Consider the following 99,890-nt stretch of genomic DNA (forward strand, 5'->3'; position numbering starts at 1 on the left):
CGTATCAAGTAACCAATGACTAAGCATAAAAATACCCTCATAATCAAAAGATGATAAGGGTATTGTGAAGCAACCAAAAGATCAGTCAACCGATCAAAAATACCTTAACTGATCGGTGTTAGCTATTAGCGGCTTTTACTGTAAAGCTTTAAACTTTGTTAAATTTTAAACTGGCCAACAAGCTGGCCTAAGTTTTCACCACGCGCAGCTAAATGCTGGCCTACCGAAGAGGTAGTTTTGCTTGAAATAGTTAGTTCATTAACGATTTCTTGAATGGCAAATACATTACGGTTTATTTCTTCTGTAACGCTACTTTGCTCCAGCGCCGCTGTCGCAATTTGCGTACTCATGTCGTTAATTGATCTAACTGAGGTTGTTACCGCACCTAAACTTTCTGAAATAGCACGAGACGATTCTACTGAGCGATTACAACTATTCTGACTCGCTTGCATTGCGGCTACAGCATCCGATACTAAATTATGTAACTCACTCAACATTTCACTAATCTCTAATGTGCTAACTTGAGTACGACTTGCTAAGCTTCTTACCTCATCAGCAACAACAGCAAACCCTCGCCCTTGCTCACCTGCTCGTGCAGCTTCTATTGCAGCATTAAGTGCAAGTAAATTTGTTTGCTCGGCAATTCCACCAATTACGCTTAGTACACTATTAATCTTTTTAGATTGATCACTGAGTGAATCAACTTGTTCTGCGGCTAGGTTTATCTCGCCCATTAGGTTAGACACCTCACTGAGTGAAATATCAACACACTCTTGAGCTTTAGCAACTTCTTGCGTTGCCGCTTGGGTTGACTCTGCCACTTGATTCGTATTTTGAGCCACCTCATGAGAAGTAGCCGACATTTCGGTAATAGCCGTCGCAACAAGGTCTGTTTCATGATTGTGATTAAGTAGCTTGTCTTCAATTAACCGTGTTTGTGTATTTATATCACTAGAGGCTGTTTTTACATCGTGTGTTACATCAACCACATTGGCAATAATGCCATGTAGCTTACTTACAAACATATTAAATGCTTCGCCAAGTTGGCCTATTTCATCGTTAGTATCAATATCTAAACGTTTGGTTAAATCGCCCTCACCTTTTGCAATATCGTCAAGGCTTTGCGCCATGCGCTGTATTGGTTTTACCATTGTATTTGCGGCAACTAACGCACATACAATAGTTAACACAACCCAAAATAAAGCAATTAGCAATAAGGTCACTACCTTATCATTCATGTGCTCTTGCATTGCTGTTTGATATTTAAGTAGTTCTGCGCCTATATCATCCATATATGCGCCAGTACCAATCATCCAGTTTGTACCTGGGATCATTGCTGCATAGCCCATTTTTTCAACTAAGCCTGTGGTATTTGGTTTTTGAAAATGATAGTTAAAAGCGCCACCGCCTTTTCTAGCTTGATCTAATAAGCCAACTATTATTTTTTTACCGTTAGGGTCAGTCATCCCTATTTTGTTTTGCCCTTCAATAGCATCACCTAATAATGCATGAAAAACACTAACGCCATTTGTGTCGTATATAAAAAAGTAACCACCTTGACCAAATGTTAAATCTCTTAAAGCGTTTTTAGCATCTTGCTCAGAGCCATTTGCTATTTGATAGCGCACAATTTTACTGGCAATTTCCACCTCGGTGCTTAGCAACGTTTGTTTGTCACTTATTAGTTTAGTTTGAAATGCTTCAAAATTTTGTTGCTGATTTTTATTCTCTAAATAATAAGAACTCAGCATCAAGCTAATCAAAAGTAGCATTAAGGGCAATATAGCTAATAACAACAGTTTGTTTTTCAAGCTTAAATTACTCATTATTTCTCCGGGGTATATAAATGCATATATAGCGACAATAGCCAAAAATTAAATTACGGCTGTTTACATTGTTTTATTGGGTTTAAAAGCATAGTAAATAAAAACAAATTGGTGGGAGTAAACTCATACTATGCTCAATTAGCAGATATTATAGTCACAAGGAAGGTATTTGGACACTAAAAACACTGAGACCTTCGTATTAATTAATATATAATTTGCCACTCTTTCATTAGAGATTTAAAGTTCTAGCAGCTGCATTGATCTAAACTTAATTTTATAGCGTACTGAGACGGCTAATCACCAGCTATGTAATGAGTTAACGCACGACTCATGTTAGTATTGATTTTAGGTTCATATAAATAATGAACATATAGATATTAAACTTCCATTAACATATAATAACCCTATATTACTAATACCAAACAACTAGAAAATCGGAACGCATCACTTTGAGTCACAGTTATAATCTAATAAAAATGAATTATTAATGAAATATATTTTATACCTTGCACTTTTAGTGTCTGCTCATGCATTCTCAGCACCTGTAAATAATAGTATCGCTTTTTACTACTCAGCGCCGATGCCATTAGCCGAAATGACCTTTTATTCTCGCGTTGTAGTCCAGCCTGATCTTGTGACTGAGCACGAACTTAATTGGTTTAAACAGCGTAATATTGCTGTTTATGCTTATTTAAGTGTTGGTGAGTCGTTTAATCAAAGTGAGTCATCACTTAGCATAAACCCCAACTGGAATAGCCACATTGCGGATTTAACATCAGCACATTGGCAACAATATATTGCAAATAGCGCTGCGGCATTAAAAGCACGTGGCTTTAGCGGCTTATTTTTAGATACCCTTGATAGCTATCAGCTATTAGATGCTACACACAGTAAACCCGATCAACAAGCTGGGTTAGTCACCATAATAAGCTCACTATCTGAGACTTTTGATAAGCACCTTATTCTTAACCGGGGCTTTGAGTTATTGCCTAAACTCGCTAATTTAGCTAAAGACTTAGTTGCTGAGGGTTTGTATAGCCACTTTAATCCAACCGACAATAGCTATAAGCTGACCAACAAAAACGACCAAGATTGGCTAAGCGCACAATTAAAAACAGCACAAGACTTAGGCCTTAACGTCCAAGTTATTGATTATGCAAAACCCGATAATCGCCTCGCTATGGCACAAAATATTATAGACGCCGGTTTTAATCCATGGGTAACCGATGGTCACCTGCAAACATGGGGAACATCATCAATTACACCGGTGCCTAGGCGCATTTTGATCCCTTATAACAGTAACGTAAAGCCACTCATTTACACTACCGTACATTTAAAGCTTGCGACCATGATTGAGTATTTGGGGTATATACCTGATTACATAGATATGGCAAAGCGCGATTTACCTTTGGTTGACCCTAGCTTACATGCCGGTATTATTTCGTGGACCTCAAGCGACGCATTTTACACACCAACACTTACCAATTGGCTTGAAGCTAATTTAGGTGTGGTGCCAGAGCTTATTTTAGGCGAGTTACCACAATCAACTAAATTATTATTAAGCTTGGGTATTGAGTCGTTAAACACACTGCCTGAAGGTCCATATAAACAAGATAGCTTTGCACCTTGGCTCAAAGGAGAATCCACAACACCTCCCCCTATTGTTAAACCATACTTACTCAAATTAGCAACTGATGCGACTCCTTTAATTACAATAAAATCATCAGATGACACAATAGTTGTACAAGCTGCTAAAACTAAATATGGTGCAGTCGTCGTTGCTCCTTGGCTAATTGATACATTTCCGATGGAAGGCAGCAAATGGGTTATTGATCCGCGTACACTACTAACTCAAGCTATGGGACTACCACCTATATTAGTGCCAGATACAACCACCGAAAGTGGCAGGCGAATGCTTACGCTGCATATAGATGGAGATGGATTTACAAGTGTTGCCCATTACGAAGGTAAGCCTTATTCAGCAGAAGTGATTCGAGATGAAATAATTAAACGCTATAAACTGCCTTTGACGTCATCTGTGATCCAAGCTGACATTGAAGAAGGCGGTATTCACTCTAAACAAAGTGCCAAACTTGAAGGCATTGCACGTAGTATTTTTAACCTACCTTACGTAGAAGTTGCTTCGCATACTTATAGTCACCCCTATTTTTGGACAGCACTGTCTGGGCGAAAAAAAATAGATGAAGACGACACCGATTACGGTTTTCATCTAGATGTACCTGGCTACAACACTATCAGCCTTAAAAAAGAAATTACAGATTCAATAAAGTACATTGATGAAAAGCTCACACCTAAAAATAAAAAAACAGTGATGATACTTTGGTCTGGTGATGCAACTCCTGGTCCTAAAGCACTTGAACTTGCTCGTGATGCAGGTGTGTTAAATGTCAACGGTGGTAACACTGATGTAAATGCCGATAATCCTAGTCTTACACATATATCACCTATTGGCCGACCTGAGCGTGATTTGCTGTATCAAATTTATGCCCCCATATTAAATGAAAATGTTTACACAAACCTATGGCATGGCCCTTATTACGGCTTTAGACGCTTAACCGAAACATTCGAAATAACAGAAAAGCCATATAGGTTAAAACCTTACACTATTTATTATCACTTTTATTCAGGTGAAGTTCTTGCGGGCTTAGACGCTCTTAAACACAACATTGATTATGTTTTAGCAAGGCCAAATACACCGGTGCATTTAAGCCATTATGCAAAAGTAGCAAAAGATTTTTACTTTTCTGCACTTGCAAAAAACAATAATAATGAATGGTTATTTAGCTCAAAGTACATTCGTACTCTACGGATACCTACCGATTTTGATGTGCCAAACATAGCTCAAAGTAAAGGTGTATCGGGTGTAACTGAAAAAGGTGACTACATACATATTATAAATAACATAGCTCGCCTTAGCTTTGATCACAGCCAAAATAGTAAAAAACCTTATTTAGCGTCTGCAAATGTTGTTATTAATAACTGGCAAGTTAACGGGCCTGTTAGTTTTAAAGCGTGGGTACCCGCTTCACTTGATTTAATGAATGCACGCTCTTGCGAATTTGTATCTAATTTGGGTGAGCACTTTAAAGGTGTAACACGCGCTAATGTGACACACTTTAATCTACCAAAGGGTCAATTTTATGGTTATCTTAACTGCAATGGAGTCGCTCGATAATGAATGCTAAAAAGCGCCCTCAGTTAATTTCTGTAAAAACAATATTAGCAATATTAGCTGTAAGTTGTTTTGCACTTTATGCATTATTTCCTCACACCTTATTTTTTGAAGATGATGAACTTTCACAAGATTATACCTTTGAAAAATCGTACCTTAATGCAGCGCTCAACACAGAGCCCGACAATGAAAAGCTACGCGCAAAATTAGTTGAGCTGCATATAGGGCTTAGTGAGTATTCACAAGCCACTAACGAGCTTGAAAAACTACCTAGAGGTGAGCGCAAAGCGACGCTTGAAATAAAGCTGCTTTACTCATTATGGCTAGCAAGCGGGGCTAATATTGACGACCGTTTTGAAGAACTATCTTTAAAAATTGGTGCTCATAAAAATTGGAACGAACAAATACTAACTATTGCAAAAGCAGTTGGGTTAAACGCAAAAGTTGCTCAGTACTATCAAAAAAATAAACAGCCACTCCTTGCAGCCGATTACTGGTTAAGCGCAGGGGAACCTGACAAAGCACTCGCAATTTATAAAACAAATATAAATGCTGACATTGCAGTTAAAGCGATTGAAACTGCACTGGGCGCAAATAACCCGATTCAAGCTTATGCATGGTGGAAAACCTATGGTGACAAAGCCGATGTTAAACGCACCCTTTATTTAGCTAACCTAGCTGGCAATACAGAAGATGCAGCTCAAGCCATTGAAAGCTTATTAAAAGCTGAGCCAAATAACACCGACTACTTAACAAAAGCAATGCACCTGCGTTTAGCAAATGGAAATGCAAAAGAGGCTGAACAATTACTCGCAAAATTATTACTACAGAGCCCAGATGACAAAGAGCTACACTTACTAAATTGGAAGATAAAACGCTGGCAAAACAAGCCTAAAGAAGCGCTTCGAGAATTTAAATGGCTAATGTCTAACAAAGCCGTAACCCCTGCGATGCTTACCGACAGTATTAACGATGCCACCGCTTTATATTTATACCAAGATGCTAATGATATATACGAATACAAGGCGCAAAACAGAAGTCTGAAAGGCAATGGTTTTGCTAATTGGATGCAAGCTAACGAATTTATTGGTAACACAAAGCAAGAGTTAAACAATATTGAACGCTTTGAGCAAATAAATGGTAAAAGTGCATTATCACAATATTGGAAAGCAAAAGTACTTCACGATACTGGTAATTTAGAAGCGCTAAGAGCCCTGTGGCCTATATATAAAGGGCCTAAAAATGAAGAAGATTTACTTTGGATTGCCCGCGCATTTTGGCTAAACGATGACTTTGCTACAGCTCTGCAAGTACTAAAAAGTAAGCAACAAAGTTCTGATGATGAGTTTTGGAGCGCCAATGTAGATATGGCTACGCGAGTCAAAGACAAAGCTCATGAGCTATATGCATTAGAGCAGTTACAAAAAATAAGCCCTTTAAGCGTAGGCGACATGCTGCACTACCAACAACTGCGCTTTGAAGGTCGGCCTCAGGAGCTTCTTGATTATTTATGGAAAAGCGAGTCGCAAACTGACCGTCAATTGATTCAAATTGCATTATTAAGCACACAAGTAAATGATGCTAAATCAGTTGCACGTATTCATGCTGAACTTGATAAACAACGATATAATAAAGCTCTCTATCCTGCTTGGTTAATTCTTTCAAATTGGTATCAAAACCAAAGTGATTTAAATTCAGCTTATACAACTTTAAACCGCGCTGCTAAATTAAGCGAATATGACTCTGATGTTGTGCTTGCACAAGGTTGGTTAGCGCTGCAAATGCATGACACTGTAATGATTGGCCGCATTTTAACGCGCTATTCTCAAGGCGACACTTCCTATGCGTGGACGCAGCTCTTAGCTAGCTTATCTATTTATGATAAATCATATAACAGTGCCTACTTTTATTTGCGTAAATTGGTCATTGCAGAGCCAAGTGACTTAACAACACTGGTTAACTTAGCCGATGTAATGAAACAACTTGGCTACTATGCAAATGCTGCTGAACTTAATCACTATTTACTGCAACACTTACCTAAAGATAAATATGCATACAGAGGCCTAATGTTCCGCTGGGCGGGCGCGATGGCTGTTCCTCATTTAATGCAATTAAATACAATGGAAGAACTTGCTCCCTACACTATTGGTGAGCCCCAAACAAACTGGTGGTTAGCGCGCAGGGCTGCACAAAAATTAGAGCCATGGCAAAAACTACAACTTTATATGACCAACGGCGAATTTAATAAAGCGAAACAGCTTATAGCTGAAGGTTCACTAAGCAAATTAGATGAGCTAAACGCCCTACTCTATTTAAAACAACCCTATGCCACCATGCAACGTTGGTACGAAGAACTTGCTGGCGAGGCAAATGAATCGCAATTGAGTTTACTCAGAAATGCACGCGCATCCTATTTTAGAGCGCTTGAAATAAACCTATCGCCAGAGGCTGGTTTAAACAGTAGCCAGTACGATGTAAACGTTTATTTTCCTTATGCTAATGGGCAATGGAAATTAAGTTTAAGTAATCAGCAAAATCTTGATAACAACGGATTACTGTTTGCGATAGAAGATAAGATGACATTTGGTCGTTGGTATTTTGATGCAAAAATAGATTCTCACCAAGGCAGCTTAGTTAGCCGTCAAGGTTTTAGCTTAGACTCTCGTTATCAATGGGATTCGCGTACACAGGTAGGTTTAAAGCTTGAATATAATGTTGAAAACCGCCAATCAGAAGCGCTACTTAGCTATGCTCAGCTAGATAAAGCCACGGCCTATGTTAACTACAATATTGATGGTAGACAAAACGTACAGCTATCAGCAGCAGCGGTGTCTTTTTCTCGAAGAAGCGATGGAAGCTCACTAATAAATGGCCAAGAATATAATGCACGTTACCAATACAGCATTTTAAAAGACCGCCCAATTTGGAACGCTTATTTTAGTGCGCAATGGCAAGACTTTGAACGTGTAAATGCATTAATAAATACAGAATCAAGACCTCTAAGAGTTGACCTTCAACCATTTAGACGTTTTGCACTAGGGACCTCATTTGCTTCAACTGGTTCTTTAGAACCTCCTTATTTAGGCGCAAGCCCTTCATGGTTATTTGATATAAGTACTGGCTATCAAACACTTAACGATACAGTAGATGTATCAGTTTCAAGTGGCGCTGGTTGGTCTGTACTGGGCGATGATTTATTTAAATTACAGCTGGGTTACCAAAGTAGTAATAAAGTGGGTAACTCAGATACACAATTACAATTAGGTTATTACGTACATTTTTAATGTTAGGAGAGAGTATGTTTCGTTTAATTATACCGTGTTTGGTATTACTATTATCAGCATGTACCACCAGCAGAGTTGCTGATGATGTAGAGCTTAGCCCTTCAAAAATTGTGGCATTAATGCCACTTGTTAATCATGCTCAAACACCGCTTGCAGGTGAGCGTGCTGAAGATATTTTAGCCAGTATTTGGCAACAAAATAAATTACCAACTCTTATACGCGCACCTCGCGTAAACACCAAAGAGCTTCCACCACTGGACGATCAATACCGTTTAGACAATGCTATGCAGTGGTTAAGCACTCAACAAGCTGACTATGTACTAACAGGCAGCATTGAAGAGTGGCGCTACAAAGCTGGGCTTGACGGCGAACCCGTTGTTGCACTTACATTATCACTCACTGAAAATGGACAAACAACGCCGATTTGGACGGGTACTATTGCTAAAAGTGGTTGGGGCCGCGATAGCATTGCAGCAACAGCACAAGATGTGATTGCCGATTTAATTTCTTATATAGAGGTTAGTGAGTGAAAACACATTTCCTTAGACCAAGAGACGTTCCTGAGCTACAAATATGGGCTGAGGTATTTATATTTACCGCGCTTGCTTTAGGGCTGCCTGTATTATTTAACGCAGAGGACCCATTTTGGACTGAGGGAGGGTTTTCGTGGCCTGTACTTGGCCCACTTTTAGTTTCTCTACGCTATGGCTTTTCAAAAGGCTTTATTAGTATTTTATGTTTGCTTGTTGGTCAACTTTTTTTACTTCAAGCAAATATTTTATCACCACAAAGCGACTTCAATATTAACGCCATGATTGGCTACATTATTGTAATTATGATCACTGGCGAATTTAGAGATGTATGGGAGCGTACTAATCAGCAGCAAAGTATTCAGCTTGAGTACGTAACCGATCGCCTTGAAACATTTACTCGTCAGTATCACTTAATTAATTCATCTCACGATAGAATAGAGCAAATGCTTGCTGGCCATACGTTAAGTTTGCGTGAATCGCTACAAGCAGTAAGAACCTCTATCGGGCTATTAAAAGAAAGAAGGCTTGATAGCGCAGCGCAAAAAATAATCGACCTATTCGTTGAATATGGTTTATTAGAAAGAGCGGGTTTATATAAAGTTGAAAACGACACTGTTTTAGAGCCTCCACTTGCCTCTATTGGCCAAATGGGTCAAATAGCTGAAAATGATCCTCTTATATTAGCGATGATTGAAGAAAAAGAATTAGTATCAGTAAAAGACGCAAAAACTGCGTTAGGTATAAGTAAATACCATATGGCAATCCCACTTATCGACGTAAATAATACAATTTATGGCGCTATTTTAGTTGAAAGAGTACAATTTTTTGCGCTTAAAAATACCACTCTTACACTACTTGCTGTTATGGCTGGGCATATTGGCGACCTACTGCGCCATGAAATAACAAACCCAGTAATGACGTATGAAGAGTCTCCGTACTTTATTCGCCAAGTTAAACGCGCGAATAAAGAAGCAAAACGATACAACATTCCATCGCAGCTGCTAAAAATAAAAGCCAATAATATTACTGATAAATCGACTCAACTTATGAGTTATTTAAGTGAAGCACGCCGTGGTTTAGACATTTATTTGTATGATAATCAAAATCAGGTATTACTGCTATTAATGCCATTAGCTGATGAACTTGAAAAAGCAGGCTTTATTGCCCGAATGAACACCTGGTGTAAAGAGCGTACGGGTAACACTTTAGCTGAGCTTGATATTGTTATTGAGCAACAACTTGCACTACCAATAAGCTCAGATGATATAAAGAGATTGGTTTCACTTTCATGATTATAATTATTGTAGCGGCTATTTTAGGGTGTATTTGCCAGTACTTTGCACTAATAGAAGTACTGGAAACACCTAATTGGTTTTTAGCTATATTATTGCATGCTATTGCTAGCATCCTTTTTGCTATTGTTAGTTATGTTTTTATACCTAAAAAATACAAAACGACTCCTTATAGCTCTTTGCTACTCATGTTTTTATTATTGTTTACATTACCAGTACTTGGAATTATAGGTGTTGTAGTAGCGCTTACGTTTGCTCTTTGTAAACCTCTCAAAAACGACGAGATAGAAATAGAAGAGCATAAAATACCTGAGCTTCCTTTTGAAGCCAGAGCAATATCAGCAAACCCGACCTATTCTATTGGCGGACTTAAAGCAATTTTGAAGCACGCGAATGAACCAAATAAACGTTTAAGTGCTGTAATGGCAGCTCGTCACATGAGTGACTCACAAGCTATTCCTATTTTAAAGCTAGCACTTAAAGATTTAGAAGATGATATTCGACTACTCGCCTACTCAACCCTTGATGGTAAAGAAACCAAACTCAACGAAAAAATCAGTTTGTATCAGCAAGAAATAGCCGTTACGACTAAGCAGCCTAAATTGAGCCATTTACAAAAACAGCTAGCCGAACTGTATTGGGAACTAAGCTATTTAGGTTTAGCCCAAGGTGCACTGCGTAAATACGTTTTAGAAAAAGCAGAAGCACTTGCAGAGCAAAGTATTGAGCACGTAAAAACACCTGCAACCTTTATATTTTTAGGCCGTATATCTTTAGCCTTAGACAAATACGAAATAGCCCATGAGTACTTACTTAAAGCAACTGAGTTTGGTATGGCAAGGCGTCATGTTCTCCCTTATAAAGCCGAAGTTGCCTTTTGTATGAACAAGTTTGACGACTGTAAACGCTATTTAAAAGAACTCCCAGAACAACCTAAAGGCAGTGAATTACGTCATTTGCAGGAGTATTGGAATGAGTAATAAAAATGCAGACATTTTACTGCTTTTGGAAGGTACCTACCCTTACGTACGTGGTGGTGTATCTAGTTGGGTTCATCAAATAATTGAAGGGTTACCTCATTATAACTTTGAGCTTGTTTTTATAGGTGGAGCACCAGAGCATTATGGCGAGATTCAATATACTTTACCTGAAAACGTTACCAAGCTGCATGTTCATTATTTAGTGGAAAATGATACTTCTGAAATAAAAGCCAAGCATGGGGTTAAATATAAAAAAGAGCTCTTTGATTTCTGGCAACAACTACAAAATTATTTTAGAGATTGTAACGAGCCTATCCCGACTGAATTGTTAAAATTTGCATTTGAAACTTTGGCTAAAAAAGACGGTATTAACGAAGCCGACTTTTTATATAGTGAATCATCATGGCAAGTGCTCACTAATTACTATTCAACTTTTTGTGATGAATCCTCTTTTATTGACTTTTTTTGGTCATACCGCAATTTATATAAACCGCTATTTAAAATAGCCGAAATTGCACGTGGACTTCCAAAAGTTAAACTTATTCACTCAATATCTACCGGGTATGCTGGTATTTTAGGATCTGGTGCCAGTGTAATAAGCGATACTCCCTTTTTGTTGACCGAGCATGGTATTTACACCAAAGAGAGAAAAATAGATCTTATTCAAGCCAGTTGGATCAAAGAGTCTGAACAAAGCCTAGGTAAAAACTTAAATACCGAGATGGGCTTTATTCGCCGAATGTGGATCAGCTTTTTTGAGCAAATAGGCCGAACAACATACCAAGAAGCAGATAAGATCATTTCGCTATACGACGGTAACAGACAGCGCCAAATAAAAGATGGTGCAGCGCCTGAAAAAGCATTTGTTGTACCTAATGGCATTAAAACAGTGCGCCTTATTGAAGCGCTTGATCAGCGTCCAAAACAGATACCACCGGTTGTTGGGTTAATTGGACGTGTAGTGCCTATAAAAGATATTAAAACCTTTATACGTGCGATTAAAGAAGCGCAATCGATATTACCAGAGGTCGAAGGCTGGATCATCGGCCCTTATGAAGAAGATCCGCAATATTACAAAGAATGTGAACTACTTGTAGGCAGCCTTGATTTACAAAACAGTGTTAAGTTTTTAGGTATGCAAGATATTACTAAAATTTTGCCTAAGCTCGGAATTGTTGCTTTAACCTCGATTTCCGAAGCGCAGCCTTTAGTACTTTTAGAAGCAATGGCGGCCGGTGTGCCTGTACTTGCTAGTGATGTTGGCTCGTGCCGCGAAATAATCGAAGGCGGAACCGATGAAGATAAAGCATTAGGTAAAGCCGGTGAAGTTGTCTCAATTGCTTCTCCGAGCGAAACAGCAAAGCAAATATCAAACATGCTAACAAATGAACAAACTTGGCTTGAGTATCAACAAAGCGGCCTAGACCGCGTACAAAAATTTTATGACGAGAGCCACATGTTTGCCCGTTACGATAAACTTTATAAGGATACAATGGCATGGCCGGAATAGGTTTTGAGATACGAAAAATTCTCAAAAAAAATACCCTGCTCTCAGTTTTTGAAGCATACGGCTACGCAGGTTTAATAGGCTCAGGCCCCTGGCTGCTCTCTATTGTAGCGTTAATGCTAATTGGTATTTTAAGTTTAGGAATTGTATTACCTAAAGTACTTATTATTCAATTTTTAACGCTTGTTACCTACATGATGGCCGCCTCACTTATTTTAACGGGTGGCTTGCAGTTATTACTAACTCGGTTTATTGCCGATTTGTTTTTTCAAAAAGAAGAGGCAAAAGTACTCCCTAATTTACTTGGTGCACAACTTGTAACAACAATAGCTGCGTTATTGGTGGGCTTAGCTGTATGGCCTATGCTCCCTATACCCGTTGTTACTAAGATTATAATTTTAGGTGCCTTTGTAAGCTTATGTAATCAGTGGCTTGGCGCTATTTTTCTATCGGGTATGAAAGAATACCGGTTAATTTTAATAACCATGCTAAGTGGTTACGCCTTTATGGTATTGCTTGCATATTTATTAAGAGACTGGCAGTTAGACGGCTTATTTTTTGCATTTTTTGCTGGCGAAGCACTGCTCTTTTTTAGCTTTTTATTTATGATTATTCGCCGCTACCCAGGTGAAAAACTTATAAGCTTTGACTTTTTAAGCAATAAAAAAGTGTATTACAGCCTATTCTTTTGTGGTCTGTTTTATAACATTGGTGTATGGGCTGATAAAATCATTTTTTGGTATTCTCCAAGCACATCAATTCAAATTATTGGCACATTAAGAGCCAGCCCAATTTATGACTTACCTATATTTTTGGCTTATTTGTCTATTATTCCCGGTATGGCAGTATTTTTAGTAAAAATGGAAACCGACTTTGTAGAAGAGTACGACCGTTTTTACACCGCTATTCGTGGTGGCTCATCTCTTGAAGAGATCTACATATTAAAAGACAGTATGATCCAAACTGCGCGTGCCGGTTTATACGATATATTTAAAATTCAGGGTATTACCGTTGCCTGCTTATTATTATGGGGTGAGCAAATACTTACCTTTATTGGCATTGATCCAAACTATAAAACGCTTTTATTTATTGATGTAGTCGGTGTAGGGGTACAGGTTATATTTTTATCTATTTTAAATATTTTGTTTTATTTAGATAAACGCTCAACCGTCCTATTTTTAGCTGGGCTATTTCTGGTAATAAACGTTGTTTTAACTTTGCTATCAATCGCTTTTGGGCCGCAGTTTTATGGTTACGGCTTTGCACTCTCAACTATTATTACCTCTGTTGTTGGGTTATTTTGGCTTTCTAAACAATTTGAAGATTTAGAATACGAAACGTTTATGCTGCAATAATATATTATACTTAATAAGAGCGAGGATAGACTAAATCAGTACAAGCACTTACAGCTTAAACATAATATTGAAAAGGAAGTATTTAAATGGAAAAAGGAATTACAACACGTTTTAATATCTTAGCCACAATAGCCTTATGGGCTATAAGCTTTGTCTTTGCATTAACTAATTATGAAGTAGGAAGTACACACGAATCAAATGCCCTTATAGATATGTATATTGACTCTTTGATTGTAAAAACGACGTTACTTTTAGCGACATGGATCGCTAGTGCGTTAGTTTTATCAAAGTTATTTAACGAAATTTGGAATCGTTTATTTTCAGATATTTTTAATGTCCGCCAAATTAACTTTAGCGAATCGTACACATTTAGCATCTTAATGACATGGGCGTTGTTATCTTAATGCTATTAGCTTTTGATAAGCTTGTCTCAAAAAGTGTTGGTAATATGAGTTTTACCAGCACTTTTTAAATATGCTAGGTGATAATTGCGCTAATATATTTATTAATATAACTATTTACTCACCCAACGCGCTTTAAAACCACGCGTATCAACATGTATAAATGCGCCTCGGTGCGACTTAGGTCCATAAATACCTAAACCACCTAGTAAACCTTTAAATGATTCACGTCTAGCTAACGACTCCACTATATCGGCCATAGCTTTAGCGTCACCAATTGAATGCTTACCGTCATTATTTAAATCATCCATACGGTAGTTGCCATCGTTATCTATAAAAATATCGGCAGCATCACCAAATACATGTCGGCTAAGTTTTACATTACCAATTGATTTGTTGTAGTACGGAGTTCTATAACCGCTCATAACCACCATATTACTAACCGGTATACCTTCTAAAATCAGTTCTTTTCGTATTTTCTCTAGTTTAAGTAGCAACTTATTTTGTAAAAATAAATACTTTGGGTGCTTACTTCGCTGCTTACTAACAAATTCCTTTAGTGAAAAGTGAGGTGATATTTTTACGTTTTCATTTTCAGGCGTCACCTTAACAAAGCCATCGGGCACTATGTAGTGTAAAGTGTCTTTAATCTGTGAAGGTTTAGGATAGTGCCCAATGTGGTAATACTTGAGCTTTCCTCCTTCGACATTGTCTGCCGGTACTTTTACAAATACGTTGATTTTCATACGCTGTTTTTTATCGGGCGACTCAATAATTACCGTTGTTAAACCAGGCTCTTTGGGTGCTTGCCATTGCCAGCGGTTGGTGTCTGTAAGCTTAGATTTTCCTTGAGTGTTAATTAGCGTGTAAGCATTTTTTGATTGCGCAAAAAGCACTTCAAACTCAACTTGCTCTTTGGGCATTACAAATACTGAAAACACCGAATATGGCATAACTATATCGTTAATTTTTAGGCTAAATTCTGCATCTTCAAAGTTGGCTTTGTTTTTTATATCAACTACCTGATGTGCAGGCTTTGTAAGCGCTGCAGCAAATACACTATTGCCAAATATAATTGTGAATATGGCGATAGAAATGTAATGAATAAATTGCATAAACCCTCTCATTATTTATTTTTTAACAAAGCGGCAATCACCGACTGTTCATCATTTTTTAATAGTGCTTTTTTATCGCGTTGATATATGTCATCTCTAAAGTTAACCAGCTTATTTTCGTCAACCCATGCAGTCCAATAAACTAAATGAATAGGAAGAGGCTCATCTAAATAAAACGTCTGAGTACTGTTTTGAACAAGTGCGCTGTCCATATTATTGAGTGTCTGTGCTTCTCCTTCGTGCTTAATAATTTCACGCGCTAACGAAAAAGGCTTTTCTATTCTTATACAGCCATGCGATAAGGCTCGGTTTGCTTGGCTAAAACGGTGCTTTGCTGGTGTATCGTGAACATAAATTGCTTCGGCATTGGGAAATAAATACTTAACTTCCCCTAGAGGGTTTTCTTCACCAGCACGTTTTACTAAAAAGTGATCAAATTGGTACGGCTTAATAGAATCCCAATCAATATTGCTTGGATTAACAGTTTGTGAGTCTAGGTAGCTGTTTTTTCTAATTTCAATGTTATTTTTTACAAGGTAGTCAGGATCCTCGGCTACCTTTGGAGCAATTTCTTTGGTGGCAATTGATGTGGGTATACGCCATTCAGGATTAACTACAAACTTTTCTATTTCGTCGCTAAATGCAGGTGTTTCCCAACTTGGTTTACCTACAATTACGTTATTTTTTAATTTTACATCGCCAGCTTTTACAAATCGTAAGCTGTATTCTGGAATATTTACATACACATATTGCTCATCACTTGCGCCTGCAAAGTTAGTTATTCTATAAAAGTTAAGTTTTAATTTATCGAGTTTTTGCTGTGCGGGCACATTAAGCGATGCAAAAGTACGCTTACCCACTCGGCCATCAACTTTTAAACCATGGCGGCTTTGAAATTGCTTAACAGCTTGCTCTAAATCTTTATCAAACGTGCATATAGCTTCGTCGCACACATTAGTTTTTAAGTCACGCTCTTGATATAAGCGCTGTGCAAGTAAGCTCACCTCTTTATTATTACTGCCCAGTTCAAGCAATTCGTCGTGATATAAGTGTGTAAAACCACCTTTGTTAACTATTTCTTGATACCAATTAATAGCTTTTTCTGTACGTTCAATTAACTGCGCTGAATATTGGTCAAAGTAGTAGGTGTCATCAGCTTGCATGTACTTTTGTGAGTTGTAAGTAGTTAGTGAAGAGTTAGCGAGTACCACACTTTCAAGCTCATCGGCAGCGAGTGTTGGTGCTGAGCATAAGCCGCTCATGCCAATAAATAATGCAGTTTTTAAAGTAAAGCCCTTTGCTTTAGTAAGCGCTTGATTTGAAAATGACTCCTTCACTATGTACCTCCTCGCTAAATATCGTTGATAAATGCTTTTGTACTTACCACTAAGTAGTACACTGGAGGTGCAACGGTAATGCCAAATTAAAGTTTCAAAATAAACAATTGAAATTTAATGACTTTTTAAAAACCCTTATTCTAAACGTTAATAAATTAAATTAAAGAATATGTAATTAATATGCTCAAGTGTGTAAAGTTGCTATGGCAATTAATCTTTTAAAAAAGCTAAAAAACCACGTTCATAACGACTCAAGTACTTTGTTTTTCGTGGTAATGAAAGGGACTCTCTCCACGCAGTTTGAGTATCTTCATCTTCTTTACACAGCGTAATTAAATCGGGATGCACATAAGATTTGCGTGCTATAGCTGGAGTATTACCAAGTTGCTCAGATACGCTATCAAGCATGCTTTTTAAAGTAAGCGCCCCTTTAGCTTTAGCTAATTGTTTGAATGCAATAACGCTTGCTCGCCAAGTTCTAAAGTGTTTTGCACTAAACTCCTCGCCCATTATTTGCTGAATGTATTGGTTTATTTCGCTTGATGTAACATTTGTGCGCTCACCTTCATTTATATACTGAAATAAATGCTGCCCGGGTAAATCTTGTAAGTCTTTTATAACATGGCTAAGCACCCTGTCGGTTATATTTACTTCACGTTCTTTACCTGATTTGGCACGATATTTTAGCTGAATATTTTTGCCCGTGAGTTTTGCATGGCGTGTTCGTAATGTTGTCGCACCAAAACTTTTATTTTGCTTTACGTTACGCTCGTTACCTACCCTCAACGCACCTAAATCCATAAGTCTTACAACTGCAGCTAAAGTGCGTTCAATATTAAGCTCATCGCCTTGTAAGTCTGTTTCTAAACGCGCTCTTAACAAAGGGAGTTTATTACCAAATACTCCACATGCTTGATATTTTTTTGCTTCTTGTTGCGCCCTAAATTCAGGATGGTAGCGGTATTGCTTTCGCCCCTTACTATCAAATCCTGTCGCTAAAATATGTCCGTTTTCTTCTGGGCAAAACCAGGCGTTTTTATAGGCAGGCGGAAATGCCAATCCATTCAAACGATCAATCACATTTTGCTCTTTTATTTGCTTACCGATTGGATCAAAGTAAAGCCAACTTTTATGTTTAAGTTTACGAGTGATCCCTGGTAAATTATCGTCTACATAAATTAGCTTCATTAACCCTCCAGTTATATTTAAGCATGCGTCGGAATATAAAATGTATCACTTTAAAATAACCTTAAACTGAACAAGATTATTGATATATAATAAAAAACCAACAACAATTATAAATACTTAATATATATTAATAATTCTATTTAGGTTTTCGTAAAAGCAGGTCGAACTTACGCGCCAGCAACAAGTCTATTACGATTAAACTCAATGCACTTAGCGCTAAAAAAAGCTACTTGAGATAGATTTATTATCCTAAGTTCAGATTAATTACACTTTGTCCCCGCAATTGGGGTGCTGTTTAAATGGAGAATTCAATGGCTTTTGATTATGGATCGATTGATCTTGGACTAAAAAACCCCTTCAAACTGGAAGGTAAAGTAACAGCATTAAGAGGACTCATTGAGTCTATAGCAGGTATTAGTTTACTTGTTATTGCTGCGGGCTCTGTGAAAGAAGATACAACCGCGGGTTGGATTTTAATGGTGTTTGGCATGCTTATTTTAGCATTCGGCATTCGCTCACTATCGGCAGGTATTTACGCAACACTTAAATACTTTGTAGGTAGAAACCACCCAACTTCACTTGCTTATAACTACAGTAAATCGCAAGCATCAACCGCTCAAGAAGAACAAAAAGAAGTAGCCTACACAGCGCAATCACTTGAAGAAATGCTGGTTGGTCGTAAAAACAGTACATTTAAAGAGCCTAATGGTTTTTTATCACGCTTACTTCACAGCTTAATCCCTAAGTTATTGTTTCTACCATATCCTATTCGAAATGTTGCCCAGCGATTATTTGGCTCATGGGTAAGCACCTTTGTCGCCCTTATTGCTTATGGCCTTGTTGCATTCGTATCTTTGTCGGGCTTTACCGGTGAAGCTGGGGAATTAGCATTTCCGGTCTATAGTGCAATATTAATGTTTTACGTGCTTTTTTCTTGGCGCTCTACAGGTAAACCTATCTCTCGAAATGCAGAAAAGAATATTGAAGCACTTGGTACTGGTGCACTTGCTAAAATTATTTCGTTATCTTTTATTTTACCCATCGCTATTGGTCTTTCTATGTCATGGTTGATGAAAGAACAACACATTAGCAAACAAGAAATAGATGGCTGGATTGAGCAACTACCTAGTCTTCATGCTGGCATGTACTTAATTGCGATTATTGTATTAGCCACTCTGAGCTGCGCAATTGCTTTTATTATGATTAAAGCGCGTTTAAATGCAGTTACACCTTCGGCTGAAGTATCAGAACTACGTGAAAACTGGCAAGAGTCTGTTCATCCAGACGAAATTTTTATAAACCTAGACAACCTAGTAATGGCTAACCGTCGTTATAAAGAAGTACCTAACAGAGTTTATCGCGAATTAGATCCTAAGCTTCAAGAACAAATTGAAGGTAAAGGCGGTTTTAAAGGTGAAATGATCCAAGAGATTCAACCTAAACTGCACTCAATAGACTTAGGTAAAAACTTTACGCTAGCAAGGTTACTTGCTTTAGTAAGTGGTAACTTGCTTTATATTATAGCCTTAGCGTTTACTGTGTTTTTAGCGTATTCGTTTATTAATATTTATCATTACGTTGACGCTGCAAATATTAGTAGCTTTAAACAAGTATTTAATAACCAACATGTTATTCAATTTAGTGAGCTATTAATGACAAGCTTTCACTTATTGCTAATAGGTATACTTATTAAAGCATTTGCGCAATTGCTTACAAATACAGCTCATCTATTTTTTGCTGAAATGCAGTTTGAATCACTACTAGTGTACTTTAAATGCGAAGGCACATTTACTGAGTCTAAAATATCAACAGGTACTGGTATTCACGATAGTACTCGCTCAGAAAATACTTTAGTACGCAGTAGCATAACGCCTTGGATTATTGTTTCTCGTGTTATTTCTACTACGTTTGCAGCAACAGGTATGAAAAATCTTGAACATCCTCGCCATATTATGGAAATGCATAAAGACGAAGGACAATTGCAAGCAATCAAAAAAGACGTTATCGCGTTCTTGAAAGACCGTGAATCTATCGCCTCAATCACCAGTGAGCGTGATTTAGGTAATGCGTCACAAATACATCAATTAAATCAGCAAACGCGTGCTATACCTACTCAGCAAGCGATAGCTAAAGATGACGAAGAAGCTGCAGGGTATTTAAGACAAGAAGAAAACTTATCTCCCGAGCCAAAGGGTTAATTAACTTAAACTCTGGGTTATTAGTATTAATGCCACCTTGTAAATTAGGTGGCATTTTTTTTAACCTCTATTCAATACTTTTTAACTTTATTACCTCTTTTGCACTCAACAACATGATTAATATTGGATTAGTTCACAAAGCCCTTGCTTTATGTGCCAAAACACAAATAATGAAAGGATTAATTACAGGGTAAGAATGAGGACAATGAGCTATATACTAACCACCCAATGTGCTGATGACGTAGGCTTAATAGCTAAAATTACAGGGCTTTGCCATAAAAATAATTTAAACATTACGCGTAACAACGAATTTGTAGATAAAGACGCGCAGCGATTTTTTATGCGTACAGAGCTTACAGGCGAGCCACAAAGCGACTTTTTAGATCAACTACGCGCACTGTTGCCACAAGGCGCTAAACTTGCCCTACATTGCGGTGCAAAAACTAAAGTAGTTTTACTTGCAACTAAAGAAGCCCATTGTTTAGGTGGTATGTTGCTAAAGCAATTTGAACAAACTCTTAATATTGAAGTATTAGCCGTTATTGCTAACTACGCTGATTTAGAGCCTTTAGCAAAAGGGTTTGATGTGCCCTTTCATGTTGTATCGCACGAAGGACTAACTCGTAGCGAGCACGATCAAAAAGTAGGTGATTTAATTGCCAGCTACAACCCTAATATTATTGGTCTTGCCAAATACATGCGTATTTTAAGCCCTGAATTTGTGGGTCGCTTTGAAGGCAAAATAATTAATATTCATCATTCATTTTTACCCGCATTTATAGGTGCTAAACCTTATCATCAAGCATTTGAGCGCGGCGTAAAAATCATTGGTGCTACCGCTCACTTTGTGAATAATGAGCTTGATGAAGGCCCTATTATTTTGCAGGATGTAACAAGCGTTACACATGCTAATACCGCCGAAATGATGGCTAAAATGGGTAAAGATGTAGAGAAAACAGTGTTTTGTAAAGCACTCCAACTTGCATCAGAGCATAAGCTATTTATTAATGGTAATAAAACTGTAGTGTTTTCTTAGCATTGTACCAATTCGCTTAATTAAGTAGTTTATTTTGAGGTAATAAAACAGTGTTGATAACAAGGTATGCATTTTGTTATTAACCTGAATTCTGATTAACTATTCTACACATAAAAATATGCCAGCATTGTTGCTGGCATTTTTTTGCTCATAAATAAGCAAGTGACTTTTTAAATGTAAATTATGCCTGCTCTATTGGCTCGAGTTTTAATTTCGCGGCAATTAAAACGGCTTGGGTACGATTGTACACGCCGAGTTTTCTAAATATGGCTGTAATGTGTGCTTTTACTGTTGCTTCTGATATGTGCAGTTCATAAGCAATTTGCTTATTAAGTAAACCTTCGTGCAGATATTGCAGCACTCGGTATTGTTGAGGTGTTAATGAGGCAACTTGCGCTGCTATTTCTCGGTCTTCACCTTCAATTTCAGCTACTTTGTTTTTTAACTCTTTTGGTAGCCATGTATCGCCTTCAAGTATTTGGTTAATTGCACTGGCAATATCATCAGACGATGACGATTTAGGAATAAAACCCATAGCGCCGTAACCCATTACTTTAGAAACTATATTAGCGTCTTCACTACCCGAAACAACGGCAATAGGTAAGCTTGGGTATTCTTCTCTAATACGAATAAGACCATATAAATCACCATTACCTGGCATGTGAAGGTCTAGCAGTAATATATCAAGATCCTCTTGCTCACTTAACACTTGCAGTGTGCTGTCAAAATCGGATGATTCAAAAACCTCTAAACCTTCAAATTTTGCGCTCAATGCGCCCTTTAGTGCTTCACGAAATAACGGATGGTCGTCCGCTATTAAAAACTGACTCATGGTTCACTCCTAATAAATTCGGCTGCCAGTTAGGTATAAAACCCTCACTGACAGCCGATATACTACGTTTAGAATCAACTTGTAATCAAGTTTTTAACGCACATTTAACGATTTAATCTGTTCTCGATTAGTTCATCGACTACAGATGGATCTGCAAGCGTTGACGTATCACCGAGTTGTTGGTGCTCATTTGCAGCGATTTTACGTAAAATACGACGCATAATCTTGCCTGAGCGCGTTTTAGGTAAACCTGGAGACCATTGAATCATATCTGGTGATGCTATTGGGCTAAGCTCTTTACGAACCCAGTTACGTACCTCTTTGGTTAATTCATCGCTTACTGTTACACCTTCGTTAGGCGTAATATAAACATAAATACCTTGGCCTTTAATATCATGCGGGTAACCCACTACTGCTGCTTCTGCTACTGCTTCGTGCGCAACTAACGCACTTTCAATTTCGGCAGTACCTAAGCGATGGCCTGATACGTTAAGTACATCGTCCACACGTCCTGTGATCCAGTAATAACCGTCTTCATCACGACGACAACCATCACCTGTAAAGTAAACACCTGGGTAGGCGCTAAAATAAGTTTGTTCAAAACGTTCATGGTCGCCATAAACAGTTCGCGCTTGCGATGGCCAGCTATCTAAAATAACTAAATTACCGTCCACAGCACCTTCAAGGTTATTCCCCTCAGCATCAAATAATGCTGGCGCAATACCAAAAAATGGATGTGTCGCAGAACCTGGTTTTGTATCAGTTGCACCCGGTAAAGGCGTAATCATTATGCCACCGGTTTCTGTTTGCCACCACGTATCAACAATCGGACAATTAGATTTACCAATACTCTCGTAATACCACGTCCATGCTTCTGGATTTATTGGCTCACCAACCGAGCCTAAAATACGTAAACTATCGCGATTTGACGAAGCTGTTGGCTCATCACCTTTCGCCATTAGCGCACGAATTGCTGTAGGCGCAGTATATAAAATAGTTACACCGTGTTTATCAACAATTTCGCCCATACGTCCTGCAGTTGGATAAGTTGGTACACCTTCAAATAATACTTGTGTACAACCGTTTACTAATGGCCCGTATGCAATGTAACTGTGGCCTGTGATCCAACCTACATCGGCACTACACCAATACACATCGTCTTCTTTTAAATCAAATACGTATTCATGTGTCATTGATGAGTAAACTAAGTAGCCACCAGTCGTATGCACAACCCCCTTCGGCTGACCTGTTGAACCTGACGTATATAGAATAAACAATGGATCTTCAGCGTTCATTGGCTCTGGTTCACACTTTGCTGGTAAATCAGCAACTAAGTCATGCCACCATATATCGTGCTCATTCCAATCAACTTCACCGCCGGTTAATTGGTGCACAATAACATGCTCAATTGAGGTTACAGTTTCTTGCGCTACCGCTTCATCTACATTTGCTTTTAATGGAACACAATTACCCGCTCTGCGCCCTTCATCTGAAGTAATAACAACCTTGGCACCCGAATCCCGAATACGATCTGCAATCGCAGAAGGTGAAAAGCCACCAAATACAACCGAATGAATAGCACCAATACGTGCACAAGCTTGCATAGCATAAACAGCTTGAGGCGTCATAGGCATATAAATCGCTACACGGTCACCTTTTTGAACACCTAGCTTTTTTAAACCATTGGCAAACTTGGCTACTTCATCATGCAATTGTTGATAAGTAATATTCTCACTTTGAGATGGGCTGTCACCTTCCCAAATAAGCGCCGTTTTATCTGCTTTGGTTTTTAAGTGACGATCGATACAATTGTACGAAGCATTAAGGTAGCCATCCTCATACCATTTAATATTTATATGGCCTTTGTCGAATGATGTGTTTTTAACTTTTGTATAAGGAGTAGACCAATCAAGACGTTTGCCATGCTCACGCCAAAAACTTTCTGGGTCATCAATAGATTGCTTGTAAAGCATATTATATTTATTTTTATCTACAAGAGTCGCATCTTTAATATGCGCAGGAACTGGGTAGATACTTTGTGACATCTTAGTCTCCATTTAAATTACTTGCCTTAAGCTTTTATCAAGGATTACTCAGCAGTGCTACATTAAGTATTAGACCTTAGTTGTACACCCCTTCAATTTCCTCATTTGTAGTTTATAATCCTTCTGCTTTCAATTTTTTTACATAAATAATACAACGCGTTAAATGTAAGTAAATACAAACTAATCTGCTCTCAAACCTTAGTCTTATAGACCAATAGGTAATTGAGTAAATATTGCACATATTCAACAGTGTTGTCGTACTCCAATAAAGATATTTTGTTGTACTTACTAAAATGCTTTATTTAACGAATGAAAATAGAAAGTGAATTGAAAGCCAAATTAACAACCCTTTTTATTCGTAAGTAATACTCGTAGCAAGTAATACAACCTTACATGAAAAAAAAGTAACAAATAACAAGTAGCCTATAAAGGACACCACAATGAAATTTACCCCATTAAAAACATTGGCAGCAAGCGCTGTACTATGTGCACTATCAAGTACTGCATACGCGGCAACTGCTGCAAAAATTGGTGATACCGAATTTACTTACGGTGGATATATTAAACTCGACTCTATGTGGAGTGATTATTCAGCGGGTGCGCCTGCAGGCTCAAACGTAGGTCGTGACTTTTACGTACCAAGTACGCTAACAGTTGGCGACGATAACAGCTCAGATGCTGTGTTTGATATGCATGCTCGCGAGTCACGCTTTAACTTTGGCACAGCCACTGTTATGGATAACGGTAAGACCGTTAACACTAAAATTGAGATTGATTTTTTAGCCTCAGCTGCTGGCGGCAATGAACGTGTATCAAACTCTTATGCTCCACGTATTCGCCATGCGTTTGTGACATACGACGGTTGGTTATTTGGTCAAACATGGTCTAACTTTCAAAACGTGGGTGCCCTTGCTGAAACGCTTGATTTTGTAGGCCCAGCTGAAGGCACTATATTTGTTCGCCAATCGCAAATTAAATATACCACTGGCGCATGGTCTTTCTCATTAGAAAACCCAGAAAGTACAATTTCTACTACTAGCGGTATGGTAGTAACTGATGATGCATCATTGCCTGACTTTACAGCTCGTTACACACACAAAGCTGATTGGGGTAACATTGTTGTTGCAGCGCTTGCTCGCCAACTAACTTATAAAGTAGGCAGTGTTGATGCAGATGAAACATCTTTTGGTATTAGTGCGTCGGGTAAAATAAACCTTGGTGAAGACAACCTTAAATTTATGCTTACTCAAGGTAAAGGCTTAGGCCGTTACGTAGGCTTAAACGTTGCTCACGGCGCAGTACTTAATGGCGATGAACTAGATGCCATTGATTCGACTTCTGGTTTTGTTGCTTACCAGCACAAGTGGACAAGCCAATGGCGTTCAACATTCTTATACTCTTTCTTCTCTGCTGATAACAACACTGATTTATTAGCTATTTCTGGTGATCCGACTGAATCAAGCCAAAGCTATAGCGCTAACATTTTATATTCCCCTGTTAAACGCCTAACATTTGGAGCTGAGCTAAAACATGCTGAGCGTGAAACTGAAAGTGGCGTAGATGGCGATTTAGATCGTTTACAATTCTCTGTTAAATACTCTTTTTAATAACTAAAAAGCTAACTACTTTAAATAAGCGGCCTAGGCCGCTTTTTTTATAAGGGATATTAAGTTCTATATAATTCATCAATTCGTACCCATAATCTCTTTATGTGACGCTAAAATCCAACAAAATAGAATAATAATAGGTAAAACACACAACTCAATTGCAAATCGATATCATTTAGATTAAGTTACGCACTTCTTTTTGAACTAACTGGAAAAACTTATGTCGTCCCCTCAAGTTTTGCGTTTATCTAAATTAAGCTTTGCTACTTCTTTAATTCTATCTGGTTATGCACTTGCTGATGAAGCAACTGTAAAAGATGAACCTCTCGAAAAAATTGCGGTATATGGTCAACATCACAAAAACTACATAACAGAAGAAGCGCAATCAGCTACCAAACTAGGTTTAACAATTAAAGAAACACCACAGTCAATCTCGGTAGTATCACGCGCATTAATGGACGACTTTTCACTAGACGATATAAACTCAGTACTTGAAAGCACCCCCGGCGTAACAGTAGAGCAAATAGAAACAGATCGTACTTACTTTAAAGCTCGTGGCTTTGAAATTACTAACTTTCAAGTTGATGGCTTAGGTATTCCACAAAGCTCTGGATCTATTCAAGGCAGTCTTGATACTTCAATTTATGACCGTGTAGAAATAGTTCGTGGCGCTAATGGCTTAATGACCGGTGCCGGTAATCCTTCTGCAACTGTAAATATGGTTTTAAAGAAACCAACTTACACAACACAAGCAAATGCATCAGCCTCGTATGGCTCATGGAATAAAAAACGTTTAGATTTAGATGTATCTACGCCAATAAATGAAGAACACGCCGTACGTGCTGTATTTACAAAGCAAAAAGCTGATTCATACCTAGACCGTTACGAAACAGATAAAACAATTATTTATTTAGCGTATGAAGGAAAATTAACAGACAACACATTATTAAGCGTTAACTACGTTAACCAACAAAAAGATGCTGATAGCCCACTTTGGGGGGCACTACCTCTTTATTACACCGACGGCTCACCAACCGACTATGACGAATCAACCAGTACTGCTGCTGATTGGTCTTACTGGGATAACAGTGCAGAGCAAGTATATGTAACGCTTGAACAAAACTTATCAGCAACATGGGTGGCTAGAGCACGCTATGCGCACATCGAAAACGAGCAAGACTCAGAGCTGTTCTACGTATACGGTACACCAAATAAAGACACTGAACTTGGTTTAACAGGTTATGCAAGTCGTTATGATTACGAAGATAAGCATGATTTATTTGATCTATATGCCAGTGGTAAATTTGATTTATTTAATCAAGAGCACGATCTATCATTTGGTGTTAGCCAAGCAAAAATGGATTACACAGAGCAATCTCTTTACGATTACACTACAGGTAATGGTTTTCCAGATATGCCATCACTTAGAACGTGGGATGGTGTAATACCAGAAGCAACGCTTGCTGATGGCGTAAATGGTAGTGATATTACTAACGAGCAAAAATCAGCTTACATATCAACTCGCATTAAATTAAGCGAGCCTTTAAGTGTACTTGCTGGCGTGCGTTATACCGATTGGGAAACAAAAGGCACAGCCTATGGCGTTGCTCAAACTCGAAGTGACTCTGAGCTAATACCGTACATTGGTACAGTGTACGACTTTAACGAATCTCTATCGGCTTATGCAAGCTATACAGAAACATTTGTACCGCAAAAAGAACTAGACATAAACGCCAATCAACTACCTGCTGTTACTGGAAAAAGTAGCGAAATAGGTGTCAAAGCCCAGCTTCTAGACGACCAGTTATTTGTAACGTTTGCTTATTTTGATGCAAAACAAGATGGCCTTGCTGTTGCTATAGCTAACTCATTACCAAGTGATACGCGTTATTATGCAGCTGATGGCATTAGTAGTAATGGTTTTGAAGTAGAGTTAAGTGGTAAATTTACAGATGATTTAAGTGCAAGTATTAGCTTTAGTAATTTAAATATTGATGGTGATGATTTAGTAAAAGATTACACACCAGAAAACCAACTTAAAGTGGCCGCAACCTATCAAGTACCTTTAGTTGATGGCTTATCATTTGGTGCAAACTATCGCTGGCAGGATTCAACTAGCCGAGTTCAAGTTAAAGATGCTAATGGTATTGCAAGTGTTACTACCAACCAAGATGCATACGGGTTACTTGATTTAATGGCCACTTACAAAATTACAGATAACGTAGGAGTCACTTTCAACGTTAATAACGCCACAGGTGAAAAATATTTGCACAGCCTATACTGGGAACAAGGTTACTACGGTGCACCGCGTAACTACGCTCTATCTGTAAATTGGCAGTTATAAATATATTTGATTAATTAAAGGCTGTAGATTTTTGCGGTTAAATTAAAAAACGACACATTTTTAATGTGTCGTTTTTATTTTATCTAACCTAAACTCTGGTTAAGAGATTTACTAACGTATTGAATCATAGTGGTATTTAAATTTATTTTATCTAGCCAGAGATTTTCAGTTGAAACAAGGCGAATTTACGCGTCAATAGCTGGCCTATTGCAAGTAAATTTAACGCAGCTAGCGCTGAAAATAGCTGCTCGAGATAGATTTATTATCCAGAGCTCAGGTTATCTACTTTAAGTTTTTAACAACAAAAAAGCGCTAATCATTACTGATCAGCGCTTTTTAAAGCTCGGGTCAAATCAAGCTTAAAAACTCATTTTGATGCTGTTAAAGGTCAGCGTCATCGCCCAACTTATCTTCACCATCATCTGGTTCAATAGTTGCTTTTAATAAAAGCATTTCGCGTAACTTGCCTTCAATCTCATCTGCAATTTCTGGGTTTTCTTTCAAAAACTTAATTGAGTTAGATTTACCTTGGCCAACCTTGTTGCCACAGTAGCTATACCAAGCACCAGCTTTTTCAACAATTTTATGCTTAACTCCTAGGTCAATTAGCTCGCCTTGCTTAGAAATACCTTCACCATACATGATGATAAATTCAGCTTGTTTAAACGGCGGCGCTACTTTGTTTTTAACAATTTTAACGCGAGTTTCGTTACCAACAACTTCATCGCCTTCTTTAACAGAACCAATACGACGAATATCAATACGTACCGATGCGTAAAACTTAAGTGCATTACCACCTGTTGTTGTTTCTGGGTTACCAAACATAACACCAATTTTCATACGGATTTGGTTAATGAAAATACATAACGTGTTAGAGCGTTTAATGTTACCAGTAAGCTTACGTAATGCTTGTGACATTAAACGTGCTTGTAAGCCCATGTGCGAGTCGCCCATGTCGCCTTCAATTTCAGCTTTTGGTGTTAGTGCAGCAACCGAGTCAATTACAACAACATCTACTGCGCTTGAGCGTACTAACATGTCACAAATTTCTAGTGCTTGCTCACCGGTATCTGGTTGCGATACAAAAAGCTCATCAATGTTAACACCAAGCTTTTGTGCATAAACTGGATCTAGAGCATGCTCAGCATCAATAAAGGCACATGTTTTGCCTTCTTTTTGCGCTTCTGCGATAACTTGTAAAGTAAGCGTTGTTTTACCAGATGACTCAGGTCCGTATACTTCAACAATACGTCCCATAGGTAAACCACCTATGCCTAAAGCAATATCAATACCTAATGAGCCTGTAGATACAGATTCAATGTTTAACGCTTTGTTATCACCCAATTTCATAATTGAGCCTTTACCAAATTGACGTTCAATTTGTGATAGTGCAGCGTCCAACGCTTTTTGTTTGTTATCGTTCATTTTATTCTCCAAATCCAGCTAATGGAATCAAGTATACTGTATGAAATTACAGTATCAAGCTAATTTTTTTATTTTATCTCATCTATTACACTTTTCAATGCAAATACAATAGCTTGCAGTCTAACTTGAGCCCTATCGCCAGAGAATACTTGTTTAAAGGTCAGTACTTTGTCATTAATTTGTATGCCAAACCACACAAGTCCCACAGGTTTACCTTCTGTTGCCCCGCCAGGTCCTGCAATACCTGATACAGCTATAGATATATTTGCATTTGTTGCCTTAATTGCACCTAGTGCCATTTCACGTACTGTCTGCTCGCTCACAGCACCAAATTGCGCTAATGTACTGGCACTTACATTTAGTAAGTCTTGCTTTGCTTGGTTGCTGTAAGTTACAAATGCGCGGTCAATATAAGCAGAGCTTCCGGGCGTATCTGTAAGGGCATAACTTACTCCGCCACCAGTACATGACTCAGCACTAGTGATCCATAAGCATTTATCCGTTAAAATAGCGCCTAATTGCGCAGCAAGTGTTTTAATCTCTTGATGTAATTCCATATTCAGCCTTTGGGTAAATACATGTCGTTTGATCTTTATGCACCACACACTATAAAACAACAAACCCCTATGATGCAGCAGTATCTAAAAATAAAATCAGAGCATCGCGATATATTATTGTTTTATCGTATGGGCGATTTTTACGAACTCTTTTTTGATGACGCTAAACGCGCCGCTCAATTACTCGATATTTCGCAAACTCATCGCGGCAAAGCCGGTGGCGATCCTATCCCTATGGCGGGCGTGCCTTATCATGCAGTAGAGAACTACTTAGCACGCCTAGTTCAAATGGGTGAATCTGTTGCTATTTGCGAACAAGTTGGCGATCCAGCTACCAGTAAAGGCCCCGTTGATCGCAAAGTTGTACGCATAGTCACCCCTGGCACTATATCTGATGAAGCGCTGCTACAAGAGCGACAAGACAATTTACTTACCAGCGTTTGGCAAAGTAAAAAAGGCCTATACGGTATTGCCTACTTAGACATTAACTCTGGTCGTTTTAACGTTGTAGAGGTTAACACCGACGAAGCATTTAGCTCAACGATTCAGCGCCTATCTCCTGCCGAGTTGCTATATAGCGAAAGCTTTGAAAATTTTCATTTAATTGAGCATATAAAAGGGGCTCGCCGTCGCCCAGAGTGGGAATTCGACTTAGATACGGCCGAGCACTTATTATGCGATCAGTTTGGTACTAAAGATTTAGTGGGATTTGGTGTTGATAAAGCCCACAGCGCACTTGTTGCTGCAGGTTGTTTAATGCAATACGTAAAAGATACGCAGCGTATTGCACTGCCACATATTCGTGCTATTACACTTGAGCACAACGAACACGCTGTTATTTTAGATGCCGCAACCCGTAAAAATTTAGAACTTACCGTTAATTTATCAGGTGGGTTTGAAAATACACTTGCCCAGGTACTTGATAAAACAGCAACACCTATGGGCTCTCGTTTACTTAAGCGCCGTATTCATACACCTGTACGTAATAAAGACGAGCTAAATTCACGCTTAAATGCAATTAGCGCTATTTTAGATGTACAACTGTGCGGTGAATTACACGAATCATTAAAAGAGATTGGTGATGTAGAGCGAGTTATTGCACGCCTAGCTTTATGCACAGCTCGCCCGCGCGATCTAACTCGTCTTCGCAGCGCATTACAAGCACTTGCGCCACTACACACTTTGCTAGGTGATGCTAACGATCCTCGTATTACAGGTATTATCAAGCACTCGCCTGAGCTCCCTGATTTACAAGAGTTATTAGAACGTGCAGTGATAGAAAACCCACCGGTACTTATTCGTGATGGTGGCGTTATTGCCCCTGGTTACAACAGCGAACTAGATGAGTGGCGTAACTTAAGTAAAGGTGCAACCGATGTACTTGATCAACTAGAGTTGCGTGAACGCGAACGCACGGGTATTAGTACGCTTAAAATTGGTTATAACCGCGTACATGGCTTTTTTATTGAAGTAAGCCGCGCTAATGCTCACTTAGTGCCAGCCGACTACATTCGTCGTCAAACGCTCAAAAATAACGAACGCTATATTATTCCTGAGCTTAAAGAGCACGAAGATAAAGTACTTGGTAGCCAATCAAAAGCCTTAGCGCTTGAAAAGCAACTATACGAAGAGCTGTTCAGATTTATCGCTCCACACATTGAACAGCTGCAAATGATGGCAGCAGCACTGGCCGATTTAGACGTATTAAATAACTTGGCCGAACGTGCATTTGCACTCAATTATGCAAAACCAGAACTGTGCGATAACGACAATATAAGCATTAAGCAAGGTCGTCACCCTGTTGTTGAACAAGTAATGAAAGAACCGTTTATTGCTAACCCTGTTGAATTAAACAGCCAACGTAAAATGTTGATTATTACGGGTCCAAACATGGGCGGTAAATCAACCTATATGCGCCAAACAGCACTTATTGTACTAATGGCTCACATTGGCAGTTATGTACCTGCAGACAGCGCTAAAATAGGTAATATTGATCGCATATTTACACGTATTGGTGCTAGCGATGATTTAGCATCAGGTCGCTCAACCTTCATGGTAGAAATGACCGAAACAGCGACTATTTTAAATAATGCCACGGCGCAGTCTTTGGTATTAATGGATGAAATTGGTCGTGGTACAAGTACCTATGATGGGCTCTCGCTTGCGTATGCAACAGCCGATCATTTAGCGTCAAAAATATCAGCTAAAACATTGTTTGCAACGCACTACTTTGAGTTAACAGAACTTGCTGAACAAACAACAGGTCTGGTAAACGTGCACCTTGATGCAATAGAGCATAACGATACAATCGCCTTTATGCATACAGTACTTGATGGCGCAGCAAGCAAGAGCTTTGGCTTACAGGTAGCTGCTCTTGCGGGTGTGCCAAAAGCTGTTATTGCACAAGCAAAGCAAAAACTTAAGTTACTTGAAAATCATCAAAGCGTTACTGCACCAAATACTGAGCAACAAGCCTTTACTTTTAATAATGAAGTTGCTCAAAATACACCTTCAGAAGTAGAAGAACAATTAAGCGCTATCGACCCTGATAATTTATCGCCACGCCAAGCGCACGATTTATTATATAAACTAAAAGCATTGTTGTAATTTATATCATCTAATTTACAAGCATAAAAAAAGCCGAAGAATAAATTCTTCGGCTTTTTAACACACATAGTCTCTTAAACTATTTAACCAGTTACGAAAACTGATTAAACAAGCTATCTGTACTTAAACCTTCTTGTTGCAAAATGTCTTTTAAACGACGTAATGCCTCTACCTGAATTTGTCTTACACGCTCACGTGTTAAGCCTATTTCACGACCTACATCTTCAAGTGTAGATGGCTCGTAGCCAAGTAATCCAAATCGACGTGCTAACACTTCGCGTTGTTTAGGGTTTAATTCACCTAACCAATCTACAATATGTTTATTAATATCATTATTTTGTACTTCGCCTTCAGGGCCTGCACTTTTTTCATCTGGGATGATATCAAGCAGTACACTGTCGTTTTCACCACCAATCGGCATATCAACCGATGCTATTCTCTCGTTTAAACGTAGCATTTTAGTTACGTCTTCAACGGGTCTGTCTAGGCAAGCTGCAATTTCGTCAGCTGTTGGTTCATGGTCAAGTTTTTGAGTTAATTCACGCGCTGTACGTAAGTAAACATTAAGCTCTTTAACTACATGGATAGGTAAGCGAATGGTACGCGTTTGGTTCATAATGGCACGTTCAATTGTTTGACGTATCCACCATGTAGCGTAAGTAGAAAATCTAAAGCCACGTTCAGGGTCAAATTTTTCAACAGCGCGAATTAAGCCTAAGTTACCTTCTTCAATTAAATCGAGTAGAGCAAGGCCACGGTTATTGTAACGGCGTGCTATTTTAACAACTAAACGTAAGTTACTTTCAATCATACGTTTGCGTGAGGCTTCACAACCTCGAAGTGATTTGCGAGAAAAAAACACTTCTTCTTCTGCGCTAAGCAAAGGAGAAAAACCAATTTCGCCTAAATAAAGTTGGGTTGCATCAAGGTTTTTAGTTACTTCTTCTTTTGCAAAGATTTCATCGTCTTCTACTTTATCTAGTAAAGTTGTGCTTTCATCAGCAGCGATGTCATCGAATTTCTCGTCAGTCGTAGTGTGTTTGTCAAGTTTTGCTGCGCTAGCCATAAGCCTTCTCCCGAGCAATTATCAATACCTGAAAATTAGGGTAGGTATTTAGCAGGATTGACAGCTTGCCCTCGGTAGCGAATTTCAAAACGAAGCGCGGTGACCGGAGATTCTGAATTACCAATTTCTGCTATTTTTTGTCCTGCCTTAACCTTCTGCTTTTCTTTAACAAGTAATTTCGAGTTATGTGCATAAGCACTTAGGTAATCATCATTATGTTTCAATATGATTAAACTACCATAACCTCGTAGAGCGTTACCCGCGTATACCACTGTTCCTTGTGCCGCAGCTAAGACTGAAGCCCCTTTACGATTAGTAATCTGTAAACCTTTATAACCGTTTTCCTTATTAGAAAAGCGTTTGGTAATTTTGCCCTTTGCAGGCCAAAACCAATTAACTTTACTGCTCGACAAACGTTTAGCATTACTAACTTTGTTACTGGCTTGTTTCTGAACATACTCTCGTTGTTTTGGAGGATCAAGCTCTTTCTTTAATATTATGTTATTTTTTTGTGTGTTTTTTATAGACTTTTTACTCGAATTCGTATATTTTTCATCCCTTTTTGTTTTTTCGGGCTTGGGGGTTAAGGAGATGTTTTGCCCAGGGAAAATTGTGTAAGGTGATGGAATTGAATTGTTTTTTGCAAGTAATCTAAAATCTTTACCGGCGCTAAAGGCTATTGAATAGAGCGTATCACCTTTTTGCACCTTATAAATATCGCCATTTATGTTAATGGTATGACCTAAATCATTAACATTATTATTTAGGCTGCTAACAGGCGCTGGAATATGGTGAGAAGAGCAACCAGAAAGAAAAACACCAACAAATATAGTCACATACAGTAAAAACTGTTTATTCATTGTATTTTTCTCCCAAATTAGACAATTGATATTTTTAACGCTTAACGCAATAAAAAGTACGCTAGCGCAATTAATACCACTAATCCCCAACCAAGTATTTCAATATATTGACGTAATTTTGCTTCCATTTTAGCCCCGCCCCACTTCATTAAGGCTGAAACTAAAAAGAATCGCGCACCACGTCCAATCGCCGATGCGAGTAAAAATGGCAAAAATGCCATTTGTAAAACACCTGCGCCAATGGTAAATACTTTATATGGTATAGGCGAAAAACCAGCTAAAAACACAACCCAAACACCGTAATCTTTAAACCAATTTAATGCGATATCAAACTTTTCTTGCCAGTGCATTTGTGCAATCAATGGCTCAACAACGGGTTCAAATAGCCAAAACCCAAGCAAGTAACCAACTACTCCACCAACAACCGATGCTATTGTGGCAAAGCTTGCAAAACGCCATGCTTTTTTGGGCTGTGCAAGCGACATAGGTGCAAGCATTACATCGGGCGGTATTGGAAAAAAAACTGACTCTGCAAAGCTCATTGCAGCTAAATAACGTTCTGCATGACGGTGCTTTGCCCACACTAGGGCCATATCGTATAACTTGGTAAACAACTTCAAAATGAATTCCTATTCAATATCGCCAGGTACTAACGGCACAAATCTAACGGGAGCAATAACATGCTCTTTATAATTATCGCCTTCGCGGATAACCATTACTAATTTTTGATCGCTCTCACCAATGGGCGCTAATAACACGCCTCCATCGGCTAACTGAGCAAGTAAGTCTTGCGGAACTTTAGAAGCCGCAGCAGTCACTATAATACCATCAAAAGGTGCTTGTGATTGCCAGCCTTGCCAACCATCACCATGCTTCATGGTTACATTATATAAATCGAGTTGTTGCAATCGACGCTTTGCCTGCCACTGAAGCGTTTTAATACGCTCTACCGAATAAACTTTTGTAAACGTTTTGGCTAATATTGCAGTTTGATATCCAGAGCCAGTACCAATTTCCAGCACTTTATTGCGCACACCAGCTAAACGAAGTAGCTCTGTCATGCGCGCTACTATATAAGGCTGGGAAATAGTTTGCCCTTGCCCAATAGGTAGCGCCGTATTTTCATAAGCTTTGTGTTTTAGCACATCGTCTACGAATATATGTCGCGGAATATCAGCGATAGCATTCAGTACTTGTGTATCTTCAACGCCTTCGCGCTTTAGTAAGTCAGATAGCGCTTTTGCACTGCGGGTATAATTAGCGAGCACGATTAATCTCCAAATCGGCTAACCAGTCTCCTACTGCTTTTAGGCTGTCTTTGGCTGTCATATCAACACTCAATGGCGTAACAGAGGCATAACCGTTATTAATTGCGTAAAAGTCGGTCCCCTCACCTGCATCGCTTTCTATGCCCAGCGATCCATACCAATAAATATCTCGACCCCAAGGATCGGTTTGTTTGGTCATGGTTTCTGCTTTATGACGAGCACCTAAACGAGTTACTTGCACCCCTTTTAATTCACTTAATGGAATATCTGGCACATTTATATTTATTATTTGATCTTTTGGAAGCGGATGCGAAGCTAGTCCTTTAATAATATTTACGGTAACAGCAGCGGCTGTTTCAAAATGCTCGCCTTTATGTGAGCAAAGCGATACTGCAATTGCAGGTAAGCCTAAATGGCGACCTTCAGTTGCAGCGGCAACAGTACCGGAATAAAGCGTATCATCACCTAAATTGGCACCATGGTTAATACCAGCAACAACAAGGTCTGGTTTTTCATCAGCTAACTGATTTACACCTAAATGTACACAATCAGTAGGTGTGCCATTAACCGACATAAAACCATTTTCGAGTGTAGTTGCTCGTAGCGGGTTCATTAATGTTAAAGAATTACTTGCGCCACTACAGTTGCGATCAGGTGCAACAAGGGTTACATCTGCAATTTGTATAAGCGCCTGATATAAAACCGCAATGCCTTTAGCATTTACGCCATCATCGTTACTTAACAGTATCTTCATTTATGTCATTATCCTTTTCTTTGCGCTCTCGAGGGCTAGCATCTTTATAATCCACCAGCTCACGTAATAATGCAGTTGCAAAACACCCTTTTGGCAAACCAAAACTCAGTTTTAAACTGGTTTCATCTATGGTCTCAACCGTTAAGTTTTGCGGAATTAAACGCAGCATCCTGCGCTCATTTTTAAGGCCTAGCTCACCCAAGCCATCGCACCATGTTTGGAAAGGTTCAAGCCATATTTTTTCTTGTTCGGTTAAACCTTTTTCGCTTTTACCCACCATAGGTGCCGACATCATAATATCGCCAGTGGCTAATCGCTCTATGTTTTCGTCGTTAATTGCATCTTCAAAAAATGCATTACTGCCGCTGAGCATAAATACTTCACGGTGCATTGTTTTAGCTAAACCATGCTCTTTAACACGTAAATTTACTATTTGATTAAACACATGAGAGCGCGCTGCTGAAATAATAATGCCGCGCAGTTTTTTATCGCGAATGCGCTCCCCTGCAAACATTTTTTCAGCCATTACTAAGTTATGACCGCCATGCCCAAAGCGCTGTTCACCAAAGTAATTAGGCACACCTGCGCGTACTGCATTAATACGGCATAAAATATCAAGGGGCTTGGTTACATTACGAAGCGTAATAGTAAATCTATTACCTTTGTGGCAACCCGTACGTAATTTACGATCGTGGCGCTGTTGCGACACAATAAAAATACTCTCGCTATTTAAATCGCTAAAATCGATAGGCTTTTTAATCGGTACTTTTACACTAAACCACTGTGAGCACACTCCGTGACGATCTTTCATGCCGGCGTAACTTACGTCTCGCGGTGAAACACCCGCACGCTGTGCAATTAGCTTTGCAACGTATTGCGTATTTTCGCCTTTTTTAACCACCTGCAAACACACGTGTTCGCCACTACCGGTAAATTCTATACCTAAGTCTTCATCAACCATAAAGTCTTCAGCAGTGGTTTTAAAATCAGCTTTAGAAAGCGGTGCACCGTATAAATAATTTAAATCGCTCATGCGTTTTTTGTACTCGCAAGCTCTTTACTCATAATAACCACCGCATGGCTAGAAATGCCTTCCCTGCGCCCTTCAAAGCCTAGCTTTTCGGTAGTAGTGGCTTTAACGTTAATTTGGCTAAGGTCACAATTTAAATCGCTGGCTAAATTAGCACGCATAGCTTGAATGTGTGGCAGCATTTTTGGCGCTTGTGCAACAATAGTCACATCGCCATTGCCAATTACATAACCTTGCTCTTTAGCTAAGCTCACCACATGGCGAAGTAAAATACGGCTGTCGATATTTTCATACTCGCTAGCCGTATCTGGAAAGTGCTTACCAATATCACCCATTGCAAGCGAGCCTAAAATAGCATCACATAATGCATGAATAGCGACATCGCCATCTGAGTGCGCTAAAAAGCCTTGTGGATAATCAATTTTTTCACCACAAATAGTTAACGGGCCTTCGCCGCCAAATTTATGTACGTCAAAACCATGGCCAATTCGTATCATAATGCACTCTCGTTTTGTTGTTTATGTAATAAAAACCCAGCCAAATCTAAATCCTCTGGCGTGGTTATTTTAATATTATCGCTGCGCCCTGCCACAAGCTTTACCGGTTTGCCCGCCCATTCAATAGCACTGGCTTCGTCTGTAATAGTTGCCCCACTTGCTAATGCGTTTTGAAGTGCATTTTTAAGCTCGTCATATTTAAAAAATTGTGGGGTAAGTGCTTGCCATAAATCGTCTCGTGGCACAGTTTGTAGGGCATGTGTGTGGCCACGTTTTATAGTGTCTTTTACTTTGCTAGCTAAAATACCGCCTTCATCAGCACACATGCATTCATCAATTAAGCGTTCTATATCACTAATATTAACTAACGGGCGGGCAGCATCGTGCACCAACACCCATGTAGGCGGGTTAGGCGCTAAAAAAAGTAAGCTATTGAGTACTGAATCTGCACGCTCTTTACCGCCACTGGCTCGCACAATGCGCTTATCAAGCAGTGGGAGTTCGTCAAAATAGGGGTCGCTGTCGCTAAGGGCAACAACAATAGTGCGTAATTGAGATAATTGAGAAAGTTTAGCTAAGGTGTGTTCTAAAATGGTTTTACCGGCTAATTGTATATATTGCTTAGGCGCATTGTGCTGCATTCTACTGCCAACGCCCGCAGCAGGTACAATTGCTGCAATAGTCTGTTTATTTGTCATATTGTTTGCCCGGTAAAACACGAATAAATGTTTCGTCCGGTTTAATCATTCCCAATTCGTTGCGTGCACGCTCTTCAATGCCTTCCTGGCCAAGCTTTAAATCTTCAATATCTGCTTTAAGTACTTTATTACGTTTAATGAGCTTTTCGTTGGTTTCTTGATGCGACGCTACAGCACCTTTTAGCCGTGTGTAGTCTTGTAAACCATTATGACCAAACCATAATCTGTATTGTACAAACAGTGCTAAGCACAGTAAGCCAACTTGAAAAATACGCATTTAACACTCCTTATTTTAAATTCCAAATACCTTAACTTTAATACGCTAAGGGGCGCTTTAAATTGCGCCAATTAATACTACCCGCTAAAAGCATTTCGCGTAGTGATAAAACCCGTGGCATACAACGCTTCGAAAATTGCCACTGATGCCCGCAACATGCAGCGGTTAAACTCACTTTACTTGGCTTTATTAACTGAGCATTTTGCTGCTCTAGCCCATTTCCTAAAAAATCAAACCAACCAAGCTCGTTACAATGCAGCTTATTTTCGCCTAACTGATCGATACTGTCTATTCTAAGACGCACCTGATCGTAGCCATGTAATATAACGGGCACTATAAGCCCCACTTTGGCATACGTTTGATAAAAAAGTTCATTAGCTTGAACATTCACATCGGGTGGGGTCGGTTTTTGCTTTTCAAGCCACGTACCATTTTGCGCGTCCAGCGTAAAAGGCGTGTCACCATTGGCAACTAACGTTGCAGCTCGCTCAATATAATAAGGTAGGCTTTTTAACTGGCGGCGCAGTTTATCGGCATTAGGCTCTGCAACTAATCGCTGAACCTCACGCTGATAAAACGCATTACACAATTGTGCATACAACACTTTTTGTGCATCAGTTTGCCAAATTTCAACTTGCTGCTGAGCACCAAGTGACTGATTTTTAGCGACCAAAAGCTGTACTCAAAAATATTCAGGTAAATGTTTTATAACACAGTATTGAATGTTTTTTAAGCGCAGCGCACTAATTAAGCGCTTGGCTTTTCACCTAATTTTGCTTTACCTGATTCTAAAAATTGCACAACCGTATTACGCTTTTTACCAATCAGCAAACTGCCATCAGCTAAAAACATAAAGTTTTGCCAATTGCGTTTAAATACATCAAATGTTGTTTCGATAATATTATCGCGTGCCATACAAAAATAAACAGTGGTGTTAGCTTCCCAATCTAAAAACGTTAAGATTGCTTCTGGTGGTTGCGCATCACCATTTTCCCACGCATCTTGCCAATCTACTTCTTGGCTAAAGCTTTTTTCTTGGCCACACCAATCGGTGTCTTCAAAAAAATCTGGGTGATCAAACTCACGGCTTACCATGGTTGTCCAAAGTACGGCTGCGCGCTCATCTCCCATAGGCTTTATTTTTACTGCGTCTTCATCTGATACAGGTAAGTCTTTATGACGAAAAACCCATGCTTTTTTGTAATCATCTAGCGAAATATAGTTCATAGTATTGGCAAATTAGTTAACATTAAAAGTGCAAAGCCAAATTATACAAGAGATCAAAACATGACTACAGCAATAAAACCACTTTCACTCAAACCAGGCATATACCAACACTACAAAGGGCCGCAATACAAAGTTGTTCATGTTGCCACCCATAGCGAAACCGAGGAGCAGCTTGTGATTTATCAAGCACTCTATGGTGAATTTGGTATGTGGGCGCGCCCACTTAGTATGTTTTTAGAAACTGTTGAAAAAGAAGGTGAGGTCATACAGCGTTTTGCCTACCTTGGACCTGCCGTTTAACTATGGCATTATAACAAAATAACTTACTCCTCAGACCAGACAAGGGTACACCGTGCAATTTAATTCAACTGACAATTACATAGCGAGTAGCGCACTTAAACAAGCTGTAAATGCTGCCATTATGCTTGAAAAACCACTTTTAATTAAAGGCGAACCAGGCACAGGTAAAACCATGCTGGCTGAGGAGTTGGCTAAAAGCCTAGATACCACGCTTATTCAGTGGCATATAAAATCGACCACTAAAGCGCAGCAAGGTTTATACGAGTACGACGCGGTTTCGCGCCTGCGCGACAGCCAATTAGGTGACGAGCGTGTACACAATATTGGCAACTACATCGTTAAAGGTAAGCTTTGGCAGGCATTTACGTATGCAGAGCTTAACGGCAAACGCCCCGTATTATTAATTGATGAAATAGACAAAGCCGACATAGAGTTCCCAAACGACTTACTACTTGAGCTTGATAAAATGGAGTTTCATGTTTACGAAACTAACGAGCGCATTGTCGCAAAAGAGCGCCCTATTGTGATCATCACATCAAATAACGAAAAAGAATTACCGGACGCATTTTTACGCCGCTGCTTTTTTCATTACATTGATTTTCCTAGCAGCGACGAAATGCAGCAAATTATTGACGTGCACTACCCTAACGTTAGGCAAGATTTAGTACGCCAAGCACTCGAAGTGTTTTTTAACCTGCGCGAAGCTAACGGCCTTAAAAAGAAGCCATCCACCAGCGAATTACTCGACTGGCTTAAACTACTTATGGCAGAAGACATAGACGCTAAAACACTGCACGACAAAGCTAAAAAAGGCGGATTAATGCCCATGTTTGGCGCACTGCTTAAAAATGAGCAAGACATAAGCCTAATCGAAAAACTCGCCTTTATGAGCCGTCGCTAACATGTTAGTACAGTTTTTTTTCACGCTACGTAAATACCGCTTACCGGTAAGCCTACGCGAGCTACTCGATTTAATAAACGCCTTAAAAAAAGGCGTTATATTTGCCGATGTAGACGCCTTTTACCATTTAGCACGCACCATAATGGTAAAAGACGAAACGCACTTTGACCGATTCGACAAAGCCTTTAGCGACTATTTTAGTGGTATTGCTGACCTCGATTTGCTCGAGAGCTTAAAGCAACAGCACAACTTACCTGAAGACTGGCTACGTAAAGAATTCGAAAAAAACCTAAGCGATGAAGAAAAAGCCCAACTTAAAGCCATGGGCGGACTCGACGAGCTTATGAAAACCCTAAAAGAGCGTTTAGAAGAGCAGCAAAAACGCCACGCTGGCGGCAATAAATGGGTGGGCACTGGCGGTACATCACCTTTTGGTGCATACGGCTATAACCCAGAAGGCGTGCGCATAGGTCAAGACGGCAATCGTAACCGCCAAGCGGTAAAAGTGTGGGATAAACGAGAATACAAAAACCTCGACACCGACAGAGAAATTGGCTCGCGCACAATTAAACTCGCCCTTAAAAAGTTACGTAAGTTCGCCCGCACAGGCGCAAGCGACACGCTTGATTTAAACGAGACTATTCGCGCTACTGCAAAACAAGGCGGCATGCTTGATGTAAAAATGGCGCCCGAGCGCCACAATGCAGTAAAAGTATTGATGCTATTTGATATTGGCGGCTCAATGGATGACTACATCCACACCTGCGAAGAATTATTTAGCGCCGCCCACAGCGAATTTAAACACCTAGAGTTTTACTACTTTCATAACTGTTTATACGAGCACGTTTGGCAAGACAACGCGCGCCGCCATTCAAACGTGATTGACACCATGACGCTCATAAACAAGTTCACCAGCGACTATAAAGTAATATTTGTCGGCGATGCCACTATGGGACCTTACGAAATAGCCTACCCCGGCGGCTCGGTAGAACATTACAATGAAGAGCCCGGCAGTGCATGGTTACAACGTATAACAAACCACTTTGATAAAGTCGCCTGGCTCAACCCACAACCCGTTGAACACTGGCCGTACTATCAATCGATTGGCTTTATAAAAGAGTTAATGAACAACCGCATGTATGCGCTGAGCTTAGATGGGATAAGTAGAGCGATAAAAGAGCTAAGTTAGATGCGAATTAACGACAGTTCAGTTCCAGTAGCGGACCCTCAAGGCGTTTATCTGAAACTCTGTTGGGTGGCGCCTTCGACTTAACCAACCTACCTTTTGACGTAGGTCGGATAAGTGGCAAAGCCACGCCATCCGACAAAAATGATGAATTTACTAGAAACAACCCGACTTACCGCGTTAATAATAAAGTGATTTGACATGATAGAACCTACCATTTGCGATCTTAAATTTCGAAAGCTCTATAAAGATTTATTAAAGAAGAACTCACTAAATGACTTTGAAAAGACATCTTCGATAATTAAGTCAATTTACTCTCATGCTAAATTGGAAAAAATTACAGTAGGACGGTTTTTAGGTATTAAAGGATATAAAGTTACTATAGGAAAAAGAACAGCTTTTTTCCCTGTTAGTAAATCAAGAGCTCTTAAAAATAATAAACTTAATGGGTTGATATTTCTTAGAAATGAATTTTATAAAATTGGTATGGTTCTGCCAACTTTAATCTCTAATGGTGATCAAGAAATGCTTTTAAAGACATTATCTGAAAACCAAGATAACAATATAAATGAAAAAATAATTGCCGATTTTTTCAAAAGTACTTTAGGGTTACCTGAACTTTTAACAAGCACATACTCAACCAACAAACATATTTCTAAGTACATTGAAATATTAGGAGAGTCGCTAAAAGCTTACCACTTAGGATTATTTAAAGTTGCAGTAATTTCATTATTACCATGTATAGAGGGTATAATTAGGGATCTTGGCGTAAAGGCTTCATCTGTTTCTTCCAAAGAGTTAATGGAAAATCTCATCAAGCTCCAGCGCTACTATATTAAGCACTATATCTTTAATTCTTGTGATTATGTCCCTCAAGATTTCCTAGATATAAAGTTGCATGACACTTATGATGAAAGCATCCAAGTAATTGAATCTTTAAAGTGGTTTTTAGAAAAATCTTTATACCAACATACTAATACATTTAATGAATCTCATAGCCTAAATAGGCATTCAATACTGCACGCCCTAAAACCTGAAAGTAACTACGGTACAGAAAGTAATTTTTTTAGATTGATTAATATATTAAACTCATTATATTTTTGCTCAGTTTTTAGCGGTGAGAATGGAAGCTTATTTCATCCCTCTCATACAGCACAATCAGAAAAGTTGGAATCAAAATATTTACGCTATTCAAGTTTCAAACATTTAATATGATGGGGTCGCGTCTCTTTTTATGATTCATAATAAATCAAACTTGCTTAAGTGTCGTATTTACTTGAATGAGATCCATAATCTCTATAACTCCGCTATATGATTTAGCGTCTCAGGTTGACGCTGCACAAGCTTTAACAATGTTATCGCTTGCCCATTTGGTGCGCTGCGTCCTTGTTCCCAATTTTCGAGCGTTCTTGCTGGTGTAAGCTGGATGTTTCTCGAATATTTACTATTTCATCAGGGGAGATAACAAGATCGTTAATATCATTTACTGAATGAGTACCTAACGTTAGCTTTCCTTGTGAATGCGCTTTAGCGTCCACAAGTGCTGTAGTTAATTCTGAAAATAAATCACGTTTGCTCATTGCGCCACACCTCTAAAAACTCTTTTAATTGCTTTTTATGATCTGCTTTTGAACATGACTTTTCGTTTCGCTATAAATAATGAGCGCATACAACTTAAAGCACTTTACTCATAAACAAACTATACGGATCTAGCTCATAAACCCCAAATGGTTCGCACTCTTTAAAACCAAATTGAGCGTAAAGCTTTTGTGCGGGCAAAAATGCCTCAGCGGTACCGGTTTCTAAGCTTACCGTTTTGTAACAACGCAAAGTTGCTTGCTCAATAATATGGGAGAGTAACTTAGCGGCTATGCCTTGCCGTAAATAGTTGCTTGATGTGCGCATTGATTTAATTTCGCCATGCGTTGTATTTAGCGTTTTTAAAGCGCCAACACCCGCTAAATTATTATCAATCCATAAGCTATAAAAAGTTATATCGGGCTGAGTGAGTTTACTCACATCAAGTGCATGTACGCTCTCAACGGGTGAGTGTTTTAACATATCGTTATGATGCGCTTGTAGTAGTTTTATAACGTGTGGGTTTGAAAGCTCACCTATTCTAATATCCATTTATACCTCGTTTAATCCTAGAATTTAATGCTTTAGGGCTTTAATTAAAACCCTAAAGTAAGTGGCTCTATTTAGGCTGCTAGTTTCCAAACCACAAACGCAACAGCAAAGCCAACTAAGTACACTAGCCCTAACCACGTTAAACCACGTAGTAACACGCTGTGCTTTATAGCAGGCTCTGATCGTACAAGGCTAAAGTTAAGCCATGCAAAAATAGGCGTTGTAACAAATGAAAGCGTCATCGCAAACGTGAGCATGGGGCCAAGGGCTGATTTAAAAAATAAAATAACGGCCATACCAGCAAGTGCTTGCAATACAAGCCAAATATTTAAGCTGTGCTTTGATTGCTTAAAACCAAGTAGTTTATGAGATTCGTTAAGCGTACGGGCGTAGCCATCTAGCACGGTGAGTGTAGTGCCAAACATACATAAAAAGGCGATTGCTGATACAAGCGGCCTTGCCCACTCGCCTATTGTTAATGCGTACATATCAATAAGCTGCTTGGCAAACGCGACACCGCCAAGTTCTATACTACTGGTTTGCCCGTACTGCACTAATACACCTAAGCTAAAAAATACCAAGGCTAAACCAGCTGTAAGCCAGTAACCTACGTTAAAATCGAACAAGCCTTGGCTTTTAGAAACTGTTTGCTGGGCTTGTTTTTCTTTTAGCCATAAAGAACTTAATGCAGATATTTCGATAGGGGCTGGCATCCAGCCCATTAAAGCCACCATAAAGCTAAGCATGGCAAGTTCATACGGTGAAGGTCCCACATAATCAGCAGGTGCCATTGGGCCGTTACTAAATGCAATGGCAAGGGCAATCAAAGTAGCGAGCGTAAGCAGCCCCATAATGCCTTTGGCAACGTTATCTAGCGCTTTAAAGTGTCCAAGTAGCAATATAACTAAACATACCCCCAGCAGGATCCAACAAAGCAAGGTTACTTCAATAACCACGGGTAAGGCGTAATGCAGTAAGCTTGCGGTAAGCAGTAATACGCCGGCGGTATTAACAACAGCGGCAACAATGTTTAAGCCAATAAAACTGTAGAAGTAAAACGGACCTTTGCTTTTATAGCCCTCCACTAGGCTATTTTTAGTGGCGAGTGTGTATTCCATACCAAAGCGAAAAAATGGGTACTTTAAAACATTAACAACGAGGATAAGCCAAAATAATTGCCAGCCAAATATTGCCCCAGCTTGCGTAGAGGCAACTAGGTGAGATCCGCCAATAGCGGCTGTTGCCATTAGTATTCCAGGCCCAAGCGCACCTAGTCGAGACTTCCATACTGCTTTTGTTTTGTGCATTAATTTCTCAAAATATGTGTGTTGTGTGTTCTTTTTATCAGGGTCTGTTGACCTTTCAGGATTGAAATTTATTCAATCTAGGGGCGATTTAATCGCAGCGCGAGGTTTGTAACCTAGTGGGCTAAGTAAAAATCGAGTAATAAAGAGTTAATCGTCCCTAGGCAGAACCCTTTGGGCAGCGTATGTTGGGCTTTTATGCTGCGTTATCGCCTATTTATGGGGAAGAACCACACTACATAGGCTCTGCCTTGCCTAAAAGCCCAACATACAGCTGTAAATTCAACCTCGAAAGATAAACAGACCCTAACCTTTATAATTAATAAACTGCAAGAACGCATAACTTACCTAAATTACAGGCAATAAAAAAGAGCCATACGGCTCTTTTTTACAATACTTTGTGACTAAATTTTATTTAAGATCCATCTCTTGGATGATCTCGTGTGCGATTTCAGGTGTAGTGCTAACAGGCTTTTCGTGTAAGTTTGCTTTTATCTGCCCTTTTCGATGTTTTAGTGCTGCATCGAGTTTTTTAGCTGCACTTGCAATGGCAGGGTACATAACTTCGTTTTCCCCTTTTACCGATATGCGCGTGCCTTCATAATTAGTGCTAATTTCAGCTTGGATTTTATGATGTTCTTTAGACAAAATAATTTCGAGTGCAATAAGCGATGGGAAATGGCTCTCGATTTTTGAAAATTTTTCGTTGATGTGCTCTCTAATAGAGTCAGTAACTTCAACATGGTGACCAGAAAGATTAATTTTCATAGGGTATCCTTTTATTTGTTACCTCATAAATAGTATTGGGGGCTATTTAGATTAACACAAGGAAAAAAGAGAGATATTTGAGGTTTATTTGCGGTTTTTGGTGATTTAAATCATGTGTTGCGCAAAGTTTATGCAAAGCCCATAGTGCATGGGCTTTCAGACGTCTAGCTGTACTGATTAATCTGTGTACGAACAACAGTAGTCAGCAAAATCAGATACTTTTACTTTAAAGCTTACATTTGCATCAACATTAAACGATTCACCCGCGTTAAATGTTTTCCACTCGCTTGCGTCTGGTAATAAAATATCCCATTGGCCAGCTAAAAGCTCCATGCACTCTTTTTGGTTTGTATCAAAAACAAACTCACCTGGTTGCATAAAGCCTAACGTTTTCGCTTCGCCATCACCTAAAATAACGGTACGGCTCGACACTTTTCCGTCAAAATATACATTGGCTTTTTTTACTACACTTACGTTATCGAACTTTGGCATTTTTAGCTCCTGCTATTAATTTAAGATTTTTATTTATAAATTTTATCGCACTACCTTGCCTGATAGCTTACTTTCTTGCAAGGAAAGCAGCATTGATCAAGGTGAAGTTGCTTCATGTAAGGGCATAAAAAAACCCGCAACATGTGCGGGTTTTTCAATTACTTACTTTATTTAATCAAAGCGATTAAAAAAGCTCGTTTGCTTTGCTTACAATGTTTGCCACTGTAAAACCAAAGTGCTCAAACAACTCATTAGCTGGTGCTGACTCACCAAAGGTGGTCATACCTACTACTGCGCCATTTAGACCTACGTACTTGTACCAGTAGTCAGCAATACCTGCTTCTACTGCTACGCGGCGTGAAACAGATGCCGGTAATACGCTTTCTTTGTATGCTGCGCTTTGATCTTCAAAGGCATCAGTACATGGCATAGACACAACACGTACCTTTTTACCTTGGCTGCGTAGTTCGCTTGCTGAATCTTGTGCTAGTTGCACTTCAGAACCCGTTGCAATGAAAATAATCTCTGGGTTGCCGTCACAGCTAAGGATGTAACCACCCTTTTTAACGTCACTTAATTGCTGTGCGTCACGCGCTTGTTGCTCAAGACCTTGGCGAGTAAAGATTAACGATGTAGGACCGTCTTTACGCTCAATAGCTTGTTGCCATGCAATTGCCGACTCAACTTGGTCACATGGACGCCAGTTGTATAAGTTAGGCGTTAAACGCATGCTTGCAATTTGCTCTACTGGTTGGTGAGTTGGACCATCTTCACCTAAACCAATTGAATCGTGCGTGTATACAAAAATGCTTGGTTGCTTCATTAATGCAGCCATACGAACGGCATTTTTTGCATATTCAACAAACATTAAGAACGTAGCACCGTAAGGAATAAAACCTTTATGAAGCGCAATACCATTCATAATTGCCGACATACCAAACTCACGCACACCGTAATAAATGTAGTTACCGCTTGCATCATCGCGTGTTAAACCTTTAGAGCCATCCCAAATTGTTAAGTTTGAGCCAGCTAAATCGGCTGAGCCACCCATAAATTCTGGTAATAACGGACCAAACGCATTTAATGCATTTTGCGATGCTTTACGAGACGCTGGGTTTGCTGGGTTTGCTTGTAATTGCTCAATATACGCTTGAGATTTTTCAGCCCAATCGCCAGGAAGTTCGTTATTAATACGACGCTTGTATTCAGCTGCAAGCTCTGGGTATGCTTTTGCGTATGCTGCAAATTTTTCGTCCCAGCTTGATTCAAGCTGTTGACCTTTTTCTTTGCCATCCCACTGTGCGTAAATATCATCAGGAATTTCGAAAGCATCGCCAGTCCAACCTAAAAATTCGCGAGATGCTTTAATTTCATCATCACCTAGTGGAGCACCGTGACAATCATGGCTGCCTGATTTATTAGGTGAGCCGTAACCAATAATTGTTTTACAACAAATTAGTGAAGGTTTATCGGTAACGCTTTTTGCTTCTGCAATTGCAGCACTTACAGCATCGCTGTCGTGGCCATCAACACCACTAATTACATGCCAACCGTATGCTTTAAAGCGAGCTGGCGTGTCATCTGTAAACCAACCTTCTACTTCGCCATCGATTGAGATGCCGTTGTCATCCCAAAATGCAACAAGTTTACCCAGACCTAATGTGCCTGCAAGTGAACCTGATTCATGAGAAATACCTTCCATAAGGCAGCCATCGCCCATAAATGCATAGGTAAAGTGATCAACAATATCGTGACCTTCACGGTTAAACTGTGCAGCTAGCGCTTTTTCAGCAATTGCCATACCTACGGCATTTGTGATCCCTTGACCTAATGGACCCGTAGTAGTTTCGATTCCTGGTGCATAGCCATATTCAGGGTGACCTGGTGTTTTAGAATGCATTTGACGGAAGTTTTTAATTTCGTCCAGTGGTAAGTCGTAACCACTTAGGTGCAATAGAGAATAGATAAGCATTGAACCGTGGCCGTTTGAAAGAATAAATCTGTCACGGTCAGCCCACTCTGGATTCGTTGGGTTATGTTTTAGATAATCGCGCCATAATACTTCTGCGATATCAGCCATGCCCATAGGGGCTCCAGGGTGACCAGATTTGGCCTTTTGTACTGCGTCCATTGACAAGACGCGAATAGCATTTGCAAGTTCTTTGCGAGATGGCATGAATTCTCCTACCTTTATGTGTATTTGCGCGGGTATTTATGTGTTTGTTTATGCACCCAAGTAACTTGGGTTCGTTTATACCGACCATTCTTACTTATTGTGGGGGCTGTGTGCAATTAAAAACCCTATAAAAGTGAGGCATTATGAATATTTTTTAAGACCAAAAAGTTATTAGTAATTTTATTTAGACGTCTAGGCGTAAAAACACTATGCAAGGTGTTTTGTTTTCGATAAAATACGCCCCTTAATTTTTTAGCGCTAATACCGACGTTTGTGAAGCGCAATATTTGTGAGCAGAATTACAATGGCAAAACATTTATTTACTTCTGAATCAGTTTCTGAAGGTCATCCGGATAAAATCGCCGATCAAATCTCTGATGCGGTACTTGATGCTATCCTAGAGCAAGACTCTCATGCCCGTGTTGCATGCGAAACTTACGTAAAAACCGGTATGGTTATGGTTGGTGGTGAAATCACTACTAGCGCATGGGTTGATATCGAAGAAATTACACGTAAAACAATTCGTGACATTGGCTACACAAATTCAGACATGGGCTTTGATGCCGATTCATGTGCAATTTTAAACACTATTGGTAAACAGTCTCCAGACATTAACCAAGGTGTTGACCGTACTAGCCCAGAAGAGCAAGGCGCTGGCGACCAAGGCTTAATGTTTGGTTACGCATGTAACGAAACAGAAGTACTAATGCCTGCTCCAATTACTTACTCACACCGTTTAGTACAGCGCCAAGCTGAGGTTCGTAAAAGCGGCGAGCTTAACTGGTTACGTCCAGATGCAAAATCTCAAGTTACTTTTGCATACGAAAATGGCAAACCTGTAGGTATTGATGCTGTTGTACTTTCTACTCAGCACAGCGAAGACATTTCGCAAAAAGATTTAGTAGAAGCGGTAATGGAAACTATCATCAAGCCGGTACTTCCTGCAGAACTTATCACAAGTGCAACTAAGTTTTTCATTAACCCAACAGGTCGCTTTGTTATTGGCGGACCAATGGGTGACTGTGGTTTAACTGGTCGTAAAATCATTGTAGATACATACGGTGGTATGGCTCGTCACGGTGGTGGGGCTTTCTCTGGTAAAGATCCATCAAAAGTTGACCGTTCAGCAGCATACGCTGCACGTTACGTTGCTAAAAACATTGTTGCTGCTGGTCTTGCTGACAAGTGTGAGCTACAAGTTTCTTACGCAATTGGTGTTGCAGAGCCTACTTCTATCAGCGTTGAAACGTTTGGTACAAGCAAGCTAGAAGAAAGCCGTTTAATCGAGCTTATTCGTGAACATTTTGACCTGCGCCCTTACGGCTTAATTCAAATGCTTGATTTAGAGCGCCCTATCTACCTTCCTACAGCGGCTTACGGCCACTTTGGTCGTGACGAATTCCCTTGGGAACGTACAGATAAAGCAGACGCACTTCGCGCAGCTGCCGGCCTTTAAGCCAAAATTGTTGTAGTAAATTAAAAACGGCCCTTTTAAGGGCCGTTTTTGCATCTAAAACTTATTCGCTATATTGTTTGTAGCGCGTCTACAAAATAACTATTAAATCGACCTCGAATTCTTTTGTACTTTAGGTATATACTCATTTCATTATAAAAGCTTTAGGGACAGTTAAATGGCCGATAACTTTCGCGTTATATTTGCAGGACTTGCCGATAACGTTGACATAAAAACAGCATGTACAAATTTAGCTGCAAAATTAAAAACGTCAGATGAAAAAGTAGCTCTTTTTTTTAAAGGTAAGCCACTGTTTGCACCAAGCGATAAAGACAAAGCGTTAAAACAGGCTAAGTTACTAGCAGGCTTAGGCATTAAAAGTAAGCTTCAAGCTGTTTCAAACATCATTCAAAATGGCTCAAACCCTGCTGCAAATAACAATCAACGTGATGAACGTATTTTTGATGCACTCGATTACATCACTAGCAGCTTAATTCGCCTTGAAGAAAAGTTAGACGAGTTAGAGCAACGCCTTCCTGAAGCTCAATTAAAAACACCAGACGAAAGTATTGACGAATGGCAAGGTGACGATCTAATGCTAGATGATGATTTAGCGCCTCCTAAAAAACGCAGTAACTTACTTTTATATTCATTGATTGCAACTGCCACCATTTTGCTAGTCGTACTGGCTGTTTTTTTAATTTTTCCCGATTTATTCTCTTTTTAAGAATGGCTAATTAATTTAATGAGCAATAAACGTGCAAAAATAAGAGCAGAAATTCGTAACACCCGTAAAAACTTGTCAAATAATCAGCAAATAATTGCTGCGCAATCGCTAAAAATGAATTTTATTCAACATTTAAAAAGCGAAAAAACAACGAATTCAAAGCATATTGCCATTTACTTAAGTAACGATGGGGAGCTAGACACTTCATTGTTAATTAAAGAATTATGGAGTTTAAACCATACCGTTTACCTACCTATAATACACCCATTCAATGGCGCTAATTTACTATTTCAGCGCTATGAGAAAAACTCACCCATGAGAGCAAATCGCTATGGTATCTTGGAGCCTAAGCTGAACTGCTCTCAAATATGCCCATTACCAGTGCTTGATTACCTCCTTATGCCATTAGTTGCATTTGATAAACAAGGTAATCGCCTAGGAATGGGAGGTGGGTTTTACGACCGGACATTGGCGCGTTTACACGAACAAAATTGGCAAAAACCACAACTAATTGGCCTTGCACATGAATGCCAAAAAGTTGAGGCCCTACCAATCGAGTCGTGGGATGTACCACTTAAAACCATTATCACCCCAGATAAAACATACTGTTGGTAACAATTAAATTTGATTACTAACCGCATATTTCTGACATACATGAGCACAAAGCAATGACACAAGACGAATTAAAAAAAGCAGCTGCTTGGGCAGCACTCGAGTTTGTAAAAGAAAACACTATTGTAGGTGTGGGTACAGGCTCTACTGTTAATCACTTTATTGATGCCCTTGGCTCAGTAAAGGACACTATTGTAGGCGCTGTATCAAGTTCAGAAGCCTCAACCGCGCGCCTACAAGCGTTAGGTATTGAAGTATTTGAGCTTAATAACGTTGCTGCTTTAGATGTATACGTTGACGGTGCTGACGAAATAAACGCCCAAAACGAAATGATTAAAGGTGGCGGTGCAGCCCTCACTCGCGAAAAAATAGTAGCCGCTGTAGCTAAACAATTTGTGTGTATTGTAGATGACACAAAATTAGTAAAAACATTAGGCGACTTCCCGCTTCCGGTAGAAGTTATTCCAATGGCTCGCAGCTACGTTGCACGAGAATTATTAAAGCTTGGTGGTGACCCGGTTTATCGCCAAGGCGTAGTTACCGATAACGGTAACGTTATATTAGATGTATTTAACTTAAAAATTACCAATGCTAAACAACTTGAAGCACAAATAAATTCAATTGTTGGCGTAGTTACCAACGGCCTATTTGCTATGCGTGGTGCTGATAAAGTGATTATCGGTACTAAAAATGGGCCACAAATTAAATAGGATGAGGTTATGAGTAAGGTATCGTTAGCAAAAGACAAAATTAAAATTCTCTTGCTTGAAGGTGTTCACCAAAGCGCTGTTGAAACGCTAAAACGTAACGGTTACAGCAATATCGACTACGTTAAAACATCCTTACCTGAGGACGAATTAAAAGAGCGCATTAAAGATGTTCACTTTGTAGGACTTCGTTCTCGTACTCATATTAACCAAGCCGTATTAGACTCAGCTGACAAGCTAGTTGCTGTTGGGTGTTTTTGTATTGGTACAAACCAAGTTGATTTAGATGCAGCACGCGAACGCGGTATTGCTGTATTTAACGCACCATTTTCTAATACTCGTTCAGTTGCTGAACTTGTACTTGGTGAAATCCTACTTTTATTACGCGGTATTCCAGAGCGTAATGCAGCGGCTCATCGTGGTGGCTGGTTAAAAACAGCAAATGGTTCGTTTGAAGCACGTGGTAAAACATTAGGTATTATTGGCTACGGTCACATTGGTACTCAGCTAGGCATTATGGCTGAAAACATCGGTATGAACGTTGAATATTACGATATCGAAGATAAGTTATCACTCGGTAATGCAAAACAAGTTCACAACCTAACTCAGCTGTTACAACGCTCTGATATTATTAGCTTACACGTACCAGAAACACCGCAAACTAAAAATCTTATTGGTAGCGCAGAACTTGCTGTTATGAAGCAGGGATCTATTTTGATCAACGCTTCACGCGGAACTGTTGTTGATATTGATGCACTTGCAGAAGCACTAACAGAGAAAAAACTAAGTGGTGCAGCAATCGATGTGTTCCCTACTGAGCCAAAATCTAACGATGAAGAATTTGTATCGCCACTGCGCCAATTCGACAATGTTATTTTAACGCCGCACATTGGTGGTTCTACACAAGAAGCGCAAGAAAACATTGGTATTGAAGTAGCGGGTAAACTGGCTAAATACTCAGATAATGGCTCAACTATTACTGCCGTTAACTTCCCTGAAGTATCGCTGCCTGAGCTTGCTAATCGTAGCCGTTTATTACACGTGCACCACAACCGCCCTGGTGTACTAACGCAAATTAACCAAGCGTTTGCACAGCACGGTATTAACATTGCTGCGCAATACCTACAAACAGACGCATCTATTGGTTATGTAGTTATTGATGTAGATACAGATCAATCTGAAGTAGCACTTAAAGAACTAAGCGCTGTTGAGGGTACAATTAGAGCACGTATTTTACATTAATAAGTACTTTTGATATTAAGAAGGGTCCTTATGGACCCTTTTTTGTATTTAGATTACATATACTTTCTTAAGTATTTTTTGAATACAGGATCTGTTGCAGCCAACTCTTTTTGCTCAGCCAATATCTCTTTTAAAATAGCGCCTGATGTAAGCGGGTTTGCAAGTACCACTCTAAATACAACTGTAGGTTGATTGTCGTATTTAGAAGGCGTTAAACGAGTACGTGATACAAATGAGCGACCAGACTCTCGCTGACGTTTTTGCATACTGGCAGTAAAACGGTTCAGTGAAGCAAAAATATCTAACCGAGTTGCTGCATCAGCATCGGCTATTGCTTGTTTAATTTGCTTAGGTACATAACGATACGTTAATAAGCACAACTCAGGCTCCGAAATAAGCTCAAAGTCTTCATCAGCCTTAATTAAATCAGCAAAGTAATGTGCTTTTTTGATGCTTCGATCAATCAGCATTTCGTAACCTTTGCGACCAATAACACGTAAGCAAGCGTGTACTAACATTGCCATACCAGGTCGGCTGCCTTCAAGCGTGTGGCTACCTAAGTCTTTTGAACCTTTACGTAATATGTACTCAGCGTGATGCTCTATTGCATCAGTTGCAGCGGGATCTTTAAATAAAACTAAGCCCGCTCCCATTGGTACATACATTTGTTTATGTGCATCGATGGTAATTGAATCTGCTCGCTCAATCCCTTTTAATAAAGGGCGATGCGTGTTCGATAAAAGGGTTGCTCCTCCCCATGCAGCATCTACATGAAAATGGCAGTTAATGTCTTGTGCTAAGTCGGCCATTTCATCAAGTGGGTCAATATTACCGGTTTCGGTTGTACCCGCTACCCCAATAATCGCCATTACTTTAATGCCTTGCGATTCAAGCTCACGTGCTTTTTCGCGCATAGCTCCTACATCAACTTTATTATTTTCGCAGGTTTTAATACCAATTAAGTTATCGCGGCCAATACCGAGTAAATCAACCGATTTACCTAACGAGTAATGTCCGCGTTCTGATATTAATACTGCTAAACCTTTATAGCCGTAATGCAGCATACCGGCAATTAGGCCTTGTGCGCCGATACCTCTAAAATCGCCATCGGGTTTTAATAAGCGGTTTCGAGCAATCCAAAGCGCAGTAATATTAGCAACCGTTCCACCAGAGCAAAATGCACCTAGTGAGGTTTTAGCACTGTGCATCCATTTAGAATAAAATGAATCTTCTTGCCCATAAGCTAAATGATGCATCATTCCAAGCACTTGACGTTCAAGAGGCGTAAACGCTTTAGACGTTTCTATTTTTACTAGATTTTGATTTAGCCCTACCATCAATTTTGACAGCGGTAATAAAAAATGCGGCAAGGCAGAGGTCATGTGACCAATAAAGCTAGGCGCAGCTGTATGCACAGAATGTGCAACAAGTTGCTCCATTATGTCTTGGGCATAAGCAGATACAAACGTTGGATCCTCTGGGATCACTGCCGACTGAAAATCTTTTTCGATTTCATGTAATGGTTTTTCAATTGCCGCTATATTTTCGTTTAGAAAACCTGCTAAATTACTCGAAATTTCAAGCTCGATTTTGCTTAAAGTTGAGTCTGGCGCTTCAGGTACAGTAAATATACGCTTAAGGCTTTCTTTAGAGGCGACGGCACAACGCTTTTGATCCATCTCAATACCTAGTGTGTGTAGCTAAAACACGCGCTTACCCATCAAAAACGCCTAATTATTAGGACATTTAGAGCAATCGTGTTTCTTTAAAAATTGCGCTAACTTTACTGCAATATAACTAAAATGTCTCGTTTAAACCTATAAAAGCAATCAAAGCGATGACAAAAAAATGATAATTTAATTAAAACTCTACCAAACCTAATTATTTATTGGGCATTTACTTATTTTGGGTATAATAAATTTGATAACAAAAAAGGGACACATATGCCAGAAGGAAGAGTCAAAGTTAGTTGGATAGTGGCAGGCTTTAGCTTATTTTTAATAAGCTTGCTTACCTATGTTTACTACACTTACCAAACCACGCGTGCTGAAATAATGCAGTCGGTTGATAATCGCTTACTTAATGCCGCCACCAGCGTTAAACATATTCTAGGTGAAAATTACTTAAGTGCGGTTAATCAAGGCGACAACATAAGTTTTTCTTACTATCAAAATAAGAGTAAACAGCTCTCTGAGTTTGCTCAAGCACTTGATATTGCTTATGTGTATTCAATGATTTTAAAAGACGGAAAGGTTCTTTTTAGCTCATCAAGCTACACGCAAGACGATCAGAATAATGGCAAAGTCACTCAATTTTTAGATCTCTACCCTGAAGCTACCGATGCAAATATAAGTGCTTTTTACTCAACCGAGCCTGTATTTGAAATATCGAGCGATCAGTGGGGCCACTTTAAAACTATTTTTATTCCTTACGTTGACCCTATTAACGGCAATACCTATTTAACGGGTGCCGATATAACTATTTACAATTTAAACGAGAAACTTAAAGAAAGCGTATCAAAAGCAGCTGCCATGGCGAGCTTCTTCTTTTTTATCGCGATACTAGTTGCCGCCATATATATTTATTTACTAAAGCGCTCTTTAGCAACTGACTCAAGTACTGGTTTTTCAAATCATATTGCTCTTGAGTACTTTATTAAAAAAAGTAATGCTCATCACATGCAGTTAGCCGTTATTTGGGTTAATGAAATAGAAGATATAAACAGTTTCTACGGCACTGAAGTGGGTGATAAAGTAATGAAAAACTTACTTATTCACTTTAAACTCAGAAGCTCTGCGCATTGCCATATATACAGACTAGCAACCAACAAAATAGTATTACTCGCGCCTAAAGAAATGAGCAATGACGAATTTACCGATCTCGTAAAAACATATAACTTTAATACCCCAGTGTTAACTGACCCTTTTATTTATATAACTCTATGTGCAGGTATTGCCAGTGGCAATAAATCGCTACTACTTGAAAACGCTCATATAGCGGCGCTGCAAGCTAAACAAGGCAGGCATAGCGTAGTTAACTACTCAAAAGCGCTACACGATGTAAAAACGCAATATCAATACAATGTTGAAATGGCTAAAGAGGTGCGTGAAGCGTTTGATAACAACCGTATAGTGCCTTACTTTCAACCCATTATTGATACAAATACCAACAAGGTCGTTCAATACGAATGTTTAGCTCGAATGGTAACGGCGCAAGGGGAAGTGTTGAAACCTGATGCATTTTTAAATGTTGTTACTCGCTCAAGAATGGACGGAATACTTACCCGTACTATATTTTCACAATGTGTTAGTCGCTTTAGAAAAACCGATATTTGCTGGAGTTTAAATATAACAGCACAAGATATGCTCGACCCTAATTTAAGTGAGTTTATTGCGGACGAACTTAAGCGCTACCCGCATCCTGGTAATATCACACTAGAGCTTTTAGAAACCCAAGCTATTGCCAACTTTTCTGAGGTGAAAGCATTTATTGGAATGGTTAAAACGAAAGGCGTTAAGGTTATTATTGATGACTTTGGTAGTGGTTATTCAAATATATCAAACGTACTTAAGCTGGAAGTAGATGGTATTAAGCTAGATGGCGCACTAATAAAGCAAATAGTGAATGACAAAGATATCTATTTATTTATTGAACATATAGCCAGTTTTGCTAATCAACTTGGTTTGCAATTAATGGCAGAGTCGGTAGAAAATGCAACCATAGTAACCGCACTTAAAAAGGCGAATGTGACACTAATGCAAGGCAACTACTTTGCCCACCCAGTGTCACATGTTAGTACGGTTATAGAAGAATAATTAGCATTTTAACTTACTTTAGCGAGGTAAGTTAATAACGAGTCGGTGGCTTTGCTGGCCACTGGCCCAGTATTTACGTTCAAAAGGCGTAATTGCATCGTCTGACTCATAAAGCGTTACATCGCAAGGGTTGCCTGTTAATTCAAGCGCCCGAGCAAACTCCTTAACGTAAATATCCCAATTGCTGCGCACTTCTAATTTTCCACCTAACTTAACGATAAATGGAAAAATAGCCGCGCCATGCCAGCGTCTACGAATATGCTTAGATTTAGGCCACGGGTTTGGATACAACAAATAATGGTGCGTAGGTTGCCAATTAGCAGCAACCGCTAAACGCCAAAAGTCATTTAAGTCTGCTTGCACTAAGATGTACTGACCACTGTCGGTTTGCTTATATTCAACATCGTGCTTATCTAATCGGTGCGACGATTTATCAATACCAATTATAAGTGCATCTGGGTGGCGCTTAGCTAAGTTAGCTGAGCTTTCACCTACGCCACAACACGAGTCTAAAATAAGCGAGCCACTAAAGGCTTGTACTTTAGCATTAACCTCGTCAAATGCGGCTTGGGTATGCGCTGCAATTGGCTTTTTAAATTCAGCATCTAAGTGCTTATTTACTATTTCATCAAGCTTTTCGTGAATACCCGCTTGATTAGATACAATACTACGTGAATTTGCATCACTCATTAGTGTCTTAGCCCCACACCTTTTTTGATCAATGTAAGCGCTAATGTAAATAACGCTGTTATAAATACTAAAATAACCCCAAGAGCCACGCTCAAATCAACATCCGACACACCTAAAAAGCCATAACGAAATGCGTTAACCATATAAATTATAGGGTTGATTTGTGATACATTCTGCCAAAATTCAGGCAGCAACGTAATTGAATAAAATACACCGCCTAAGTAAGTTAGTGGCGTTAGTATGAAGGTGGGGATAATGCTTATATCGTCAAAGCTGTTTGCGTAAATTGCATTAATTAAGCCACCTAAAGCAAACACGGCTGAGGTTAAAATAACCGTTGCCATAATTACAAAAATATTATGAATTTGAATATCAACAAATAATAACGATACACAGGTAACTATAAAGCCCACCATAATACCGCGCGTCATGCCGCCGCCCATATAACCTAGAACAATGATGTAGTTAGGTACAGGTGCAACTAAAAGCTCTTCAATGCTTTTTTGAAACTTTGTTGAGTAAAAACTAGAGGCTACGTTGGAATAAGAGTTAGTAATAACCGACATCATTATAAGGCCAGGTACAATAAACTCCATATAACTAAAGCCGCCCATGTCGCCAATGCGTGAACCAATTAAGTTACCAAAAATAACAAAATATAAGCTCATCGTAATTGCTGGCGGTACTAAAGTTTGCACCCAAATACGTAAAAAACGAATGCACTCTTTAATCCACAAACTCTTTAAGGCTACGCCATATTTAAACATTTATTCGCCCCGCCCTTGCTCTAATAATCCTACAAATAACTCTTCTAGTCTGTTTGCTTTATTTCGCATACTCAATACAGTATTACCTTGAGTTGTTAATGCACTAAAAACCGCATTTAAGCCTTGAGACTTAGCGACTTCCACTTCAACAGTATGATCGTCCGTCATGGTAAATTTATAGCCTTCAAGCGTGACAGGGTTTGCTGGCATTTTTAAATCTAAAATAAAGGTTTCTTTATCAAGCTTTGCAAGCAATGCTTTAATGGTCGTATTTTCAACAATTCGGCCATTATCGATTATGGCGATGTTTTTACACAGTAACTCTGCTTCTTCAAGGTAGTGTGTAGTTAAAATAATAGTTACGCCTTGCTCATTTATTTGGCGTAAAAAATCCCACATTGAACGACGAAGTTCTATGTCTACCCCCGCTGTTGGCTCATCAAGTATAAGCAACTTAGGTTCGTGCATAAGGGCACGCGCAATCATTAATCGGCGTTTCATACCGCCTGAAAGCGTACGTGCTTGTTTGTCTTTTTTCTCAAGTAAGCCAAGCTGCGCTAAGTACTTATCAGCACGTTTATGGGCTTCGCCACGTGGCACACCATAATAACCGGCTTGGTTAACAAGTATTTGGCTAAGTGTTTCAAACTGACTAAAGTTAAACTCTTGCGGCACTAAGCCTAAATGCGCTTTTGCAGCTTCTAAGTCAGTATCAATATTACAACCGAATACTTCTACTTTGCCTTTTGTTTTATTAACAAGTGACGAAATAACACCAATGGTGGTTGATTTACCTGCTCCGTTTGGACCAAGTAAAGCAAAAAAGTCGCCCTCTTTAACTTGCAAATCAACGCCTTTAATAGCCTCAACACCATTTTTATAAACCTTGGTAAGGCCTTCTATATTTAAAGCAATATTTTGCTTATTCATTACTTACCCTCACCATAACCCCAACGTTTTGTTAGGTTATGTTCAATATTTAAATGATCTAAAATTCTCGCCACCATAAAATCAACTAAGTCTTCAATACTTTGTGGCTTATGATAAAAGCCAGGCGCTGCTGGCATTATGGTCACACCTAAACGAGATAACTTAAGCATGTTTTCTAAATGAATTTCGTTAAACGGTGTTTCGCGCGGCACTAAAATTAACTGTCCGCGTTCTTTAATTACCACATCAGCGGCGCGCTCTAATAAGTTATCTGACGCCCCTACTGCAATTGCAGAAACCGATCCTGCACTACACGGGCATACCACCATTTTTTTAGGTGCAGCAGAGCCCGAAGCCACAGGGCTAAACCAGTTATCTTTACCGTATACTTTTAACTGCCCAGATTTAGCATTAAACAGCGTACTTAACTGCTCAGTGGCTTTATCTTCATTACCAGAGAGCTTAATATTTGATTCTGTATCAAGCACCACTCGTGCTGCACTTGAGATAAGTACGTAAACTTGAAATTGCTGTTCAAGCAACACTTCAAGTAACCTTAAACCATAAGGCGCACCTGATGCACCGCTAAAAGCGAGCGTAATTCTATCTTTAAATTGCACATTATTCTCCGCTATATTTATCAGCTAAACCATCAACAAGGTGTTGATGAAGGCCATTAAAACCGCCATTGCTCATAATTAAAATATGCTGATTAGGCTCAATATTTTCAAGCACCGTATCAATAATTGTTTGCGTGCTGCTAAAGCACTGCATGCCTGCTTTATCTGCTTGCTCTTTTAGCGACCAATTTAGATTCTCTGGTTCAAAAAGTAGTACGTCGTCAGCATCACGCAGTGAATCTAATAATGTATATTGGTGCACGCCCATTTTCATAGTGTTTGAGCGCGGCTCTAAAATAGCGATAATTTTTTCATCACCTACTTTTGCGCGCAGTCCTGCAAGCGTAGTTTTAATTGCTGTTGGGTGATGCGCAAAATCGTCATACACCTTAATATTATTAATATCAGCCTTTAGCTCCATACGCCTTTTAGGGCTAATAAATTCTCCTAAGGCATCAATACTATGATCAACAGCTATACCCACATGACGCGCTGCTGCGATAGTCATAATTGCATTTTTAACGTTATGCTCGCCTATTGCTTGCCAGCAAACAGTGCCCTGCTTTTCGTTATTTAAAAGTACATTAAACTCACTACCATCAGCTTTTATTAATTCATAGCTCCAATCATCGCCTAGCGTTTCGCTTTCGCTCCAAAGCCCTTGTGCTATTACGTCATTAAGCGCTACGTCTTGCTTAGGCCAAATTACCTTGCCGCTTTGAGGTAATGTACGCATTAAGTGATGAAATTGTTTTTTTATTGCGTTCAAATCTTCGAAAATATCAGCGTGATCGAATTCAAGATTATTTAAAATAAGTGTACGTGGAAGGTAATGGACAAACTTACTGCGCTTATCAAAAAAAGCAGTGTCGTATTCATCGGCTTCAATAACAAAAAATGGCGTTTCACCCACTTTTGCCGATACACCAAAATTTTGGACTATGCCGCCAATTAAAAACCCTGGTTTTAAACCTGCATACTCTAAAACCCACGCAAGCATACTTGCTGTGGTTGTTTTTCCATGCGTACCCGCTACAGCAAGTACCCACGATTTTTGTAATAAATTATGTTTAAGCCATTCAGGGCCTGAGGTGTAAGGCAGACCTTTATCAAGCACATATTCAACACACGGGTTACCACGGCTCATTGCATTACCGATAACTACCATATCTGGTTTTGGCTCTAATTGAGATACGTCGTAGCCTTGAGTCAGTTCAATGCCAAGCTCTTCAAGTTGCGTACTCATTGGTGGGTAAACGTTTTGATCAGAACCCGTTACTTTATGACCTAATGATTTAGCAATGGCTGCAATACCACCCATAAACGTGCCACAAATGCCCAAAATATGTATATGCATATACTTTCCTTAAATCGTATGCTCACTTTACAGCTATGCAAAGTTTAATGGCGCTATAATGCCAAAATTCGTGCTTAGTTACTATGTACGTCTGCACAATTCACTCGTGCCAAAAACACGTTAATTAGTTTTTTAAACGCTAAAAATCAAAAAATAGGCACGTTCACCTACCCTGTATTGCTTTTAATCAATTATTATCAATGTTATAAACCAGCTTGCTGTATAACTTTAAAACTTAAAAAGGACTTAATATGAAAAAACTATTCTTTATAGCCTGTATTTTACTTAGTCAAAAAAGCTTTGCTTTGGAATTTGCTAAGTACCCAATAGAACTAAGTTCGGGCGAAGGCGTTAATGTTGTTATTGCCCCAACAACAGATAAAAAACAAGCTTTAGTAAAAGTAACAGGCATAAACCATGATATTGATGGCATTGTATTTTTAACCGATTTAAAACCTCATGGTAGTAATAAAGCTTACAAATATACTTACGATGGTACACAAAGAAGTTTAGTAAGTGTTGAGGAAGGCTACCGCTGTTGCTCTTACAATCTTTATATTCCAGACACTCGTGATGGAATTTACTTATCAAAAAAAGAAGAGTCAAACCCTGCCATTGTTGAAGACTTAAAAGCGCAATACGATCAACAATTAAATAAAGGTACTCAAGCTAAACTAGCGGAGTTTAATCGTGAAAAGCATTTAGGGTATCAACAAAAAAATATAGCTGCCGCTAATAGCGAAATAGATAAGCAATGCGGATTAAAAATAAATACCAATGTTGATTGGGAAAGCATTGATGATGAAAACCTAAAAGAATATCCAGTGGGTTCATTTTGTGCACAAGTTGCAAACGAAATGGCATACATGTGCGAAAAAGACCAAAGTTTTAAAAACGACATAGCTCAGTTCAATGCTATCGAATGTAAATTTACTAATGAGCTAAAACTACGTAAAAATGGTAATACACTTATATTTAAAACAGCGCCAAAAGCCGCTAACCAACGCCGCTTTATTGAAGCTTATTTATTAAATTTATAAGCTGAGTTTAAAACCAAAAAAGCACCTAAAGGTGCTTTTTTTGGTTTTACTAATTAAGTTTGTTTATAGCGTTAAAAATACAATCAAACCGACACCGAGTAATAAACGATATATTACAAATGGCAACATACCCATTCGCTCTATTACTTTTAAAAACATAAATATACATGCATAAGCCGATAAGAACGATAGCACCACACCAAGCAATAATGTATTCCAATCAACTACATGGTCACCCAGTGCAAGCTCTGCAATATAATAAAGCCCCATCATAGAAATAATCGGAATCGCTAGTAAAAACGAAAAACGCGCTGCGCTTTGCTTATTCATACCCAACATTAAACCAGCGGTCATCGTGATACCTGATCGAGAAGTACCCGGGATCATTGCAACAGCTTGTGCGAAACCAATGATAAGTGCCGTTTTCCAATTGAGCTGATAAATAGTTTTAATTTGTTTCCCTTTTGCATCTGCGTACCAAAGCAACAAACCAAATACAATGGTGGTAGTAGCAATTACCCAAGCGCTTCGCAAATATAACTCAATAAAGTCTTTTAAAAGTAAACCTAAAATAGCGGCAGGCACTGTACCTAGTATAATCCACCAGCCTAATTTACTGTCATCGGTAGTGCCTTGCTTACCAAAAGATTTAAACCATTCGCTTAGTATATCTACTACTTCTTTACGAAAATAAATAACAACGGCTATTAAAGTACCAACATGTACTGCTACGTCAAACGCAAGCCCTTGATCTTCCCAACCTAAAATTTGCGATGGGAGAATTAAATGCGCAGAACTCGATATTGGTAAAAACTCAGTAAATCCCTGTATGAGGGCTAAAATAATTATTTCGATAATACTCATAGGTTAGAAAACTCCACCTTCCATAGCTTTTGTTGAGGGTTATTATATTCATTCCATAACTGCGCAATCGTTTGCTTAGCTACAGGATGATAAAAATCTGGGGCAACCTCACTCAGAGGTTGTAATACAAATGCATTTTTAGTTATTTCATCACGTGGTAATTGCGCTGGGGAATCGCAAGTTACATCATCATAAAACAGTAAATCTAAATCGAGCGTTCGTGGACTAAATTTTTTATCGTTCGCTGTACGCCCATTATCACGCTCTATTTCTTTTAATAAAGCGCATACATCAGCAAGCGACATATCAGTTGTAGCGCCAACTACTGAATTATAAAAATTATTGCCAGCAAACCCAACTGCTTCACTTTCAAAAACAGACGAGTGCACAATGTGCTCAAAGTGCTGCTTAAGTGCAATTAATGCACATTGTATATAATGCGCTTTATTTATATTTGACCCTAGGCTGATATAAATTTGAGCCATTTAGTCAGTTGCCTTAACACGTGTAATTTCAACACCTACAGTTTGTGCTTGTGCTACTGCTGCAGGTTTACTTACTCTTATAGTAACTTGTGGCGTATTAAACTCGCTTAAAATAATCTCAGCCAACTGCTCAACCAAAGTCTCTAGCAACTCAACAGGTTTTGCAGTGCAGTGCTTAATAACGCGTTCGCTTACTTTTGAGTAATCCAGTGCTAAATTAATATCGTCATTTTCGGCTGCAGGCTTAATATCACTAAGCATTTCAATATCAAAATAAAGGCTCTGTTTACTTTCTTTTTCAAAGTCGTACACTCCAATAATAGTGTCGACGTGCAATTGAGATATAAAAACCTTATCCATTGATACTCCAAATAACAACAAACGACTAAGCAACTATACAAAGCATCAATAAAATTAATACTGTATATGGTTTAGCCAGTGTTTAAATATGTGAAAATAACTTCTACAATAGCAAAATAACCAAACTAGCTATTAAATAGCCTGTTAATAATTTTCACGATAAATTTTGCTGCCAATAATAGCTTAAAAGTACTATCAATTGGTATAGTAATTAAAAAATAAGGAAGCGTGTGTTAGCCACTTTAATGTTTGTTTTAGCTTATTTACTTGGGTCGATTTCGTCGGCTATTTTAGTGTCGCGGTTGTTCAAACTCCCTGACCCTCGTAATAGTGGTTCTAACAACCCAGGGGCTACAAATGTTTATAGATTAGGCGGAGCATTTCCGGCTTGCTTGGTTTTAGTGTTTGATATTTTAAAAGGCACTATTCCGGTATGGGGGGCTTATTTTTTAGAAGTTGAACCTTTAGAGCTTGGTTTAGTCGCAGTAGCTGCTTGTTTAGGCCATATGTACCCACTGTTTTTTAGCTTCAAAGGCGGTAAAGCCGTAGCAACGGCATTTGGCTCATTATTACCTATTGGCTTATCATTGGCTGGTTTACTTGTGTGCACTTGGTTAGTTATAGTGGCAATAACACGCTATTCATCACTGGCAGCGCTTGTAGCTGTATCTTTAGCGCCCTTATATACATGGCTAATAAAACCACTTTATACTCTTCCCGTTACTTTTATCACGTTGTTAATTATATTTCGTCACCGTACTAATATTATTCGATTATTTAGCGGGGAAGAACCAAAAGTGGGTGCTAAAAAAGCACCCACCGATGAAAACAAAAATATCTAAAATATGAGTCATTAAATCGGCTCAAGGCTATCTATAGGCCAACGAGGTTTTGTTTTCATATCAAGACTTGCAAACTGACCTGCTTTTAATCGTTGCATTCCTGCATAAGCAATCATTGCACCGTTGTCGGTACAAAATTCAGTACGCGGATAAAAAACTTCGCCTTTCATACCTTTCATTACGCGTTCAAGCTGCAGTCGAAGCTGTGTATTTGCACTTACGCCACCGGCGATTACTAAACGCTTAATACCTGTTTGTTTAAGCGCTCGCTTGCACTTAATAACCAGCGTATCAATAACCGCTGTTTGAAATGCATGCGCTATATCAGCTTTAGTTTGATCGTCGTCGTCATTTTCACGAATAGTGATTGATGCTGCAGTTTTTAAACCACTAAAACTAAAATCAAGACCTGGTTTGTCAGTCATCGGGCGAGGAAAAATAAAGCGCTTCGCAACGCCTTGTTCAGCCATTTTAGCTAAGCGCGGACCTCCAGGGTAGTCAAGACCAAGTAACTTAGCCGTTTTATCAAAGGCTTCGCCTGCGGCATCATCAACTGACTCACCTAGTACTTCGTATTGTCCAATACCCGCTACTTTAACCATCATGGTATGACCGCCCGATACAAGCAATGCAATAAACGGAAACTCAGGAATATTTTCTTCAAGCATCGGAGCAAGTAAATGCCCTTCCATATGATGAACAGCAACAGCTGGAATGTCCCAACCGTATGCTAATGAACGACCAATAGAAGTACCTACCAATAATGCTCCAACTAAACCTGGGCCTGCAGTATAAGCAATGCCATCTAAGTCTTCTGGGCCGCAACCCGCTTGTGCAAAAGCCGCGTCTATAAGTGGTAGCGTTTTACGAACATGATCGCGCGATGCAAGTTCCGGTACTACACCGCCATAATCAGCGTGTACTTTTACCTGACTGTATAATTGATGAGCTAACAAGCCTTTTTCGTCATCGTATATTGCAATACCTGTTTCATCGCATGACGATTCAATGCCTAAAATTCGCACTGTACTTCTCCTGCCTTTAAAATTTCACTTCGCTGTTTTTATAACGTAAGGCCAATATTTGTTTGGCCATCTTCTAGGGCAAACTTTTTAAGTGCCTTCACGCTATCAGAGGTAATACGCCCCATATTTTCTACAAAATCAATTAGCTCACCTAATACTTCAATTTCGTATTGCATTAATGGATGCTCTCTAACGGCCGTGTTATCTGCAACCTCACCTTCAACCGTCATTTGATATTCAATAAAGCGGGCCACTGTTGCTTGAGATATTTTACTGACACTAATGAACTCTTGCTCATCTTGCGCCATTAAACCATGCATTAAGCTAAGTAAAGACGTTGCAGCATCAATAGCAGGGTAAGTACCAAACATATCAAAATCAGCAAGTTCAGGAACATTCGGTTCTATTTTTTCAACTTGTTTTTCGAGATCTATTTTACTTTTAGGCAGTAATATTTTTTCCCAACAAACATTAAGCGAATTACGAAGTAAGGTTTCATCACCAAACCCCGTTGCTTCGCTAAATAAACCGTAATTTGGCAGCATTCGCTCTATTAAAGCACTTGCTAAAACAGCTTTTTGTAAATAGTTAAGCTCTCTAATACGCTGAAAATTATTTGCTTTAGTCATTCTTTAACGTCTCACACGACCAACAAAAATCAAATGTTGATCCATTATGCTCATTACAGTTAGGGCATACCCAATCTGGAGCGGATTGTTTTACTTGTTGATAGTTTACCAATATTTGGCGCGCATGGCGCTCTTTTATCGCATAAACCTGCACACTAACTTGTGCTTGATCAAATGGAATTTCTCCCAATGCGCCTTGGAGCATCTCACCTTTTATTTTGCATTCAATGCCACTGGTTTGTATTAAACCTTTAATAATATTAGCTTCAAGGGTATTTTCGGCTTTATAAATTGTAACCCATTGAAAAGAGCTATCAGTTGAATTTTTATTATTAATATTTTGCAATATTCACCTCATTTATTTTGTGTTAACAATATCCTACGCTAAATTATTAGCATGCTGCACTTTTAAGGAATAAACATGACACTTACAACCCCGGGCTTACTTTTTCCGGCCATATCGCTGCTATTATTAGCCTATACAAACCGATTTTTAGTTTTAGCGCAATTAATTAGGGAGTTAAATGCGCGCGAAGGTGAATCTATCCGACCTGTTGTAGTCGCTCAAATCACTAACTTACGTAAACGAATAAACTTAATCAGAACAATGCAGGTATACGGCGTAGCCTCTTTTTTACTGTGTACATTTTCGATGTTTGCTTTATTTATTGAATTTAATACCACAGGGATTATTTTATTTGGCATTAGCTTAGCTTGCTTAAGTTTATCGTTATTAACGTCTTTATTCGAAATACATATTTCCTGTGATGCGATTGAAATAGAACTACAAAGCATTGAAAATAAACCATTAAGCAGCCGAATAAATAGAAATTTTGTAAAATAAACTCTTATAGATAAAACACCCTATTATTTGTCATAATCATGTTATATGTGCGCCCTATTTTGGGGCGTACTTTTTTATTAATTAGAACAATTAAATTCCAATCTCCTAACTAACCCACTGAGTTAAAATAACTTTGCCTAGATAGTTAATTGCAAAAATATAGACAAAACACAATAAACAACTAGTTATCAATTAAAAAAGTAATACTATTTGGTCGCTTTCCTCTTTAATTAATACTAAAAGGGGGGTATCCTGCTGGAAACACGTATGAACTTGCAACCGTATTTCAATATAGAATTTTACTAAACTTTAGAATAAAAATTAATATATTTGATATCCGTGGTATCTGCGACTTACTTATAAAAAGGGACTATAAAGTGAGATTTGAACAATTAGAGCAATTTGTAGCACTTGGTGTATTACGTCACTTTAGACAAGCAGCTGAACAAACCCAAATTAGTACTTCAGCGCTAACGCGCAGCATTCAAACACTTGAAAATGAAATGGGATATGAGTTAGTAAAACGCTCAACTCGTTCTGTTAAATTAACGCCTGAAGGCGAACTTTTCCTTGAATATGCTAAAACGACTCTATCGGAACTTGAGCTAACGAAAAAACGGATTTTTCAATCAGTAAACGGTAATGCTAATGAAAAACTTGTTATTGGCTATACCAATAAGGCAAGCAGCATAGTACCTATTTCTTGTGGACAGTTTTTAGCTCAATATCCTCATATAAAAATTGAAATGCAGTTACAAGATCAACAAGAGCTAACACGTAGACTCCAACAAGGTGAAATAGACATAAGTGTATACTCTCAAGCTATTAATAGTATTGGCAGTGACATTCACTTACCTGATCAGCTTGTATTATTTGTTTCAAAAAATCACCCTCTTGCACATAAAAACGATATAAGTAAGCAAAATCTTGATAGCTACCCTATGTTTGGCTGCTTCTCTCAATCTAAACAAGTGCAAACTATGCTTAATGAAGCAATTGATTCTTTAAATAAATCATCAAGTATTAAAGTGGGTAGCATTGAGCAAGTAATGGCTGGTGTAGTTAAATCAGATCACTTTGCTATAGCAAGCATTGAGCATGCAAACACAATCGCAGAGAACTCTGAACTCGTACAACTAAAAACAAATAAAGATTTAAATCACGAACAACTCGTTGTACAAACAAGCCAACAAACATCTATTACCGAACATGTAGAGCACTTGCTGTCGCTTATAAAAAAAGCGGGAGCTGCATTTAACTAACCCTTCTTTTTGAAAAAGTGCGGCACAATAAACAGTAGCTTTAAATCGCTTTTCGGCTACACTGTCGCACCTTTTTTAAACAGCTGATGTGAATGAACACACTTTTTGGTCCTGATGTCTATTTAGATGATATAGAACGCCAAGGATACACCGTAATTCATAACGCGCTTATTGCCGATTTAGTTAACGATTTAGTTGCAGATTGTCACCGTATAAACCCCCACTTTAGCCTTGCCGGTATTGGTCGATTAAATAACTTACAAATAGATAAAACTATTCGTACTGACAAAACCTATTGGTTTGACGGCAGCTCTCAAGCACAGCTTACGTATCAAGCAATAATGCAAAGTATAAAAACCACATTAAATCGTAGCTTTTTTATGGGGCTATTTGATTACGAATGCCATTATGCAAAATATACACAGGGTGATTTTTACAAAAAACACTTAGATGCATTTAAAGGTCGATCTAATCGTGTATTTACAACGGTGCTTTATTTAAATACGCCAGAGCAAGGTGGCGAACTTGTTATTTATAAACCTAAAAGTAAAGAAGTAGAAATAACCATTAAACCAACTGCTGGCACATTGGTTATGTTTGAAAGTGAACGTTTTGCCCATGAAGTGCTTCCTGCAGTTGACGAACGCTATTCTATTGCTGGATGGTTTAGAAAAAACGCCTCTATTAGCGGTATTATTGATCCGCCCCGATAGCTCTAAATAACTCATTTTAACAGCCTTTACTAAGGCTTTAAAATGCTATTGGGTATGAAAGTAATAACCCTATAAAGATAGCCAAGCCCACATAATGATTATTTAAAAACGCTTTAAAGCAGGCATCTCTTTCACGCTTATGAATAAGCGTTTGTTGATATGCCAATAAACCAGCAGCTACACTCAAACCAACGCCAAACGCGACACTTAAATGATTACTTATACCAATAAACGCAACCAGCGCTATAAATACAGCATTAAGTAAAAAGATTATGTGGCGGTCGAATTTACCAAATAAAATAGCGGTTGATTTTACCCCTATTTTTAAATCGTCATCTCTATCAACCATCGCATACATAGTGTCATAAGCGACTGTCCAGCAAATGTTGGCTATAAATAATAACCATGCCTGCTGCGGTAATGCATTTATTGAAGCCATATAGGCCATTGGAATAGCCCAACCAAATGCAGCTCCTAAAACAACTTGTGGTAATTGTGTATAGCGTTTCATAAAAGGGTAGCAAAAGGCTAAAGCCAAAGCCCCAAAAGAAAGCAAAATAGTATTAACGCTAAGCATTAATACTAAAATAAACGCAATAACTATTAGTAGTAAAAATAGGCTAAGTGCTTCACCACTACTAACCCTCCCTGAAGCTAGCGGCCGCTGAGCTGTGCGTTTTACAGAGCCGTCTATTTTTCTATCTGCAAAATCATTAATTACGCATCCTGCACTTCGCATAACAACAACGCCCAGCGTAAATATAATAAAGTTGAGTAAGCTCGGCATCCCACTATTAGCAAGCCATAAAGCCCAGTATGTTGGCCAAAGTAATAACAAGGTACCAATGGGCTTATCTATACGCATTAGCTGTATATAGTAAGAAATATGTTTTGGCTTTAAAGCGGCTAATTTCATGAGTATAAATATGCTCCTGGTAAAAACACTTCACACACTAAAAATTTATATTCTTTGAGTGCAAATACACTTCGACGGCCTAGTAAGTTTTTTTCGGGTAGGTTTAATTTTGCAACTAATTGCTGAACGGGGTGCTTGGCATCAAAATAAGCAATTTCTATATCCGTTCGTTTTAGTGCTGGGTCTTGAAAAATCACATCACCAAGAGGTCGTTCACCCATATTGTGCAAAGGATTGATCGAATCATTTTTAGGAAGCCAGCTCTGTGCGTACACCACAGGTTTGTTATCGCACAATAAGAGTACTTCTCGATTAATCGCTGTTTTAGCGCTACAGTTTAGTAATAACTTTTGCTCTAGGCTTAAAGTAAATAACTGCTCGCTTAATACTCTTACACTAAAAATTTGTGATTTACTTTTTAATTTAGCAGTTAAAGAATTAGGTTCAAAAAGCCATTCTTGCTCTAGAGGAGATAAGTCACTTACATATGAAGTGGACTGCCAATTAGCAGATATAGACAGAGGATAAGTAATCACAATAGCTCAACAAAATAAAAAACATCGTGATGATACCATTGCCAAAGCTTTTGAAAAAGTGATGTTTTATAACCATAAATAATAGCTTGGCGCTGTTTATTACCCACTATTAAGTATAAACTATTTGTAACAAGTTTTAAGAAACGCTTTAAATATGAAAAAAATAGTATACGCAGGTCTTTTTACGTTCTTTGTAAGTGTCATAAGCTTTACAGCTCGTGCTGAATCTACAGTTGGTTATTTTGGTTTTGAGCCCGATATAATCACCAACTACATTGGCGCATCAAGTAAAAAAATGGGCTATGTGCGTGTAACTATTGATTTAATGCTTAATGACACTTCTGATATTGCAGTAGTAGAGCACCACACGCCATTACTACGTGATGCCCTAGTAGAGATTTTATCTAAAGAGCCTGAAGAAAAAATAAAATCCCTTACTGGCCGTGAAGAAATACGCGCAAAGTGCGCCGAAAAACTAAAAAGCCTCTTAAAAGAAGAAACAGGACAAGAGATCATCCGTGAAGTCTTGTTCACTAAATATTTATATCATTAGTATTTAAAGTTTTGCGTTAAATACTTTGGCGGTGTAGGCAAAAGCCATACCGCTAACTAATCCACCTAAGTGCGCCCAATTAGCCATACCTACAAACAATACATCTGCAAACCCAAGCACTAACCAAATCAACATAAAACCAACAATAGCCGTACTAACCAGCGCAGGTTTGTTCGGATTTAAAAAGCTATGAATCCAACAAAAACCAAGTAACCCATATACTACGCCACTCAAACCGCCAAAGTTGGGACCAACCATTAGGTATTGCGCCCAATTACTAATAAGCGCAGTCACTAAAAACAAACCTATTAAGCTGAGTTTTCCGCATTGCTTTTCGATATTGTCGCCAAGCGACATCCACCAAATTAAATTAAACACAATATGGATCGCGCTAAAATGCACAAGCGCGGGAGTTAGCCAGCTTAGTGGTTGTGATGGATTAAATTGCAGAACTGTATAAATTTCATCAAATCCACCCAATAAAAAAGCGACATAAATAACAATACTCAATATGCTAACAGTTTGGTTAAGCCAGCTAAGCGCTTTAAACCGCGCCATAAGATTAAGTGATTGCCCTTGATATTTAAGCGGCGATTGTGTGCTGCCTACATCCCAAGATGCTTGCTGGTATTTTTCATGATTAGGGTTTTGTGTAAACTCAACCCATAAAGGCTGAACTTGATGAAAGTCCTCCTCAGTCACGCTAATAATGACATTACTGCCATCTGCTGAGTGTATCTTTGCATCTAGGCCTTGGCTTTTTAAATAATCTATAAAGCCTTGTGCGGCGCGTGGGTTATTTAAACTGCCAAGCTCTATCATCGTTCTACTTTCTCGCTATAAGACGCTTCCCAAGCAGTAAAACCGCCATCCATGCTGTATACGTCTTCAAAACCTTGCTCAACTAAATAACTAGCTGCGCCCTGAGAGCTCATACCGTGGTAACACACAATAATAATTGGCTGCTCGAATTCTTTTTCCATCATAAATTGTGCAATATTACCGTTAGAAAGTGCTTCTGAGCCTGGAATACGACCAGCTTGATACGAATTTGGATCGCGAATATCTGCAATTACAACGTCTTCTTTATCTAGAAGTTCTAACGTTTGCGCTATAGAAATGTGTTTAAATGCCATTGAAGTCTCTTTAATTAATAGTATAAAAAAGGCGGCTAAAGCCGCCCTTCTTGTAATTTAGTTAGGAACTAATCCCAGTTTAAAATTACTTTACCTGACTGACCTGAAATCATCATATCAAAGCCAGCTTGGAAGTCATCCACAGAATACTGATGTGTAATAATTGGGTTCAAATCAAGACCAGATTGAATCAAGCTTGCCATTTTGTACCACGTTTCGAACATTTCGCGACCGTAAATACCTTTAATCACTAAACCTTTAAAAATAACTTGGTTCCAATCAACTGCCATATCAGATGGTGGAATACCTAGCATGGCAATTTTACCGCCGTGGTTCATGTTATTAAGCATTGAATTAAAAGCGCTTGGCACACCTGACATCTCAAGACCAATATCAAAGCCCTCTGTCATACCTAAGTCTTTTATTACATCTTCAAGCTTTTCGCTTGCCACGTTTACAGCACGTGATGCACCCATTTTGCGGGCTAAGTCTAGGCGGTATTCATTTACGTCGGTAATAACGACGTGGCGAGCACCAACGTGTTTTGCAACCGCTGCTGCCATAATACCAATTGGGCCGGCACCAGTAATAAGTACATCTTCGCCAACTAAGTCGAACGATAATGCGGTATGAACTGCATTGCCAAACGGGTCAAAAATTGAAGCCAGTTCGTCAGAAATATTATCTGGAATTTTAAATGCATTAAATGCAGGAATAACTAAATACTCTGCAAATGCACCTTCACGGTTTACGCCAACACCCGTTGTATTACGGCATAAATGTACACGCCCAGCACGACAGTTACGACAATGCCCACATGTAATATGACCTTCACCCGATACGCGATCGCCTACTTTAAAGCCACGAACTTCCTGGCCCATATCAACGACTTCACCAACATATTCGTGACCAACAACCATAGGAGTAGGAATCGTTTTACTTGCCCATTCATCCCATTTGTAAATATGTACGTCGGTACCACAAATAGCTGTTTTACGAATTTTAATCAGTAAGTCGTTATGACCCACTTCTGGCTTTGGTGCATCTGTCATCCAAATGCCCGGTTCTGCTTTTAATTTAGATAATGCTTTCATAATCCACACTCAACTAAAAAACCGAAGCGAGGCTTCGGTTTAAAATAAAATTAAATAACGCCCATTTCTTTACCAATACGGGTAAATGCATCAATAGCAATATCGAGTTGCTCAATGCTATGCGCTGCTGAAATTTGTGTACGAATACGCGCTTGCCCTTTTGGTACTACAGGGAATGAAAAACCAGTGACGTAAATGCCTTCAGCAAGTAGTTTATCAGCCATTAACGAGGCTACTTTGGCATCTCCTAGCATTACAGGGATGATTGCATGATCTTTACCTGCACACGTAAAACCAACAGCTTCCATTTGCTCACGGAAATATTTAGCATTTGACCAAAGTTTAGCGCGAAGCTCGCCGCCATTTTCTAGCATTTCAAGTACTTTAATTGATGCAGTAACAATTGAAGGTGCTAATGAGTTTGAGAATAAGTATGGGCGTGAGCGCTGACGTAACCATTCAACAATTTCTTTTTTACCTGATGTATAACCACCTGATGCACCGCCTAGCGCTTTACCTAATGTACCGGTAATAATATCTACACGGTCTAATACATTACAGTACTCTGGTGTACCTTTACCGTTTTCGCCAACAAAGCCAACAGCATGAGAGTCATCAACCATTACAAGTGCATCATATTTATCAGCTAGGTCGCACACAGCTTCTAAATTACAAATAACGCCATCCATAGAAAACACGCCATCGGTAGCAATTAGTTTCGTTTTAGCGCCAGCTTCATCTGCTGCAATAAGTTGCTTTTCAAGATCAGCCATGTCGTTATTTGCATAACGAAAACGCTTAGCTTTACACAAACGTACACCATCAATAATTGATGCATGGTTTAACGAATCAGAAATAATAGCGTCTTCTGCGCCTAAAATAGTTTCAAACAAACCGGTGTTTGCATCAAAACACGAAGAATATAGAATGGTGTCTTCAGTTTCCAAAAACTCACTGATTTTTTTCTCTAGTGTTTTATGAATATCTTGCGTACCACAAATAAAACGAACAGACGCAACACCAAAACCATGATTATTTAAACCGTTTTGCGCAGCTTCAATTAGCTCTGGGCTATTAGCTAAACCTAAGTAGTTATTAGCACAAAAGTTGATTACTTTACCTGACGCAACTTCGATTTGAGCTTGCTGCTGAGATTTAATAATACGTTCGCTTTTATACAAACCTTCGGTTTTTACGTCTTCAATTTGCTGTTGTAGCTGGCTAAAAAAAGCAGATGCTCTCATCTGTGTTCTCCATTTATTTGAACGGGTAAACAACCACATTTAAGCGACTGTTTATTATGGGGGGTATTGTAAAAGTTTAATGGGGAAAATGCACGGTTTGCAGTTCGTCGCAAACGCCCTAAACTGGAAGGAATTCCTGCCAGTTTACAGGCTAATCTGTTTAGTCTATTTATGTCTTTAAAAGTGCAGGTAAACTGTTTATAGAATCGATAATTAAATCAGCCTCTTGCTTGGCACTTTCATCAAAGCTTTGACCTGAACGCACTAAAACGCGAGTAGTGATCCCTGCTTTTTTCGCAGCCTGCATATCACTGAGTTTATCGCCCACCATTATACTGCAAGCAGGGTCGATGTTATGCTCTTGTATGCCTTGCAATAACATCCCTGGCGCAGGCTTTCTGCAACTGCACTCTTTCAAATATTCAGGGTGCGCTTTTTTAGGGTGATGAGGGCAAAAGTACACATCGGCAACTTCAATACTGTGATCGCTAAATTGGGTTTTCATCCAATCAGTTAGTGCTAAAAAATCAGTTTCGGTGTAATAACCTCGGCCAATTCCAGATTGATTAGTGACGATTATGATTTTATAGCCCGCATCATAAAATGCTTTACAAGTACTAAAAACACCTTCAATAAATTCAAATTTATCGCTTTGATACACATAACCATGGTCAACATTTACTACGCCATCTCGGTCTAAAAAAAGTGCTTTATTTTTTTTTTGTGCATTCATTACAAAGACTCTTTTTGTACAACATGATCAAACATCGCTTTTACGTCATCAACTGTAATTTGGCTCATTAAATCATCGCCTTTTACGCGCGTACCCCACGGCACTTGCTCAGCTGTTTTACCAGTTTGCTTAAGCAAATTTTGATGATAAACCTCTACCACGTAGTCTTGGTATAAGTAAGGACCTGTGCGTGCTGGGTTTGAATGTGCGTATAAACCAATAACCGGCGTACCAACCGTTACCGCCATATGTGCAGGACCCGTATCGGGCGCAAGCACTAAGCTGCCACGCTTTAACACGCACAACAACTCTTTGAGTTTCGTTTTACCCACTAAATTTAAAATAGGTGTTTTACTATACTCAACAATACTATTTGCTAGGTTAATTTCAAGTTCTGTTGGCCCCCCCGTCAATACCACCTTAAAGCCTTGCTCATTTGCATAATCAGCCAATGCTGCATAACGATCAGCGAGCCAATTGCGCTGTGCTTTACTTGCTGCTGGCGATATTACTAACAGTTTATTAGTTAGGTACTCTGGTGTTAGTAGTTCATCAGCAACCGCTTGGTCTTGCTCTGTATATGGCATGTCCCAACTCGGTTTATAATCAGCTACACCAATGGCTTTTGCAAAACCTTTAAAGCCTTCAAGCACATGCGCCTGAGCTTCTGGGGCTATTCGTTTATTAATAAACAAGCTGTGCAATTCTTTTGAACGCGCCCAATCAAACCCTATTTTTACTTTTGCAGGAATACAACGCGCTACAAACCCAGCCCTTAATGCAACTTGCATATTAAGTAGTACATCAAACTGTTGATCTTTAAAGCGTTGCTTTAAGCTTTTAAGTGCTGCTTTACCTTGTTTTTTATCAAATACCACCAGCTCAACACCCGGTAAGTCGGCAAGTAACATCGCTTCTATTTTACCAATAACCCACGTGATTTTTGCATTTGGGTGTGCTTTTTGAATGGCTTGTACAGCACTCACACCATGACATACGTCACCAATGGCTGAAAGTCTTAATATACAAATAGATGAATAGTTAGGAGCTTGAGTCACACATTCCCTTAGGTATTAAATACAAAAGCCGATCTTAAATTATAATCACGCTATTGCAAGCACTTATCCTCAGCTTTAAAACGCGCTAATATAGGCACATTATTTAGCAATTACGCAGAGCTATGTTTAAACAACACGTGCAAGGCAATCACACTGTATTAAGCCACCCTAAATACACGAGCCAAATTACCCTCGATTGGTTTGATGCAAATTATTGGCAACAACAAAATAAAATTGTGGGCGCTAAAAAAGGTCGAGCAACTGCGTGGTTTTTTAAGCAAGACGAATTAACAGCCGTACTTAGGCATTATTGGCGCGGTGGCTTAGTAGGTAAATTGCTAAGCGATCAATATTTATACCCAGGACTTGAACAAACCCGTGTGTATAAAGAGTTTAGCTTAATGAGTAAACTTATAGAGCTTGGTTTAAACGTACCAACCCCTATTGCAGCTAAAGTAACCCGCAGCGGATTAATTTATCGTGGTGATATTATTACCGAGGCTGTTAAAGGCGCTAAAAGTGTACTCGATGTATTAATTGAACGCCCATTGACCGAAGATGAGTTGGAGCGCATAGCTAAAACAATCGCGCTATTTCATTCAAAAGGTGTGTATCACGCCGATTTAAACATTAATAACATTTTGTTTGATGATACTGGTGATGTGTACATTATCGACTTTGATAGAGGTGAAATAAAAATGCCTAATGTGCAGTGGCAACAAAGTAATATGGAACGACTTGAGCGCTCATTTTTAAAAGAACAAGGTCGAAACGAGTCATTTAATTGGCAAGCGACTGACTGGCAAACTCTGCATAGCAACTACCTCAAAGCACTCGCTAATATAAGTTAACCTAATATAAGTTAACTTAGTTAGCCAATGCTAAATACTGCAGAGCAACCTGCTCTGCCTGTACTTGTTTTAGAATATCTGCGTTTTCTACATTTGGCTTATCTGCTAGCACCTGCTTAACGGCATTGGCTAATGCCTCACTTTGCTGAACGGGTACTAAATATTTACTTAGCTCGCCTGTTAATATCTCGCTTGGTCCAAATGTACAATTAGTACTAACTACCGGAGTACCCACCGCTAAAGCCTCAATTAATACCGTTGGAAGTCCTTCAAAATCAGAACTCAACACTAAAGCTTTGGCATGCTTAATCCAGTTGTACGGGTTTTGTTGAAATCCTGGCACTACTAACTGTTTTTCTATGCCGTATTCCTGTGCAAGCTTTAGCGCTTTAGCCGGTTTATTACATAAAAGTACTAACTTGTATTTTTTATCAAGCTTTGCAAATGCTGCAAATAATATATCGTGGCGTTTTTGTTTGGCGAGTCTTCCTACATGAATTAAGTAGGGCTCATTTGGGATATTGTTATTTTGCTCATTTGCTTGCTGTCTTATTTTTTCAAAATCGAACGGGTTGTAAATAGTCGCAATTGCACTTGGGTTAATTAAATCCCCTTGTATTATTTCTTTTTCAACACCCTTTGATACGCAAATAAGTGATTTACCATTTAAATTTTGCTTACTTTTTTTAAGGTATAAGTATGAAAATGGACCTAACTTTTTTTGACGTGCAAGTTCTGCATTAACTGAGTTGTGAATAACAAAATGAACATTTTTGATATTACTACGCGCGAGCAAGTTATTACTTCTATCAAGATTAGAAAGCACTAAATCAATATTGCCCAGCTCGCTTTGTTTTTTTTCAAACCAAGTTTGTAGTGTTAAAATGCTATTTTTACGCTGCCAAAATCGATCTACTTTTGATGCCCTATGTGCGAATAAACTCTCCACGTTAAGTACTTCAGGGATATTATATTCAATAGAGTTAGCAAGAGACAAAATAGTGATTCTGTGCTGTAACTTGGCCATTTCCTCAGCAAGGGTAAGCATTACTTTTTCAGCACCACCACCCACTAGGGAATCAATTACAATCACTATATTCATTAGCGATCCCCTATAAGCATATTTTTTATGCCATTAGTGATCACATCGAAGCTATGTGTATTATCAAGTTGGCTATATTTAGCAACGAATTCATTATAGAAAGGCTCGCTAATAACCTGAGCTATTTTCGTAGTGATTTCATCAATATCAAGATTTGCTTTTATGACAACACCTGCATTAACACAATGATCCAAACGTGTATTTTGATCTTTTGAGATAGCACATGCCACAACGGGGGTTTGAACTGCAATTGCTTGCAGTAAAGTATCTCCACCGCTAAGTAATGCGATTTTAGCTTGGCTCATTAATGCCAAAAAATCAGTGCTTTGCAAGCTTGTTAAACAAATTAGCTCATCACTTTTGGGAATGATTTTATTATAATTTGGACCAAAAACAACAACGCCTTTTAAGCCTGTGAGTTTAGTTATTTTAAGTGCAGCTTCAAAATATACATCAGCGCAGTTTAGGTTATTTACACTATGGCCGCCTGAGCCAGCATTTACAATAAAATAGCCTTCAGGTACTAAGTTATAGCGATTTAAAACATCACGTTTTTGCGCGCAAGAGGCAAATGTAACAAAAGGACCTACATTTCGAGGATGTGCCAAGGGAAACATGTCTAACTTCGTACTTTCAGCCCATGTAAGTGGCTCAATACAATAATCAGGCTGTACAACCCAATGTGTATCAATTAAATTAATTCTGTTAAGTTTTAAGCCTTTAGCACGTTTTTTTGCATGCTGAGAAATGAATATAACTTTAGCGCCTACCTTTTTAGCCGCCTTCATATGCCCTGCACGTCCTGCACAATCAAAAACAACGACATCAGGTTTAAATTGCTCTATAAACTCGCAAACAAAATCAAGCTCTTTAGTCGCTGAGTGTTCGAGTAGTGTGGCTTCAAAAGGACAATCTTTTGCATAGCTTGTATGCTTATTTAATATAAAGTGAATATCGAGAGAATCTGCAAGTTCTGCCTTTAAACTTTGAGCCAACAACAACGAGCGCATATATTCACCAATGCCTTCTGGTGATGATACTGGAATAAATAAAAGTCGTTTGTTGCTCATTGCATTCTCAATGTCCTATTTGAGCTCCAGTATATCAATCAGATACTTATTACGATAGACAGGTTACATTTTAATATATTAAATTAACTCTATAAATTTGATTATTTACTGCAATAGCAGACTTAGATTGATAAACTTAGCCGCAATCTTAATCACAAGGATCTGAACTTTGCGAAACAGAATTTTTCTACTTTCTACTCTTTTTTGCGCTATGAGCGCATCAGTTAATGCTGAGCCATGGGTAAAACCCGATGATTATGGTCTAAGAGCTGATATTCAACAATTAGCTGATGCCGGTGTTATTTTAGCTCCTGTAACTACCTATCCGCTTATGTGGAAAAGTTTTATAAGCGATGTGGAAAGTATGCCGCTGGAGCAATTATCTCCAAGCTTACAAGATGCTTTACTTCGCGTTAAACATCGATATAAATCAGAAAATAATAGCTCACATAGTCTTCAATTATCAGCTTTTGCAGCCACAGATCCAATCATAGCAACAAGCTTTGGTGCAACAAATACTCAAGAAACAGAGCTTTCTGCAGCTTACGCTTATTTAGGCGATAACTTTGCAGCTAAAGTAGCTATAAATTATAGAAAAGACGGTAAAAAGTGTTTAGTTGATGGAAAAACGACTGACGATATAGTTACCAACGAGCAAGCTTTAACCGATTGTAACGATACCTCACTTGATGATAGTTACTTAGCTTACCGTTTAGGTAACTGGATTTTTAGAGCCGGTGCTGTTGAACAATTTTGGGGACCTGGTGTTGATAACAGCTTAATTATGTCAGGTAATGCGAAACCTTTACCTGCACTAAGTGTTACCAGAGAAAAAAGTACTGCTTTCGAGACACCATGGCTGAGCTGGATTGGTCAATGGAGCTTTACTGCACAAATGGCTAAACTTGAGTCTACGCGTGTTATACCTGATGCTTTACTGTGGAGTACTCGTGTTAATTTTCGCCCTATTCAACAGTTAGAAATTGCACTTAGCTGGTCTGCACAATGGGCTGGCGATGGACAACCTAGCTCTGCGGGTGATTTTATTGATGTTATAACTGGCCAAACAACTTGCACAGATGGTAATGACAGCTGTGACAGTCAATTTGAGTCAAAAATAGGTAATCAACTGGCTGGTATTGATATGCGCTGGTCTGATACCTTGTTAACACACCCATATGCAATCTACATTAGCACTATAGGTGAAGACGCAAGCTCTCAATTTAAGCCTTCCGACAGAGCATATCTTTTTGGTATTCAAACAACACAACGCATATACGCTCAGAACATATTAGTAAATGTTGAATATATAGATACTGGTGTTTCATGCCAAGCTGAATCAAAAGTTGAAAATTGTTACTATGAGCATGATGATAAGTTGTCGGCTTATAGATCAGGCTACCGATACCATGGTCGTACAATTGGCTCAACCTACGATAACGATGCACAATCAGTCGTTTTAACTCTGCTAGGTCAGTTATCTAATGGAAACGATTGGCAGGTAAAATTACGTAGTGTTGATTACAACAGCGATAACAGGGACCTTTACCCTAACAACCCAGATTTAGGCAATTCTATTACTAAAACAGGGTTTAACTCTAAGCAATTAGAACTGCGTTACAGAATGCTTTCTATGGGAGGACGCGTCACTTTAGGTGCTTTTGCGTCTAACAACGACGGCGCTGAAAACGATACTTCTGCATTTGCTAAGTACGAATATAACTTTTAATAAAGTAACGTATTAAAAGTAAGAAAGGGATGAAAACAGTGTTTTCATCCCTTTTTTGTATTTTTTAAGCAAACTAAATCAGTAATTACTGTTTAATTTTACTAATTACTTTTGACGTTGAGCATCCATCTAAAAATTCAAGCACTTCAACTTTTCCACCATGGCGAAGCACATGCTCAGCACCCGCTATTTGCTCTACGGTGTAGTCGCCGCCTTTAACTAAAATATCAGGGCTTATTTGCTCAATTAATTTAGCGGGAGTATCGTTTTCATCTAAGCTACCAAACGGAATAACCCAATCAACTGATGAAAGTGCACTAAGTACCATTGCACGCTCATCTAGCGGATTTATTGGACGATCTGCCCCTTTTAAACGCGTAATAGATTCATCATTATTTAATCCAACAACGAGTCTATCGCCTCGCGCTTTAGCTTGCGCTAAATAACGTACATGCCCTGCGTGTAAAATATCAAAGCAGCCATTGGTAAATACAATGGTTTCGCCGTTTTGTTTTGCAAATTCAATATGCTGAAGTACATCATCAAATGGTGTTTGGTAATGCTCGCCGGTAGTATGTAAATACTGACCAAGTTTACGACTTAACTCTTCTGGCGAAACTGTAGCTGCACCAAATTTACTAACCGCTATACCTGCTGCTAAGTTAGCAATTTCGACAGCATCTTTAGGTTCCATGCCCGCACCAAGCATAACGGCTAATGTAGCTATAACCGTATCACCGGCTCCAGTCACATCACTTACTTCAAGTTCTTGTGCTGCAAAATCAAACTTTTCATCTGCACTAATAAGCGACATACCTTGCTCAGAACGCGTAAGCAACATGGCTTTAATGCCATTTTTGCTAATTAAATCACGTGCACTTGCAGCTAAAGCTTCTTCTGAATCGGTTTGACCACCCGCTAACTTAAACTCATGTAAATTAGGCGTAATGTAATCAGCACCTTCATATAAATGTAAATCTGGCGATTTAGGGTCGATTAAAACCGTTTTTCCGGCGCCCTTAGCAAGGCTTACCATCTCTTTAATTAAGCTTAAAGATCCTTTGCTGTAATCAGAAAACACAATAAAGTCGTATTCATCAAGTACCAACTCTAAGCGGTTTAATAAAAGTTGGCTATGTTGCTCGGTAAATGTTTCTTCTAAATCAAGACGAACTAGTTGTTGGTGACGACTAATAACGCGCATTTTAGAAATAGTCGGTAAATCACATACACTGACTAATTGTGAGCTTATTTTTTCACCTTTTAGAATAGTCTCTAAAATCTGCCCGCTTTCGTCTTCACCAATTAAGCCCAGTAAGCCGACTTTTGCATCTAACCGCGCTATATTTTTTGCAACGTTAGCTGCACCGCCCGCTTTGTCTTCAAATTTACTTACTTTAACAACAGGTACTGGCGCTTCTGGCGAAATACGTCCTGTGTCGCCATACCAATAACGGTCTAGCATTACGTCGCCAACAACTAATATACGTGCTGCCGATAAATTTTTTAATAACGATAAATCCATTACTGCTGCTCCGCAACAACCATATCCATGGCTTCACATAACCAGTGACCTATAAACATGTGAGCTTCTTGAATACGTGCTGTTTCATCATTTTTTATAATGATAGGTAACTTAGCAATATCTTTTACTTTACCGCCATCACGCCCAGTTAATGCCACTGTAAAAGCACCTAGTTTATTTGCGGCTTCTAACGCTAAATTAATATTATTACTAGTACCTGATGTGGTTAAACCAATCACTAAGTCTTCTGGTTTACATAGCGCTTGAACTTGACGTTCAAACACCGTATCAAAGTGATAATCGTTGCTGTGTGCTGTTAAAATTGATGTGTCGGTGGTCAATGCCATAGAGGCAAGCGGACCACGCTCTAATTTATAACGCACTACAAATTCTGCTGCTAAATGCTGTGCATCGGCTGCACTACCGCCGTTACCAAACCATACAATCTTGCCACCAGCTTGTAATGCACTATGACATGCTTCTAACAGTTGCATAGATTCTTGATGATAAGCTTCCATCGTTTCAAATAATGCTTGATGACGGTTTAATGTTTCAACGTAGCTAGTTGCCACTGAATCGATAATTGACATGAAAAATTCCTCTAGGAACTGAAATAGCAGGGAAAAATTAAATCCATTATTCCATAATTTTATTTAATTGTGTGCATTTTATCGGGTTATAACTGAACCCAGACCATATTTTATTACGAGTATGTTTAGAAAACGGATATTTCACGGTAAACTAATGCCACTTCCCTTTACGAAAGATCAGTATGGCACGCATTTTTTACTCTCTAGCATTAATTTTTATTAGCCCACTGATTGTATTTTATCTCTATATTTTACGAGGTAAAAAAAACCAAGGCTATCGTGCACACTTTAAAGAGCGCTTTGGGTTTGTCAGTAAGTCTTTATTTACGACTAAAACCAAACCTTTAGTTTTTCATTGTGCTTCTGTTGGTGAGGTACTTGCCGCAACGCCGCTTATTAAAGCACTGCAAAAAGCGCATCCAAATTTAAATATTCTTATAACCTGTAATACCCCAACAGGCAGAGAGCAAATACTTAACCAGTTTAAAAATACTGTGGCGTGTAGCTACTTACCAATCGATTTTCCGTTTGCTACAGCCCGATTTTTAAAGCGTATAAAGCCACAAGCATTATGTATTTTAGAAACCGAGCTATGGCCAAATTTAATGGCGATAAGTCACAAAAAAAATATACCGGTACTTGTCATCAATGCAAGACTCTCTGAAAAGTCGCAGCAAGGCTATCAAAAGGTCGCTAAATTAACGCATATTATTATGCGCTCAATTACAGTACTTGCGAGTCATAACAAGGCAGATGCGGAGCGTTTTATAGAGCTTGGTCTCGAAACTTCAAAAAGCCATGTAACAGGCTCTATAAAATTTGATATAACACCAAGTGACGAGCAATTAGCCAAAGTACTTAATCTTAAACAGCTTTATAGCAGTAATAAACACAGCAATAATGAGCATAATACTGACGAGCGTTTTATATGGGTGGCAGGCTCAACACATCCTTTAGAGCATGAGTTGGTACTTTCAGCCCATCAAGAGTTACTAAAAAAGCAACCTAATGCATTACTTATAATTGCTCCGCGCCATCCAGAACAATTTGATAAAGTGGCAGAATTTTTAACGCAAAGCCCACTTAGTTTTAGCCGCCGCAGCCAAAATAGCTATAGCAATGAGCAAGTCCTCCTTGCTGATACGCTTGGTGAACTACAGTGTTTGTATGGCGCTGCAAATATCAGCTTTATTGGCGGCAGCTTAATTCGCAGAGGTGGGCATAATCCATTAGAATCAGCTGCGTTTTCGGTAGGTGTAATAACAGGTCCACACACATATAATTTTGATCATGTTTATCCCGAGCTTATAAAGCTTAAAGGCGCTTTAGTGGTTGATAACAACGACGAACTGGCAAAACAGCTTATAACGTTTAGCCAAAACACAAAAGCATGCCAAACCTTAGGTGTTAAAGCTGCTCAATGCGTTGCTAAAAACCAAGGTGCTATACAAAAAACACTTAACATTACTAATCAATATTTAGAGCCAAAACCGTGACCAACATAGCTATAAGCCAAACCCGCGAATGGGTGTCATCTGTTATTGTTAAATATAACTTTTGCCCGTTTGCCCGCAAAGAAGTAGAAAATAACTGTATTCATTATGTTGTAAGCCCAGCAACAAGTATGGATGATGCTGTAATGGATATGCTTGAGCAATGTATTGAGCTTGACCGCGAACCAGAGCGCGAAACTACCCTTATCATGTTTGACAACGGCTTTAGTGACTTTGAAGACTTTTTAGACTTGGTCGATTTAGCTAATGCACTTTTAGTCGCGCAGGGGTTTGAGGGAAAGTATCAAATTGCTAACTTTCATCCTCATTACGTATTTGCCGACAGTGATGAAACTGATGCTGCAAACTACACAAATAGAGCGCCTTTTCCTACTCTGCATTTAATTCGCGAAGCAAGTATGAGCGAAGCGCTTGATAGTTATAACGAGCCTGAATCTATTCCAGAGCATAATATAAACCTAGCAAGGCGTAAGGGTATTGATTTTTGGCAGCAGTTACTTGAAGGCTGTAAAAAACCGAGCGCTTAAATGCTCGGTTTTATTTTTGTTTGTGCAAACCTTGTGCAAAAAAAAAGCAATAACTAACGCTTATTTTTTAACCCAGTTACCATTTACTTCAACGTAATGACCACTTTGGGTTTTTTCAATTGTTTTAGCGGCAGCAAGTGCTTCAACTTGTGAAAGCGACAAGTTATTCTTTTTAGCCAGCTTTAAGTACTGCGCTTTACGCTTTGCATTTATGTCATCAACAACTGCTTTTGCTTCTGCGTTTTGTACAACAAGCCCTAAATAACCAGAGCTATCTTCACCTACAAAACCTTGGTTTTTAGCATCATCAAGGCTAATAGCCCACGCAGAGAACGACATACATACTGCACTAACTAACGTAATAATATTTAATTTTTTCTTCGTATTCATGTTCTAGCTCCTTAAAATAACTCACTGTCGTCACTAAACAAACTGTCGAGTTCTTTATCTACTTTTACGCGAATTTCGTGATCGACCTTCACATTTAAATTAATCGTAATGGGCTCTTTAGCAGACACCTCAACTCGGTGTGTGCAGGCACTTAGTGCACTAATAACACCTAGCCCGAGCAGTACTTTTATCAATAACGACTGTCTCATTATTAGTTTCCTTTTTGTGAGTATTGTAGCTCAACTTTTTGTGTAATTTCGTCACTTAAACGCAGTGCGCGTAAAAGTGTAAATACGTTTTCTTCGTGGTTATAATTAAAGTTAACTTGCTGCTGCTCTTGTTTATTATAGCCTTGTAAATTAACCCCAAGCTTTAACCAGCCATCGTTTTTTAATGCCACACTGCTATTAAGTTTTTGAATATCTAAATTAGTTAATAGCCCTAATACAGGTTGCAACTCTTGCTGTTGCTGCATTACTGAATCAAACGCGGCATTATTGGTGATTTTTAAATTACCTGTTCCTTGGCTAAATAAACTACCGTCAATTATTTCAATTTTTCCACTATCAAAATGGATAGGTAAAGACCCCGCCAAGCGCCCCGTTAATACAATGCCCGACTTATCGTCGAGTGTAACGAGTTTACTTGCATCAATGTTTTCAAACTTAACATTGGCAACTTGGTTTGGCTTCCCTATTGTGTAGGTATCTAACGAAAACTCGCCACCAAACACACTTCCTTTTACATCATTTATAAGCGCGGTATTGCTACTCACTTGCCATTGCCCTTCAATCGTTTTAACTACGGCACCGGCTCTAAACTCATTTAAATTAAAGGTAGTGGGCTTTACATTAAGCTTACCTGAATTATATTCCCCACTAAACACGCTATTTAAATCACTCACAAGGTAATCGTCATACAGTGCACTTGTATGACTAATCCCCATATTGAACAATGCATTTTGTAAGTTTACATCGCCACTAATATAGCCATTAAATTCGCCCTTAGTTAGCTGTGCAAGTGGCTCAAATTGCCTAATAAATTTATTTAACGGCAGCGCATTTTGTTCAGGAATAATGACTTCAAACGGATGATCTTGCGATGATATATGATGATTTATAACTAACTCAACATCGTTTATAAACGCGTGATGAGTGGCTTTTAGTGCACGGCTTTGCAAGCCCGTAGACTCTACTTTTATATTATTAAGTTTTATGTCAGGGCTATTAACAGCCTTTATATTCGTTTTTGCTGTTAGATCAGCAAATAATTCACCTACGCCTAAATTAGCATTTGCTGTTAATGTGTTACTTATATCTGTGACTTTAAATTCTTTATATTCTGCGCTTTTTAATTGCTGAGTTAACGCTACCTCTGCGTTTAACTGTTTATCCATTTTTGCTGTTAAATCACCTTGGTATTGCATTGCACTTATATCAAACGCATCAACACTATTAAGCGCTAATTTAACATTTATAAACCCAATTGGTTTTGAGTCAATAAATTTTCTTATATCAAAGTGACCATTTAAGCTAAGTCCATTCGCTGTTGCAGGAACAAACTCAGGCAAGATTTCAAGCATAACGGCGTAATCGCCTTTAATCGCAGCGCCAGATAACTGAGCATTAACGTTAATATTATTTATATCGGATGTATTTATTTGAGCTGATAAATTTGTCTGTAAGTTTTCAAGTGGAGATTTAATATTTAGTGTTGTATCTGTTATTAAAATATCAAATTGCTTATCGCCTTCACTCACCAAATTAATTACAGGTACACTGAGCTCACTCCCCTCTAAGCGAATTGATTGAGGGAGTTTAAGTTGCCAATTTAAAGGAACTTGATTACTCACAAAGTCTGAGTATTCACTCGGTGGAATTAACTCAGTACAGCTTGGTGTTAAATAAATTTTGTTATCAAGCAAATCGGTATTAAACATTAACGCTTGGCTATTTAAATTAAAACGAGTCGCTAATTTACCAGTGGTTAATACGTTAACTTGGCACTGCTGATTTGTATGAGAAAACTCATACATGTGAGTAAACTGGGAGCTAATATCGCCATTTAACTCAAGTTCTATACCATCAAAACTAAATGCTTGCTGAGTATTAAAATTAGCATCTGCAATTAATGTATTTTTAGTGTTTATAACGTGCTTTAAAAGAGCGTCATTAATTAAAAACTGACCACTTACTTTATTAGCAGTCAAAATTGCACTCGCGTTTATATCACCTGAGACATTAAATTTATTTAGCTCGGGTTCTAATATGCTTATTTTAAGTGGCTTATTGAACTCTTCGCTTTTTACTACAAGCTGTTTAATATTGATTAATGGGCGATTTAAGGGAAGTGCTAAATCAAGGTTTTTAGCAAGCTGATTGGCATTTTTACTTTTAGGGAGTAGATTAACTGTTAGCACTGCATTTTCAATGTCTACACGCTTTGTATTTACAGTAATACCAGTGAGTTGTAACTGTTGATTTTGATAATTTACACACACTTTATCAGAATGGATATTTAAGCTAGACGTAATTGAAAAATCGAGACAACTTAACGTAATGCCTGCTTTTTTAAGCTCAGGCGCTATAACCCACTGTAATAATGGCAAGCGAAATACATAACCAAGCAGCAAGATGCTTAGTAATACAGCTCCAACAATTAAACCAACTCGCTTAAACATACTATCCTTAAATGCTTTGTGCTTTTAGCTAAAACTATACTAATCAAAAAAGGCTGCACAATGCAGCCTTTTTTATTTTACAGCTAGATTATGAATCTAACTTGTATAAAAGTAATTAAATTACCCTACGTTTTTGCGTGCGTTACGGAACATACGCATCCACGGGCTATCCTCGATCCACTCATCAGGATGCCAAGAATTGGCAACGCTTCTGAATACGCGTTCTGGATGCGGCATCATTACAGTGGCGCGACCATCAGTAGACGTAATACCGGTAATACCTTCTGGAGAACCATTAGGATTCGCTGGGTATTGCGTTGTAGGATTACCGTAGTTATCTACAAACTTAACCGCAACAGTGCCGCTATTAAGCGCTGCTTTAGTGGCTGCATCGTTTGCAAACTCAGCACGACCTTCACCATGAGAAACCGCTATAGGCATACGCGAGCCAGCCATTCCGTTAAAGAACACAGACGGGTTTTCTTGTATTTCTACTAAACTAAAGCGTGCTTCAAAACGCTCTGATTTATTAGTTACAAAGCGCGGCCAATGTTCAGTGCCAGGGATCAGCTCTTTTAACGTTGATAACATTTGGCAACCGTTACATACACCTAAGCTAAAGGTATCTTCACGATGAAAGAAGTTTTGGAACTGATCGCGTGCCATGTCGTTAAACAAAATGGACTTAGCCCAACCTTCACCCGCACCTAGTACGTCACCGTAAGAGAAACCACCACAGGCCACTAAACCTTTAAATTGCTCAAGTGTTAAACGACCTTCTAAAATGTCGCTCATGTGTACATCAACGGCTGCAAAACCTGCACGGTTAAACGCTGCCGCCATTTCTAAATGAGAGTTAACACCTTGCTCACGTAAAATAGCCATTTGTGGTTTAGCACCCGTTGCAATGTATGGCGCCGCTATATCTTCGTTTAAATCAAAGTTAAGTTTTACGTTTAAGCCTGGATCTTTTGCATCAAATTTAGCATCAAACTCTTGCTTAGCACACTCAGGATTATCACGACGTGCTTGCATTTGATACGTTGTTTCAGCCCAAATAGTACGAAGCTCAGTACGCGTATGATTAAGTACCGTATTTTCGCCACGGTTAAATATAATCGTATCGTCACTGTTAAGCGTGCCAATGTTGTGGCTAATTGCTGCTATACCATGTTGTTCAAACACCGCATTTACTGCATCTAAATCAGCATTTGCTACTTGGATTACGGCACCTAGCTCTTCGTTATAAAGTGCTTCAATGTCTGAACCTGTTAAACCAGCTAAATCAACCGTTACACCGGTATGACCCGTAAACGCCATTTCAGCAACCGTGGTAAATAAACCACCGTCTGAGCGGTCATGATAAGCAAGTAACTTATTATCAGCTACAAGCGCTTGCATTGCGTTATAAAAGCCTTTTAATAACTCAGGGCTATCAACATCAGGTGTTACATCACCCAATTGCTTATAAACTTGCGCAAGGCTTGATGCACCCATGCGGTTTTTACCCGCACCTAAATCAACTAATATAAGCGATGTGTCGCCTTTATCTGTGCGTAGTTGTGGAGTTACTGTTTTACGTACGTCGTCAACACGACCAAACGCAGTTATAACCAGTGAAAGCGGCGACGTTACTGACTTCTCTTGTGAGTCACCTTCATCTTTCCATGTCGTTTTCATTGACATAGAATCTTTACCTACTGGAATCGTTAAACCAAGCGCAGGACAAAGCTCTTCGCCTACGGCTTTAACAGCTTCGTATAAACCAGCATCTTCACCTGGGTGACCCGCTGCTGCCATCCAGTTTGCCGATAACTTAATATTTTCAAGGCTACCGATGTTTGCACAGGCAATATTAGTTAACGACTCAGCTACAGCTAAACGAGCAGATGCACCGTAATTAAGTAATGCTGCAGGAGTACGCTCACCGAGTGACATAGCTTCACCGTGGTAAGTATCATACGTTGCCGCAGTTACTGCACAGTTAGCAACAGGTACTTGCCAAGGACCGACCATTTGATCGCGCGCTACTAAACCCGTAACTGAGCGATCGCCGATTGTTATTAGGAATGTTTTTTCTGCAATGGCTGGTAAACGCATTAAGCGCTGCGCTGCATCTGCTGCATTTATTAATGTAGTATCAAGCGCTTTACCAACAACTTGCTTTGACGTTACATCGCGGTGCATTTTAGGTGCTTTACCTAATAATACGTCCAGCGGTAAATCAACAGGGTTATTTTCAAAATGGCTGTCTGACACTGTTAAGTGAGGTTCAGCTGTTGCTTCACCAATAACAGCGTACTGGGCACGTTCACGCTTACAAATTGCTTCAAAGCGATCAAAGTCCTCTACGCCAACAGCGAGTACATAACGTTCTTGTGATTCATTACACCAAATTTCGTGTGGTGCCATGCCTGGCTCATCGTTAGGAATGCTACGTAATTGGAACTTACCACCACGTCCGCCATCATTAACAAGCTCTGGAAACGCATTTGATAAACCGCCAGCACCTACATCGTGGATGAATGCAATTGGGTTTTCATCACCTAGCTGCCAACATTTATCGATAACTTCTTGGCAACGACGTTCCATTTCTGGGTTTTCGCGTTGTACTGAAGCAAAATCTAAATCTTCGTTTGATTGACCTGAGGCCATGCTTGATGCAGCACCACCGCCTAAACCAATGTTCATTGCAGGTCCACCTAGCGCAATTAATTTAGCGCCAACAGGAATATCGCCTTTTTGAACATGATCAGAGCGAATATTACCTAAACCACCGGCAAGCATAATGGGTTTATGGTAACCACGTACTTCTTCGCCATTATGGCTTGTTACTTTTTCTTCGTAAGTACGAAAGTAGCCTAATAAGTTAGGACGACCAAACTCATTATTAAATGCAGCGCCACCTAGTGGACCCTCCGTCATTATATCAAGCGCGTTAACAATACGACTTGGCTTACCAAAATCGCTTTCCCATGGTTGCTCGTAACCTGGAATACGTAAGTTTGATACAGTAAAGCCAACTAAACCTGCTTTTGGCTTAGAGCCACGACCAGTTGCGCCTTCATCGCGAATCTCACCACCAGAGCCTGTAGCCGCACCAGAGAATGGCGCGATAGCTGTTGGGTGGTTATGCGTTTCAACTTTCATTAGTATTTCAATGTCTTCTTGATGATACGCATATTCACCTTGCGCATTTGGGAAGAAGCGACCCGCTTTTGAGCCTTTCATTACTGCCGCGTTATCTTTATACGCCGACAATACATTTTCAGGATTTAACTCAAACGTATTTTTAATCATTTTAAACAGCGATTTTGGCTGCTCTTTTCCATCGATTGTCCAGTCAGCATTAAATATTTTATGGCGACAATGCTCTGAGTTTGCTTGTGCAAACATAAACAATTCGATGTCGTTAGGGTTACGTCCTAACTTTATAAAGTTTTCTACCAAGTAATCTATTTCGTCATCAGCAAGGGCAAAACCTTGCTCAACATTGGCTATTGCTAATGCTTCGCGTCCGCCACCTAAAATATCAACAGACGACATTTGGCGCGGTGCATCACTGCGAAACAGTTGTGCAGCATCTTCAAGCTCACTATGCGTGGCTTCGGTCATACGGTCGTGCAATAACGCAATTACTTGTGCAAGTTGTTCTGCGTTTAAGTCACCTTCAACATAATAAGCAATACCGCGTTCAACACGGTGAACCTGTTTTAAACCACAGTTATGGGCAATATCGGTTGCTTTAGATGCCCAAGGTGAAATGGTACCTGGGCGAGGTGTAACAAGTACAAGTTTGCCAGCTGGGGTATGCTCAGCAATAGTTGGACCGTAAGTTAATAGTTTTTCAAGCTTGGTTTGCTCGGAGCTACTCAACGGCGATGTTAAATCGGCAAAGTGAGCATACTCGGCGTATACGTTAGTGACTGGAAGTTGCGATTGTTGGCAACGCGCTAAAATTTTATTAACTCTGAACTCTGACAGTGCTGGTGCACCACGAAGGATCAACATAGGTAATTTCATCCGGGGTTAGGGATTGAACGATATTTTAGGCACGCATTATAGTCCAATTAGCATTCAGATTTAACTCAAAATTACGCTTTTCATAAAATTAACTTTTTAGCTTTATTTATAGCCTCTTTTGGTTAATAAAATAAAAGGTAAAGTGACGCGATGGCTTAGTTTTGCTATAACGGTGACTGGCGAGCTTAAGGGGCACTCAATGTTCAAAGAAAAACTAATAATAATCATTACTTTAGTTATGCTGTTATGTGCATGCGATATGCAAGAGCAGCCAACTCAACTCGCCCAAATAAAAGAACACAATAAAATACGTGTGGGTACCCTTGCCAGTGCTAGTAATTATTATCAAGCCGTTCAAGGTGAGCAAGGCTTTGAATATGAGTTATCTCAAGCCTTCGCTGAATATTTAGGTGTAGAGCTTGAAATAGTCCCTTTCTTTAACTTATCTGACATGTTTGAACGCCTTGAAAGCGGTGATTTAGACTTAATAGCGTCAGGACTTACCTATAATAAAACCCGTGCAGAGCAATACCGTTACGGACCAACTTACAGAACAATCAGCCAAAAGTTAGTTTATAAACAAGGGCGCGTTCGTCCTCGAGAGTTTGACGATTTAGATGGCAACTTTACTGTTATAGCTAAAAGTAGCCACTCGCTTACTCTACAAAAAATGAAGAAGAACAATCCAGATCTCACTTGGATAGAAAGCGAAGAGTTTGATGAAGAAGAACTACTTCAAGCAGTTATTGATGGCGAGATAGATTACACACTCGCTGATACGCATACGCTATCGCTGTTTCGCCGTTATCACCCAAATTTAAGCATTGGTTTTTCAGTTAGCCATAACGACCCGATTGCATGGATACTTAATAAATCTAAAGACGACTCTTTATATGCGTTGTTGGTGCCATTTTTTGGTGACGTTAAGCAAAGTAACCAGCTCTATGTACTTGAAGAAAAATACTTTGGTCACGTGCGCCAATTTAACTATGTAAATACTCTAGCTTATATAGAAGCAATTAAAGAAACCTTACCAACATACCAGCCATGGTTTGAACAGTATGCAGGTAGCCTTGACTGGCGATTATTAGCGGCACTAAGCTATCAAGAATCTATGTGGAATCCTCGCGCTAAATCACCAACAGGTGTGCGCGGCATCATGATGCTAACTCGCAGTACAGCCAAACAAGCAGGTGTTACTAACCGGTTAGAACCAGAGCAAAACATTCGTGGTGGTGCTAAATACTTAAGCAAGCTTATTAAACGTATTCCTGACCGTATCCCGCAACCCGACCGCACATGGCTTGCTTTGGCCGGATACAATGTAGGTTGGGGACATGTTAACGATGCACGTATAATTACCGAACAGCAAGGCGCAAGCCCTGATAAGTGGGCTGATGTAAAAAAACGCCTACCGCTATTAATTAAAAAGCGCTATTACCGTAAAACTCGCTACGGTTATGCCCGAGGCGATGTAGCTGTTAAATATGTTGATAATATTCGTCGCTATTACGATGCACTTGTTTGGCTAGATGAAAATGATGCTATTGCTACAGAGCCTGAGCCAGTTACAGAGCTGAGCACTGATACTGAGCTAAAGCAAAACGAAAAAAGTGAAGTGAAAAGTGAAGTAAAAAGTAAGGCAGATGAAGCTCAAACAGAAAAACAACAACCTATAATCGAACCCGAACAGTCGAGTGAAAACAATGGCTAAGATTAATATAAGTACCCGTTTATTGAGCATGTCAGTAAGCAAAATTTAAGTAAATTAAATATCTGTTTACTTGTCACCAAATGATCACTAATGTGTGTTAATTGTATATCATTATTTTATAAGATATACCCGTGCCTTTCTCACTCTTGCATTAGGAGAAAACATGCTAAAACGTAGACGCACACAAAGATTAAAACGCAATGTCATTTATTCAACGGCCACACGTCGTCGTGTTATGTTGCGAAAACTACACAAAAAAATCATCTGGCGTCGCCGAATGTTTGCTATGCAGCAAATGGCTGAATCAGAAATAGAGCCAATCGCTAGTTAACTTTAGTTAGGCTTATTTATTTGATCATCACGAGCAGCTTTCTTAGCTGCTTTAATTTGCGCTCTTCTACGTTTAAAAAAATTCGAAATAGTATCCCCGCACTGCTGTGCCAAAACACCACCGCACACCTCAACTTGATGATTTAACTTAGGCTCTTGTAATAAATTCATAATTGAACCCGCAGACCCTGTTTTCGCATCGACTGCTCCAAACACTAAACGCTTTATTCTGCTATGCACTAACAATCCCGCACACATAGAACAAGGCTCTAACGTTACGTATAGGGTGCAATCAATTAAGCGGTAATTGTTAAGGACTTTTCCAGCTTCTCGCACTGCAATCATTTCGGCATGGGCAGATGGGTCATTATCCGTTATTGAGCGGTTATACCCGACTGAAACTAGCTGGTTATCTTTGACTACAATTGCTCCAACCGGAATTTCATCAAGCAGCTCTGCTTGCTTTGCATACAAAAGCGCTTGTTCCATCCAGTAGGAATCATCAAATGGTTCGTTCATTATTTCTACTTAAATAACCTTTTATGCTGTAATTATACCTAGTTAGCACTCTAAAGTGCGCCATTCATTACTTTATTCCAAAAATAAAACAATATTTACCCGTTTGTAATGGCTCACTCGTGCTGATTTACGCTATAATCTCACGCTTTTTTTATTTAGCTCACAACACGGGTAGCAAATGAAATTTCCTGGACGCCGCAGGCATAAACATTATTTTCCAGTGGAAGCCAAAGATCCACTTACCAATCAACTTAACGCAACAGAGCGATTACAACGTAGTTATATTACGGGTATCGATCAGATCGTTGTTGATATAGAGGCAAAAGTTGATCAAGCTTTCCTTGACGAATTTCAACTACGTAGGGGGATGTCGCAAGTTATTGATAGCGATACAACAAACGCCTTATACGATCGTTTAAAATTAAACAATATGGTTGATTTTGAGTTTGCCGGTGGAACCATTGGTAACACTATGCACAACTACTCTGTACTTGCAGATGATCGCTCAGTTTTATTAGGCGTAATGAGCGAAAATATAAAAATAGGTAGCTACGCTTACCGTTTTTTATGTAATACCTCAAGCCGTGTAGACTTAAACTACCTTCAACCAGTTGATGGACCTGTAGGCCGTTGTTTTACATTAATTGATGAAACCGGTGAGCGTACTTTTGCAATAAGTGCAGGCTTAATGAATCACTTACGTCCTGAATCTATTGATAAAAGTCTTATTGAGAATTCATCAGCGTTAGTGATCAGTGCCTACCTTATGCGCACACAAGGTAGCGAAACAATGACTGAAGCCACTATGCAAGCGGTAAAATACGCTAATGACGCAGGTGTGCCAGTTGTGCTTACACTCGGAACTAAATTCTTAATTGAACAAGACCCTACTTGGTGGGCAAACTTTGTTGAAAAGCATGTTGATATTCTTGCTATGAACGAAGAAGAAGGTTTAGCTATTACAGGTTTTGAAGATCCTCTTCTAGCTGCTGATAAAGCACTTGATTGGGTAGACTTAGTTATTTGTACCGCTGGCGAAAAAGGCTTATTTATGGCCGGCTACGTAGACGAAAGCTTAAAGCGTGAAACCGAATACCCGTTACTACCAGGCGCCATACCTGATTTTAACCGTTACGAATTCTCACGAGCTATGCGTAAAGATGAGTGTGATGAACCTATCAGAGCATATAGTCATACGGCCCCATTTATGGGTGGACCTGATTCAATCAAAAACACCAATGGTGCAGGTGATTGCGCACTTGCGGCTGTACTACATGATTTGTCAGCGAATGTTTACCACAAGCTTAATGTGGCAAACTCAGCTAAACATCAGCAACAAGCTATTACTTACTCGTCACTATCGCAAATTAGTAAATATGCTAACCGAGCGAGCTATGAAGTATTAGTTCAGCACTCTCCGCGTTTATCTCGTGGTTTACCTGAACGTGAAGATTGTTTAGAACAAGTTTATTGGGAACAATAAATAACGGTGGGAGCAATTATTGCTCCCTATCGATTTCCTAAAAAATAGAAATATCGAGCTTTTTAGATAGCAGTTCCAGCGCTGCAATTCCTGCAACCGAATTACCAAACGAATTAAGCCCCGGAGAATAAACAGCTACAGTAAACTTATTTGGTAACACAGCTAAAATAGTTCCTGACACTCCCGACTTACCTGGCATGCCCACTCTGTAACCAAAATCACCGGCAGCATCATATAAACCACTCGTGAATAAAAGCGAATTAAGCTGTTTATTCTGACGACTACTTAAAACACGATTGCCCGATCGATTATCAACACCTTTATTAGCTAAAAAATTATAAGCTTTTGCTAATTCAATACAGTTGAGCTCAATAGAACAAAAGTTAAAGTAAGCCCACAAAACATCATCTACTTCGTTTTCAAAATTACCAAACGACTTCATTAAATGTGCCATAGCAGCATTACGATGCCTAAATTCATACTCAGAATTAGCAACTTTTTTATCAATTACTATGCCTCTATTACCAGCTAATAACCTGAAGGTTTCGAGCATAGAATGCATTGGCGCAGATAAGCGGCTGTATAACGCATCACACGTTACAATTGCGCCTGCATTGATGAATGGGTTACGAGGTATTCCCTTTTCAAACTCAAGCTGTGTAAGCGAGTTAAAGGCTGTACCTGAGGGTTCCTTTCCGACTCTATGCCAAAGTTCATCACCATAACGCTGTAGTGCCATAGTAAGTGTCATAACTTTAGAAACTGATTGAATAGTAAAGCGTTGAGAACAATCCCCCGCACATACAGTTTCACCATCAGTTGTATAAATAGCGATAGAAAATTGTTCCGGATCAACCTCGGCAAGCGCCGGTATATAATCAGCTACTTTCCCTTGTGATAATAAAGGACGTACTTCATATGCGATTTCATCAAGCACCTTTTGGTAATCAGCTGTAGGCAATCTAGACCTCTATATCGTCATTCATAAAAATTGGATTTTAACACGCGCTATTAAGTGCACCTAGTTTTGTTGTCGAATTTAACGGTGAGATTTTACTAAATTTAAATAGAAAAAAACGTCACATTACTGTATCTGGTTTCTCTTAATTAAATCCTGGTAATGTCATGGTGCCCACTGCGGTGGAGAGTCACAGTGCAAATGCTACGAACTCATTGTCGAGCGGAGATTTTTATGATTTTAGCGTCGGGAGTCGCTACGCTCGCCCGACCTACGTAATAGGTGTTAATGTGAGTGGGTGTTAATTGCGCGTATTTCACTTTTCTGCAGACATAAAAAAGCCCGAATCTTAAATTCGGGCGCTCTACAATGTGAAGTCGGTGCGCTACGCAGTAGGATGTCGTAGTGCCCACAGCGGTAGAGAGTCACATAGCAAATACTACACTATTATTAATCGTATCGTCTCTTAGTATGCAGAGTTTTACTAATTTCAAAAAGCAAAAAACCCGTTACATTGCTGTAACGGGTTTCTCTTAATTAAATCCTGGTAATGTCCTACTTTCACATAGCAAATGCTACACTATCATCGGCGCTGTTTCGTTTCACTACTGAGTTCGGCATGGAATCAGGTGGGTCCAAAACGCTATTGTCACCAAGAAAATTCTTTTCAATTTTCTTATTTTTAATTATTAAGATTAAAGTCCTTCGACTGAATTTGAAGCCTGGTAATGTCCTACTTTCACATAGCAAATGCTACACTATCATCGGCGCTGTTTCGTTTCACTACTGAGTTCGGCATGGGATCAGGTGGGTCCAAAACGCTATTGTCACCAAGCAAATTTGGGCGTTAATCCGTATCGCTACGCACTAACTGAATTTGGAAAATATCTGATAATATTTTTTAAGTCTTTCTAAGTAATATCTACTTTAGTCATATTAACTTCTGTCTAAACTGTCGCATAAAACGCGTTTGGCGTTGTATGGTTAAGCCTCACGGGTAATTAGTACAAGTTAGCTTAATGGCTCACACCACTT

90 protein-coding genes, 2 rRNA genes and 1 pseudogene are annotated in these 99,890 nt (G+C 39.1%); 36 read left to right on the forward strand and 57 right to left on the reverse strand.

Translation table 11 applies throughout. From position 1 onward, the window contains the following. Positions 1-158 precede the first annotated feature (158 nt). Entirely contained in the window at positions 159-1,826 is a 1,668-nt protein-coding gene (locus AAEY62_RS12130) for a methyl-accepting chemotaxis protein (protein ID WP_024591499.1), read from the reverse strand. A gap of 487 nt (positions 1,827-2,313) precedes the next feature. Here AAEY62_RS12130 and AAEY62_RS12135 point away from each other — a divergent pair, with 487 nt between their 5' ends. From AAEY62_RS12135 to AAEY62_RS12170, 8 genes are all read left to right on the forward strand, one after another. Then, positions 2,314-5,022, forward strand: coding sequence for a bifunctional glycoside hydrolase/polysaccharide deacetylase family protein (locus AAEY62_RS12135; RefSeq protein WP_350635022.1), 2,709 nt, complete (start codon positions 2,314-2,316; stop codon positions 5,020-5,022). Further along, entirely contained in the window at positions 5,022-8,303 is a 3,282-nt protein-coding gene (locus AAEY62_RS12140; protein WP_024591497.1) for a tetratricopeptide repeat protein, read from the forward strand. The genes AAEY62_RS12135 and AAEY62_RS12140 overlap by 1 nt, the downstream gene beginning before the upstream one ends. 14 nt (positions 8,304-8,317) lie before the next feature. After that, the gene (locus AAEY62_RS12145) at positions 8,318-8,833 is read left to right on the forward strand and encodes a hypothetical protein (protein WP_007584808.1); all 516 of its coding nucleotides are present in this window, start codon (positions 8,318-8,320) and stop codon (positions 8,831-8,833) included. Further along, positions 8,830-10,128 (forward strand): PelD GGDEF domain-containing protein, encoded by a 1,299-nt coding sequence (locus AAEY62_RS12150; protein ID WP_007584806.1) that lies wholly within the window; start codon positions 8,830-8,832, stop codon positions 10,126-10,128. The genes AAEY62_RS12145 and AAEY62_RS12150 overlap by 4 nt, the downstream gene beginning before the upstream one ends. Beyond that, entirely contained in the window at positions 10,125-11,108 is a 984-nt protein-coding gene (locus AAEY62_RS12155; protein WP_024591496.1) for a tetratricopeptide repeat protein, read from the forward strand. The genes AAEY62_RS12150 and AAEY62_RS12155 overlap by 4 nt, the downstream gene beginning before the upstream one ends. Next, the gene (gene pelF / locus AAEY62_RS12160) at positions 11,101-12,618 is read left to right on the forward strand and encodes a GT4 family glycosyltransferase PelF (RefSeq protein WP_024591495.1); all 1,518 of its coding nucleotides are present in this window, start codon (positions 11,101-11,103) and stop codon (positions 12,616-12,618) included. Before AAEY62_RS12155 ends, pelF begins: the two co-directional genes overlap by 8 nt. After that, entirely contained in the window at positions 12,606-13,970 is a 1,365-nt protein-coding gene (pelG, locus tag AAEY62_RS12165) for an exopolysaccharide Pel transporter PelG (protein WP_024591494.1), read from the forward strand. The genes pelF and pelG overlap by 13 nt, the downstream gene beginning before the upstream one ends. 86 nt (positions 13,971-14,056) lie before the next feature. Beyond that, entirely contained in the window at positions 14,057-14,374 is a 318-nt protein-coding gene (locus tag AAEY62_RS12170) for a hypothetical protein (RefSeq protein ID WP_024591493.1), read from the forward strand. 110 nt (positions 14,375-14,484) lie between these two features. Here the strand turns inward: AAEY62_RS12170 and AAEY62_RS12175 are convergent, their stop codons facing one another. The 3 genes from AAEY62_RS12175 to AAEY62_RS12185 form a co-directional block, all read right to left on the reverse strand. Then, positions 14,485-15,486, reverse strand: coding sequence for a D-Ala-D-Ala carboxypeptidase family metallohydrolase (locus AAEY62_RS12175; protein WP_024591492.1), 1,002 nt, complete (start codon positions 15,484-15,486; stop codon positions 14,485-14,487). Between the two features lie 11 nt (positions 15,487-15,497). Next, positions 15,498-16,823: a L,D-transpeptidase family protein gene (locus AAEY62_RS12180; RefSeq protein ID WP_350635023.1), complete on the reverse strand. Its 1,326-nt coding sequence runs from the start codon at positions 16,821-16,823 to the stop codon at positions 15,498-15,500. Between the two features lie 210 nt (positions 16,824-17,033). Beyond that, positions 17,034-18,011, reverse strand: coding sequence for a DNA topoisomerase IB (locus AAEY62_RS12185; RefSeq protein WP_024591490.1), 978 nt, complete (start codon positions 18,009-18,011; stop codon positions 17,034-17,036). Positions 18,012-18,322: 311 nt separating this feature from the next. Between AAEY62_RS12185 and AAEY62_RS12190 the strand changes: the two genes are divergently transcribed. Both AAEY62_RS12190 and purU read left to right on the forward strand, forming a co-directional pair. Further along, the gene (locus AAEY62_RS12190; RefSeq protein ID WP_024591489.1) at positions 18,323-20,209 is read left to right on the forward strand and encodes a hypothetical protein; all 1,887 of its coding nucleotides are present in this window, start codon (positions 18,323-18,325) and stop codon (positions 20,207-20,209) included. 205 nt (positions 20,210-20,414) lie between these two features. Beyond that, complete coding sequence (gene purU / locus AAEY62_RS12195; RefSeq protein WP_197101406.1) at positions 20,415-21,245, forward strand: formyltetrahydrofolate deformylase; 831 nt, start codon at positions 20,415-20,417, stop codon at positions 21,243-21,245. A gap of 181 nt (positions 21,246-21,426) precedes the next feature. Here purU and AAEY62_RS12200 read toward each other — a convergent pair whose 3' ends face one another. Then, complete coding sequence (locus tag AAEY62_RS12200) at positions 21,427-22,077, reverse strand: response regulator transcription factor (RefSeq protein WP_007584799.1); 651 nt, start codon at positions 22,075-22,077, stop codon at positions 21,427-21,429. Positions 22,078-22,181: 104 nt separating this feature from the next. Beyond that, positions 22,182-24,122 (reverse strand): acetate--CoA ligase, encoded by a 1,941-nt coding sequence (acs, locus tag AAEY62_RS12205; RefSeq protein ID WP_101164194.1) that lies wholly within the window; start codon positions 24,120-24,122, stop codon positions 22,182-22,184. Positions 24,123-24,562: 440 nt separating this feature from the next. Between acs and AAEY62_RS12210 the strand changes: the two genes are divergently transcribed. Together AAEY62_RS12210 and AAEY62_RS12215 are read left to right on the forward strand one after the other, a co-directional pair. Beyond that, entirely contained in the window at positions 24,563-25,729 is a 1,167-nt protein-coding gene (locus AAEY62_RS12210) for a DcaP family trimeric outer membrane transporter (RefSeq protein WP_010554447.1), read from the forward strand. Between the two features lie 220 nt (positions 25,730-25,949). Next, positions 25,950-28,073: a TonB-dependent siderophore receptor gene (locus AAEY62_RS12215; RefSeq protein WP_350635024.1), complete on the forward strand. Its 2,124-nt coding sequence runs from the start codon at positions 25,950-25,952 to the stop codon at positions 28,071-28,073. A 381-nt stretch (positions 28,074-28,454) separates the two neighbouring features. Here AAEY62_RS12215 and recA read toward each other — a convergent pair whose 3' ends face one another. Further along, positions 28,455-29,498 (reverse strand): recombinase RecA, encoded by a 1,044-nt coding sequence (gene recA, locus AAEY62_RS12220; RefSeq protein WP_024591486.1) that lies wholly within the window; start codon positions 29,496-29,498, stop codon positions 28,455-28,457. Between the two features lie 68 nt (positions 29,499-29,566). After that, positions 29,567-30,055: a CinA family protein gene (locus AAEY62_RS12225; RefSeq protein WP_010554445.1), complete on the reverse strand. Its 489-nt coding sequence runs from the start codon at positions 30,053-30,055 to the stop codon at positions 29,567-29,569. A 21-nt stretch (positions 30,056-30,076) separates the two neighbouring features. On the opposite strand from AAEY62_RS12225, the gene mutS reads away from it, so the two are divergent. Further along, positions 30,077-32,662 carry a DNA mismatch repair protein MutS gene (gene mutS, locus AAEY62_RS12230; RefSeq protein WP_350635025.1) on the forward strand — a complete coding sequence of 862 codons (2,586 nt, stop codon included), beginning with the start codon at positions 30,077-30,079 and terminating at the stop codon, positions 32,660-32,662. Between the two features lie 91 nt (positions 32,663-32,753). Here the strand turns inward: mutS and rpoS are convergent, their stop codons facing one another. From rpoS to AAEY62_RS12285, 11 genes are all read right to left on the reverse strand, one after another. Then, the gene (rpoS, locus tag AAEY62_RS12235) at positions 32,754-33,728 is read right to left on the reverse strand and encodes an RNA polymerase sigma factor RpoS (protein ID WP_007584786.1); all 975 of its coding nucleotides are present in this window, start codon (positions 33,726-33,728) and stop codon (positions 32,754-32,756) included. A gap of 35 nt (positions 33,729-33,763) precedes the next feature. Beyond that, positions 33,764-34,588 carry a peptidoglycan DD-metalloendopeptidase family protein gene (locus AAEY62_RS12240; RefSeq protein WP_197237023.1) on the reverse strand — a complete coding sequence of 275 codons (825 nt, stop codon included), beginning with the start codon at positions 34,586-34,588 and terminating at the stop codon, positions 33,764-33,766. A gap of 41 nt (positions 34,589-34,629) precedes the next feature. Beyond that, the gene (locus AAEY62_RS12245; RefSeq protein WP_007584782.1) at positions 34,630-35,208 is read right to left on the reverse strand and encodes a YqaA family protein; all 579 of its coding nucleotides are present in this window, start codon (positions 35,206-35,208) and stop codon (positions 34,630-34,632) included. A 9-nt stretch (positions 35,209-35,217) separates the two neighbouring features. Beyond that, entirely contained in the window at positions 35,218-35,856 is a 639-nt protein-coding gene (locus AAEY62_RS12250; protein WP_350635026.1) for a protein-L-isoaspartate(D-aspartate) O-methyltransferase, read from the reverse strand. Further along, positions 35,846-36,610: a 5'/3'-nucleotidase SurE gene (gene surE / locus AAEY62_RS12255; RefSeq protein ID WP_007584778.1), complete on the reverse strand. Its 765-nt coding sequence runs from the start codon at positions 36,608-36,610 to the stop codon at positions 35,846-35,848. Before surE ends, AAEY62_RS12250 begins: the two co-directional genes overlap by 11 nt. Next, complete coding sequence (truD, locus tag AAEY62_RS12260; protein WP_024591481.1) at positions 36,591-37,643, reverse strand: tRNA pseudouridine(13) synthase TruD; 1,053 nt, start codon at positions 37,641-37,643, stop codon at positions 36,591-36,593. Before truD ends, surE begins: the two co-directional genes overlap by 20 nt. Next, positions 37,640-38,137, reverse strand: coding sequence for a 2-C-methyl-D-erythritol 2,4-cyclodiphosphate synthase (gene ispF / locus AAEY62_RS12265; protein WP_010554441.1), 498 nt, complete (start codon positions 38,135-38,137; stop codon positions 37,640-37,642). Before ispF ends, truD begins: the two co-directional genes overlap by 4 nt. Continuing rightward, the gene (gene ispD, locus AAEY62_RS12270) at positions 38,134-38,835 is read right to left on the reverse strand and encodes a 2-C-methyl-D-erythritol 4-phosphate cytidylyltransferase (protein ID WP_101164189.1); all 702 of its coding nucleotides are present in this window, start codon (positions 38,833-38,835) and stop codon (positions 38,134-38,136) included. The genes ispF and ispD overlap by 4 nt, the downstream gene beginning before the upstream one ends. Continuing rightward, the gene (ftsB, locus tag AAEY62_RS12275; protein WP_007584772.1) at positions 38,825-39,112 is read right to left on the reverse strand and encodes a cell division protein FtsB; all 288 of its coding nucleotides are present in this window, start codon (positions 39,110-39,112) and stop codon (positions 38,825-38,827) included. Before ftsB ends, ispD begins: the two co-directional genes overlap by 11 nt. Before the next feature lie 37 nt (positions 39,113-39,149). Next, the gene (locus tag AAEY62_RS12280; RefSeq protein ID WP_002958964.1) at positions 39,150-39,785 is read right to left on the reverse strand and encodes a hypothetical protein; all 636 of its coding nucleotides are present in this window, start codon (positions 39,783-39,785) and stop codon (positions 39,150-39,152) included. A 74-nt stretch (positions 39,786-39,859) separates the two neighbouring features. Further along, positions 39,860-40,339 (reverse strand): DUF2947 domain-containing protein, encoded by a 480-nt coding sequence (locus tag AAEY62_RS12285; protein WP_010554439.1) that lies wholly within the window; start codon positions 40,337-40,339, stop codon positions 39,860-39,862. 60 nt (positions 40,340-40,399) lie between these two features. Between AAEY62_RS12285 and AAEY62_RS12290 the strand changes: the two genes are divergently transcribed. The 4 genes from AAEY62_RS12290 to AAEY62_RS12305 all read left to right on the forward strand — a co-directional run bounded on the left by AAEY62_RS12290 (position 40,400) and on the right by AAEY62_RS12305 (position 43,941). Continuing rightward, a complete protein-coding gene (locus tag AAEY62_RS12290) occupies positions 40,400-40,639 on the forward strand; it encodes a DUF1653 domain-containing protein (protein ID WP_024594065.1) in 240 nt (79 codons plus the stop codon). 52 nt (positions 40,640-40,691) lie between these two features. Further along, complete coding sequence (locus AAEY62_RS12295; RefSeq protein WP_350635027.1) at positions 40,692-41,540, forward strand: AAA family ATPase; 849 nt, start codon at positions 40,692-40,694, stop codon at positions 41,538-41,540. A 1-nt stretch (position 41,541) separates the two neighbouring features. Continuing rightward, a complete protein-coding gene (locus tag AAEY62_RS12300; protein WP_350635028.1) occupies positions 41,542-42,729 on the forward strand; it encodes a vWA domain-containing protein in 1,188 nt (395 codons plus the stop codon). Between the two features lie 198 nt (positions 42,730-42,927). Further along, entirely contained in the window at positions 42,928-43,941 is a 1,014-nt protein-coding gene (locus AAEY62_RS12305; protein ID WP_165736238.1) for a hypothetical protein, read from the forward strand. Positions 43,942-44,022: 81 nt separating this feature from the next. On the opposite strand, the pseudogene AAEY62_RS12310 reads toward AAEY62_RS12305, so the two are convergent. From AAEY62_RS12310 to tkt, 6 genes and pseudogenes are all read right to left on the reverse strand, one after another. Further along, positions 44,023-44,306, reverse strand: a pseudogene (locus AAEY62_RS12310) (helix-turn-helix domain-containing protein). A 94-nt stretch (positions 44,307-44,400) separates the two neighbouring features. Further along, a complete protein-coding gene (locus AAEY62_RS12315) occupies positions 44,401-44,856 on the reverse strand; it encodes a GNAT family N-acetyltransferase (RefSeq protein WP_350635030.1) in 456 nt (151 codons plus the stop codon). A gap of 71 nt (positions 44,857-44,927) precedes the next feature. Continuing rightward, entirely contained in the window at positions 44,928-46,103 is a 1,176-nt protein-coding gene (locus tag AAEY62_RS12320) for an NRAMP family divalent metal transporter (protein ID WP_350635038.1), read from the reverse strand. Positions 46,104-46,571: 468 nt separating this feature from the next. Further along, entirely contained in the window at positions 46,572-46,928 is a 357-nt protein-coding gene (hpf, locus tag AAEY62_RS12325; protein ID WP_007584763.1) for a ribosome hibernation-promoting factor, HPF/YfiA family, read from the reverse strand. Between the two features lie 177 nt (positions 46,929-47,105). Beyond that, positions 47,106-47,420, reverse strand: coding sequence for a pyrimidine/purine nucleoside phosphorylase (gene ppnP, locus AAEY62_RS12330; RefSeq protein WP_165736236.1), 315 nt, complete (start codon positions 47,418-47,420; stop codon positions 47,106-47,108). A 184-nt stretch (positions 47,421-47,604) separates the two neighbouring features. Next, positions 47,605-49,596: a transketolase gene (gene tkt, locus AAEY62_RS12335; RefSeq protein WP_350635031.1), complete on the reverse strand. Its 1,992-nt coding sequence runs from the start codon at positions 49,594-49,596 to the stop codon at positions 47,605-47,607. A 304-nt stretch (positions 49,597-49,900) separates the two neighbouring features. On the opposite strand from tkt, the gene metK reads away from it, so the two are divergent. The 5 genes from metK to serA all read left to right on the forward strand — a co-directional run bounded on the left by metK (position 49,901) and on the right by serA (position 54,337). Continuing rightward, the gene (metK, locus tag AAEY62_RS12340) at positions 49,901-51,052 is read left to right on the forward strand and encodes a methionine adenosyltransferase (RefSeq protein ID WP_101164183.1); all 1,152 of its coding nucleotides are present in this window, start codon (positions 49,901-49,903) and stop codon (positions 51,050-51,052) included. A 175-nt stretch (positions 51,053-51,227) separates the two neighbouring features. Beyond that, positions 51,228-51,776: a hypothetical protein gene (locus AAEY62_RS12345; RefSeq protein ID WP_101164182.1), complete on the forward strand. Its 549-nt coding sequence runs from the start codon at positions 51,228-51,230 to the stop codon at positions 51,774-51,776. A gap of 18 nt (positions 51,777-51,794) precedes the next feature. Beyond that, entirely contained in the window at positions 51,795-52,391 is a 597-nt protein-coding gene (locus AAEY62_RS12350) for a 5-formyltetrahydrofolate cyclo-ligase (protein WP_101164181.1), read from the forward strand. Positions 52,392-52,444: 53 nt separating this feature from the next. Further along, positions 52,445-53,098 (forward strand): ribose-5-phosphate isomerase RpiA, encoded by a 654-nt coding sequence (gene rpiA, locus AAEY62_RS12355; protein ID WP_007584757.1) that lies wholly within the window; start codon positions 52,445-52,447, stop codon positions 53,096-53,098. A gap of 9 nt (positions 53,099-53,107) precedes the next feature. Further along, positions 53,108-54,337, forward strand: coding sequence for a phosphoglycerate dehydrogenase (gene serA, locus AAEY62_RS12360; RefSeq protein WP_024594074.1), 1,230 nt, complete (start codon positions 53,108-53,110; stop codon positions 54,335-54,337). 53 nt (positions 54,338-54,390) lie between these two features. Here the strand turns inward: serA and panP are convergent, their stop codons facing one another. Further along, complete coding sequence (gene panP, locus AAEY62_RS12365) at positions 54,391-56,016, reverse strand: pyridoxal-dependent aspartate 1-decarboxylase PanP (RefSeq protein ID WP_024594075.1); 1,626 nt, start codon at positions 56,014-56,016, stop codon at positions 54,391-54,393. A 264-nt stretch (positions 56,017-56,280) separates the two neighbouring features. On the opposite strand from panP, the gene AAEY62_RS12370 reads away from it, so the two are divergent. Further along, positions 56,281-58,152 carry an EAL domain-containing protein gene (locus AAEY62_RS12370; RefSeq protein ID WP_350635032.1) on the forward strand — a complete coding sequence of 624 codons (1,872 nt, stop codon included), beginning with the start codon at positions 56,281-56,283 and terminating at the stop codon, positions 58,150-58,152. 18 nt (positions 58,153-58,170) lie between these two features. On the opposite strand, the gene trmB is transcribed toward AAEY62_RS12370, so the two are convergent. The 5 genes from trmB to mpl are packed head-to-tail and all read right to left on the reverse strand — an operon-like array spanning position 58,171 to position 62,516. After that, positions 58,171-58,842 (reverse strand): tRNA (guanine(46)-N(7))-methyltransferase TrmB, encoded by a 672-nt coding sequence (trmB, locus tag AAEY62_RS12375; protein ID WP_350635033.1) that lies wholly within the window; start codon positions 58,840-58,842, stop codon positions 58,171-58,173. Next, positions 58,842-59,609, reverse strand: coding sequence for an ABC transporter permease (locus AAEY62_RS12380; RefSeq protein ID WP_007584748.1), 768 nt, complete (start codon positions 59,607-59,609; stop codon positions 58,842-58,844). Before AAEY62_RS12380 ends, trmB begins: the two co-directional genes overlap by 1 nt. After that, entirely contained in the window at positions 59,610-60,539 is a 930-nt protein-coding gene (locus tag AAEY62_RS12385) for an ABC transporter ATP-binding protein (RefSeq protein WP_007584747.1), read from the reverse strand. Beyond that, the gene (locus AAEY62_RS12390; RefSeq protein ID WP_007584746.1) at positions 60,539-61,159 is read right to left on the reverse strand and encodes a flavin prenyltransferase UbiX; all 621 of its coding nucleotides are present in this window, start codon (positions 61,157-61,159) and stop codon (positions 60,539-60,541) included. Before AAEY62_RS12390 ends, AAEY62_RS12385 begins: the two co-directional genes overlap by 1 nt. A gap of 1 nt (position 61,160) precedes the next feature. Next, complete coding sequence (gene mpl, locus AAEY62_RS12395) at positions 61,161-62,516, reverse strand: UDP-N-acetylmuramate:L-alanyl-gamma-D-glutamyl-meso-diaminopimelate ligase (protein ID WP_101164178.1); 1,356 nt, start codon at positions 62,514-62,516, stop codon at positions 61,161-61,163. A gap of 251 nt (positions 62,517-62,767) precedes the next feature. Here mpl and AAEY62_RS12400 point away from each other — a divergent pair, with 251 nt between their 5' ends. Beyond that, a complete protein-coding gene (locus AAEY62_RS12400; protein WP_024591466.1) occupies positions 62,768-63,556 on the forward strand; it encodes a hypothetical protein in 789 nt (262 codons plus the stop codon). A 63-nt stretch (positions 63,557-63,619) separates the two neighbouring features. Here AAEY62_RS12400 and AAEY62_RS12405 read toward each other — a convergent pair whose 3' ends face one another. Genes AAEY62_RS12405 through folB form a run of 3 tightly spaced genes read right to left on the reverse strand, consistent with a single transcriptional unit; the run spans position 63,620 to position 65,265 of the window. Next, the gene (locus AAEY62_RS12405) at positions 63,620-64,420 is read right to left on the reverse strand and encodes an undecaprenyl-diphosphate phosphatase (protein ID WP_350635034.1); all 801 of its coding nucleotides are present in this window, start codon (positions 64,418-64,420) and stop codon (positions 63,620-63,622) included. Further along, positions 64,417-64,905 carry a 2-amino-4-hydroxy-6-hydroxymethyldihydropteridine diphosphokinase gene (gene folK, locus AAEY62_RS12410; RefSeq protein ID WP_024591465.1) on the reverse strand — a complete coding sequence of 163 codons (489 nt, stop codon included), beginning with the start codon at positions 64,903-64,905 and terminating at the stop codon, positions 64,417-64,419. Before folK ends, AAEY62_RS12405 begins: the two co-directional genes overlap by 4 nt. After that, positions 64,906-65,265, reverse strand: coding sequence for a dihydroneopterin aldolase (gene folB, locus AAEY62_RS12415; protein ID WP_007584738.1), 360 nt, complete (start codon positions 65,263-65,265; stop codon positions 64,906-64,908). 230 nt (positions 65,266-65,495) lie between these two features. Between folB and plsY the strand changes: the two genes are divergently transcribed. Continuing rightward, complete coding sequence (gene plsY, locus AAEY62_RS12420) at positions 65,496-66,107, forward strand: glycerol-3-phosphate 1-O-acyltransferase PlsY (protein ID WP_007584736.1); 612 nt, start codon at positions 65,496-65,498, stop codon at positions 66,105-66,107. A gap of 11 nt (positions 66,108-66,118) precedes the next feature. Here plsY and tsaD read toward each other — a convergent pair whose 3' ends face one another. Genes tsaD through AAEY62_RS12435 form a run of 3 tightly spaced genes read right to left on the reverse strand, consistent with a single transcriptional unit; the run spans position 66,119 to position 68,107 of the window. Further along, complete coding sequence (tsaD, locus tag AAEY62_RS12425) at positions 66,119-67,132, reverse strand: tRNA (adenosine(37)-N6)-threonylcarbamoyltransferase complex transferase subunit TsaD (protein ID WP_010554406.1); 1,014 nt, start codon at positions 67,130-67,132, stop codon at positions 66,119-66,121. A 38-nt stretch (positions 67,133-67,170) separates the two neighbouring features. Next, complete coding sequence (locus AAEY62_RS12430; protein WP_007584732.1) at positions 67,171-67,761, reverse strand: YjaG family protein; 591 nt, start codon at positions 67,759-67,761, stop codon at positions 67,171-67,173. Then, positions 67,754-68,107, reverse strand: coding sequence for a putative signal transducing protein (locus AAEY62_RS12435; RefSeq protein ID WP_010554404.1), 354 nt, complete (start codon positions 68,105-68,107; stop codon positions 67,754-67,756). Before AAEY62_RS12435 ends, AAEY62_RS12430 begins: the two co-directional genes overlap by 8 nt. Before the next feature lie 75 nt (positions 68,108-68,182). Here AAEY62_RS12435 and AAEY62_RS12440 point away from each other — a divergent pair, with 75 nt between their 5' ends. From AAEY62_RS12440 to AAEY62_RS12450, 3 genes are all read left to right on the forward strand, one after another. Then, on the forward strand, positions 68,183-68,605 hold the full coding sequence (locus AAEY62_RS12440) for a DUF2721 domain-containing protein (RefSeq protein WP_007584730.1): 423 nt from the start codon (positions 68,183-68,185) through the stop codon (positions 68,603-68,605). Positions 68,606-68,982: 377 nt separating this feature from the next. Further along, a complete protein-coding gene (locus AAEY62_RS12445) occupies positions 68,983-69,867 on the forward strand; it encodes a LysR family transcriptional regulator (RefSeq protein WP_007584725.1) in 885 nt (294 codons plus the stop codon). A gap of 92 nt (positions 69,868-69,959) precedes the next feature. Beyond that, a complete protein-coding gene (locus AAEY62_RS12450) occupies positions 69,960-70,580 on the forward strand; it encodes a 2OG-Fe(II) oxygenase (protein ID WP_007584723.1) in 621 nt (206 codons plus the stop codon). Between the two features lie 37 nt (positions 70,581-70,617). On the opposite strand, the gene ubiA is transcribed toward AAEY62_RS12450, so the two are convergent. Further along, positions 70,618-71,496, reverse strand: a complete 879-nt coding sequence (gene ubiA, locus AAEY62_RS12455; RefSeq protein WP_197111067.1) for a 4-hydroxybenzoate octaprenyltransferase — start codon at positions 71,494-71,496, stop codon at positions 70,618-70,620. Further along, the gene (locus tag AAEY62_RS12460; RefSeq protein WP_024591462.1) at positions 71,493-72,032 is read right to left on the reverse strand and encodes a chorismate--pyruvate lyase family protein; all 540 of its coding nucleotides are present in this window, start codon (positions 72,030-72,032) and stop codon (positions 71,493-71,495) included. The genes ubiA and AAEY62_RS12460 overlap by 4 nt, the downstream gene beginning before the upstream one ends. Before the next feature lie 154 nt (positions 72,033-72,186). Between AAEY62_RS12460 and AAEY62_RS12465 the strand changes: the two genes are divergently transcribed. Then, positions 72,187-72,585, forward strand: a complete 399-nt coding sequence (locus tag AAEY62_RS12465) for a flagellar basal body-associated protein FliL (protein ID WP_007584719.1) — start codon at positions 72,187-72,189, stop codon at positions 72,583-72,585. Between the two features lie 3 nt (positions 72,586-72,588). On the opposite strand, the gene glpG is transcribed toward AAEY62_RS12465, so the two are convergent. The 6 genes from glpG to AAEY62_RS12495 all read right to left on the reverse strand — a co-directional run bounded on the left by glpG (position 72,589) and on the right by AAEY62_RS12495 (position 77,850). Then, positions 72,589-73,407 (reverse strand): rhomboid family intramembrane serine protease GlpG, encoded by an 819-nt coding sequence (gene glpG / locus AAEY62_RS12470; RefSeq protein WP_169043769.1) that lies wholly within the window; start codon positions 73,405-73,407, stop codon positions 72,589-72,591. Continuing rightward, positions 73,404-73,721: a thiosulfate sulfurtransferase GlpE gene (gene glpE, locus AAEY62_RS12475; protein ID WP_024608044.1), complete on the reverse strand. Its 318-nt coding sequence runs from the start codon at positions 73,719-73,721 to the stop codon at positions 73,404-73,406. The genes glpG and glpE overlap by 4 nt, the downstream gene beginning before the upstream one ends. 68 nt (positions 73,722-73,789) lie before the next feature. Then, positions 73,790-74,815: an L-threonine 3-dehydrogenase gene (gene tdh, locus AAEY62_RS12480; protein ID WP_007584716.1), complete on the reverse strand. Its 1,026-nt coding sequence runs from the start codon at positions 74,813-74,815 to the stop codon at positions 73,790-73,792. 50 nt (positions 74,816-74,865) lie between these two features. Continuing rightward, positions 74,866-76,059, reverse strand: coding sequence for a glycine C-acetyltransferase (locus tag AAEY62_RS12485; protein ID WP_024591460.1), 1,194 nt, complete (start codon positions 76,057-76,059; stop codon positions 74,866-74,868). A 169-nt stretch (positions 76,060-76,228) separates the two neighbouring features. Next, positions 76,229-76,792 (reverse strand): D-glycero-beta-D-manno-heptose 1,7-bisphosphate 7-phosphatase, encoded by a 564-nt coding sequence (gene gmhB / locus AAEY62_RS12490; protein WP_024591459.1) that lies wholly within the window; start codon positions 76,790-76,792, stop codon positions 76,229-76,231. Then, positions 76,792-77,850, reverse strand: coding sequence for a glycosyltransferase family 9 protein (locus tag AAEY62_RS12495; protein ID WP_024591458.1), 1,059 nt, complete (start codon positions 77,848-77,850; stop codon positions 76,792-76,794). The genes gmhB and AAEY62_RS12495 overlap by 1 nt, the downstream gene beginning before the upstream one ends. A gap of 122 nt (positions 77,851-77,972) precedes the next feature. On the opposite strand from AAEY62_RS12495, the gene AAEY62_RS12500 reads away from it, so the two are divergent. Continuing rightward, positions 77,973-78,701, forward strand: coding sequence for a 3-deoxy-D-manno-octulosonic acid kinase (locus AAEY62_RS12500; RefSeq protein ID WP_007584712.1), 729 nt, complete (start codon positions 77,973-77,975; stop codon positions 78,699-78,701). Positions 78,702-78,717: 16 nt separating this feature from the next. On the opposite strand, the gene AAEY62_RS12505 is transcribed toward AAEY62_RS12500, so the two are convergent. Both AAEY62_RS12505 and AAEY62_RS12510 read right to left on the reverse strand, forming a co-directional pair. Continuing rightward, positions 78,718-79,803 (reverse strand): glycosyltransferase, encoded by a 1,086-nt coding sequence (locus AAEY62_RS12505; protein WP_101164176.1) that lies wholly within the window; start codon positions 79,801-79,803, stop codon positions 78,718-78,720. Next, positions 79,803-80,873 (reverse strand): hypothetical protein, encoded by a 1,071-nt coding sequence (locus AAEY62_RS12510; protein WP_024591455.1) that lies wholly within the window; start codon positions 80,871-80,873, stop codon positions 79,803-79,805. The genes AAEY62_RS12505 and AAEY62_RS12510 overlap by 1 nt, the downstream gene beginning before the upstream one ends. Positions 80,874-81,084: 211 nt before the next feature. Here AAEY62_RS12510 and AAEY62_RS12515 point away from each other — a divergent pair, with 211 nt between their 5' ends. After that, entirely contained in the window at positions 81,085-82,602 is a 1,518-nt protein-coding gene (locus tag AAEY62_RS12515; RefSeq protein ID WP_081709170.1) for a capsule assembly Wzi family protein, read from the forward strand. Between the two features lie 85 nt (positions 82,603-82,687). On the opposite strand, the gene hldE is transcribed toward AAEY62_RS12515, so the two are convergent. Both hldE and AAEY62_RS12525 read right to left on the reverse strand, forming a co-directional pair. Further along, positions 82,688-84,127 (reverse strand): bifunctional D-glycero-beta-D-manno-heptose-7-phosphate kinase/D-glycero-beta-D-manno-heptose 1-phosphate adenylyltransferase HldE, encoded by a 1,440-nt coding sequence (gene hldE, locus AAEY62_RS12520; RefSeq protein ID WP_024591453.1) that lies wholly within the window; start codon positions 84,125-84,127, stop codon positions 82,688-82,690. Continuing rightward, entirely contained in the window at positions 84,127-84,717 is a 591-nt protein-coding gene (locus AAEY62_RS12525) for an SIS domain-containing protein (RefSeq protein ID WP_002961065.1), read from the reverse strand. Before AAEY62_RS12525 ends, hldE begins: the two co-directional genes overlap by 1 nt. A 182-nt stretch (positions 84,718-84,899) precedes the next feature. Between AAEY62_RS12525 and waaA the strand changes: the two genes are divergently transcribed. Both waaA and AAEY62_RS12535 read left to right on the forward strand, forming a co-directional pair. Beyond that, the gene (gene waaA, locus AAEY62_RS12530; RefSeq protein WP_024608036.1) at positions 84,900-86,213 is read left to right on the forward strand and encodes a lipid IV(A) 3-deoxy-D-manno-octulosonic acid transferase; all 1,314 of its coding nucleotides are present in this window, start codon (positions 84,900-84,902) and stop codon (positions 86,211-86,213) included. Beyond that, complete coding sequence (locus AAEY62_RS12535; RefSeq protein WP_101162831.1) at positions 86,210-86,758, forward strand: DUF1415 domain-containing protein; 549 nt, start codon at positions 86,210-86,212, stop codon at positions 86,756-86,758. Before waaA ends, AAEY62_RS12535 begins: the two co-directional genes overlap by 4 nt. Positions 86,759-86,818: 60 nt before the next feature. Here the strand turns inward: AAEY62_RS12535 and AAEY62_RS12540 are convergent, their stop codons facing one another. The 4 genes from AAEY62_RS12540 to purL form a co-directional block, all read right to left on the reverse strand. Then, positions 86,819-87,148: a YdbL family probable chaperone protein gene (locus AAEY62_RS12540; RefSeq protein WP_007584701.1), complete on the reverse strand. Its 330-nt coding sequence runs from the start codon at positions 87,146-87,148 to the stop codon at positions 86,819-86,821. Between the two features lie 11 nt (positions 87,149-87,159). Further along, a complete protein-coding gene (locus tag AAEY62_RS12545; protein ID WP_024591450.1) occupies positions 87,160-87,357 on the reverse strand; it encodes a YnbE family lipoprotein in 198 nt (65 codons plus the stop codon). Between the two features lie 2 nt (positions 87,358-87,359). Continuing rightward, the gene (locus AAEY62_RS12550; RefSeq protein ID WP_350635035.1) at positions 87,360-89,828 is read right to left on the reverse strand and encodes an intermembrane phospholipid transport YdbH family protein; all 2,469 of its coding nucleotides are present in this window, start codon (positions 89,826-89,828) and stop codon (positions 87,360-87,362) included. Between the two features lie 120 nt (positions 89,829-89,948). Next, positions 89,949-93,839 carry a phosphoribosylformylglycinamidine synthase gene (gene purL, locus AAEY62_RS12555; RefSeq protein WP_350635036.1) on the reverse strand — a complete coding sequence of 1,297 codons (3,891 nt, stop codon included), beginning with the start codon at positions 93,837-93,839 and terminating at the stop codon, positions 89,949-89,951. Positions 93,840-94,050: 211 nt separating this feature from the next. On the opposite strand from purL, the gene mltF reads away from it, so the two are divergent. Next, complete coding sequence (mltF, locus tag AAEY62_RS12560) at positions 94,051-95,565, forward strand: membrane-bound lytic murein transglycosylase MltF (RefSeq protein ID WP_350635037.1); 1,515 nt, start codon at positions 94,051-94,053, stop codon at positions 95,563-95,565. Between the two features lie 163 nt (positions 95,566-95,728). Next, positions 95,729-95,896 carry a hypothetical protein gene (locus AAEY62_RS12565; RefSeq protein ID WP_007584688.1) on the forward strand — a complete coding sequence of 56 codons (168 nt, stop codon included), beginning with the start codon at positions 95,729-95,731 and terminating at the stop codon, positions 95,894-95,896. A 2-nt stretch (positions 95,897-95,898) separates the two neighbouring features. On the opposite strand, the gene tadA is transcribed toward AAEY62_RS12565, so the two are convergent. Further along, the gene (gene tadA, locus AAEY62_RS12570; RefSeq protein WP_010554384.1) at positions 95,899-96,414 is read right to left on the reverse strand and encodes a tRNA adenosine(34) deaminase TadA; all 516 of its coding nucleotides are present in this window, start codon (positions 96,412-96,414) and stop codon (positions 95,899-95,901) included. A gap of 178 nt (positions 96,415-96,592) precedes the next feature. Between tadA and AAEY62_RS12575 the strand changes: the two genes are divergently transcribed. Next, positions 96,593-97,897, forward strand: coding sequence for an inosine/guanosine kinase (locus AAEY62_RS12575; RefSeq protein WP_024608030.1), 1,305 nt, complete (start codon positions 96,593-96,595; stop codon positions 97,895-97,897). Between the two features lie 37 nt (positions 97,898-97,934). Here AAEY62_RS12575 and glsB read toward each other — a convergent pair whose 3' ends face one another. The 3 genes from glsB to rrf (AAEY62_RS12590) all read right to left on the reverse strand — a co-directional run bounded on the left by glsB (position 97,935) and on the right by rrf (AAEY62_RS12590) (position 99,690). After that, the gene (gene glsB, locus AAEY62_RS12580; RefSeq protein ID WP_101162826.1) at positions 97,935-98,858 is read right to left on the reverse strand and encodes a glutaminase B; all 924 of its coding nucleotides are present in this window, start codon (positions 98,856-98,858) and stop codon (positions 97,935-97,937) included. A gap of 539 nt (positions 98,859-99,397) precedes the next feature. Further along, positions 99,398-99,512: ribosomal RNA gene (rrf, locus tag AAEY62_RS12585) — 5S ribosomal RNA — on the reverse strand. A 63-nt stretch (positions 99,513-99,575) separates the two neighbouring features. Beyond that, positions 99,576-99,690, reverse strand: a 5S ribosomal RNA gene (rrf, locus tag AAEY62_RS12590). Positions 99,691-99,890: the final 200 nt, after the last annotated feature.

It is taken from the genome of Pseudoalteromonas sp. GW168-MNA-CIBAN-0100 (genome assembly GCF_040309225.1).
GTDB lineage: Bacteria > Pseudomonadota > Gammaproteobacteria > Enterobacterales > Alteromonadaceae > Pseudoalteromonas > Pseudoalteromonas arctica.

Excerpts from the sequence above, each read along its gene's own strand:
- AAEY62_RS12130 (WP_024591499.1), bottom strand. The coding sequence starts at position 1,826 with ATGAGTAATTTAAGCTTGAAAAACAAACTGTTGTTATTAGCTATATTG.
- AAEY62_RS12135 (WP_350635022.1), top strand. The coding sequence starts at position 2,314 with ATGAAATATATTTTATACCTTGCACTTTTAGTGTCTGCTCATGCATTC.
- AAEY62_RS12140 (WP_024591497.1), top strand. The coding sequence starts at position 5,022 with ATGAATGCTAAAAAGCGCCCTCAGTTAATTTCTGTAAAAACAATATTA.
- AAEY62_RS12145 (WP_007584808.1), top strand. The coding sequence starts at position 8,318 with ATGTTTCGTTTAATTATACCGTGTTTGGTATTACTATTATCAGCATGT.
- AAEY62_RS12155 (WP_024591496.1), top strand. The coding sequence starts at position 10,125 with ATGATTATAATTATTGTAGCGGCTATTTTAGGGTGTATTTGCCAGTAC.
- pelF (WP_024591495.1), top strand. The coding sequence starts at position 11,101 with ATGAGTAATAAAAATGCAGACATTTTACTGCTTTTGGAAGGTACCTAC.
- pelG (WP_024591494.1), top strand. The coding sequence starts at position 12,606 with ATGGCCGGAATAGGTTTTGAGATACGAAAAATTCTCAAAAAAAATACC.
- AAEY62_RS12170 (WP_024591493.1), top strand. The coding sequence starts at position 14,057 with ATGGAAAAAGGAATTACAACACGTTTTAATATCTTAGCCACAATAGCC.
- AAEY62_RS12175 (WP_024591492.1), bottom strand. The coding sequence starts at position 15,486 with ATGCAATTTATTCATTACATTTCTATCGCCATATTCACAATTATATTT.
- AAEY62_RS12185 (WP_024591490.1), bottom strand. The coding sequence starts at position 18,011 with ATGAAGCTAATTTATGTAGACGATAATTTACCAGGGATCACTCGTAAA.
- AAEY62_RS12190 (WP_024591489.1), top strand. The coding sequence starts at position 18,323 with ATGGCTTTTGATTATGGATCGATTGATCTTGGACTAAAAAACCCCTTC.
- purU (WP_197101406.1), top strand. The coding sequence starts at position 20,415 with ATGAGCTATATACTAACCACCCAATGTGCTGATGACGTAGGCTTAATA.
- AAEY62_RS12200 (WP_007584799.1), bottom strand. The coding sequence starts at position 22,077 with ATGAGTCAGTTTTTAATAGCGGACGACCATCCGTTATTTCGTGAAGCA.
- acs (WP_101164194.1), bottom strand. The coding sequence starts at position 24,122 with ATGTCACAAAGTATCTACCCAGTTCCTGCGCATATTAAAGATGCGACT.
- AAEY62_RS12210 (WP_010554447.1), top strand. The coding sequence starts at position 24,563 with ATGAAATTTACCCCATTAAAAACATTGGCAGCAAGCGCTGTACTATGT.
- AAEY62_RS12215 (WP_350635024.1), top strand. The coding sequence starts at position 25,950 with ATGTCGTCCCCTCAAGTTTTGCGTTTATCTAAATTAAGCTTTGCTACT.
- recA (WP_024591486.1), bottom strand. The coding sequence starts at position 29,498 with ATGAACGATAACAAACAAAAAGCGTTGGACGCTGCACTATCACAAATT.
- AAEY62_RS12225 (WP_010554445.1), bottom strand. The coding sequence starts at position 30,055 with ATGGAATTACATCAAGAGATTAAAACACTTGCTGCGCAATTAGGCGCT.
- mutS (WP_350635025.1), top strand. The coding sequence starts at position 30,077 with ATGTCGTTTGATCTTTATGCACCACACACTATAAAACAACAAACCCCT.
- rpoS (WP_007584786.1), bottom strand. The coding sequence starts at position 33,728 with ATGGCTAGCGCAGCAAAACTTGACAAACACACTACGACTGACGAGAAA.
- AAEY62_RS12240 (WP_197237023.1), bottom strand. The coding sequence starts at position 34,588 with ATGAATAAACAGTTTTTACTGTATGTGACTATATTTGTTGGTGTTTTT.
- surE (WP_007584778.1), bottom strand. The coding sequence starts at position 36,610 with ATGAAGATACTGTTAAGTAACGATGATGGCGTAAATGCTAAAGGCATT.
- truD (WP_024591481.1), bottom strand. The coding sequence starts at position 37,643 with ATGAGCGATTTAAATTATTTATACGGTGCACCGCTTTCTAAAGCTGAT.
- ispF (WP_010554441.1), bottom strand. The coding sequence starts at position 38,137 with ATGATACGAATTGGCCATGGTTTTGACGTACATAAATTTGGCGGCGAA.
- ispD (WP_101164189.1), bottom strand. The coding sequence starts at position 38,835 with ATGACAAATAAACAGACTATTGCAGCAATTGTACCTGCTGCGGGCGTT.
- ftsB (WP_007584772.1), bottom strand. The coding sequence starts at position 39,112 with ATGCGTATTTTTCAAGTTGGCTTACTGTGCTTAGCACTGTTTGTACAA.
- AAEY62_RS12285 (WP_010554439.1), bottom strand. The coding sequence starts at position 40,339 with ATGAACTATATTTCGCTAGATGATTACAAAAAAGCATGGGTTTTTCGT.
- AAEY62_RS12290 (WP_024594065.1), top strand. The coding sequence starts at position 40,400 with ATGACTACAGCAATAAAACCACTTTCACTCAAACCAGGCATATACCAA.
- AAEY62_RS12300 (WP_350635028.1), top strand. The coding sequence starts at position 41,542 with ATGTTAGTACAGTTTTTTTTCACGCTACGTAAATACCGCTTACCGGTA.
- AAEY62_RS12305 (WP_165736238.1), top strand. The coding sequence starts at position 42,928 with ATGATAGAACCTACCATTTGCGATCTTAAATTTCGAAAGCTCTATAAA.
- AAEY62_RS12315 (WP_350635030.1), bottom strand. The coding sequence starts at position 44,856 with ATGGATATTAGAATAGGTGAGCTTTCAAACCCACACGTTATAAAACTA.
- AAEY62_RS12320 (WP_350635038.1), bottom strand. The coding sequence starts at position 46,103 with ATGGCAACAGCCGCTATTGGCGGATCTCACCTAGTTGCCTCTACGCAA.
- hpf (WP_007584763.1), bottom strand. The coding sequence starts at position 46,928 with ATGAAAATTAATCTTTCTGGTCACCATGTTGAAGTTACTGACTCTATT.
- ppnP (WP_165736236.1), bottom strand. The coding sequence starts at position 47,420 with ATGCCAAAGTTCGATAACGTAAGTGTAGTAAAAAAAGCCAATGTATAT.
- tkt (WP_350635031.1), bottom strand. The coding sequence starts at position 49,596 with ATGCCATCTCGCAAAGAACTTGCAAATGCTATTCGCGTCTTGTCAATG.
- metK (WP_101164183.1), top strand. The coding sequence starts at position 49,901 with ATGGCAAAACATTTATTTACTTCTGAATCAGTTTCTGAAGGTCATCCG.
- AAEY62_RS12345 (WP_101164182.1), top strand. The coding sequence starts at position 51,228 with ATGGCCGATAACTTTCGCGTTATATTTGCAGGACTTGCCGATAACGTT.
- AAEY62_RS12350 (WP_101164181.1), top strand. The coding sequence starts at position 51,795 with ATGAGCAATAAACGTGCAAAAATAAGAGCAGAAATTCGTAACACCCGT.
- rpiA (WP_007584757.1), top strand. The coding sequence starts at position 52,445 with ATGACACAAGACGAATTAAAAAAAGCAGCTGCTTGGGCAGCACTCGAG.
- serA (WP_024594074.1), top strand. The coding sequence starts at position 53,108 with ATGAGTAAGGTATCGTTAGCAAAAGACAAAATTAAAATTCTCTTGCTT.
- panP (WP_024594075.1), bottom strand. The coding sequence starts at position 56,016 with ATGGATCAAAAGCGTTGTGCCGTCGCCTCTAAAGAAAGCCTTAAGCGT.
- AAEY62_RS12370 (WP_350635032.1), top strand. The coding sequence starts at position 56,281 with ATGCCAGAAGGAAGAGTCAAAGTTAGTTGGATAGTGGCAGGCTTTAGC.
- trmB (WP_350635033.1), bottom strand. The coding sequence starts at position 58,842 with ATGAGTGATGCAAATTCACGTAGTATTGTATCTAATCAAGCGGGTATT.
- AAEY62_RS12380 (WP_007584748.1), bottom strand. The coding sequence starts at position 59,609 with ATGTTTAAATATGGCGTAGCCTTAAAGAGTTTGTGGATTAAAGAGTGC.
- AAEY62_RS12385 (WP_007584747.1), bottom strand. The coding sequence starts at position 60,539 with ATGAATAAGCAAAATATTGCTTTAAATATAGAAGGCCTTACCAAGGTT.
- mpl (WP_101164178.1), bottom strand. The coding sequence starts at position 62,516 with ATGCATATACATATTTTGGGCATTTGTGGCACGTTTATGGGTGGTATT.
- AAEY62_RS12400 (WP_024591466.1), top strand. The coding sequence starts at position 62,768 with ATGAAAAAACTATTCTTTATAGCCTGTATTTTACTTAGTCAAAAAAGC.
- AAEY62_RS12405 (WP_350635034.1), bottom strand. The coding sequence starts at position 64,420 with ATGAGTATTATCGAAATAATTATTTTAGCCCTCATACAGGGATTTACT.
- folK (WP_024591465.1), bottom strand. The coding sequence starts at position 64,905 with ATGGCTCAAATTTATATCAGCCTAGGGTCAAATATAAATAAAGCGCAT.
- folB (WP_007584738.1), bottom strand. The coding sequence starts at position 65,265 with ATGGATAAGGTTTTTATATCTCAATTGCACGTCGACACTATTATTGGA.
- AAEY62_RS12430 (WP_007584732.1), bottom strand. The coding sequence starts at position 67,761 with ATGACTAAAGCAAATAATTTTCAGCGTATTAGAGAGCTTAACTATTTA.
- AAEY62_RS12440 (WP_007584730.1), top strand. The coding sequence starts at position 68,183 with ATGACACTTACAACCCCGGGCTTACTTTTTCCGGCCATATCGCTGCTA.
- AAEY62_RS12450 (WP_007584723.1), top strand. The coding sequence starts at position 69,960 with ATGAACACACTTTTTGGTCCTGATGTCTATTTAGATGATATAGAACGC.
- ubiA (WP_197111067.1), bottom strand. The coding sequence starts at position 71,496 with ATGAAATTAGCCGCTTTAAAGCCAAAACATATTTCTTACTATATACAG.
- AAEY62_RS12465 (WP_007584719.1), top strand. The coding sequence starts at position 72,187 with ATGAAAAAAATAGTATACGCAGGTCTTTTTACGTTCTTTGTAAGTGTC.
- glpG (WP_169043769.1), bottom strand. The coding sequence starts at position 73,407 with ATGATAGAGCTTGGCAGTTTAAATAACCCACGCGCCGCACAAGGCTTT.
- glpE (WP_024608044.1), bottom strand. The coding sequence starts at position 73,721 with ATGGCATTTAAACACATTTCTATAGCGCAAACGTTAGAACTTCTAGAT.
- tdh (WP_007584716.1), bottom strand. The coding sequence starts at position 74,815 with ATGAAAGCATTATCTAAATTAAAAGCAGAACCGGGCATTTGGATGACA.
- AAEY62_RS12485 (WP_024591460.1), bottom strand. The coding sequence starts at position 76,059 with ATGAGAGCATCTGCTTTTTTTAGCCAGCTACAACAGCAAATTGAAGAC.
- gmhB (WP_024591459.1), bottom strand. The coding sequence starts at position 76,792 with ATGAATGCACAAAAAAAAAATAAAGCACTTTTTTTAGACCGAGATGGC.
- AAEY62_RS12500 (WP_007584712.1), top strand. The coding sequence starts at position 77,973 with ATGTTTAAACAACACGTGCAAGGCAATCACACTGTATTAAGCCACCCT.
- AAEY62_RS12505 (WP_101164176.1), bottom strand. The coding sequence starts at position 79,803 with ATGAATATAGTGATTGTAATTGATTCCCTAGTGGGTGGTGGTGCTGAA.
- AAEY62_RS12510 (WP_024591455.1), bottom strand. The coding sequence starts at position 80,873 with ATGAGCAACAAACGACTTTTATTTATTCCAGTATCATCACCAGAAGGC.
- AAEY62_RS12515 (WP_081709170.1), top strand. The coding sequence starts at position 81,085 with ATGAGCGCATCAGTTAATGCTGAGCCATGGGTAAAACCCGATGATTAT.
- hldE (WP_024591453.1), bottom strand. The coding sequence starts at position 84,127 with ATGGATTTATCGTTATTAAAAAATTTATCGGCAGCACGTATATTAGTT.
- AAEY62_RS12525 (WP_002961065.1), bottom strand. The coding sequence starts at position 84,717 with ATGTCAATTATCGATTCAGTGGCAACTAGCTACGTTGAAACATTAAAC.
- waaA (WP_024608036.1), top strand. The coding sequence starts at position 84,900 with ATGGCACGCATTTTTTACTCTCTAGCATTAATTTTTATTAGCCCACTG.
- AAEY62_RS12540 (WP_007584701.1), bottom strand. The coding sequence starts at position 87,148 with ATGAATACGAAGAAAAAATTAAATATTATTACGTTAGTTAGTGCAGTA.
- AAEY62_RS12545 (WP_024591450.1), bottom strand. The coding sequence starts at position 87,357 with ATGAGACAGTCGTTATTGATAAAAGTACTGCTCGGGCTAGGTGTTATT.
- AAEY62_RS12550 (WP_350635035.1), bottom strand. The coding sequence starts at position 89,828 with ATGTTTAAGCGAGTTGGTTTAATTGTTGGAGCTGTATTACTAAGCATC.
- purL (WP_350635036.1), bottom strand. The coding sequence starts at position 93,839 with ATGTTGATCCTTCGTGGTGCACCAGCACTGTCAGAGTTCAGAGTTAAT.
- mltF (WP_350635037.1), top strand. The coding sequence starts at position 94,051 with ATGTTCAAAGAAAAACTAATAATAATCATTACTTTAGTTATGCTGTTA.
- AAEY62_RS12565 (WP_007584688.1), top strand. The coding sequence starts at position 95,729 with ATGCTAAAACGTAGACGCACACAAAGATTAAAACGCAATGTCATTTAT.
- tadA (WP_010554384.1), bottom strand. The coding sequence starts at position 96,414 with ATGAACGAACCATTTGATGATTCCTACTGGATGGAACAAGCGCTTTTG.
- AAEY62_RS12575 (WP_024608030.1), top strand. The coding sequence starts at position 96,593 with ATGAAATTTCCTGGACGCCGCAGGCATAAACATTATTTTCCAGTGGAA.